This window comes from Rhizobium sp. GR12, from assembly GCF_036596185.1.
GTDB classification, from domain to species: domain Bacteria; phylum Pseudomonadota; class Alphaproteobacteria; order Rhizobiales; family Rhizobiaceae; genus Agrobacterium; species Agrobacterium nepotum.
Genome location: NZ_JASXTH010000002.1, coordinates 1 through 113,156 on the forward strand (window position 1 = coordinate 1; position 113,156 = coordinate 113,156).

A 113,156-nucleotide genomic window follows, 5' to 3' on the forward strand; every position below is an offset into this window, starting at 1 on the left:
TTCCATTGCATCTTCCTTGTGACTGATAACCCATTGGTATCATTCGCAAGTCGCACTTCAAGCTTGAACCCACCCCCAGCTACACGATAAATCGCATAAGATAGATTATGGAACTTAAAGATCATTTGGAGTGTGGTGCACACGGTAAAGGTCATTTTACCCGCAGACGGCATTACAGCTCGCCGGACGTTTCACGGCGGCGCAGGTCGAGTTCTTCGCTGTAACGCCTCAACGTATGGCTTTCCGTCAGCAGGCCAACGGGTCGGTTTTCGATCTTGTCGTTGACGACGACCAGTGCTTCGCTTTCCGTGGCGTCGAAGGCTGCCGCTGCCTGACGTGCGTTCATCGCCGGCAATAGTACGTCATTCTTGTAGCGTAGATAGGTTTCGAGGCTGATCTTGCTCGGATCGCGATCCATCGGGTCGGCGTAGATTTCCGGTAGAAGGACGATGCCAGCGTAACGCCCGTCATCATGGGTCATGATCACGCGCTGCGTCGAACCGAGCGGGAATTTCTCCTTGAAGGCCGGAAGACCCATGCTGACATTGGCCTTGCGGATATCGGCACGCATCATCTTGCCCACCGTCAGGTCGCGTATCCAGCCAATGTCATGGGCGCTGCGAATGCTTTCGCCCCGCAGGTGAAAACGCCAGGTCGCGAAGGAGTAACCGAAGGTCGTGCGCACCACGAGCGAGGTGGTGATGACGGCGGCGAGCACCAGAACCGTGATCTGAAAGTCGCCGGTCAGTTCCAGCGCCAGAAACGTCATTGTCAACGGGCCACCGATGATGGCAGCGGCGAATGCGCTCATGCCGATCACGGCATAGACGATCGGCGATGTCGAGCCGTAACCGATATAAGGCGCACAGATTGCAAAAATCTTGCCAAGCAACGAGCCCATGAACAGCGAGGCGAAAAACAGGCCGCCGCGGAAATTCGAGCCGATGGAAATGGCGCTGGCCGCCGCCTTCAGCAGGAAAAGACCGGCAAGTCCGTATATCGTCAGGTTAGCATCGATGTTGAGATGGAGCGCGCCGTGGCCACTCGACAGGACCTGCGGCGAAATCAACGCAAGGCCGCCAACCGCCACGCCCCCGATTGCTGGACGCAGCCAGCCGGGAATGGCGCTTTTGCGGGCCGTCTCCTCGATAAGGGAGACCGTCTGCATCAGCACGATCCCGATCGCGGCGCAAACCACGCCGAGAAAGATGGCCGGCACATAGTCCGGCGGCGTCACGCGGCCGGCGTCGAAAATATCGATCGACAGGCCATGGCCGCCGATAAGCCCCGCCACGATGCTCGCTACCAGCGCCGACACGACAAGCGGCGCGAGCGTCACGACGGTATAGGTGCCGATGATGAGTTCGATGGCGTAAAACGCTCCGGTCAGAGGGGCGTTAAAGGCTGCGGCGATGGCGCCCGCAGCACCACAGCCGACGAGGATACGCATGTCCCCTCGCCTCAGTTTCAGTTTGATGCCGATCTTCGAGGCAACGCCGCTGGCGATCTGCGTATAACCGGCTTCAAGCCCCACCGAAGCGCCGAAACCGTTGGAGACGATGTTCTGCACACAGACGATGATGCTGTCGGTCAGCGACAGGCGGCCGCCATGCAGCGCATTCGCCTCGATGGGGTCGACCATGGGCTTTTTGCGGGTCTTCGAAAGAAACAGGATGACAATGCCGAGCACGATGCCGCCGATGATCGGCCCGAAAAATACGATCCAGCCGGACAGATCACTGCTGCTCAGCCGCTCGACGCCGAAGACCAGAACATGCAGCGCCGTGCTCAACGCGCCGATCAGCGCCACCAGAAGGCCCGCGGCAATGCCGATGAAAACCGCAAGGACCACCAGCCCCAGTTCGCCGCGCCGGAACATCGCCCGCAGGCGGCTGGCGCGCAGATTGTCGAAGAAGCTCGCCATACTGGGTGCACGGAAAGGCCTTGTCGACATGCTGTTCCTTTTAGGGTGCTTCGATTTCGACTTCGAAACGCATCTGGTCGTAAGCCGGTTCAACATGTTCAGGCGTTTCGCGCATCACCGTGTCATAATCGAGCGGAATATGCATGTGGGTCAAGATCGCTCTTTTGGGTGCCAATCTTTCGATCCAGCCGAGCGCCTGTTCGAGCGAGAGGTGGCTGGGGTGATACCGGTGCTGCAACGCATCGATGACGAGAACATCGAGGCCGGCAAGCTTGCCCAGACTTTCGGCCGGAAAATCGCTGACATCGGTGCAATAGGCGATATCACCGATGCGGAAGCCGAGCGAATGCACGTCGCCATGCTGCTGCATATGCACGTTGAAAGGTATCGGTCCGCCTGCCCCGTCAACGATCAGTGTCGCGTCGATATCGGCGATGATCCGGGGTTCGACGATCGGCGGATAGCTGCTGCCCGAAGGCGTTTCCAGACAATAGGCGAAACCGTCCCTTATGCGCGCCATGGTGACAGGGTCCGCATAGATAGGAATACGGCTCTGCTGGATGGCGAAATAAATGCGCAAATCGTCAATGCCGTGCAGATGGTCGGCATGGGCATGGGTGTAAAGAACCGCATCGACCGCCTCAACCTTCGCGGCGATCATCTGCTCGCGAAAATCGGGGCCGGTGTCGATGACGACGGTGGTCTTGCCGCCGTCAGGCCCGATCTGCTCCACCATAAAGGCCGCACGCGTGCGCCGATTCCTGGGGTTATCAGGGTCACAGGCACCCCAGTCGCCGTTGATTCGAGGCACGCCGGGAGACGACGCGCATCCGAGAACCGTGAAGCGGCGACGGTAGATTGCCACGCCTACACCCTTGTCATCTTCGAAAAGCAGCGGAAGGCGTTCTCAGTGGTGATTTCCGCCATGCGATCAAACGAAACACCATGCACCTCGGCCAGAACTTCCGCCGTGTTGACCACATAGGAAGGCTCGTTGCGTTTGCCGCGCCAGCGCTTCGGCGCAAGATAGGGCGCATCGGTTTCCACCAGCAGACGTTCGAGCGGCACGGTGGCGGCGATATCGCGAATATCCTGCGATTTCGGGAAGGTCAGGATGCCGGAAAAAGACACATAACCGCCGAGTTCGACACCTGTTTTCGCCAGATCAGGGCCGGCGGAAAAGCAATGCAGAATGAAGGGAAAGGCACCCTTGCCGCTTTCCTCGCGCAGAATAGCGGCCATGTCCTCATCGGCGCTGCGGCTGTGGATGACGAGCGGAAGCTTCGTTCTCCTTGCCGCCTCGATGTGGCGAATGAGGCCGGTTCTCTGGTCATCCGGCTTTTGCGTGTCGTAGAAATAATCCAGCCCCGCCTCGCCGATCGCCACGATCTTGTCGTGGCTTTCCGCCAGCCGCACGAGTTCATCCGCCGAAATATCGAGTTCTTCGTCAGCATTGTTGGGATGCGTGCCGACCGAGCAGAAAACCGACGAATATTTCTCCGCGATCTTCAAAAGCTCCGGCAGACGGCGCACCCGCGTCGAGATCGTCACCATCTGGGCAACGCCGGACGCATGGGCGCGGGCGATGATATCGTCGCGTTCCGCCTCGAAATCGGGAAAATCCAGATGGCAATGCGTATCGATCAGCATGGTTGTCGCCTTCACGCTTCCGGTGCGACGTAACGCGGGAACACCGGCTTCGGTGCTTCCAGCGGGGTACCTGGAACCAGACGGCCTGCCTCACCGAGTGCCGAAAAATCACGCTTGTCGGCGGCAGCCGCAACCAGATCGAGCAGCTTTTCGCAGGAGCCTGGCATGAAGGGCTGCAAGAGAATACCGATCTGGCGCACCACTTCGGCCGTCACGTAAAGCACCGTGCCCATACGCTCCGGATCGGTCTTCTTCAGGGCCCATGGCTCCTGTGACGCGAAATAGCGGTCGGTTTCCGAGACGACGGCGATGATGGCCGCAAGCGCACGGTGGACAAGCTGCTTGCCCATCTCCTCGCGGCAAATCTCAAGTAGCCCATCGGCCGAGGCGAGCATCGCTTTGTCTTCATCGTTAAACGCGCCGGGCGTCGGGATCTGCCCATCGCAATTCTTGACGATCATCGACAGCGAACGGCTGGCGAGATTGCCGATGCCATTGGCGAGATCGGCATTGATGCGGGTGGCGATGCCCTCTTCGCTGTAACTGCCGTCCTGGCCGAAGGAGACTTCGCGCAGGAAGAAATAGCGGATCTGATCGAGACCGAAATGGTTGACCAGATTGGCCGGATCGACAACGTTGCCGAGCGACTTCGACATCTTCTCGCCCTTGTTGAGCAGGAAGCCGTGCGCATAGACCCGCTTGGGCAGCGGCAGCTTCGCGCTCATCAGGAAAGCCGGCCAATAGACCGCGTGGAAGCGGATGATGTCCTTGCCGATGATATGCACGTCGGCGGGCCAGTATTTCGCACGTGGACCGTTTTTGTCTTCGATATAACCCGTGGCGGTGATGTAGTTGGTCAGCGCATCGACCCAGACATACATGACGTGCTTCGGATCGTTAGGAACCTTGATGCCCCAGTCGAAGGTGGTGCGGGAAATCGACAGGTCCTTGAGGCCGGATTTGACGAAGGAGACGATTTCGTTGCGACGCTCGGCCGGGCCGATGAATTCAGGGTTTTCCTCGTAGAGCTTCAGCAGCTTGTCCTGGTATTCGGAGAGCTTGAAGAAATAGCTCTCCTCCTCCACCCATTCGACGGGCGTGCCCTGCGGCCCGTAGCGGACGCCATCGGCGCGTACCTCCGTCTCGTCCTCGCCGTAATAGGCTTCGTCGCGCACGGAATACCAGCCGGCATAGCTGTCCTTGTAGATGTCGCCGCTATCGGCCATCAGGTTCCAGATATTGCGCGAGGTCTCGTGGTGACGTTCTTCCGTGGTGCGGATGAAATCGTCGTTCGAAGCGTTGAGCAGCTTGCCCATCTCGCGGAACTGCTCGGAATTGCGCTGCGCCAGCTCTTCGGGCGAAATGCCTTCCGCCCGCGCCGTCTGCTGCATCTTCTGGCCGTGTTCGTCGGTGCCGGTCAGGAAGAAAACATCCATTCCATCCAGGCGCTGAAAGCGCGCCATGGCGTCCGTCGCGATCAGTTCATAGGCGTGGCCGATATGCGGCTTGCCGTTAGGATAGGAGATCGCGGTGGTGATGTAGAAAGGTGTCTTGTCTGTCATGACGGTCTATCGACTTTACAGGCTGTTTTTTTGGATAGACCGCTCTTAAACGATTGTTCGCAACAGCGAAAGCAAAAGCGTACGTTCCGTACGATCTCTTGGGCCTCACACGCTGCGGATGTCTTCCAGAATGGAAAGCACCATCTGCTTCTTGTCGAGATTATAGGCCTGCGCAACGGTAATACGTTCCGAAAGCGTGGAGGAAAGGCGCGCGTGTTTTTCCGCAGCAGCGATATCGCCCGCCATTGCCGCCGCCCGTGCCCGCGCCATCAGCTCTTCCGTCACATGCTCCATGAAGAAGCCGAGAACGATGTCGCCGTCCTTCTGCGCCAGAACTTCGGCGAGCTTGTGCATCTGCTTGCGGGCACCCGGCCCGTCCGCCGCCATGACCGAGGCAAGCGCCTCGACAATGTCGGAGCCGCCGTAATTCATCAGCTTCAGCGCCTGCGCGACGCTGCCCTTGGAACCGGCAAGCAGGGCGTCGCGTTTTTCTCCGCTGGCACTGATGCCGAGATGATCGAGGCTCTGCACCATATCCGCATCCGAAAGCGGCAGCAGCCGGAGCGGCATGCAGCGCGAGCGGATAGTCGGCAGCAATTTCCCCGGCGCATGCGACAGGACGAGGAACATAGCCCGCTTGGGAGGCTCCTCCAGTATCTTGAGAATGGCGTTTGCGGCATTGCGGTTGAGATCGTCAGCCGGATCGATGATGACGATCCGCCAATTGCCGGTGCCCGAGGTCTGCGAGAAGAAGTGCCCTGCCCGCCGCACCTCATCCACCGTGATCGCGGATTTGACGCGACCGGTTTTTTCATCCACCGGACGGGTCAGATGCAGCAGATTATGCGACGCACCGGAGGTGATCTGCCGGCTGACAAGCGATTGCGGATCGGGATCGGCCAGAACATCCGGTGCTGAGGCTGGATCGGGGTGGTTCAGCACATGATTGGCGAAACGAAAGGCGAGCGTCGCCTTGCCGATGCCTTCCGGCCCTTCGATCAGAATGGCATGGTGGCCTTTGCCGGAGCGATAGGATTGCGCCAGAAACACTTCCGCTTCCTTGTGCCCGAAAAGTTTCGTGTTCTGCTGCGGCGCGATTGCGCCTTCGAGAACGCCCTGAACCTCACTCATGCTCCGCGCCCGTCGCAGTTTCCAGCCGTTCGAGCAATGGCTCGACAAAGGACATGACGTCTTCCGTCACTTTTTCGGCTGGCTGGTCGGCATTGACGATCCGGCAGCGACGCGGTTCGGCAAGCGCGATATCCAGATAGGCCTCCCGCCGCTTCTCGTGGGTCTCTATTTCCTCTTTTTCGAACCGGTCTGGCGTAGCCCCCTCATCCGCACGCTTTCTGGCGCGGGCAAGTCCCTTTTCGGCGGCAATGTCGAAGATCAATGTCAGTTCCGGCACGACCCCATCGATCGCGACGCGCTGCAGCGTCTCGATGAAATCCGGCTCCAGATTGCCGGTGGTGCCCTGATAGACGCGGGAGGAATCGAGAAACCGGTCGCAAAGCACGATTGCGCCCTTCTCCAGTGCCGGGCGAATGACCTCCTCGACATGGTCGTTACGCGCCGCCGCGAAAAGAATCGCCTCCATGCGCACGCCGAAGGATTCGGCAGCACCCGACAGGAGAACGTGCCGCACGGCCTCCGCCCCCGGTGAGCCGCCCGGTTCCCGCGTCACGACCACATCGAAACCACGGCCGCGAAGCGCCTCGGCAAGCGTGCGAATCTGCGTCGACTTGCCGGCGCCTTCGCCGCCTTCGAAGCTGATGAACAATCCGGTCTTTTCGGCCAATGTCACGTCCTGTGAGGAATTCTCAGAAATATTGAAATGCCTGTTTACAGCATCGGACCGAAAAGTGTGAAGCGCTTTTCAGAAAATCCGGTGCCTGAACAAAAGCATAGGGAAAGTTGCGGCTTGCGGGAGCGGCATCAAAGCCAGAACAGCAGCAATTCCTTGAGCGCACCTGCCGCATTCTGGGTCAGCGTGCCCTTGCCGACCGCCGCCTTCGTATAAAGCGGCACTTCTCGCAACAGCCGCTCGCCGGAATAAATTTTCAGCGTTCCGGCATTTGCGCCGCTATCCAACGGCGCATTCAGCGGCCAGCGATAAACGATCCGCCCGGAAATCCGCTCCGGATTGTTGACCGGCACCAGCACGCTGACGTCTTCTTTCGCTGACAGGTCGATATGCGAGACATCGCCGCCATAAACGCTGACGGAACCGACAGCTTCGTCTCTCGCGAAAATATGGCGTTTTTCGAAGGCAGTCAGCCCCCAGTCCACCACCCGGCGGGCCTCTTCCTGCCGCGTCTTGTCATCGGCGATGCCGGCAAGCGCCAGATAGACCCGGCGTCCATCGCGCTCGGCCGAAACCACGGCTGCGAAACCGCTGCCTTCCGCAAAACCAAGTCCGAGACCGTCTATGCCGCTGCCCGGCACAAGCAGCGTGTTCTTGTTGCGTTGGAAAATCCGGTTCCATTCGAAATCCGGCCTGGTGAAAAGCCCATATCGGTCGGGATAGGTATCGCGCAGATGCCGGGCGAGAAGCACCATGTCCTTCGCGTTCGTCTGATTGCCCGGATCGGGAAGCCCCGTCGAATTGGCGAAGGTGCTGCTGCCCATGCCAAGTTCGCCCGCCCGCGCCGTCATGCGCTTGGCAAAGGCGGGATCGGACCCGGCCATGCCTTCGGCTACGATGATGCAGCCGTCATTGGCGTTCTGCACGACAATTCCGGTCAGGAGATCATTGATGCTGACGGAGGATTTAAGCGCTGCAAACATGGTCGAGGTTCGCGAGGGCGCGCCGCCCGTCCGCCAGGCATATTCCGAAACGGGATAAGCCGTCTCAGGTGTCACCTGCCCTTTGGCCAGCGCATCCAGCACCACCTCCACCGTCATCAGCTTGGCAAGCGACGCCGGCGGAAAGGACTGGTTTTCATTTTGGGAAAGCAGCACCGTGCCGGTCTCGGCATCGATCATATAGGCCTGTTCGGCCTTGGCGATGAAAGGCGCTGTTTGCGATTGCGCCGGACCATTGCCGAAAAATGCAAAGACTGCCGCCGCAGCGACCGAACACAAAGAGCGATGAATGGTCTTGCGCATGTAACCGCCCAATTTTGCCCTGCTGTAACCGGCCACTCGCACTGAAAGCACGAGACGACCGCAAATCCTACAACCCGTCAGCGTGATGCTGTCTGCTGACGCTTCACATGGGCTAGTATGGACTGCTCGTTAAGCGCTCCCCGATCGACGAGAACGCTGTCGAAGGCGCGCGAGGTCTTGGAAACGGCTGACGATTCCTCGGAATAGGCGGCCGCATATTTGGAAGACGGCGTCGGCACGCGCAGATAGTTGCCGCCAGGCGCTGCCGGCTGATGGATGAAATTGCCTTCCGGACGCTCGGCGAGGAACGGACCGATTTCCGGCAAAATCGCAAACTGCTCGAACGACGGCGCAGGGCCATTGACCAGCGGCATGGCCTGAAGCGCCGCATTCTTCTTGGAGCCCACCAGAGCCGTCTGGGTGGAGCCGCCATAGCTCCGGCCCGAATCTTGAGCCGGCACGAAATTCGGGGAAGCCGAAGCCACCATCACGCCTGTGGCGATCTGCCCTTCCGGCGCGACGCCCGGAGAGCGCGAGCCCTTCGGAATATAGGACGCCATCAGATAGGGCATGTCGTGACCGTCAAGCGGCGCGCGACCGGCATATTGCACCCGCACATTCGCCGTTCCGGTCGTCTTCATATCGAGTAGATCGGCCGTCTTGCTGGAAACGTCGATCAGGCGGCCCGCATGGAACGGCCCGCGATCGTTGACGCGGACCAGAACCGAAGCGCCGTTTTCCACGTTGGTGATGCGTGCATAGCTCGGCAGGGGAAATGTCGGATGTGCGGCGGAAAGGTGTTCCTTGTCGTAGACTTCGCCATTCGCCGTCAGGCGGCCGTGGAACGCGGAACCGTACCAGGAGGCAAGACCGGTCTTGTTGTAACCCGGCTCTTCTTTCGGAAAATAACGACGGCCCTTGACGGTGTAGGCGTTGCCGAGAAGCTCGCGCCCGCCACCCTTGGGAATGTTCTGGCCATCGGCCACACGCGGGCTGGCTTTCACGCCATATTCCGATTCGGAAAAATATTCCTTGCTGCGTTTCTGCTTCGGTTTGGTCTCGGATGTGGTGGAACACGAAGCTGTCGCGGCGCAAAGCACGGAAATTGCAAGCCACTTCACGCCCGATCTGGCGTTGATGCCGAGTTTCTTGACCGTAGATTTCAAATCGTTTGCCCCACGCTGCTTGCTGGCTCGGAGAACCGCACCCTCTTCCGCTTCGATTGCCTTGCCCCTGCCATCGAAGCACCTAACAGTCGCTTAATCTTGTGCATAACGTGGCGAAAATGCGAACGGCTTCTGCAAAATCGATAAAATTGTAACGAACGTGGTTAATGATTTATGTCTTTTCCGCAACACTGAAAGCGCCATGTGCCCGCAGTCGTCCCTCTCTCCCGGTGTTCGCCTCGACGGAACAAATGGAGGGCCGCCGCGTTTCCTCCCCGCAAACAAGCAAGCTTCCGCCGGTTTTCGGCTGAGGGAGGAAACCATGATCAAGTCAATAAAAGCTACGGGTCTGGCGCTCGGCATCGCCCTGATATCCATCGCTGCGCCGATCCCGGCAGGCGCGCAGGACATGGAGCTGAGGATAGGCCCCGACGGCGTCCGCCCGGTCATCCGCGATCGCGACCGAGACATGGACCGCCGTGGCCCGCCGCGCATGCGCGGCTGCAGCGAACGCGAAGCCCGCGCCGCTGCCCGCGAATCCGGCCTGCGTGACCCTGAAGTCGTACGTGTCACTCCCGGCCGAGTCGTGGTCCAGGGTTTCACCCGCCGCGGACCTGAGCGCGTCACATTCGCAAACGAACGGGGCTGTCCGGAAATCTGACTGGATTTGAAATATGGAGCCCGCCGAAAGGCGGGTTTCTTCATTCTTGATAAGTTTCCAGGCCAAAACCACGACACGGCGAGACAGTCACCCGTTCGCGTTTTCAAATCATCTTTTTGGAATTGTATGGCAGATGGGGTGGGATTCGAACCCACGGTACGCTCTCACGCACGCCGGTTTTCAAGACCGGTTCCTTAAACCACTCGGACACCCATCCTTCGGTGGTGAGGCTTTATAGCGTTTTGAAAAAGGCCGTCAATCCCGCCGAGCCAAGCAGGCGGCGCGTCGTGTTCCCGGTTTGCAAATCATTGTCCGGGTGTCGCTGCAGGCGGCAGCAGTGATCCCTCGCCCGAAGGAAGCGCCGGACTTTGCTGGGGGGCCTCGACGAGCGCCAAGCTCAAAACGATTGCCACAAGCACCAGTAAAAGCGCCACGAAGAGAATTCCGGATTTATCCATGCGTCTGCTCATGTCCGGTTATGTTAGGGGCGAATATGTGCAATTCGAGGCAGTGAAAGAATAAAGCAGCTTCCTGTCAAGTTGCCTGACAGATTTCGCCAGTTCAATTCCCAAAATCTTTCTACTTGAGCAAATTTTATGCGCCGGCGTACTGTTTTGAACGGAAGTGGCCTATCGCGTCAGCAATATTGTCGTTTATATAGTCACATCGCTCCCGGGCATTGCCCAACTTTCCCCGAGCGATCAACCTGCCCCGCCCGTTTGCGGGGCTTTTTTCTTTGATGTACCGAAGAAATGCGACCGCTGAATAAAGGCTGGATTCGCGGAAAAACACCCTTCTTTAAAGGCGCGATCGTTTAGACACCGATGCTCGGTCCGCCATCACCGTGCCTGCCACCTCGGAAAATATCCTCGAAAAGGTTCAGCAGCGCCGGCGGTAAGGTGTCGGACAGCTCAGCGATGATCTCGTTGGCGCGATTGTAGGAATAGATGGCGCAAAGCGTCAACACCAGCAGCACGATCCACGGCCAGATCGATTTGCGCCTTGGCGGCGCTCCGTTCGGTTGTTGCGGTACAGTCATCACGGCACCTTCCGTTCAGGCCTTCACGCGCGGTTCGCCTCCCGGCGCATAGGCGGTTTTTTGCTGGAACCGGAATATGTTGCCGCACTGGCCACAGCGGATCATGAATTGTGTCGGATCAACCGAGGCGCGCTCGGTGCGAAAACCGCGCGGCATTTCATCGATGCGAAAATCAAGGTCGTGACGACCCTTTTCATCCGATTCCGACACCTCGGCAAACCCCTGATGGCCACATTTGGAACATTCGAGTTTCCGGGAATATCTGTCGCGCGCTGCCATATGCCCGTCCTTTGCTTGCATCCCATCAGGTAGCAGCGGCAAAACATCATTTCAATGGCGATCGCCGCAGGTTAAAGCTTTGCCCATCTATTTCCACTTGGGAAAGCGCCCGGCGGCAAGAACGAACCTGGAAGCTCATGCACAACGAAAGACCCCTGCTTTCATCGTCCCTGGTGCGACGCGCCGTCATCGTCGCCGTCATTATTCTCGGTTTTGTCGCCGCCCTCAATTTCGGCGTCAGATGGTATGGCGAACGGATTCTTCAGGCGGGCCATACGACGGCGACCGACGTGGTGGAGATCACGATCGGCAACGACCGGCTGAAGCTGTCCAAAAACACCCTGCGGGTGCCTTCCGAACGCTATGATGGCGAGCGCGAGCGGGCCGATCTTTATCTGACCTGGCCAGACCTCAAGGGATATGAGGACGCCAATCGCGCTGTTTTCGACGATCCGGCACAGGCCGCGGGGCTGATTTTCATCCAGCTTTCGCAAAGCACGATGTCTGAGGACATGTCCGGCCGTTACGGGCCGATCTATGCCCGGCTGACGGAGGGTGAGCCGGTGCCGCTGAAACACGGCCTCACGCTGCATCGCCTGCGTGCCGATTCGGGCTACGGCAAGGAAGTCATATTGACGGGACAGCGCGAGGGAGAAAGCGATTATGTGGTGCGCTGCCTTCTGCCACAAACGCCGCAGGAGGCAACGGGCAGCGACTGCCAGAGGGATATCCACGCCGGCCAGGATCTCAGCCTGTTCTACCGTTTTTCCGCCGGCCTGCTGCCGCAATGGAAAAAGCTCGACGCGGATGTGAAGCACTATGTCGAGCAACGCCTCTTAAAAGACTGAAATCCGTGAAACGGCGCAGGACAGATTGCGCGCGAAAAGTCGCATTTTATGGATCGTGGATACCTTTCATAAACCACTTGGTAACGCCATCCCGATAAAGTTTCTTCCCGGAGCACTCGGGCGGGGCGCGTCCGAGCGGAATAGAAATATGCGATTGAAGAGTTCAGCAGTGTTGAAAAGTCTATTTGGGGCAGATTCGCGTAAAGCGGGTGCAACGTCTTTGGTAAGGTTTCTTGCGTTGACCCTTGCTGCGGCGTTCATAACCGCAACATCCGTGGGCACCGCGCAGGCGGACCCGAAATATGCGGGCATCGTCATCGACGCCAAGACCGGCAAGGTTCTTTACGGCGAAGATCCGGATGGCCTGCGCTATCCCGCCTCGCTGACGAAGATGATGACGCTTTACCTGACATTCGAGGCGCTTAATTCCGGGCGTATATCGCTCGATTCGAAGGTGCCGGTCTCGGCCAATGCCGCCAAGGAGCCGCCGTCCAAGCTCGGCGTGCGTGCCGGCGGCAACGTCACGGTCGAACAGGCCATCCTCGCACTCGTCACCCGTTCGGCAAACGACATGGCCACCGCTCTCGGTGAATATATCGGCGGTTCCGAAGACCGTTTTGCCAGAATGATGACTGCCAAGGCCCGCGCGCTCGGCATGACCCGCACCACCTATCGCAACGCCAACGGCCTGCCCAACACGGCGCAGATGACGACGGCGCGCGATCAGGCTCGGCTCGGCATCGCGCTTCGCCAGCATTATCCGCAATATTACGGCTATTTCTCCACCCGCACCTTCAATTTCGGCAAGCAGGTCATCGGCAACCACAATCGTCTGGTCGGAACCGTGCGTGGCGTCGACGGTATCAAGACCGGTTATACCCGCGCAGCCGGCAGCAACCTTGCGACATCGGCGCAGATCGACGGCCGCTCCATCGTCGCCGTCGTTCTCGGCGGCCGCTCCAGCGCCGCCCGCGACTCCACCATGCGCAAGCTGGTTGCGACCTACCTGCCGCAGGCCTCGCGCAGCGGCAACAGCAACCTGATCGCACAGACGCGGTCGATGCCGGTTGAAGAACCCGTCACTGTCGCCGCCGCTGTTCCCTCCGTGGCAGTCGCCGCAACCGATGCCGGCCTGCCGCATGCTGGCCCCGTGCCGCAGACCCGTTACGAAGATGCGCCGGTCACAGCCTTTGCAGGCTCCTCTTCCAATGCGGCCGTAAAGGCCATGGAAGCCGCCACCTGGCAGAAGGGCAAGGATCCCATCGCTCAGGCGTCCGTCGCACCGGACCGTAAGTTGATTACCAACTCGACCAAGCTGGACAATATCGTCACCGCATCCACGCCAGCCTCCGCACCTTCCGTTTCCGCAAAGGCGGATGCTCCGCAGGGCGGCTGGGTGATCCAGATCGGCGCATCGCCGGACGAGAATTCCGCGCGCGGCCTGTTGCAGAGCGCGCAGGAAAAAGGCGGTGCGGCTCTTCGTTCCGCAAAACCCTTCACGGTCGCCTTCAATCGGGAGGGCGCCCAGGTCTACCGCGCCCGCTTCGGCGGCTTCGATGGCCAGAGCGCCGCGGTAAATGCATGCAATGCATTGAAAAAGAAAGGCGTCAGCTGCTGGGCGTCACTCCAGTAATGGGCGTTCACGCAGGCGGTGGCTCACAGTTGAAACATCGCCTGTCTCCTCGAATTGTGTAATGAGTAGCGAGGCTTTCCAAGATGGCAGTCAACGAGAATTATTCGGACATTGCGTCTGGCAACGGGCACGGCAGCCCGTCGGTTCTGCATCCCATTCACGAGGCGGCAATGCGCATTGCCGATCTCGGTCTTAATCGTTCCAAGGCAAAGACGCGCGATCTCGTCAGCCTGCTTCTGTCGCATGGCGCCCGCGCCTGGCGCTCCAACCAGCCGGAAGCCAGCATCCACCTTCATGTCGCCCGCCGCTCCGGGCGCGCTCCGGTCCATATCCGGATCCGCTGAAGAACCGAACCTAACCGGACGAAACAAAGAAAAACCCCGCGGTGCACAGGCTCCGCGGGGTTTTCTGTTGATTGACGGTGAAGAAACGAGGCGGCTTACGCCTCGCTCTCCGGTGCTTCAGGCGTATCCGGCAGAGTGTCGGCCGCCTCTTCGCCATTGTCGTTTTCCGCCTCGTCGTCGCCTTCCGGCTCGTTGATGCGTTCCACGGAAACAACCTTCTCATCCTTGGCGGTGGAGAAGATCGTCACGCCCTTGGTCGCGCGGCTGGCGATGCGGATACCGTTCACCGGTACGCGGATGAGCTGGCCGCCATCGGAAACCAGCATGATCTGGTCACCATCGTCCACGGGGAAGGCAGCGACAAGTTCGCCGATTTCCGTCGTCTTCGAGGTATCGGTGGCGCGGATGCCCTTGCCGCCACGACCCGATGTGCGGAAGTCGTAGGAAGACGAACGCTTGCCGAAGCCCTTCACGGAAACCGTCAGCACGAATTCTTCGCGCGCCTTCAACTCCTGATAACGCTCTTCGCTGAGTTCGCCCTCTTCCGTCACTTCTTCGCCAACGAGCGCGATATCTTCCTCATCGACGCCTGCGGCGCGCCGCTCGGTAGCCGAGCGCTTGAGGTAAGCGGCACGCTCCCACGGTTCTGCATCCACATGGCCCACGATGGTCATGGAGATGATGCGGTCGCCGTCGGCCATGTTGATGCCGCGTACGCCGACGGAATTACGGCCGGCGAACACACGCACATCTTCCACGGGGAAGCGGATGCACTGGCCGAGCGCGGTCGTCAGCAACACATCGTCATGCTCAGTACAGGTTTCTACGGAGAGGATTTCATCGCCCTCCTCGTCAAGCTTCATGGCGATTTTGCCATTGCGGTTGACCTGCACGAAATCGCCGAGCTTGTTACGGCGAACCGTACCGCGCGTCGTCGAGAACATCACATCCAGCGTTTCCCAGGTCGTCTCGTCCTCGGGCAACGGCATGATGGTGGTGATGCGCTCGCCGGGCTCCAGCGGCAGCATGTTGATGAGGGCCTTGCCCTTCGATTGCGGCGTGCCGATCGGCAGACGCCATACCTTTTCCTTGTAGACGATGCCGCGCGAGGAGAAGAACAGCACCGGCGTATGGGTGTTTGCAACGAAGAGACGGTTGACGAAATCCGCGTCGCGCGTCGCCATGCCGGAACGGCCCTTGCCGCCGCGACGCTGCGCCCGATAGGTCGTCAGCGGTACACGCTTGATGTAGCCGAGATGCGAAACGGTGACGACCATATCTTCGCGGGATATGAGGTCTTCATCGTCCATGTCGGGGCCGCCCTCGACGATCTCGGACCGGCGCGGCGTGCCGAATTCGTCACGGATGGAGATGAGCTCGTCCGTGACGATCTGCATGATGCGCAGGCGCGAAGACAGGATGTCGAGATATTCACTGATTTCCGCACCGATCTTGTTCAGCTCGTCGCCGATTTCATCGCGGCCAAGCGCCGTCAGGCGGGCAAGGCGCAATTCGAGAATGGCGCGCGCCTGCTCTTCGGAAAGATTGTAGGTGCCGTCTTCGTTGATGCGGTGGCGCGGATCGTCGATGAGAAGGATCAGGCTTTCCACATCCTTCGCCGGCCAGCGCCGCGTCATCAGTTCCTCGCGGGCCGTAGCCGGATCGGGAGCGTGACGGATAACGCGGATAACTTCGTCGATATTGGCGACGGAAATCGCCAGACCAACCAACACATGCGCGCGGTCGCGCGCCTTGCGCAGCAGATACTTGGTACGGCGGCTGACGACTTCCTCACGGAAGGAAACGAAAGCGCGCAGCATATCCAGCAGCGTCATCTGTTCCGGCTTGCCGCCGTTCAGCGCCACCATATTGCAGCCGAAGGAGGTCTGCAGCGGCGTGTAGCGATAGATCTGGTTCAGGATGACTTCGGCGTTGGCATCGCGCTTCAGCTCGACGACGACGCGATAACCCTGGCGGTCGGACTCGTCGCGCAGGTCGGAAATGCCCTCAATGCGCTTTTCCTTGACCAGTTCGGCCATCTTTTCAATCATCGTCGCCTTGTTCACCTGATAGGGAACCTCGGTGATGATGATCTGCTCGCGGTCGCCGCGCATCGGCTCGATGGTCGCGCGGCCGCGCATGATGACCGATCCACGGCCCGTCTCATAGGCCGAGCGGATACCGGAGCGACCCATGATCAGCGCGCCGGTCGGGAAATCCGGACCGGGAATGATCTGCATCAGTTCGGGCAGCTCGATCGCCGGATTATCGATGAGGGCGATACAGCCATCAATGACTTCCGACAGATTGTGCGGCGGAATGTTCGTCGCCATGCCGACGGCGATGCCGCCTGCCCCGTTGACCAGAAGGTTCGGGAACTTCGCCGGAATAACGACCGGCTCATGAAGAGTGCCGTCATAGTTGTCGCGGAAATCGACCGTTTCCTTGTCGAGATCGTCGAGAAGCGAATGAGCTGCTTTTTCGAGGCGGCATTCGGTGTAACGTTCGGCCGCCGGCGGATCGCCATCGATGGAGCCGAAGTTACCCTGCCCGTCGATCAGCGGCAGGCGCAGAGACCAGTCCTGCGCCATACGTGCCAGCGCATCGTAAATCGCGGAATTGCCGTGCGGATGGAATTTACCCATCACGTCACCGGTGACGCGGGCGCATTTGACGTATTTCTTGTTCCAATCGATGCCGAGTTCGGACATGCCGTAAAGGATACGGCGATGAACCGGCTTCAGACCGTCACGGACATCGGGAAGCGCGCGGGACACGATGACGCTCATCGCGTAATCGAGGTAAGACCGCTGCATTTCCTCAATGATGGAAATCGGTTCAATGCCTGGCGGAAGTTTTCCGCCGCCGGGGGGGCTCTGGTCAGTCAAAACGGATCACATTCTCTGTTAAGAATCGGATGGATTTTTATAGCGGAAACAGCCACGTTAAGCCAATTTCCCGGCGAGTTTTGAACAGTCTTTTGCGTCATTTGCAAGACATACACCGCTTTTCGCCATTTAGGTCGGCAAAAGCGCCGCAGCTCCCTTTTAATGCATGTACGACTTGCGTAGGCTCCGGCCTAAAAACAGAACAGGTGGGGAAAGAATGGCCAGCAGCGAAACGCTTATCAACGCGCTTACCACACTTCTGGTCACGCTCGATCCGCCCGGCCTTGCGCCCGTATTCCTCGCACTCACGGTTGGAATGACACGCGCTCAGCGTGCCCAGGTGGCTCTGCGCGGCTCGCTCATCGCCTTCGGCATTCTTGCCGTCTTCGCCCTGTTCGGCCTTGCGATCCTCAACCTGTTAGGCATCTCGCTGGGTGCCTTCCGCATCGCCGGCGGTCTGCTGCTATTCTGGATTTCCTTCGAGATGATTTTCGAAAAACGTCAGGAGCGTAAGGAAAAGACCTCCGAGATCGCCATTACCAAAGACCATCTGCACAATCTGGCGGTCTTTCCGCTCGCCTTGCCGCTGATCGCCGGGCCGGGCGCCATTTCCGCCACCGTGCTTCTGGCGGGAACGATGAAGACGACGCTCGAAATGGTCGTGCTTATTCTCATTCTCGCTTTCGCCATGGCGCTCGTCTACGCCGCCCTGATCGTTTCGGAACGCATGGATCGCTTTCTCGGCAATACCGGCCGTGCGATCCTCACAAGGCTGCTCGGCGTTCTGCTCGCCGCCCTCTCGGTGCAATTCGTGGTGGACGGGATAAAATCGGCCTTCGCATTCTGACGGTCGTTGCCGCGCAAGAAATTCCTGCGGCCGACCCATATTGCGAAAAATCCGCTCTTTAAATCCGGCCCCCGCCTCGGTTAAAAGACGCACATCTTTTCCGCATCAGAAAGCTCTCTCCATGCGATCCACGCTGCGCCGCCTCATCCCGGATGCCGCTCCCGTCAGTCACAGGGAAAGGCTGCGCACTGCTGCCGGCGCCTTCGTCGGCATTTTGCTGACCGGTCTCATGGGCAGCCTTGTTTTCCGCTTCGACCCCACCCTGCCCGCCATGATCGCGCCGATGGGCGCATCGGCGGTGCTTTTATTCGCCGTGCCGTCCAGTCCCCTTGCGCAGCCGTGGTCGATCCTATGCGGTAATCTCGTTTCGGCTTTCGTCGGCGTGACGGTGGCGCTCCTCGTTCCGGATATCTTCCTTGCCAGCGCGCTCGCCATCAGCCTTGCCATCGCCGCCATGATGGCGCTGCGCTGCCTGCATCCGCCAAGCGGCGCGGTGGCGCTGACGGCCGTTCTCGGCGGCCCCGCCGTGCACAGCCTCGGTTATGGTTTTCTCCTCTGGCCCGTCTTCGGGAACTCGCTGATCCTTCTCATCCTGGCGCTCGCCTATAACAATGCCACCGGCCGCGCCTATCCGCATGGCCTGAAGCTGGGAAAGGCGAGCCACGGCACGACGGATCCGACCCCGATCCAGAAAATCGGTTTTTCCTCCGCCGATCTGGACGAGGTGCTGAAGGAATATGACCAGGTTCTGGATATCGATCGCGACGAGCTGGAGACAATTTTGCGAAAAACCGAACTGCGATCCTGGCGTCGCCGCGCGCTGCATCTCGATTGCGCCAGCGTCATGTCCCGCGATGTGGTCGGCGTCGCCCCGGATGATAGCCTGCGCCACGCCCATGCGCTGATGCATAACCATCATTTCAAGGCGCTGCCCGTCACCAATGACAGGGCCGAAATCGTCGGCATCGTCACTCAGACGGATTTTCTGGAAAAGGCGAGCTGGAGAAACGGCCGCCCCTCCATCGGTTTCCTGCAGCGGCTGCGCCTTATTTTCTCCGGTGCAAGCGCTCCCAACGATACCGTCAAGGACATCATGACATCGCCGGTCAGAACCGTACGGCCGGAGACAGCGATAGAAGAAGCGATCATCCGTTTTGCGGAGGAAGGGCTGCATTACCTGCCGGTCATAGACGCCAACGGCAAGATGGTGGGTATCCTATCGCAATCCGACGTCATGGTCTCGATGCTTGCGGACAAGGCCGCGGCGTAAGCTGCCGCAACCCTGGAATAAAACGCTCTCGATGCGCTCGTTCAAACCCGCTGACTATCGTTTGGCCTTCAAAAGGCGCTGCCACAGCGTGCCGCCGAAAAACCGCCCGAGCACGACGAAATAGGCGATGATCAGTGCGAAGGCGAAAAAAGCGGGCATGCCATTCAACTGAAAGCCGTTTGGCGTTTGCCCGCCCGCAACCGATGCGACAAGGAATCCGGCGACGAAAAACGCCGTCCAGAAGTCGAGGAAAAATGCCAGTATGATGCGCCAGGTGGCGGGCTGTTTGGGTACCGTTTCGTCACTCATGCCCGTCTCCTGTCACTTCACTCGTCATGTCTCATCCGATCAGAACGGGATATCGTCGTCCATATCGTTGGAGAAGCCGCCGGCAGGCTGGCTGCCGCCACGGGAAGAAGAACCGCCACGCGCCGCCGCCGGCTGCTGGTCGTAACCGCCGCCGCCGCTGCCATAATCTCCACCGCCGAAGTCTCCGCCGCCGCTGCGGCCACCAGCACCGCCGCCGCCGCCTTCGCCACGACCATCGAGCATCGTCAGCGTGGAGTTGAAGCCCTGCAGCACAATTTCGGTGGAGTAACGGTCGTTACCGGTCTGGTCCTGCCACTTGCGCGTCTGCAGCTGGCCTTCGATATAGAGCTTGGCGCCCTTCTTCACATATTGCTCGACGACCTTGCACAGGCCTTCGTTGAAAACCACGACGGTGTGCCATTCGGTCTTTTCCTTGCGCTCGCCGCTGTTGCGGTCGCGCCAGGTCTCCGAAGTGGCGATGCGCAGGTTGGCGATCGGACGGCCGTCCTGCGTCCGGCGAATTTCGGGATCGGCGCCAACGTTCCCAATCAGAATTACCTTGTTTACGCTACCAGCCATCTCGTCATCCTGTCCGCCAGTCGTCATGACCGGCAATTGCATTTCAAAAAATTCCGCACACAATAACCATCGCCGCCCATAAAGGGCACCGCAACGGGGAACAATCCACAGCGAATAATCCAGACTTCCGAAGAGCGTATATTCGCACTTGCAATTTGTTCCTTTTTTGTTCTATTAAATCGTGAAATTCGAGTCAAGTGAGCCGAAAAGCCACCGACCGATAGGGAATAAACCTCGACACGTCCGGCTGCGTCACTACATAAGGACGCGCCGCCATCAGGCCTGTTATTTTTGTCCGAGCTTTATCATGAGTGAACTGAAGACGATTTCCATCCGTGGTGCCCGTGAGCATAACCTCAAGGGCATTGATCTGGATCTGCCGCGCAACAAGCTGATCGTCATGACCGGGCTCTCCGGCTCGGGCAAGTCGTCGCTTGCCTTCGACACGATCTATGCCGAGGGCCAGCGCCGTTATGTCGAGAGCCTCTCGGCCTATGCGCGCCAGTTCCTTGAGATGATGCAGAAGCCGGATGTCGACCGTATCGAGGGCCTGTCCCCGGCGATTTCCATCGAGCAGAAAACCACCTCGAAGAACCCGCGTTCCACGGTCGGCACGGTCACGGAAATCTACGACTATATGCGCCTGCTGTTTGCGCGTGTCGGCGTGCCCTATTCGCCGGCCACGGGCCTGCCGATCGAAAGCCAGACGGTCAGCCAGATGGTCGATCGTATTCTCGGTTTCGAAGAAGGTACGCGTCTTTATATTCTCGCGCCGATCGTGCGCGGCCGCAAAGGCGAATATAAAAAGGAACTCGCCGATCTGATGAAGAAGGGCTTCCAGCGCGTCAAGGTGGATGGCCAGTTCTACGAGATCGCCGACGTTCCCGCCCTCGACAAGAAATACAAACACGATATCGACGTGGTGGTCGACCGCGCCGTCGTGCGCGCGGATATGGCAGCACGGCTTGCCGACAGTATCGAGACCTGCCTCAAGCTCGCAGATGGGCTGGCGGTGGCGGAATTTGCAGACAAGCCCCTGCCGCCGGAAGAGACCTCGGCTGGCGGCTCCGCCAACAAGTCGCTCAACGAAACCCACGAGCGCGTGCTGTTTTCGGAAAAATTCGCCTGCCCGGTCTCCGGCTTCACCATTCCGGAAATCGAGCCACGGCTTTTCTCCTTCAACAATCCCTTTGGCGCCTGCCCCAGCTGCGATGGCCTCGGCTCGCAGCAGAAGGTCGACGAAAACCTGATCGTTCCAGAACCGGCCCGCACCCTGCGGGACGGCGCGATCGCTCCATGGGCCAAATCGTCCTCGCCCTATTATAACCAGACGCTGGAAGCGCTGGGCAAAGCCTTCGATTTCAAGCTGTCGAGCAAATGGACGGACCTTTCGAAAGAGGCGCAGCACGCCATTCTTCAGGGTACCGAAGACAAGATCGAGTTCAACTATCAGGACGGCGCGCGCTCCTACAAGACGGTGAAGAATTTCGAAGGCATCGTACCCAATCTGGAGCGTCGCTGGAAAGAGACAGACAGTGCCTGGGCGCGCGAGGAAATCGAGCGTTACATGTCTGCCGCCCCCTGCCCGGCCTGCGCCGGTTTTCGTCTGAAACCGGAAGCGTTGGCCGTCAAGATCAACAAATTGCAGATCGGCGAAGTCACCCAGATGTCGATCCGCGCGGCGCGCGACTGGTTCGAAACGCTGCCGGAAAATCTGAACGCCAAGCAGAACGAAATTGCGGTGCGCATCCTCAAGGAAATCCGCGAACGCCTGCGCTTCCTCAATGATGTCGGGTTGGATTACCTCAGCCTGTCGCGTAATTCCGGCACGCTTTCCGGCGGCGAAAGCCAGCGTATCCGGCTTGCCTCGCAGATCGGCTCGGGCCTCACCGGTGTTCTCTATGTTCTGGACGAGCCGTCGATCGGCCTGCACCAGCGCGACAATGCCCGCCTGCTCGATACGCTGAAGCACCTGCGCGACATCGGCAATACGGTCATCGTCGTCGAACACGACGAGGACGCTATTCTGACGGCGGATTATGTCGTGGATATCGGCCCGGCGGCCGGCATTCATGGCGGTCAGGTGATCGCCGAAGGCACGCCGCAGGAGGTGATGGCCAATCCGAAATCGCTGACCGGCAAATATCTCTCCGGCGAACTCGGCGTTGCCGTGCCGGCAGAGCGCCGCAAGCCGAAGAAGGGCCGCGAGATCAAGGTTTTTGGCGCACGCGGCAACAATCTGAAGAATGTGACTGCGGCCGTGCCGCTTGGTGTTTTCACCGCCGTTACCGGCGTTTCGGGCGGTGGCAAGTCCACCTTCCTGATCGAGACGCTCTATAAGTCGGCAGCACGACGGGTGATGGGCGCGCGCGAAATCCCGGCCGAACACGACCGTATCGACGGTTTCGAATTCATCGACAAGGTGATCGACATCGACCAGTCGCCGATTGGCCGCACCCCGCGCTCCAACCCGGCCACCTATACCGGCGCGTTCACGCCGATCCGTGACTGGTTCGCCGGTCTGCCGGAGGCGAAAGCGCGCGGTTACGCTCCAGGCCGTTTCTCCTTCAACGTCAAGGGCGGTCGCTGCGAAGCCTGCCAGGGCGACGGCGTCATCAAGATCGAGATGCACTTCCTGCCGGATGTCTATGTCACCTGCGACGTCTGCCACGGCAAACGCTACAATCGTGAGACGCTGGATGTGACCTTCAAAAGCAAGTCCATCGCCGACGTGCTGGATATGACTGTCGAGGAAGGCGTTGAATTCTTCGCCGCCGTTCCGGCGGTGCGTGACAAGCTGCAAGCGCTGTTCGATGTCGGCCTCGGCTATATCAAGGTCGGGCAGCAGGCCAATACGCTGTCCGGCGGCGAAGCCCAGCGCGTCAAGCTCGCCAAGGAACTGTCGAAACGCTCCACCGGCCGTACGCTCTACATCCTCGACGAGCCGACGACGGGCCTGCATTTCCACGACGTCAACAAGCTTCTGGAAATGTTGCAGGCGCTGGTGGATCAGGGCAACTCCGTCGTGGTGATCGAGCACAATCTCGAAGTCATCAAGACGGCCGACTGGATCATCGATATCGGCCCCGAAGGCGGCACGGGCGGCGGCGAAGTGGTGGCAACCGGCACGCCGGAAGACATCGTCAAGAACGAGCGCTCCTATACCGGTCACTTCCTGAAGGAACTTCTGGAACGCCGGCCAGCCGGAAAACGCGAGGCTGCGGAGTAATCCGCACCCTTTCGCAGCATGGGTACGTAAGGCTGAGAGCCGGAGGAGGAACAGCATATGTCGACATCAGGCACGATCCGCACCGGTATCGGCGGCTGGACCTTTGAGCCGTGGGAGGGCACGTTTTATCCGGAAAAACTGCCGAAAAAACGCCAGCTCGAACATGCCAGCCGGCAAATGACGGCAATCGAGGTGAACGGCACCTATTATAGCAGCCAGAAACCAGAGACCTTCGCCAAATGGGCGGCAGACGTGCCGGAAGATTTCGTTTTCTCCCTGAAGGCAAGCCGCTTTGTCACCAACCGCAAGGTTCTGGCCGAGGCGGGTGAATCGATGACGAAGTTCCTGACTCAAGGACTGACGGAACTCGGCAACCATCTCGGCCCGATCCTCTGGCAGTTTGCGCCGACGAAAAAATTCGACGCGGATGATTTCGGTGCCTTTCTCGCGCTGCTTCCCGAAAAACAGGATGGCATCCGCCTTCGTCACGTCGTCGAAGTGCGAAACCCGACATTTCAGGTGCCGGAATTCATCGATCTACTCACAAAACACAAGGTCGCAGTCGTCTGCGCCGATCATCACGATTATCCGATGCTGCCTGACGTAACTGCCGATTTCGTCTATTGCCGCCTGCAGAAGGGCGAAGACGATATCGAGACCTGCTACCCGAAAGCCGGGATCGATCACTGGGCAACACGGGTCAAGACCTATGCGGCGGGCGGCGTACCGGACGATCTGCCGCTGATCGCGCCCGACAGGCAGGCCGAAAAAACCCCGCGTGACGTCTTCGCCTTCTTCATCACCGGCGGCAAGGTCAATGCACCCAACGGCGCGCAGGCGCTGCAAAAAGCGGTCTGAAAGACTCAGCCCGCCATTTCTTTCGTCGGGTTGAAATCGATGGCCGCGAAGGCCGCCTCGATCACCTCGGTTCCGGCACCCGGCCGGGTGGCGTCGCTGGAAAGGATCTGCCGGAAACGGCGCGCACCGGGCATGCCCTGAAACAGGCCGACCATATGGCGGGTGACGTGGTTGAGACGCCCGCCCGCAGCGATATAGTCAGCGGCATAGGCCATCATCGCGTCACGCAGCCAGATCCAGTCGGGCTGCCGGGCCTCTTCACCATAGATACGATGGTCGACATCGGCGAGGATGGACGTGTTGTGATAGGCCGCACGGCCGAGCATCACGCCATCAATATGTTTGAGGTGCTCGCTCGCCTGATCGAGATCGGCGATACCGCCATTGATGCCGATGAAGACGTCAGGATTTTCCCGTTTCATACGATAGACGAGATCATAATCGAGCGGCGGAACCTCCCGGTTTTCCTTGGGCGAAAGCCCCTGCAGCCAGGCCTTGCGCGCATGCACCCAGACAGCGTCCGCACCAGCGGCGACGACCCGCGCCAGAAAATCCGGCAACACGGCCTCCGGCTCCTGATCGTCAACCCCGATGCGGCATTTCACCGTGACCGGCACGCTCGCAACAGCCTTCATCGCCGTCACGCATTGTGCCACGATCTCCGGTTCCCGCATCAGGCAGGCGCCAAAAGTGCCGGATTGCACCCGGTCCGAAGGGCAGCCGACATTGAGATTGATCTCGTCATAACCGTAATCGCCGGCAATCCGCACCGCCTCGGCAAGCTTTGCCGGATCCGATCCACCGAGTTGCAGCGCCACCGGATGTTCCTGGGTGTGATAGCTGAGCAGCCTGTCGCGCTGGCCATGGATAATGGCGTCGGCAACGATCATTTCGGTATAAAGCAGCGCGCGCTTCGACAATTGCCGGTGCAGAAATCTGCACCTCGTGTCGGTCCAATCGATCATCGGGGCCACGGCGAAAATTTTCTCGCCGTTTGCAAGCGCTTCTCTGTACATGAATTAACCTCTTTGCGCCGGCTTCTACAGCAAAGGGCCGCGAAAAGCCAGTTTTGCGATCTCGGCCATTTTGAACTGGAAATCGCCCCGGAATCGCGGGACAAGACTTGCAGCTCTAAAAAAGACGACAGGAAATCCCATGGCCGCCACCGTCATTCCCGCCCCGAAACCCGTTCTTCTGCCCGTGGAAGGCACGGATGCGATGTTCCCCGTGCGGCGGGTCTATTGCGTCGGCCGCAATTATGCCGATCACGCCATCGAGATGGGCCACGACCCCTCGCGCGAGCCGCCGTTTTATTTCCAGAAAAACGCGGACAATCTGCTGCCCGCAGGTCACGACTTCCCCTACCCGCCGCTGTCGTCGAACGTGCATTACGAAGTCGAATGTGTCGTGGTTCTCCAAAGCGGCGGTGCGGATATTCCGGCAAGTGAAGCGCTGAACCATGTCTGGGGTTACGCCGTCGGCATCGACATGACACGCCGCGACCTTCAGGACGGTCTGAAGAAGATGGGCCGTTCCTGGGAGGGCGCGAAAGCATTCGAATATTCCGCGCCGGTTTCCGCCATCATTCCCGCAGACAAGATCGGCCACCCTGCCGCCGGAGCGATCTGGCTCGATGTCAATGGCGAGCGCAAGCAGACCGGCGATCTCGCCCAGATGATCTGGAAGGTGCCGGAAGTGATTGCCGAACTTTCGAAACTCTTCACGCTCGCCGCAGGCGACGTCATCATGACCGGCACGCCGGCGGGCGTCGGCCCCATCCTGCGCGGTGACCGGATCGAATGCGGCGTCGAGGGTGTCGGCACCTTGTCCGTCACGGTCGCCTGACCGCGATCAGCGAAAATCCAGAGGGAGGAAAACCGCCATGCCGCTTTATCGCCTTGCCGACCGGGTGCCGCAAACCCCTGCGCCGGGTCGCTACTGGGTGGCGCCCGATGCCAATGTCATCGGCTCGGTGACGCTCAGTGAGGATGTCGGCATCTGGTTCGGCGCGACGCTGCGCGGCGATAATGAACCGATCAGCGTCGGGCGTGGTACCAACATTCAGGAAGGCGCGATGGTGCATAGCGATCCCGGTTTTGCCGCTGTCATCGGTGAAATGTGCACCATCGGCCACCACGCCATCGTGCATGGCTGCACCATCGGCGACAATTCGCTGGTCGGTATGGGCGCAACGATCCTGAATGGCGCGAAGATCGGCCGCAACTGCCTTGTCGGCGCCAATGCGCTGGTGACTGAGGGCAAGGAGTTTCCCGACAATTCCCTGATCGTCGGATCACCTGCACGAGCCATCAGAACACTGGATGACGAGGCCGTCGCCGGCCTTCGCCGCTCGGCGGAAAAATACATCGAGAACTGGAAGCGTTTTTCAAAGGCTCTGGCGATCATCGAAGGATGACGCCGGTCTTCTTAAAAGGGGTGCCTATGCCGCGCAGGCGGCGCAGAGACCGCGAATTTCGATGGTGGTCTTTTCCGCCTTGAACTTGCTGTCCTTGACCCAGCGCTCAAGGCGGTGGTCGATCTCGTGATCGTGGAACTCGTTCACCTGCCCGCAGGATTCGCAAATGGCAAAGGCCACCGTTCCATGGTGATGTGAACAGCACTCGGCCTGCGTATGGGTGCAGGCAACAAAGGCGTTGAGGCTCTCAAGCCGGTGCACGAGGCCGTATTCCACCAGCTTTTCCAGCGCCCGGTAGACTTGCAGCGGTGCGCGAAAACCGTCATCGCGCAGCTTGTCGAGGATCACATAGGCGCTGAGCGGCGCATGCGCATTCGACAGGGCATTCATGACCAGCGACTGGTTTTTGGTAAGGTTCTGCGCATTCATGACTTGCCTCCTTCATCCGCGGAGCGGGAAAAACCCGGCGCCGGCAACAGGCTTATAACGAACAGGATCACGGCGGCAACCACGATGGACGGCCCGGACGGCGTATCGTAGGTCAGCGAGCCGAACAGGCCACCGACGACGGCAACCGCGCCGATCAGCGAGGCAACCACCGCCATCACCTCGGGCGTGGCGGAAAACCGTCTGGCGGTTGCAGCCGGTATGATGAGCAGCGAGGTGATCAGCATGATGCCGACCACCTTCATGGCAATGGCGATGACCAGCGCCATCAACAGCGTGAAGATGAGCTTGGAACGTTCCGGGTTCAGCCCCTCGGCCTCGGCCAGCTCGTTATTGACGGTGGAGGCGAGCAGAGACCGCCATAGGAACACCATGGAGACCAGCACCACCAGCCCGCCGCCCCAGATCAGCGCGATATCGCTGCGGGTGACGGCCAGAATATCGCCGAACAGGAACGATACGAGATCGATGCGAACCCAGCTCATGAAGGCAACGATGACGAGACCGATCGCCAGCGCCGAATGGGAGAGTATGCCGAGAAGCGCATCGGCGGAAAGCGCCTGCCGCCGCTGCAGGAAAATCAGCAGGATCGAAACCGCGGAGGCCACCAGAAAGACGCTGATGATGAGGTTGATCTGCAACAGCAGCGACAGCGCGACGCCGAGCAGCGCCGAATGGGCCATCGTATCGCCGAAATAGGCCATGCGCCGCCAGACGACAAAACAGCCGAGCGGCCCGGCGGTGAGCGCGACGCCGATGCCGGCGACCATGGCGCGGACGAAGAAATCCTCAAACATGCCGCTCTCCCTGCCCGTGGTTGGAGGTGGCATGGCCGTCATGCTCATGGCCGCAACCGCATTCGCCATGGTCGTCATGATCGTGGTCATGCGCATGATGATGACCGTCATCGGGGTGACAATGTTCGGTCACCGAACCGTCCGCGTGCTGCACCCGGCCATCGGGCAGATGGGTGTGGTCATGATGGTGGCTGTAAACGGCAAGGCCCTTGGCCGCCGAACCGCCGAAAAGCCGCATATATTCCGGGCTCTGGCTTACCGCCTGCGGCGTTCCCCGGCAGCAGACATGGCCATTCAGGCATATCACGGTATCGGTTTCCGCCATTACCACATGCAGGTCATGCGAGATTAACAGAATTCCGCAATTGTTTGAATTCCTGATATTTTTTATCAAATCATAAAGCGCGATCTCACCGGAAAAATCAACGCCCTGCACGGGCTCGTCGAGAACCAGCAGATCGGGCTTGCGCGCAATGGCGCGGGCAAGAAGCGCGCGCTGGAACTCACCGCCGGAAAGATGCTGCACCTCCGCACCAGCCAGATGCGCAATGCCCGTCGCATTCAACGCCGCATCGATCTCGCGCGCGGGCAACGGCCCGGTCAGCGTCATCAGCCGGCGCACCGAAAGCGGCATGGTCCAGTCGACGGAAAGCTTCTGCGGCACATAACCGACCCTCAGACCGGCAATGCGCGACACCTCGCCTTCATTCGGTTTCAAGACGCCGATCGCCATTTTCGCACTGGTGGATTTGCCCGAACCATTCGGCCCGATCAGCGTGACGATCTCGCCTTTGCTGACGGAAAACTCCACGCCACGCACCAGCCAGCGGCCATTGCGACGCACGCCTGCATTGGAAAGGGAGACCAGTATCTCGTTGCCCTTGTGGGCGGAATGAAGCATGGGATTGTCCGATCGGCGATGTTGCTTACCGCTATCGCATACGTTATAGAGTTACGCAATAAATGTAATAACATAACTATACTTCTTCAAGTGGAGTGCATTTCATGCGATCGTTCGTGATCCCGCTTATGGCATCGGCAGCAATAGCGGCGGCCGCCTCCGGCGCCACGGCCGCGCCCAATGTCGTGGTCTCGATCAAGCCTGTCCATTCCCTTGTCGCTGCGATCATGCGCGGCGTTGGCGAACCGAAACTCATCGTCGATGGCGCGGCCTCCCCGCATACCTATAATCTCAGGCCCTCCAATGCGCGCACGCTGGAAAAGGCCGACCTGGTCTTCTGGGTCGGGCCGGGGCTGGAAGCTTTCCTGCAAAAGCCGCTGGAGGCGCTTGCCAGCAAGGCAACGGTTGTAGAACTGGAAGATGCCAAGGGGCTGGAGAAGCTTCCTTTCCGCGAAGGCGGTGCTTTCGAGGCGCATGACGATGACGACGAAGGCCATGGGGAGCATGCCGGCCACACGGATGACGCATCTGGTCATGGGCACGATCATGGCGACGACCACAAAAACGATGACGGCGACCATGAACATGGTGCATACGACACCCATCTCTGGCTCGATCCGGCCAATGCCAAGGCCATGGCCCAGGAGATCGAAACCGCATTGATTGCGGCCGACGCCGGCAATGCCGCAACCTACCTGGCCAATACGAAGAAACTGATCGACGATATCGATGCGCTCGACGCGGAGCTGGCGGAAACCGTGAGGCCGGTAAAGGACAAACCCTTCATCGTCTTCCACGACGCCTATCAATATTTCGAGCATCGGTATGGCGTGAAAACGGCGGGATCGATCACCGTCAGTCCCGAAACCCTGCCCGGTGCTGATCGCGTCAGCCAGATACAGGAAAAGGTTCGCCAGCTGGGCGCGACCTGCGTTTTTGCCGAACCGCAATTCGAGCCAAAACTGGTCTCGGTCATCACCGAAGGCACGGCGGCGAAATCGGCGACGCTCGATCCCGAGGCGGCAACGCTTGAACCCGGCCCCGATCTTTATTTCCAGCTGATGCGCGGCATTGCCGGTTCGCTGAAGAATTGCCTCTCCTGACCGGGAAAGGCGATACTTCTCTCACGGTTTCGGCGCCATCGAGGACCAGACCGGCCGGCTGATGCTTTGCAGCGTTTCCGGCGGCGCGCCATTGATGCGCGCCAAAAGAGCCTTGGCAAGCTCCCTGCCCGCAAGCTTGATATCCTCGTTGACGGTGTGGATTTGCGGCTGAATCCAGTTCAGGAACTCCGCGGATTGTTTTGAAACGACGTCGATATCCTCGCCGATCCTCACACCCGCGGCCTCGAAACCCGCGACAAGCGCAATCGTGCTGCTGCCGCTGATCGAGACCACTCCATCGGGACGATCGCTCGACTGCATCAATCGCTGGCCAAAATCGCGTATCCTGTCGAGCGGCGTCTCGATGGTGACGGCATCCAGCGGGAATTCCGAAACGCCGAAATCCCTGATCCCCCGGTTGAATCCCCTGCGGGCATGGTCGTGGAACGAAAACCGCGATGGCGGCACGATGACGGCGATCCTCTTTCGCCCGCGCTGAGCCAGCCGCGCGACGGCCTCATAGGCGTAAGCCTCGTTGTCGAAATCATGATAGGCATGTTCGATACCCATATCCGAGCGCCCATGGGTGACGAAGGGCATGTTGCGCTCTGTCATGAAGCGGACACGCGGATCGTTCGGCTCGATCTTGGAGATGATGATGCCATCCGCCGAGCCGGTCTCGAGAATGTAGCGGATCGGCACCATGGAATCCTTGGCATGGGTGTGAGGGGTGACGACCAGGTGATATTGCGTCGCAGACAGGACCTCGGTGATGCCGAACACCATCTGGCTGGTGAAGCCCATCAATTCTTCATCAACACTCAGCACCAGCGCGATCACGTTGGTCTTGCCGGTGCGAAGGCGCACCCCGGCGCGGTTCGGCTGGTAGCCGATCTGCCGGGCGATAAGCCGCACGCGTTCCTTGGTTTCCGCACCGATGTCAGGCGCATCCTTCAGCGCGCGCGACACGGTGGTGATGCCAAGTCCCGTCATATAGGCGATGGTCTTCAGGGTGGGACGTGCGCCCGTCGTTGCGGGTGTTTCGCCCCCGCCGGATTTACCAGTATCGTTCATGTCATTTCGCCACGCTTTACCGAACGATAATCATAGATAGCTTTTTACGCTCTTGCAAAGGCGAACGTCGCCGTCAGCCGCAGGGATCAATCCGGTTGTGGGAGATTTTCGCTATAACGATATAGGTCGGGAAAAATATCCCCTGCGATTGGACCCTGTATCCAGATCAGGCGACGTATGAAAAGCTCGCTTCAGGCGCATATAATTGAGATTAAAAAACAACAATATATAATTGATATTTATCTATAAATTTTAGAATAATTCAGATCTATCAATCTCATGTTTTCTGGATCGTACCGACCAGCATCTTTTGCGCTGGAAGTTTCATCCCGAAGGCATGACGAAATGGAAGTTTTACGGTAACGTTGCCGGAGGGAGAGATAACACAGCCGAACGAACCGGGCCGCAGCCGGTTTGCGGCCATCCGTCTTCCCCAGATTCTGACACAAGCCTGCATCACAATGCCGGCTCATCCACTTTGAATTCGTATATGCAGGGTCCGATCATGATTTCTTCCTCCTCGCCCGAAACCGTCATCGATCTGGCCGGGCTCTGGCGCCTGACATCGGCTGAAGGAGACCATGCTACCGAGCTTCCTGTGCCGGGCGATATTCATAGCGCGCTCAAAAATGGGGGCATCATCCCTGACCCCTACCACGGCGCCAATGAAAATGCGGTGCAATGGGTTGCACAGCGGGACTGGATCATCGAGCGGACTTTCGTTCTCGATGACGCCGATGCCAGCTGGTATCTCGATATCGATTACCTCGATACCGTCGCCATCGTCTTCGTCAACGACGTGCCGGTCCTAAGCTCCGACAATTGCTTCCGCCGTTACCGTCCAGATGTTTCGCGCGCCCTGCGGCCCGGTGAAAACACCATTCGCATCCATTTCCATTCCAATGTTGCCGCCGGTGCGGAACGTCAGGCACGGCAACCTTTTTACATTCCCTATCACGAGGGCAACTCGCCGATTGCCAACGGCAACATGCTGCGCAAGCCGCAATGCCATTTCGGCTGGGACTGGAACATCGCGATTGCACCGCTCGGCCTCTACGGGAAAATCCTGCTGAAGCGCCTCGATACGGCCCGCATCGAACATGTCGTCACCTCTCAGCACCATATCGAGGGTGGGGTCGAGCTGCATGTGGCCGTCACACTGTTTGCCGAAGGCCCGGCGAGCCTGCCGGTCTATCTGTCTCTCAACGATGAAAGGCTGCGGCTGGATTGCGGCGTCGGTGCGGGCGAGACGGTGGTGCGCCACGTCTTCTTCGTGGAAAACCCCGCGCTCTGGTGGCCGGCGGGCAGCGGCGAACAGACACTCTACACGCTGACGGTCGAACTGCCGGATGAAACCGTCACCCGCAAGATCGGTTTCAGGACCATCGAGCTTCTGACGGACAAGGATGAGGCAGGCAGCCGCTTTGCTTTCCGGGTCAATGGCCGGGAAATCTTCTGCCGTGGTGCGAACTGGATTCCATCAGATGCGCTCTATTCGCTGACGAGCCGGGAAAAGACCGAAGACCTCCTGTGCTCGGCGGTCGAGGCGAACATGAACATGATCCGCGTCTGGGGCGGCGGCTTTTACGAAGAGGACTGGTTCTACGATCTCTGTGACCGTCTGGGCCTTCTGGTCTGGCAGGATTTCATGTTCGCCTGCAACCTGTACCCCTGCAGCGAGGACTTTCTGGACAATGTCGAACACGAGGTCGATTACCAGGTAAAACGCCTGTCTTCGCACCCGTCGATCGCGCTCTGGTGCGGCGACAACGAGCTGGTGGGCGCGCTCACCTGGTTTGACGAGTCCCGCAACAACCGCGACCGCTATCTCGTGGCTTACGACCGCCTGAACCGCACCATCGAAAAGACCCTGAAAAAAGCCGCTCCCGAAGCGCTCTGGTGGCCTTCCAGCCCGGCTTCAGGCTATCTCGATTATGGCGACGCCTGGCATGCGGATGGTTCCGGCGACATGCATTACTGGTCCGTCTGGCATGAAAACAAATCATTCGATAATTACCGCGCGGTGAAGCCCCGCTTCTGTTCCGAATTCGGTTTCCAGTCCTATACATCCATGCCGGTCATCCGCACCTATGCGGAAGAGAAAGACATGAACATCGCCTCCCCGGTAATCGAGCTGCATCAGAAGAATGTCGGCGGCAACGAACGGATCGCCGGAACCATGTTCCGCTATTTCCGCTTTCCGAAGGACTTCGCCAATTTCGTCTATCTGAGCCAGGTGCAGCAGGCGCTGGCCATCCGCACCGCTGTCGATTACTGGCGCTCGCTGAAACCCCATTGCATGGGCACGCTCTATTGGCAGCTCAACGACACCTGGCCGGTCGCCTCCTGGTCGAGCCTCGATTACGGCGGCGGCTGGAAGGCGTTGCATTATGCCGCGCGCCGCTTCTTCCAGCCGGTCGCGGTCTCGGCCATTCCCTCGGACGATAGACGCCGGGTAAGCTTCTCCATGGTCAACGACACGGCGGAGGATGTCGAAATCGACATGAATATCGTTGCGCTGACCATGGACGGCAATCGCGTGCCGCTGAAATCCGCCAATGGTACATGCGCGACGGACAAGGCGGCGATACTGACCGAAATCGACATGGACAGCCTGCCCGAAGGCGCCATCCTTGCGTGGAGCTTCATTGCCTCCAACGGCATGACGGGCGAAGGCCATCACGTGCGCGATACCTACAAGGCGCTGGAGCTTCAGCCAGCCGGACTGACGTTCTCCGTCAAGACGTTGAAAAACGGCCAGTTCGAAATCAATGTCACCGCCGCCGGTCTCGCCCTTTTCGTCATGCTCGAGACCGATCAACCGGGACGTTATTCCGACAATCTGTTCGATCTTGCCGCCGGCGAAACGCGCCGCATCATTTTCACGCCGAAGACAGGCAGCGGACAGCCGCAGTTCCGCGTCTTCGATCTTCATACCTGCCAATCCTCGCATTGAAACCATGCGGCGAAAGGCTTAACCATCCCGTTTGGGAAAGGTGGGCGGCTTGACGCCTGCCCTCATCGGCTCAAAGGGTTGCGGGGTTCCCCGGCAACCATTCATCAGCAAGTGGAGGAAGACCCATGGTTTGGCAACCGGCCGAAAACCGATACACATCCATGAAATACAATCATTGCGGAAAAACCGGTCTGAAACTGCCGGCGATCTCGCTCGGGCTCTGGCACAATTTCGGCAATGACACGCCGCACCAGACGAAACAGGCCATTTGCCGCCGGGCCTTCGATCTCGGCATTACCCATTTCGATCTCGCCAATAATTACGGCCCGCCGCCCGGCAGCGCCGAAACCGCCTTTGGCGAAATTCTGAAGACGGATTTTGCCGGTTATCGCGACGAAATGATCATCTCGTCCAAGGCAGGCTACAACATGTGGCCCGGCCCCTATGGCGAGTGGGGCAGCCGCAAATATCTGATCTCCTCCTGCGACCAGAGCCTGAAGCGCATGGGGCTGGATTACGTCGATATCTTCTACTCCCACCGCTTCGACCCCAACACGCCGCTTGAGGAAACCTGCGGCGCGCTGGACCAGATCGTGCGCTCGGGCAAGGCGCTTTATGTCGGCATCTCGTCCTACAATTCGAAACGCACCCGCGAGGCCGCCGCGATCCTGAAAGATCTCGGCACGCCCTGCATCATCCACCAGCCAAGCTATTCGATGATCAACCGCTGGATCGAGGAAGATGGTCTCGTCGATACGCTGGAAGATCTGGGCATCGGCTCTATCGTCTTTTCGCCGCTGGCGCAGGGCATGCTGACGACGAAATATCTGGGCGGCGTGCCGGACGGCAGCCGCGCATCGCAGAGCAAGTCGCTCAACCCGGCCTTCCTCAACGAGCGCAATGTCGAGAACATCCGCGCGCTCAACCGGATTGCCGAGCGGCGTGGCCAGACGCTGGCGCAGATGGCGATCGCCTGGGTGCTTCGCGGCGGCCGCATCACCTCGGCGCTCATCGGCGCAAGCCGTGTCGAACAGGTCGAGGATTGCGTGAAGGCGCTCGATAATCCCGATTTCTCCACAGAGGAGCTTTCGGAAATCGATCGTTACGCCAGGGATGCGGACATCAACCTCTGGGCAAAGTCCGCCGAACGCGTCTGATGCAAAAACGACCGCCCGGTTATTCCGGGCGGTCTGACGGTCTCGGAAAACTCAAAACGAAAGATTAACTTCAGCTCCTAACCATTAACAACCATTACATAAATGTAATTTTAAATTCAGTTTCCGTTCATTCGTTTATTCGTAAGTTCTCCTTATCGAAACACGAGAGGAAACATTCATGAAAAAGTTCATCGCCGTTCTTCTGGCCGCCACCGTTCTCGCAGCTCCGATGGCCCAGGCGCAAGGCCGTCACGACGATCGCCATCGCGGCGCTACCGTCGAGCGCCATATCACCACCAAAAAGGTCATCGTCAAGAAGCACCGCTGGGATCGCGGTCAGCGCCTGTCTGCTGGCGAACGCCGTCATTCCGTCGATCGCCGCGACTATCGCCGTTACCGTCTTGCCGAGCCGCGCCGCGACCAGCGCTGGGTGCGCGTCGACAACCAGTTCCTGCTCATCAACGCCGTTACCGGCTTGATCGTCGGCCTCTCTGCCGCACGTTAAAAAAATCAACGGATGAAATGAAAAAGGCCCGCGCAAGCGGGCCTTTTGTCGTTTACCGTTTCAGCCGATCAAAAGATGTCGGCGCCGCTGCCCCATGGGCCGTGCGGCTTGTCGACGCCGTCGGTGCGTTCGAAACCATGCGCGCCGAAGAAGTCGCGCTGTGCCTGGATGAGGTTGGCGCTGCCGCGGGCGCGGCGATAGGCGTCGAAGTAACCAAGCGCGGAGGCAAGTGCCGAAACCGGCAGACCCGACAGAACCGCGTAGGAAACAACACGGCGCAGGGCTGCGTCGGTGTCCTTGACGATGCCGGAGAAGGCAGGCGTCACGATGAGGTTGGCCACATGCGGATCCTTGGTGAAGGCCGAAGTGATCTCATCGAGGAATTCCGAGCGGATGATGCAGCCGGCGCGCCAGATGCGGGCGATGGTCGGCATCGGCAGGTTCCAGTTGAACTCCTTCGATGCAGCCGACATGACAGCAAAGCCCTGCGCATAGGCGCCAACCTTGGCGGCCAGAAGCGCGCTTTCCAGATCGGCGATGAAGGCTTTTTTGTCCGATGGCGTCGATGCAACGGCCGGCAGACCGAAAATCTTCTCGGCAGCTTCGCGCTCGTCCTTCTGCGACGACAGGATGCGGGCAGCAACGGCTGCCTCGATGGCGGTCGCGGCGACGCCCATATTCTGCGCCTCGATAACCGACCACTTGCCGGTGCCCTTCTGGCCAGCCTTGTCGAGGATCAGATCGACCATCGGCTTGCCGGTGATCGGGTCGGCGGCGCGCAGAACCTTCTCGGTGATTTCGATCAGGTAGGAGTTCAGGCGGCCCTTGTTCCATTCGGCGAACACGTCGGCGATTTCGACTGCGCTCATCTTCAGGCCGTCGCGCAGAATGCCGTAGATTTCGGCGATCATCTGCATGTCGGCATATTCGATGCCGTTATGAATGGTCTTGACGAAATGGCCAGCGCCATCATTGCCGAGCCATGCCACGCACGGATCGTCATTATACTTGGCGGAAATGGAGGTCAGCACCTTTTCGACGCGCTTCCAGCTATCTTCGGTGCCGCCGACCATGATCGACGGGCCGTGACGCGCACCTTCTTCACCGCCGGATACACCCATGCCGATGAAGGTCAGGCCGCTATCCCTAAGATTGTCGAAACGGCGGATCGTATCGCGGAAATTCGCATTGCCGGCGTCGATCATGATGTCGCCGTTCGCCAGATGCGGCTTCAGGATTTCCATCTGCTGGTCAACGGGATCGCCGGCCTTGATCATGATGATGATCGGGCGCGGAGGGCGAATGGCGGCGACGAATTCTTCGATGGTTTCGCAAGGGATCAACTGTCCCTGCAACTCCCCAGCCTCGGCGTAGAATTTTTTCGTCGCTTCAGGGGTTCGGTTGAATACGGCAATCTTGTTGCCCTTTTCCGCGATGTTCAACGCCAGGTTCGAGCCCATGACGCCGAGACCGATCAAACCGATTTCTGCCTGTTCCACGGATGTGCCTCCATCTTGCTTTTTGGTGGTCGTGTTGTGGCACTGTAATCCGCAAACGGCAAGGCTAGGGGCGACTGAAACGATTAAATTTTGATGACGCAAGTCAGCTTTGCATATTTGCAGCAGGTCGAAGCAAGTTCGAAACGGAGGCTATACTGCTCTCCTTACGACGGTCGCGGCCGGTCGTCGCCATCATCCAGCACCCGCCAGGCTGCACCGTCCATACCCTCATATTGCCCTGATCGACCATAGGAAAGCGAAAAGCCCGAGCGTGCGGGCTTTCTCCCATCTCACCGGTGAGATATCCTTGACTTGCATCAAGCGATGACAAAGTGGCGCAGCAGGAGGCCTGCACCGCAAAGGGAGGATGAAATGCCTGTCATGCAATCGAGAATCATTCATCGGTCGGTCGAAAAACCATGGAGCCATGTCTATGATTTCATCTCCGATCCGCAAAACATGCCGCACTGGGCGGCCGGTCTTGCGGGCGGCCTCAAGCCCGACGGCGAGGACTGGATCGCCGATGGCGGCCCGCTGGGCGAGGTGCGCGTCAATTTCGCGCCGGAAAACGAATTCGGCGTCATGGACCATGTCGTCACATTGCCGGATGGCCGCAAGGTCTATAACGCGCTGCGGGTAACACCGAATGGCAGCGGCGCCGAAATCAGCTTCACGCTGCTTCGCCTTCAGGACATGACGGATGAGGATTTCGAACAGGACGCCCGGGCAATCACGGCTGATCTAGAAACACTGAAGTCTCTGCTCGAAACGGATTGAAGGATGAAACGATGACTACGAACACGAATGACAGACGGATCGACTATGTCGAATTCAACGTTGCCGACATCGAGCGCAGCAAGGAATTTTACGGCGGCGCTTTCGGCTGGTCTTTCAAAGATTACGGTCCGCAATATTGCGAGTTTTCCGATGGTCGGCTGACCGGCGGTTTCACCACCACCGCGCCTGTCTCTGCCAAGGGCGGACCGCTCGTCATTCTTTACGCCGCCGATATCGAGGATATGCAGCGCCGCATCGAGGCAGCCGGCGGACAAATCAGCGTCGCACTTTTTACGTTTCCCGGCGGACGGCGATTCCATTTTACCGATCCTGATGGATACGAGCTGGCTGTCTGGTCTGATCGATAGAAAAGGGCCGCATCACGAGCAACGCGAGAAAGGCCCATCCCATTTCCAGAGGCGGATACCTCAGCCCTTCATCTTCAGGGACAATCCAGCGGCGACGAAATAGACCTCACCGGCAAGGGCGGCGACACGTTGATGCAGCCTGCCGGCATGGTCGCGAAATTCCCGCGCCATGCGGTTTTCCGGCACGATACCGAGACCGACCTCGTTGGAGACGAGAATCAGTTTCGCCTTCGTGGAAACAATCGCCGCCTCGAGCGCAGCGAACGCCGTCTCCATATCGGCATTTTCCATCATCAGATTGGTGAGCCACAATGTCAGGCAGTCAATGAGGATGACGTTCTCCGGATCATCGAGCCGATCCAGAACGGCGACGACATCGACCGGCGCTTCGTGCGTCGTCCATTCCTCGCCGCGGCGCGCCTGATGATGGTCGATGCGATCGCGCATCTCGTCATCCCATGCCCGGCCGGTGGCCAGATAATGCAGGCGTCCGCCGGCATTGCCCGCAAGTTCCTCGGCAAAACGGGACTTGCCGGAGCGCGCACCGCCTAGAATGAAAACGGAGCGATTTTTATCTGCCATGGAGAACCTGAAAGAAAAGGATAAAACGGACCGGCATCATTGCGGTGTCGCAAGCCAGAGACAGGCGGACATGAAGGGAACGATTCGTAGAAAAAGGCGTTCCCCGGTTGCTCATGCCGGACTGCCGATGATACCGGGCCGGAGATGACAAAACCTGTCCGCATGATGCGGGACATATCACAGCCTTGGCAACCCCGAATGCCGGAAACACCGGTCCTGACAAAAGGCTAGGTGCGAACGGTCATTCTGTCAATCGGCCGGCGATATCGGCGAGAATTCAAGCGGAACCGGTACGCAAAACCTTGACCCGGAACCGGCAGACTTTCATCCGCGCCGGAATTGATAAAGCCACTTGGTTACCGGAAGGTTAGCGGAAACGCGGAATGGCGAAGCTGCAACGCGGCGAGAGAATATTTGCTCATGGGAGCCGCCGCCATTGCCTTGCCATGGCCTTCAAATCAATATGCTTTCGAAGATTCGCAAATAGCAGGGTGACCTGACGTGCTGACCGTCATGGACTATGTATCGATCGTCGTTTTCATCGTGTTATGGGCTGCCTATACGCATCTCACGACGGGAACGCCGCTGTTTTCGAGAACCAGCCTCAATCAGGCCATGGCGGAGCGCCGTCGCGACTGGATTTACAACTCCCTCAAACGCGACCTGAAGATGATCGATACCCAGATCATGGCGGGTTTGCAGAACGGTACCGCTTTTTTCGCATCCACCTCGATCTTCGCCATCGGCGGCTGCTTTGCTCTTCTGGGGGCGACCGACCGGGTTGAAACCGTCTTTCGCGATCTGCCTTTCGTGCATTATGCCGGGCGCACGGCCTTCGAGCTGAAAGTCATGGGGCTCACCTGCCTTTTCGGTTATTCGTTTTTCAAGTTCGGCTGGTCCTATCGCCTGTTCAATTATTGCACGATCCTGTTTGGCGCCATCCCCATGGTCCATGACGTCAATGCGGATCGTGAGGCGGCGGAGCGCGCCGCTGAAAACGTCATAAAGATGAACATCATCGCTGCTAAGAATTTCAACGACGGGCTGCGGACGATCTTTCTGTCGATCGGTTATCTCGGCTGGTTCATCAGCCCCTATGTCTTCATCGCCAGCACCGTCATCATCACCGTGGCGCTGTTGCGCCGCCAGTTCTTCTCCGAAGCCCGCCGCGCCATCATGGACAGGGACGGGTCTTGAAATAGCCGTACTTCACGGGCCAAGCCCTGAATGGACAACGGCTTCAGACAGCTGAAACAGCGGGAATTATGGAAACAAATACAGCTGCAATCGATACCCGCCGCAAAGGCCGCATAGGCGGTCTCGATACATTGCGGGGGCTGGCGCTCATCGCCATGGCGTCCTACCACTTTACGTGGAATCTGGAATATTTCGGTTATATCGACCCCGGCACGGCCACCACGGGCCTGTGGAAGCTTTATGCGCGCGCCATTGCAAGCTCGTTCCTGTTTCTGGCCGGCTTCAGCCTGTTTCTCGCCCACGGCAGAACCATAAACTGGCCATCCTTCGGCAAGCGTTTTGCGATGGTGGCCGGCGCGGCATTGCTCATCACCGTCGCCACCTATTTCGCCTTTCCGGACAGCTTCATCTTTTTCGGCATCCTGCACAATATCGCCGCCGCAAGCCTCGTCGGGCTGCTGTTCCTGCGCGCGCCCGCACTGGTAACGTTGCTCTTCGCGGTGCTGGCATTTGCACTGCCGCACTACGTCCAGTCCGATTTTTTCAACAGCAAATGGCTGGCATGGGTCGGTTTCTCCACCATGCCGCCGCGCTCGAACGACTATGTGCCGCTCTTGCCCTGGCTGGCGCCATTCCTTGCCGGACTAGCGGTCTCGCAATTCGTCACACCGCGCGACTGGCTGGACCGTTTTCGCAACCCGAGTTCCCCCCGCAATCTGATAGCAAGTGCCGGCCGCCACAGCCTCGCCTTTTACCTCATCCACCAACCGGCGCTGATCGGCCTCGTCTATGCCGTATCGCTCGTGGCCCCGCCTCCCCCAGTCGATCAGGTCGAGCTTTACAAATCGAGCTGTGAAAAAAGCTGCGTCGAACAGGCGAACGGGCAGGAATTATGCCAGCGTTTTTGCGGCTGCACGCTTGAAAAGCTGCAGGCGGAAAGCCTGTTCGACATCATGATGGAAGGTAAGCTCACCACCGATCAGCAGACGAAGGTCAGCGATGTGGCGCAGCAGTGCACGGTTGAGGCGCAGTAAGTAATGCGCGTCAGCGCCTCACATTGCTGAGATCATCTCGCGGCGTGGGTGCGATTGTGGGCCTGGTTAAACCCACCTTCCGTCACCCCGGACCTGATCCGGGGTCCAGTGCGATCAAGTCTTTGATCGCGTAAGACTCTTCTCACGGCGCAGACGCGCCGTGGCTGAATGCCGGGTCAAGCCCGGCATGACGAAGGAGAGGTTTCCATACCGGCAATCTGAAAGCCCTCACGTCAAGTGCAACGGCGGGAACCCTGGTTCAAGTCCCAACGCCGATTTCGGCAAGGCGTGTCAGGCATGCCTCTTCGACATTGTCGAGTTCAGCCAGCGTCTCTTCGATGTCCTTGCGCTTTTGCCTGAGATCGGCGCGCTTTTCATCGACCTTCTTCATCAGCAGCACGAGTTGGCCCGATTCACCCGGCGGCTCCTTGTAGACGTGAATAATCTCGCGGATTTCGGAGATGGTGAAACCGATACGGCGGCCGCGCAGGATTTCCTGAATGAGACGCCGGTCCGCGGACCTGAAAAGTCGAGTACGCCCGCGACGCTCAGGGTGAATCAGCCCCTCGTCCTCGTAAAATCGCAAGGTGCGGGTGGAAACACCGAATTCGCGTGTCAGTTCAGTTATGCTATAATACTTGTCCAAGGGCCTATCCGATTCATGACCGGATAATTATTATTTGACCTTCACGTAAAAGTCAATTTTCCCTGCCGACTTCGCCTGTTCGGGCCTATCCTGAAATACCGTACCACCACGTGGCGATGCCGAGAAAGGCAAAAAAGCCGACGATGTCCGTGACCGCTGTCACGAAGACGGCGGAGGAGACGGCGGGGTCCGCGCCGAACTTGTCGAGAACCAGCGGAATGAGGATGCCTGCCAGCGCTGCCGCCAGCATGTTGAGACACATGGCGGCGGCGATGATGCCGCCGATATGGACATCCTGAAACCACACGCCGGCGACGATGCCGATGGCACAACCGAACAACATGCCGTTCAGAATGCCGACACCCGCCTCGCGCCGGATGATGCGTGCAGCATTGTGAATGTCGAGGCTTTTGGTGGCCAGCGCCCGCACGGACACGGTCATGGTCTGCGATCCGGCATTGCCGCCCATGCCGGCGACGGTCGGCATCAGGATCGCCAGCGCGATGATCTGCTGGATCGTCGCATCGAACAGGCTGATGACGGAGGCAGACAGAAAAGCGGTGAGGAGGTTGACGGCAAGCCAGGGTACACGCGAACGCGAGGTGCTGACGATGCTGTCCGACAGTTCCTCGTCGCCCACGCCGCCAAGGCGCAGCAAATCCTCCTCGGCTTCTTCCTGAATGACGTCGACCACGTCATCGATGGTGAGGACGCCGACCAGCCGGCCGTTATTGTCGACGACGGCGGCGGACAGAAGGTCGTATTGCTCAAAAACCTGCGCCGCTTCTTCCTGGTCCATTTCGGCCGGAATGGAGTGGTTGGTCTCGTGCATGATCGTTTCGATCCTCGCCTGACGCTTGGCGCGCAGCACCTTGTCGAGATCGAGAGCGCCGACGAGCTTGAAGGTAGGATCGATGACGAAGATCTGGGTGAAGGAATCCGGCAGTTCCTCTTCTTCGCGCAGATAATCGATGGTCTGTCCCACGGTCCAGAACGGCGGCACGGCCACGAATTCCGTCTGCATGCGGCGGCCGGCGGAGCTTTCCGGATAATCCAGCGCCCGCATCAGCCGCACGCGTTCGGTGAACGGCAGCTGCGAGAGAATGTCCTCGCGATCCTCATCGTCGAGATCTTCGAGAATGTAGACAGCGTCGTCCGAATCCAGCTCGCCGATGCCGGCGGCGATCTGCTCGTTCGACATCTGATCGACGATATCGAGACGGATGCCTTCATCCACCTCGGTCAGCGCCGTCATGTCGAAATCGGCGCCCAGCAGCCGCACCAGCGCGTGGCGCTGTTCCGGCATGATGGATTCGAGCACGTCGCCGAGTTCAGACTCATGCAGCCGCGCCACATTCTTGCGCAGGAAAAGCAGGTCTCGGTCGGCAATCGCCGCACCCACCATCGCCAGAAAATCAGAACGGACGGACCCGTCATCGGCGTAGATATCGGAGGGTGCCTCTGTCGGCCTCGACTCTTCGGGCGCGTGAAGATCGTCGTCACGGTCTGTCATCTGGCGTCCTCTTGTCTAAATGCCGCACTGCACGAATGCGCAGGCAGAATGGCGTTAAAAAGCATATTGTCAACAACCGGATAGGCGGAAAACAACAAGCCCCGGGACTGCGACGAAAATGTCATGGGCCGCCCCTTCGCGAGACCGTGATGGCAGAGCAAAGCGCCCCATATTGATGCCTCGGGCAGACGGCATCTCAATCCGTACAACGTCCCCCAAGCCCCGACCGTTCCCCCGCAAAGGACAGGGACAGGCCAGAATAGACCCATGCCCGTGCCGCAGGAACCGGTAAGATAGAGATTGACATATGTCGCCCATAGACGATTCTGAAAGAGCTTTTTTTATATATGATCGGCCACCGCGAAAAGGCATCCGCCGTGCGGCCGGCCAGGTAAATTTCAGGATAATCACGACAATGAGCAAGACGGATTTCATCGGCAAGGCATCCGCCGCCGCAGGCGGCTGGGGCGCGCTTAAGAGCGTCGGCAAACGGCTGATGGAATCCGGCGCGCCGATTTCCGGTGCGCGGGCGCTGCTGAAGACGAACCAGCCGGATGGCTTCGACTGCCCGGGTTGCGCCTGGGGCGATCCGGAACACGGTTCTTCCTTCGAGTTTTGCGAAAACGGCGTCAAGGCGGTGGCGTGGGAAGCGACGGAAGCCCGGGTGCCACCCGATTTTTTCGCCACCCGCACCGTTTCCGAACTGCGTGGCTGGTCTGACTACGATCTGGAAAAACAGGGCCGCCTCACCCACCCGATGCGTTACGACCGGGCGACCGACAGATATCTGCCGGTGTCGTGGGACGCCGCCTTCGCCGAAATCGGCAGGATGCTCAAAGGTTTAGACAGCCCGGACCGTGCGGAGTTCTACACATCCGGCCGCGCCTCCAACGAGGCGGCCTTCATCTATCAATTAATGGTACGGCTTTACGGCACCAACAATTTCCCCGACTGCTCCAACATGTGCCATGAGGCGAGCGGCGTCGGCCTCAAGGAGTCAATCGGCGTCGGCAAGGGCACGGTACTGCTCGAGGATTTCGAACAGACGGATGCGATTTTCGTGATCGGGCAAAACCCCGGCACCAATCACCCGCGCATGCTGGGCGACCTGCGCCGGGCGGCACTTCGCGGCGCCAAGATCGCCGTCTTCAACCCGATCCGGGAAAAGGGGCTGGAGCGCTTCGCCGATCCGCAGGACAAGATCGAGATGGTGACCGGCGGCAGCACCAAGATCGCCACCAACTACTACCAGCCGAGGCAGGGCGGCGACATGGCGGCCGTGCGCGGCATGAGCAAGGCGATCTTCGCCGCCGACGATGCCGCAAGGGCGGCGGGAGAGCCCGCCATCATCGATGACGACTTCATCGCCGACCACGCCACTGAGTTCGACGCCTATCGCGCCGCCGTCGAGGCGACCGGCTGGGACACCATCCTCGAACAATCCGGCCTGACCCGCGCGGAAATCGAGGAAGCCGCCGGTATCTACATGAATGCCGGTTCCGTCATCGCCACCTGGGCCATGGGCATCACGCAGCATCGCCACTCGGTCATTATCGTTCGCGAGATCGCCAATTTCATGCTGCTGCGCGGCAATATCGGCCGGCCCGGCGCCGGTCTTTGCCCGGTGCGCGGCCATTCCAACGTACAGGGTGACCGGACCGTCGGCATTGACGAGAAAGCACCGCCAGCATTTCTCGACGCGCTGGAGAAGGAACTCGGGGTTGCCATGCCGCGCAAGCCCGGCCACAACACCGTCGAAGCCATCGCCGCCATGCTGGACGGCAGGGCGCAGACCTTCATCGCGCTCGGCGGCAACTTCCTGCGGGCGACACCCGACAGCCCGCTGATCGTCAAGGCTTTCGAAAAACAGAGACTGACGGTCAATATCGCGACCAAACTCAACCATTCGCATCTGGTGCCGGGCGAAACCTCTTTCATACTGCCCTGTCTCGGACGAACGGAAATCGACCGCAATTCGGCAGGTCGGCCGCAGATCGTCACGGTCGAAGATTCCATGAGCATGGTGCACGGTTCCGGCGGCATCAACCCGCCCGCCTCCAACGAACTGCGCTCCGAAGTCGCCATCATTGCCGGTATCGCCGAAGCGACGCTGGGCAGCGCTCACGTCGACTGGAAGGCGCTTGCCGATGACTACGACCTCATTCGCGACATGATCGAGCGGGTCATTCCCGGTTTCGACAATTTCAACGAGCGCGTCCGCGTGCCGCGCGGTTTTCATCTGCGCAATACGGCCGCCGAACGGGAATGGAACACGCCGACGAAAAAGGCGACCTTCTACAGCGGCCCGCTTCCCGAACAGACCGAGCATCAGCAGGCTCTCACGCGCGACAACCTTTTCGTTTTGCAGACATTCCGCAGCCACGATCAGTACAACACCACGATTTACGGCATGGATGACCGTTATCGCGGCGTCTATGGCGAGCGTCAGGTCATCTTCATGAACCCCGTGGATATGGAGGTGCTCGGCGCCCTTTCCCGCCAGCGCGTCGATGTCATCGGCGAATATGGCGATGGCGTGGAGCGGATCGCGGAAAACTTCCGGTTGGTACCTTACAATATCCCGCGCGGCAGCGTCGGCGGTTATTATCCGGAACTGAACGTGCTGGTGCCGCTGTCGAGCTATGGTGAAGGCAGCTTTACGCCAACGTCCAAATCGGTGTTGGTCTCCTTCCGCCTGCGCCCGGATGCGCCTTGATGGCTGAGGAGCAATCCGCAGCCTCTTTCATGGCGGCGGTGGAGCAAATCGTGCAAGGGTCCTCGCAGGCGCTGACGGCCACGGGGGCGGCCATTCTTCTGGCGATCCAACTGGATATCGCCACGGACAGCCGCAGCATCGCCAAACGGCTGGGACTTGCACACGCTCTCGTTCTGCGCGAAATCACCATCCTGTCGCCCCGCTTCGTGCGGGTGACGAAACGCGATGCCCGCACCCAGCGCAGCTTTCTGGAGGCGACGGCGGAAGGACAGGCGCTCGCCGCGTCATCTTCCCCTATTTGAGACGAAACGGAGCATTTCCTTGGCAATCAGGCCGATCCTACCCTACCCCCATCCCGGTCTTTCCGAGATCTGCGCGCCGGTGATCGATTTTGACAACCAATTGCAAACGCTGGTCACAGACCTGATCGACACGATGCGCGCCGCCCCCGGCGTCGGCATTACCGCAGCCCATATCGGCGTAAAACAGCGCGTTTTCGTACTTGAGCTGACGCCGGGAACCGTCCTGACCTATATCAACCCCGAAATTCTCGGCCTGTCCGCACAAACCATGCGGCATATGGAGGGCAGCGTCTCGATGCCCGGCTTCACCGAGGAGGTGGAGCGTCCGTCTGAGGTCGAGGTGAAGTTTCAAGATACGTCGGGCATGGAACATCGCCAAACCGCCGAGGGATTTCACGCCATCTGCATCCAGCATGAGATCGACCAGCTGGACGGTCTCTTTTGGCTGAAACGCCTCTCGAAGCTCAAACGCGACCGGCTGGTGAAAAAATGGGAAAAATCCCGAAAGCCGTGATGATCAGCCGGTAATCGACAGCACGAATTCCGCGTCGCCCTTCAGCGTGTTGCTGACGGTGCAGATATCCTCGGCCATATGCGCGATCGCTATGCGGGTCGCCTCGTCGAAATCCCCGGCGATCTCGATCCGGATATCGAAACGGACTATTCGCGACGGCTCCTCATCGGCCTTTTCGCCGGAGACGTAAACCGTAACCTTTTCGAACCCGTCGAGCAGGCCCATGCGGCTCGCCGCGATGCGGGCGCTGAGCGCCAGACAGGCCGCAAGCGACGAATAGAGAAGATCGACGGGATTGAACCCTGGCTCCGAAGCACCCGTCATCACCGTCAGCGCGCCGCCGGTCGCCGTGACGACATCGGGACGTCCAAGACGCCCAAGCGCAACAATGGCCCCCGTTGGCCGCTTTTTTATCCTGAGCTGTTTCACGTCTTCTCCCGCCTCTCGATGTCACCGCATGGAACCAAAACTAGCCTCACGCTTTTACGCACGCAACGGTGAACGACCGTTGAGGATTGATTGAAAAGGGAGCTGGGACATATGGTTACATCTACGCTCGTCGGTATTCTGATCACCTTCCTGGTGATCGTGCTTGTCTTGTGGCTCATCGCACGACTGCCCGTGGGCGGCGGCGCGAAACAGATCGCTCAGGTGATCGTCATCATCATCGGCATTATTTCGCTGTTGAAATACCTTGCCGTCTTCTGATGTCCCGGCAATGCGCGAAAAATAAAGGCGGCGAAAGCCGCCTCTTTTTATCCGCGATTTTCACAAGCCCCCGACCGCTATTGGCGCGGCTCGAACCGGTAGGCTTTTTTAAGGGTGATATCCCGAACGCTGCCGAGGCCGAGAAACGGCGTGTTGTCGGCATCGAAGATCGCCCTGCCCTTCGCCACGATCCAGCGCGCGGAACCATCAGGCAAATTGACCTTGTAACGCTGATCGAAGAACACGCCGGTGGTGATGCTTTCAAAAATCGCCTGCGCCACCCGATCGCGCATTTCGATATCGATTCTTTCGAGAATATCCTCGATCGTCACCCCCTGCGATCCGACCGTTACGGAAAATCCATGACATTCCGCGGTAACGGCATCCATGATCAGCCTGTTGTCGGAGATGCTCCACATATAATAGCCGATCGCATTGTCTGAATCCGTTTTGTCCCCAAGCACGAAAACCTCCAGACAGTTTTTCCTGACAAACGCTAACATCAGACCTCTAATATTCCACCCCTCGTTTTATGGGGGTAACGACTCCGCCACTACACCGTGCATCGATATCCACCGAAATTTGCCGACGACCAAATCCGGATATCGGTGTCGAAAGGATCATAAATTCCGGGGATACGTCGCAAAGCCGCTCGCTTGCACCTACATAGCTTTGCGCTAAAATTTCCAAGGAGGCTAATATGCTGCGAACCGCTCTTACTTTTGGACTGTTGTCGGCAACTGTTTTTCTCGCCGGCTGCCAGACGTGGCAAAGCCCTTATCGCGGGACCGAATGGCGGATGGACCAGGTCATGGATGGCGACCCCTATCGGGTCGGTGACGGCAATCGTGGGGGGAGACGCTAAGCCGTCGAAGATTTCATCCGAATGGCGGCGAGATCTACGCCCTGAAACTTTAAAGCCCGGGCTGCCGAGACGAAAACACGTCGACGCGGCCCGAGGCGGATTTCATCGCCATCAAATTCAACTTTTGTGGGAGAGTGCAACGCCAAGCGATTGGCACAAAAAGAAAAAACCCGCCGAAGCGGGTTTCTTTGGTGCGGTCGAGAAGACTCGAACTTCCACGGGTTGCCCCACAGCGACCTCAACGCTGCGCGTCTACCAATTCCGCCACGACCGCATCGTGGTAGGCGTCGACTTGCGCCGACGGGGGTGCATGTAGCAAAAGGATTTTCGGTGCACAAGAGCGTCGTGACAGTTTTTTGAAATTAAAAATCGCGCCGACCCACCCTATATGCAGGAAGCCCGCAAATGCTGGGGTTGCCGCCTTGTCGTCATTTTGCGAGAAGGCTGTGGAAAGGACTTTTTCATGCTCACACGTACGGATATCGAGACAAATATGCTGCCGGTCGCCGGCTCGCCGCCCGTCCGCTGGCGAATCTCGGAAGGTCTCGTCCCTTACGAGGTGGCGACGGAGGAAATGGAGCGGGAAGTTGCCGCCATCGCCAACGGCGAGGCCGACGAACTCGTCTGGCTTCTGGAACATCCGCCGCTTTATACCGCAGGCACCAGCGCCGATGCCGTTGACCTCATTGAACCGGATCGTTTTCCGGTCTTTGCGACGGGGCGCGGCGGCGAATATACCTATCACGGGCCGGGACAGCGCGTCGTCTACGTCATGCTCGACCTGAAACGGCGGCGACAGGATGTCCGTGCCTATGTGGCGGCGCTGGAGAATGTCATCATCCGCACGCTCGACAAGATGAATGTGCGCGGCGAGCGGCGCGAGGACCGTGTCGGCGTCTGGGTCAGGCGGCCGGAGAAACCCCTGCTTCCCGGCGGCGGTATGGCCGAGGACAAGATCGCCGCTCTTGGCATCCGGTTGCGGAAATGGGTGAGCTTCCACGGGCTGTCGATCAATGTCGATCCCGACCTCACGCATTTTACCGGCATCGTGCCCTGCGGCATCAGCGCCTACGGCGTCACCAGCCTTGTCGATCTCGGATTGCCGGTTATGATCGGCGACGTCGACGTTCTGTTGCGCGAGGCCTTCGAGGAGGTTTTTGGCGAGGCAGTACCCGAAACCAGCTATGCCGGCTGATTGGCCCGCAACCTTTGCCGCCAGCCGGCGTTTCCGGCATCGATCACCATAAGAGGAGGAACGACCATGTTTACAACGTCCGCCTATGCCTGCGATGACGGTTCTGCGCCGATGAAGCTCGCGACCATCAAGCGTCGCGATCCCGGTCCGCGCGATGTCGAAATCGAGATCGAGTTCTGTGGCGTCTGCCACTCCGATATTCACACGGCCCGCAGCGAATGGCCGGGTTCCCTCTACCCTTGCGTCCCCGGCCACGAGATCATCGGTCGCGTCGGGCGGGTGGGCGCGCAGGTCACCAAGTTCAAGACGGGGGACCGCGTCGGCGTCGGCTGTATCGTCGACAGTTGCCGTGAATGCGCAAGCTGCGCCGAAGGGCTGGAGCAATATTGCGAAAACGGCATGACCGGCACCTATAATTCGCCTGACAAGGCCATGGGCGGCAGCGCGCATACGCTGGGCGGTTATTCCGCCCATGTGGTGGTCGATGACCGTTATGTGCTCAATATCCCTGAAGGGCTGGATCCGGCCGCCGCCGCACCGCTGCTCTGCGCGGGCATAACCACCTATTCGCCGTTGCGGCACTGGAACGCCGGTCCTGGCAAGCGTATCGGCGTCGTCGGTCTTGGCGGCCTCGGCCATATGGCGGTCAAGATCGCCAATGCCATGGGCGCGACGGTGGTGATGATCACCACGTCGCCTGGCAAGGCGGAAGACGCCAAGAAACTCGGCGCCCATGAAGTAATCGTCTCGCGCGATGCCGACCAGATGAAAAAGGCCGCTTCCAGCCTCGACCTCATCATCGACGCGGTTGCCGCCGACCATGACATCAACGCCTATCTCGCCTTGCTGAAACGCGACGGCGCGCTGGTACAGGTCGGCGCGCCTGAAAAGCCACTATCGGTTCACGCTTTCAGCCTTATCCCCGGCCGCAAGACCTTTGCCGGTTCGATGATCGGCGGAATTCCCGAAACCCAGGAAATGCTCGACTTCTGCGCCGAAAAAGGCATCGCCGCCGAAATCGAAATGATCGATATCGATCAGATCAATGACGCTTATGAACGCATGATAAAAAGCGATGTGCGTTATCGCTTCGTCATTGATATGAAAAGCCTGCCGCGCCAGAAAGCCGCCTGACCCTTCGAGGGGAGCGCCTTCCGGCGCTCCTTTTTTCTCGTTGGACCTTTCGGTCGAAAGCGCAGCCAGACCCATGACCAGCGAGACCGGTTTCAACAATGTCGCCAAGGGCATGACCATCATGGCCGGCTGCATGTTCGTGCTGCCAATCATGGATGCCATCGCCAAATACATGGCGGTCAGCGGTGGCATGTCGCCTGCGCAGGTGACGTTTTACCGGTTCTTCTTCCAGCTTCTGTGCACCCTGCCCCTGTTGCTTCTGGTGTCGCCGAAAGCGCTGTTCAGCGCTAAGCGGCCATGGATGAATTGCCTGCGCGGCGTGCTGCACGCCAGCGCCAGCTTGATGTTCTTCGCCGCCGTCAAATACATGCCGCTCGCCGATGTCTTTGCGATCTATTTCGTCGAGCCCTTCATGCTGACGATGATGTCGGCTCTCTTCCTCGGTGATAAAGTCGGCTGGAAACGCTGGACGGCGATTGCGGTGGGTTTCGGCGGTGCATTGATCGTCATTCAGCCGAGTTTCGAAATCTTCGGATGGACGTCGCTTCTGCCGGTCGCCTGCGCGTTTCTCTACACGCTTTACCTGTTCCTGAACCGCGCCATCGGCGATGCCGACAGCCCGCTCGTCATGCAGACCATGTCCGGCATTGCCGGCACGGTATTCATGGGTGCGGCACTTCTGGCTGGCGATGCGATCGGTGACAAGGATTTCGCGATCTCGCTTCCGCAGTCCGGTTTCACCCTCACCCTGCTCATCCTGCTGGGATCGATATCCGGCTACATGCACCTCCTGATCGTCAGGGCCTTCAGGCTGGCGCCGCTATCGCTGCTCGCGCCGTTCCAGTATTTCGAGATCATTTCAGCGACGGTGCTCGGTTATGCGCTGTTTTCGGATTTCCCGACGCCGTCGAAATGGCTCGGCATCCTCATCATCGTCGCATCAGGCCTGTTCATCATCTGGCGCGAGCGCACACAGGTACAGACCAACCCGCTGCTCAACGGGCAATGACGCCGACACCCACGCGCGCCTCAGGTGCCTGAGGGCAGCGTTCCTTCGTCGTGATGGTCCTGCGCCTCCACAAGGCTGCCGAGCAGCCACAGGGAAACCTCGGCCGCCTCCCCGGCGGACTTGAAGCGGTATGAGCCGCTATATTTCGGCATATCGAAAAAGGTAACGACGAAACCGTCACCGCTTTCCAGACTTTCGACCCTTATCCGCTCGGGATCGATCAGCACACATACGTAATGAGACCCCATATTGCGCATGAAGCCGGCCTTGTTGTCGTGCAGCCGCACAAAGGCCGCACCGCCGTCCACGCTCATATGCAGGCTTCTGATCGCCTCATTGGGAAAAGCGCGGGCGAAATCCATGATCGCTTGCCCCACATCATGGCTGTTATCGTCATCCGTCGCCCGCGTCATGCGCCAGGCATAAACAGCGAAGACCGAAAGCAGTACGAAAACGATAATCCAGATCGCAATATTCATCCGGGACGCTCCCTCAGCACCGAGACACCGCGATTCGCGAATCGAAACGATGCGAACCCGGCTCAGCTACATATAGACCGAGGCTTGCGTGAAGTGTGGCTCCTCAAAATCGATGCGAAGATCGGCATCGTTTTGCCATGTCGTGCACGGGTTGCGAAATCAGAAGCGCTTGAGGAACGACGCCTTCGCCAGCAGCCATTGCCGGCGAAGCTGCGACAGCTGCACCTCGCCCTCCAACACGCCCGCTCCCGCCTTTCTGGCGGCAACGATGACCGGGCCGGACAAAGCGACGGGGAGATAGGCAGCAAAGATGTTCCTGGAAATCTTCGCGCGTCTGGCCTTCTGCATATGGTCCAGCGCATGCGTCGCAAAAATCTCGATAGCTATGCCGATGCGCTGCTTGTCTTCGCCTTCGAGAAACGTCTCGCGGTCGAGCCCGGCAGCCGCCAGCATGTCGGCGGGAACATAGACCTGCCCACGACGCCGATGCAGCGGCATCAGCAGCAGAATGCCGGCCATGGCCTGCGCCACGCCCGCATGTCCCGCCGCTTCCGCGCTTGCCGGGGCGTCTTCCGGTGAAAGCACGAGGCTCGCCAGCTGGATCAGGGCCGATGCGGTCTCACCGGCGTAACCTTCAAGGGCGTTTCGATCCTCGAACAGATCGTCATAGAGATCGAAGATGCGCGCTTCGATCATATTGGCCAGCACCGGCCGAGGCAGGCGATATTGCTCGATCGCGGTTAAAAGAGCGGCGGCAACGGGATGGGACTGGCTGTCGCCATGCGCATTGCCCTCGAGAAGATCGCGCCACCATTGCATGCGCACTTCACCAGGCAGCGCCTCGCGAACGGAATCGCGGATACGGGCAATTTCGGCATTGAAGGCGTAAAGTGCTGCGAGTGCTGCGCGCTTGTCTGCGGGAGACAAAAGGCATGCGAGATAACGGTCGCGATCGGTGTCGCGCAGCGTCGCAAGGCAGACGTCGAGATTTTCTGTGGGTGCCATGGTTCCCCGCCCGAAACGTCCTGTCAGCCTTCGACGGCAATCAGCGCCGCAGCCACGGCGCGCGATTCCGAAAGCATGATGTTATAGGTGCGCACGGCAGCACCCGTGCTCATCGGATCGACCGAAATGCCCGCGTCCCTGAAGGCCGCGCGCAGTTCCTTCGGCAAGACCCGCATGCCATCGCCCGTGCCGATCAAAAGCACCTCGATATCCTGAGCTTGCGCCAGAACCATGTCGAAATGTTCGAGCGTCAATTCTTTCGCATCGACGGGGCTCCAGCCATGAATGCCGGAAGGCAGGCACAGCAGCGAACCGCGATGCGACATGTCGGCAAAGCGGAAACCGAAATTGCCATAAGCATCGATGGGCGCCCGGCCGGGAAAATGGGCCGGGCGTATTTCGATCCCGCCGGCCATCAGACGGCGGGCTTGCCGCCGATGGCGTTGGTTTTCTCGTCCTTCTCGTCTTCCGCGTCCTTGCTATCGGGACGCAGCTTGAAGGCGATCAGCACCGGAGCGGCGATGTAGAGCGACGAGAACACACCGATACCGACGCCGAACAACATGGCGAAGGTGAAGGAGCGGATGACTTCGCCACCAAAGATGTAGAGCGCGAGCAGAGCCAGAAGCACGGTGAGACCGGTGAGGATCGTGCGCGACAGCGTCTGGTTCAGCGACACGTCGATAATCATCGACAGCGGCATCTTCTTGTACCGCCTGAGGTTTTCGCGGATACGGTCGTAGATGACGACGGTGTCGTTCAGCGAATAACCGATGATCGTCAGAATCGCCGCGATACTGGTCAGGTTGAACTCTATATCCAGGAAGACGAACAAGCCGATGGTGAAGACCACGTCGTGCACCATCGAGATGACCGCGCCGAGTGCAAACTGCCACTCGAAGCGAACCCAGATGTAGACCATGATCGCTGCCATGGCGAGCACAACACCGATCGTGGAAGTGACGGTCAGGTCACCGGATACGGCGGGGCCGACCACTTCGACGCGGCGGAAATCGTACTTGTCCTCAAGCTCGCCACGCACCAGGGTGATCGCCGACTGCTCGGCATTTTCGCCGCCGTCCTGCGCCTGAATACGGATGAGAACATCCTGCGGCGTGCCGAAATTCTGCGCCTGGATTTCACCGAGATTCAGCTGGTTCAGACGCTCGCGGATATCGGCAAGATCCGCCTCTCCCTGCTTGGCGCGCACTTCGATGACCGAACCGCCCTGGAAGTCGATGCCGAGGTTCAGGCCCTTGGCCACGAAACCGCCGACGCAGGCGAGCATGACCGCGCCGGTGATCATGAACACCACGCGGCGATAGCGCATGAAGGGAATGTCGCGACCGTCGAACATGGCGGTGCGGACGCCCTTCGGCATATGTTTCGGACGGCTGCGGCGAACCCAGTAGCCGAACATCCAGGCCGTCAGCGTATAGGCCGTGAAGACGGTGGTAATGATGCCGACCGCAAGCGTGACGGCGAAGCCCTTGACGGGACCGGTGCCCATGTAGAACAGCACGCTCGCCACGATCAGCGTCGTCAGGTTGGCGTCGACAATGGTCGCAAAGGCGCGCGTGAAACCGTTATCCAGTGCCTGGATCAGCGGTTTTCCACTCTTCACCTCTTCGCGTATTCGCTCATAGATCAGAACGTTGGAATCCACCGCCATGCCGATCGTCAGGACGATACCGGCAATACCGGGCAAGGTCAGCGTCGATCCGATCACGCTGAGGACAGCGAGCAGCATGACGATGTTGACGATGAGCGCGATGTTCGCGAGCAGGCCGAAGAAGCCGTAGAAAACGAACATGAAAATGAGCACGCCGACGGCGCCGATGGCGCTTGCCGTAAGGCCCGCCGTGATGGAGTCGTTACCGAGGCTTGGGCCGACGGTGCGTTCCTCGACCACGGTGAGCGTCGCCGGCAGAGCACCCGCACGCAGGAGAACGGCAAGGTCGTTGGCGCCCTGAACGGAGAAGCTGCCGGAGATCTGCCCCGAACCGCCGATGATAGGCTCGCGGATCACAGGCGCGGAAATGACCTGGTTATCGAGCACGATGGCGAACGGCTTGCCGACATTCTGCTGCGTCGCCTGCGCAAAGCGCTGCGCGCCGCGGCTGTCGAAGCGGAAGGTGACGACGGGTTCGTTGGTCTGCTGGTTGAAGCTGGCCTGCGAGTCCACGAGATTGTCGCCGGAAACGAGCGCGCGGCGTTCGACCAGATAGGGAACCGGCGGATCGTCCTGCGAATAGAGAACCTCGGAGGTCGCGGGCGGACGGCCGTTCATGGCCTCCTGCGCCGGCATCGTCGTATCGACCATGCGGAAGGACAGCTTTGCCGTCTGGTTGAGAAGCGATTTCAGGCGCTGCGGATCCTGAAGGCCCGGAACCTGCACGATGATGCGATCGGAACCCTGACGCTGGATGAGCGGCTCGGTGGTGCCGACTTCGTCAACGCGGCGGCGCACGACTTCGATCGACTGCGACACGGCCGAGGACAGGCGGTAGTCGACGCCTTCATCGGTCAGGTTGAGCCGCAACAGATTGTCGCCGCCGTCGCTCATCGCCACTTCGGTAATGGAACCGCCGACCAGCGTTCCGGCGGACACCGGCTGCGTCAGGTCCCGAAGTGCGGTTTTCGCCGCTTCGTATTGAGCGGGATCGCTGATGCGGACCTGAATCTGCTGGCCGTTGCCCGTCAGGCCCGAATAGCGGATGTTGGCGTCGCGAAGCTGCGTGCGCACATCTCCCACGATCGTTTCAAGGCGTTCCTTGACGATATCGGAACGCTCGATCTTGAGCATGATATGCGAGCCGCCCTGAAGGTCGAGACCGAGCGTTACCTTGTTGTCCTTGTACCAGGCAGGCATGCCCTCCAGCTGTTTGTCCGTAAACAGGTTGGGAGAGGCGATGAAGACGCTTGCCAGCACAAGCAGCCAGATGAAGACTGTTTTCCAACGGGAAAAATGAAGCATTTCGATCTCGGTCAGGGTTGGGGTTGCGCGAGTGGCGCAACCCGTCAAAATTCGCAATCGGGCGTTCGGTTGTCCGGCAGGATCAGGAAGCGGCTTCCGTCTTGACCACTTCGCCCTTCACGCGCACTTCGGCAATATATGCACGAGCGGCACGGATTTTCACGCCTTCGGCGATTTCGACTTCGAGTTCATTGTCGTCGATAACCTTGATCACCTTGCCGACGATGCCGCCGCCAAGAACGACCTGATCGCCACGGCGAATATTGGTCAGTGTTTCCTGGCGCTTCTTCATCTGCGCGCGCTGCGGGCGAATGAGGAAAAAGTACCAGACCACCATAAGCGGCGCAAACAGGAAAAGCATTTCAAGGCCGGAACCGAAGGCCGATGCGCCGCCCGTTGCGTCCTGGGCAAAAGCTTGACTAATAAACATATAAAACTCCTCAACGATTACGGCACGACCTCGTATGCCGCCCCAGCTTTCAAGCCGCCGGAATATAGTGGGGAACGCCGGGAATGCAACAGATGCAGGGCCACGCCGTACCGATTCCGGACCTCTTAACCTTTATGGGCCGGAAACGCCATGCTAGGCCGGGACGAAAACATCGTTTTGAACACCGGACAAGCGGAAGAAACACCATGATTCGAGAAGAAACGGCCACCCTGCTTCTTGCCGAACTGCGCAGGCTGAACGTTGCCGTGGAACGTCTGGCGGGTCCGGCACCCGCCGTGAACGACTGGAATGCGGCGGATTGTTTCGTCTGGACGCCGGTCAATTCCTTTCTGCAGCCGGTCTCGCGTCCCAACCGCATCGCGCTGAAACTCATTCGCAGCGTCGATCATGTGCGCGACATCCTGCATGAAAACACCCTGCGTTTCGCCGATGGTTTTCCTGCCAACAACGTGCTGCTCTGGGGCGCACGCGGCATGGGAAAATCCTCGCTGGTGAAGGCCGTTCACGAAGATGTGCGGGCCGCAAGCGGCGTTCCCCTGAAACTGGTCGAGGTGCACCGCGAGGATATCCACACCCTGCCCGCTTTGCTCGACATATTGAAGGCCTCCGGCGAGCGCGTCATTGTTTTCTGCGACGACCTCTCCTTCGATCACGACGACACGGCCTACAAGTCGCTGAAGGCGGCGCTCGACGGCGGCATCGAGGGACGGCCGGACAACGTGCTGTTTTATGCGACGTCCAACCGACGCCATCTTCTTCCGCGCCACATGATGGAAAACGAGCAGTCCACCGCCATCAACCCTTCGGAGGCCGTGGAAGAAAAGGTCTCGCTGTCGGATCGCTTCGGCCTGTGGCTCGGCTTCCACAAATGCGGCCAGGAAGATTATCTGACGATGATCGACAGCTATGCGGCCCATTTCGACCTCGGCCTTGATCGCGACACCCTGCACCACGAGGCACTGGAATGGGCGACCACGCGTGGCGGCCGCTCGGGCCGCGTTGCCTGGCAATATATACAGGATGCCGCCGGCCGCCTGAGAAAATCGATCGACAGATAACGCCACCGTGACACCAGGCGAGAGCCGGTGTCGTTGCGACTATAGGCGTTGTCGTATTCCCGAACGCCCCACCGCCCGCCAAATGGTTTGCTGCACATATCCGGCAAACGCCGGTATCTGCGGCGGACGGTGATCGGGAGACAGGCGACGTTTGCCCAAACGTGCCGATTGCTCTTCTTTCCATCCCTTCGCCGATGAGATTCCACGCGAACCGCATAGGGGTTCGCGCGTGAGTTTCGACGACATCCTGTCCGCAGAGGAGCGGGCCGGCATTGATGTTCAACCCAAGGAGGAGATGGATATGAGCAGGAACAGAGGCGTCGTCTATTTGCGGCCCGGCAAGGTCGAGGTCCGTGACATCGACGACCCGAAGCTGGAGGCGCCGGATGGCCGCCGTATCGAGCACGCGGTCATTCTCAAGGTGATTTCCACGAATATCTGCGGTTCCGACCAGCATATGGTGCGCGGCCGCACCTCGGCGATGCCCGGCCTCGTCCTCGGCCACGAAATCACCGGTGAAGTCATCGAAAAAGGCGTCGACGTCGAGATGCTTGATATCGGCGATATCGTGTCGGTGCCGTTCAATGTCGCCTGCGGGCGCTGCCGCTGCTGCAAATCGCAGGATACCGGCGTGTGCCTGACGGTGAACCCCGCACGCGCCGGCGGTGCTTACGGTTACGTCGATATGGGCGGTTGGATCGGCGGACAGGCCAGATACGTCACCATCCCCTATGCCGACTTCAACCTCTTGAAGTTCCCCGACCGCGACAGGGCGATGTCCAAGATCCGCGATCTCACCATGCTCTCCGATATCCTGCCGACCGGCTTCCACGGCGCGGTCAAGGCCGGCGTCGGCGTCGGCTCCACGGTCTATGTCGCCGGCGCCGGCCCGGTCGGTCTGGCGGCTGCCGCCTCCGCCCGTATTCTGGGTGCCGCCGTCGTGATGGTCGGTGATTTCAACAAGGATCGCCTGGCGCACGCAGCAAATGTCGGTTTCGAGGCCGTCGATCTTTCCAAGGGCGACCGGCTGGGCGACATGATCGCCGAAATCGTCGGCACCAACGAGGTCGACAGCGCCATTGACGCCGTCGGTTTCGAAGCGCGCGGCCATGCGGGCGGTGAACAGCCCGCCATCGTTCTCAACCAGATGATGGAAATCACCCGCGCCGCCGGCTCCATCGGCATTCCGGGCCTCTACGTTACCGAGGACCCCGGCGCCGTCGATGCTGCAGCGAAACAGGGTAGTCTGTCGCTACGCTTCGGTCTCGGCTGGGCCAAGGCCCAATCCTTCCATACCGGCCAGACGCCGGTGCTGAAATATAATCGCCAGCTCATGCAGGCGATCCTGCACGACCGTCTGCCGATTGCCGACATCGTCAACGCCAAGATCATCGCGCTCGATGATGCCGTGCAGGGATATGAGAGCTTCGATCAGGGTGCGGCAACCAAGTTCGTCCTCGATCCGCATGGCGATCTGCTGAAAGCGTCCTGACGGGAGCCTCTAAAACTAACCTGAAAATACGCAGCAAAAAACCGCCCGCGACGTGATCCGTCGCGGGCGGTTCTTTTAAATCGACAATATCACCTGGTGGTGACAATCACAGATCGACGTCGAGGATCGCCATGGAGAAGTTGTACGAGCGGTCGCCGTCCTCGTCATCGATGTAGACAACGCCGAGGAACTCTTCGCCAAGATAAACTTCGGCGGAATCGTCCTTACGGGGACGCGCCTTCACAACCATCTTTTCATTGAAGGTGCGCTTGAAATAGGCGTCGAGTTTTTTGATTTCGTCGGCTTTCACCACTATTCTCCTGTGCGGTTCGCGTTGCGCCGCTTTTGGCATGGGACAAAGGCCAAAGTAAAGTGAAAGCGGCACATCGCCGATGTCTTTCACAGGCCATGTCTTTCACACGGTGTCTTCCACACGGACGATCGAGAAATACCGGACCCGTCAGATATCGGCTCCGATGACCTGGTCCATCAGACGCGAGGGTTCGGAACACCCTGCTTCTCCCACCACGCGCGCCGGCACACCGGCAACCGTGGTCTTCGGGGGAACCGGCTTCAGCACCACCGAACCGGCAGCGATGCGCGAGCAGCTGCCGATTTCGATATTGCCGAGGATTTTTGCGCCTGCCCCGATCATCACGCCATTGGCGATCTTCGGGTGGCGGTCCGCCCCCTCCTTGCCGGTGCCGCCGAGGGTCACGCCATGCAGGATGGAAACGTTATCGCCGATAACCGCCGTCTCACCGATCACCAGCCCGGTGGCATGGTCAAGGAAGATGCCCTTGCCGATGCGTGCCGCCGGATTGATATCCGTCTGGAAAATGCTCGACGAGCGGCTTTGCAGATAAAGCGCCAGATCCCGGCGGCCCTTCTGCAGCAGCCAATGGGCAAGGCGATGGGTCTGGATGGCCTGAAATCCCTTGAAATAAAGAAGCGGCTCCATGAAGCGCGTGCAGGCCGGATCGCGATCGTAAACCGCCTGGATATCGACGCGCAGCACGCTTCCCCATTCCGGCCAGTCATCCAGCATGTCCTGGAAGGTATGGCGCAGGAGAACGGCCTGCATGTCGGGATGATCGAGGAGTTCGCAGATACGATAGATCACACATTCTTCCAGAGACCGATGATTGAGAATCGTCGAATAAAGGAAGGCCGAAAGCAGCGGGTCCTGCGCCACGGCGCTTCTGGCCTCGTGCAGCAGGCTACCCCAGATCGGATCGACAATCGCCAGCTGTTCGGGCTGACGGGCCTCGGTACGTGCGACCATGAATGGTCTCCTCGTTTGCAGTGGTCGTTCTTTATACAGAAAAAGACGTGCATTAGAAATGGGATTCGAATGGCGACTTTAAAGGCGGCAAGGCTTCAGTTTTTCTTCATGCAGCATGAAAAAGCGTTTCTTGACGTCCCGCTCAAAGGGTACGGTAAAACTCCAGAACCGCCGCCTTGAACACCCTGTCACCAACGGCCAGCATGTGATCGCGGCCGGGAATGTCGATCGCCCGCGCATGCGGCATGATCGCGGCCAGCTCCGCGCCGGATCCGGCGATGTCGTCATTGGTTCCAACCGCAATCAATGTCGGCGCATCGATCTTTGCCGCCTGTTCGCGCGTGACGAGAACCCGCGACGTCTCGATACAGGCTGCAAGCGCCAGCCGGTCGCTTTTCGTCTGGTCGGCAAAGGCGCGGAACATGCGGCCGCGTTCATGGGTGACGACCTCAAGCGAGGGCGCCAGAAGCGCCTCGGCAATAGGATCCCAGTCGCCGACACCTTCCACCATGCCGATGCCGAGCCCACCGAAAACCAGCGAGCGCACACGCTCGGGATGGGCCATCGCCAGAAAGGCCGAAATGCGCGCGCCCATGGAATAGCCCATCACATGGGCCTCCGCGATGCCGAGGTGATTGAGCAGCGCCACCGCATCATCAGCCATGACGGGCGGATAATAGGCTTCCGGATCGTGCGGCTTGTCGCTTGCGCCATGGCCACGATTGTCGATGGCGATTACCCGATAACCGGCGTCTCCCAGCGTCTTCAGCCAGCCGGGATGCACCCAGTTGACGTTGGCGCTGGAGGCGAAGCCGTGAATCAACAGAACCGGATCGCCCGCCGCATCGCCCTCGTCGAAATAGGCAAGGCGAAGGCCGTCATGGGAAAAATCGGAAAATTGCGGCATGTTGAGATTCATCAAGGACATCCTTTTTGCCGGACCATATGGCAGGAAATCGCAATTTTGAACATGTTTTCCTGACGATTTTTATGGAGATGCAATGCGTTTGGGGCTACATATCCGCAACAATGAGCCCATGCTCGATGACGATCTGCGGCTTAACCACGATATTGCATTTGGAGACGAACATGGCCGGGCATTCCATTCCCCACTTCCAGAACGATGGCGGACACAGCGTGATCGAGATCGGCGTCAAGGAATTCATGTGCACCGGCGCTTCGGTTCCTTTCGATCATCCCCACATCTTCATCGATATGGGCGACGACAACGAAAAGGTCTGTTCCTACTGCTCCACCCTTTTCCGCTACAATCCGTCGCTGAAGGCCGAGCAGACCAATCCTCCCGGCTGCGTCTTCCATGTGAAGGCCGCCTGACCTTCCCCTTTCCTGATCGGGGCGCACCATGCCCATCAAATCCGTAGCCATTGTCGGTGCCGGCATCGCCGGTCTCACCGCCGCCCTTTCTTTTGCCTGGCACGGCGTCAGCTGCGACATCATCGAACAGGCCGCCGAGCTGACGGAGGTCGGCGCGGGCTTGCAGCTATCGCCAAATGCTGCCCGCATCCTCGCCGAACTCGGCGTGTTGCCCGCAATCGAGGCGCGCTGGACCGAACCGGCAAGCGTCGATCTGGCTGACGGAAAATCGCTTGCGACGCTGTTATCCCTACCCATGGGCGCCGTTGCCCGCGCACGCTGGGGCGCACCCTATGGCGTCCTTCACCGCTCGACATTGCAAAGCGCGCTTCTTGATGCGGTAACCCGCAATCCGCTCTGCCGCCTGCATCTCGGCAAACCTGTCGAAAACGCCACTGCTGATATTATCGCCGCGACCACCTTTCGCGATCATGACCTGATCGTCGGCGCAGACGGCGTCTGGTCGGTGGCCCGTTTTGCCGTCCCCTCCGCCCCCGTCGCTACCTTTTCCGGCAATGTTGCCTGGCGCTTCACGGTCGCGACAAAAGATGTTCCTTCCGCCATCAACAAAAGTGCTGTGACCGCCTATCTCGGTTCGGGCGGCCATGTCGTCGCCTATCCGCTGAAAGAGATTGGCGGCTACAACATCGTCGCCATCGCGCTCGGCGCCGATCCCGGCGCGACATGGCGGGCGGAATCGAGCGGGCGGCAAAAAGCCATGCTGCTCGAACAGTTTCGCGGCTGGAGCCCGGATATCGTCCGGCTGCTGGCGTCATCGGAAAACCCGACCTTCTGGCCGCTTTATCAGGCCGGTCCCGGACGCTGGCACAATGGCCGCGATACGGTGCTGATCGGCGACGCCGCCCATGCCATGTTGCCCTTTGCCGCACAGGGGGCCGCGATGGCCATCGAGGATGCATTTGAACTTGCAGGCGCGTTTTCCGGGACGTTGGCCGGAACATCGCTGACCGTGTCGCAAGCCCTTGCCGCCTTCGAGGCGCTGCGCTTGCCGCGTATAGAAAAGGCCCGCAAACGGGCCTCTCTCAATCGTTTCGCCTATCATGCCGCAGGCCCTGCCCGTCTGGCCCGGAACTTCGTTTTTTCGACGCGCCCCACGGAAGCCTTCTTGAAAGACTTCGACTGGCTTTACGGCTACCGCGCCAAAGGCTGAGGTTAAACCTCAGCCGTCGCAGCAAACCCGACTTCAAGATCCTTCTTGAGGTCGGCAACATCCTCAAGCCCGATCTGAAGGCGGATGACCGGGCCTTCCGATGGGCCTTTGGCGATAGTCCTGTCGACAAGCGATACCGACACGGCAAGCGATTCGTATCCGCCCCAGGAATAGCCAAGCCCGAAGAAAGTCAGTGCATCGAGGAAAGCTGCCGCTGCCTGCTTGTATTTGCCTTCTTCCGCCTTCAGCACGAAGGAAAAGACGCCGCTTGCGCCCTTGAAATCGCGCTTCCACAGATCGTGCCCGGCAAAACTCGGCAAGGCCGGATGCAGAACGCTCACCACATCGTCGCGACTTTCCAGCCAGCTGGCGATGTCGAGCGCGCTTTTCTGGTGGTGAGCCAACCGGATGCCCATGGTGCGCATGCCGCGCAGGATCTGATAGGCGTCATCAGGCGTCACGCAGATGCCGAGATTGGTGTTGGCCTGATAAAGCGCCTTCCAGTGCTTTTCATTGGCCGAGACGAAACCCATCAGGACATCGGAATGCCCGGAGGGATATTTGGTCGCGGCGTGAATGGAAACGTCGACGCCGAAATCGAGCGGCTTGAAATAAAGCGGCGTCGCCCAGGTATTGTCCATCGTCACGATGCAATCATGCCTGTGGGCAATCTCGGTGATCAGCCGCACATCCTGAATCTCGAACGTGTTGGAACCCGGTGCTTCCAGATGAACGAGCTTCGTATTCGGCCGGATGAGCGCCTCGATGCCCGCGCCGATCGCAGGATCGTAATACTCCACTTCCACACCGAGCTTCCTCAGCATCATGTTGCAGAAGCGGCGCGTGGGATAATAAACGGAATCGACGATCAGCGCATGATCGCCAGCACCGAGATAGGCCAGAAACGGCACGGTGATCGCCGCAAGGCCCGACGGCACGAGAATGGTTCCGGCAGAACCTTCCAGCTCGTTGACGAGATTGCAGAGCGCATCGGTCGTCGGCGTGCCGTGGGTGCCGTAGGTATATTTCTGATTTTCGGTCGAAAGCGTCGCCGCGTCGGGGAAAAGCACGGTGGAGCCGCGCACGATCGGGGGATTGACGAAACCGAAACAGTCTGCGGGATCGTTGCCGCCATGGGTCAGGCGCGTATTTACACCTGCGGCGGAAAGCAGGTCATTTTTCTTGGTCATTTCAGATCAGCTTTCGAAGGGGTACCGACCGACCGACAATGCGTAGAGCCGAAGGCGAGGTCAAGTCCCGAGGGACCTCCGTCAGTCTGGTATTGATCCATCTCGAAACAGCATACAAGAAGTATACAAAAATCGCGCAAGTGCAAATTTCCGCAAAAATATGCTTATATTTTCACCCTTTGCACACTTCCCGACCAAAATTTGGAAAATTCCGTTTTATAGGCACAATTATTGCCGGCACGTCTTGACCCCGCTGCCAATTACGATTGTGATAGAAAAAGCGGATCGAAAAGATCTTGCTGAAGGGGGAGCTGGGGCAAGTCAATATGCCGGTCCTCTTCCAATTGACGATAACAAACAAAGGTTGGGAAAAATGAAAAAGGCAATTCTGTCAGCCGTAATCGGCGCAGCAGTTTTGGGAGGAGCCTCGGTCGCTTCGGCTGCGACGCTTCAGGATGTGAAGTCAAAAGGTTTCGTCACCTGCGGCGTGAGCGCTGGCATTCCGGGATTTTCCAATCCCGATGACAAGGGCGAATGGTCCGGCATCGACGTTGACTATTGCCGTGGTATTGCCACTGCGGTTTTCGGCGATCCTACGAAGGCCAAATTCGTCGCTCTTTCGAGCAAGGACCGTTTTCCGGCCCTCCAGTCTGGCGAGGTCGACGTTCTGACCCGTAACACCACCTGGACGATCAGCCGCGACACGTCGCTCGGCTTCAACTTCCGCACTGTCAACTATTATGACGGCCAGGGCTTCATCGCCAAGAAGGGCCTCAACGTGAAGTCCGCTCTCGAGCTTTCCGGCGCCGCCGTCTGCGTTCAGACCGGCACGACCACCGAGCTCAATCTCGCCGACTATTTCAAGACCAACAACCTGCAATACAATCCGGTTGTCTTCGAAAAGGAATCCGACGCGACTTCCGCTTATGATTCCGGCCGTTGCGACGTCTACACCACCGACCAGTCCGGTCTTTATGCTATCCGTCTCAAGCTGAAGAACCCGGAAGACAACATCGTTCTGCCTGAAGTGATCTCCAAGGAGCCGCTTGGACCGGCCGTTCGCCAGGGCGATGATCAGTGGTTCGACATTGTCACCTGGGTTCACTACGCGATGGTCAACGCCGAGGAACTGGGTATCACCTCGAAGAACGTCGACGAGCAGAAGAACAGCGCCAACCCGGACATCAAGCGTCTGCTGGGCACTGAAGAAGGCACCAAGATCGGTACCGATCTCGGCGTGACGAACGACTGGGCTTATAACATCGTCAAGCTGGTGGGTAACTACGGCGAAGTCTTCGACCGCAACGTCGGCGCCGGCTCGCCGCTCAAGATCGAACGTGGCCAGAACGCGCTGTGGACCAAGGGCGGCCTGCAATACGCACCGCCGGTCCGTTGATCGGTCCCATCGTCGGTTAGTCCTGAAGGAGGCTGGGCGATGCCCGGCCTCCACTTAAAATTATACAATAAGCTCGCAAAGAGCATATAAAAGGGAAAGGTGCCTATGGCAGGCAACGCGGTCAGTTCGCAACGATCGCGCGCGCAAAGCGCGTCGTCACTTCTTTATGATCCACGCATACGCGGAATTTTCTATCAGGTTCTGACAGTCGTCATCCTGACCGCCTTCGTCTGGATCATCGTGACGAATACGATCACCAATCTTCAACGATCAAACATTTCGTCCGGCTTCGGCTTCCTCAACGGAAGAGCCGGTTTCGATATCGGCCAGTCGCTGATCGCTTATACCAGCGATGCGACCTATGGCCGGGCTTTGCTCGTTGGTATCCTCAACACGATCCAGGTCGCATTTTTCGGCATCATCGCCGCCTCGATCATCGGTTTCATCGTCGGCATCGCCCGGCTGTCCAGCAACTGGCTGATCTCCAAGCTGGCGCAGGCCTATGTGGAAATCTTCCGCAACATCCCGCCCCTGCTCGTCATCTTCTTCTGGTACAAGGGCGTCATCTCCGTTCTGCCGCAGGCGCGTGATTCGCTGGAGCTTCCGCTCGGAAGCTACCTCAATAATCGCGGCTTCTTCTTTCCCAAGCCGCTTTGGGGAGAAGGCACCTGGCTCATGCCGCTCGCCTTTCTGGTCGCCGTCATCATCAGCGTCTTCGTTTATCGCTGGGCAAAGGCGAGGCAAGAGAGAACCGGCCAGCAATTCCGCACCGGGATCACGCTGACGCTTCTCCTCATCGGCCTTCCCGCAGCAACATTTCTCGCACTTGGTTCGCCGCTGACCTTCGACTTCCCGATTGCCGGGCGGTTCAATCTTGCCGGCGGCGCGGTCGTCGCACCTGAATTCATGTCGCTGTTTCTGGCGCTCTCCTTCTACACTGCCTCCTTCATCGCCGAGATCGTTCGCGGCGGCATCAAGGCCGTGGCGAAGGGGCAGACCGAGGCAGCGGATGCATTGGGTCTTCGCCCAAGTACGACGACGCGTCTGATCGTCATCCCGCAGGCGATGCGCATCATCATCCCACCGCTGACAAGCCAGTATCTCAACCTGACCAAGAACTCCTCGCTTGCGGTCGCGGTCGGTTTCGCCGACATCGTCTCCGTCGGTGGCACGATCCTGAACCAGACGGGACAGGCGGTCGAAGTTGTTGCGATCTGGCTGGTTCTCTATCTCTCGCTGTCCATTCTCACGGCCTTGGTCATGAACTGGTTGAACGCGAAAATGGCCCTGGTGGAAAGATAACAGATGACGATCAGCAATCCCGCTTTCGTGCGCCAGACCATTGAAGAAGCCAAACCCGCGCCTTCGAGCGCGGTAGGCGTCAGCCATTGGTTGCGCACCAAACTTTTCGCCACACCGAAGGACACCGTCCTTACGGTTCTCGCCGTCGCCTTCCTCGCCTATCTTCTGCCGCCACTCTTCAAGTGGCTGTTCATAGATGCGGCATGGACCGGCACGGATCGCATCGCCTGCCTTACCGCCTCTCAGGGCGGCGCGCTTCCCGACGATCAGTCGGGCGCGTGCTGGGCGTTCATTTCGGCGAAATTCGGCCAGATCATGTTCGGCCGTTATCCGATCGACGAACGCTGGCGTCCTATCCTCGTGATGGTGATGTTCACCATCCTGCTGATACCGATGCTCATTCCGAAAGCGCCGTTCAAGCGGCTCAACACGCTGGCGCTTTTCATCATCCTGCCGATCATTGCGTATTTCCTCCTCATCGGCGGCGTCTTCGGCCTGCCGGTGGTGGAAACGCAGCTCTGGGGCGGCCTGATGGTCACGCTGATCCTGTCGTTCTTCGGAATAGCGGTGTCCCTGCCCTTCGGCATTCTTCTGGCGCTCGGCCGGCGGTCGAACCTGCCGGTGATCAAAATGCTATGCGTGCTTTTCATCGAAGTTATCAGAGGCATTCCCCTGATCACCGTCCTGTTCTTCGCAAGCATCATGCTGCCGCTGTTCCTTCCCGATGGGTGGACCTTCGACAAGTTCCTGCGCGCCCTGGTCGGCGTGTCGCTCTTCTCCTCGGCCTATATGGCAGAGGTGATCCGTGGCGGCCTGCAGGCAATACCGAAGGGGCAATATGAAGGGGCGGATTCGCTCGGCCTGAACTATTGGCAGAAAACCCGGCTAATCGTGCTGCCGCAGGCGCTGAAGCTCGTCATTCCGGGCATCGTCAACACCTTCATCGGGCTATTCAAGGACACGTCGCTGGTCTCCATCATCGGCATGTTCGACCTGCTCGGCATTGTCACACTCAACCAATCGGATGCGAACTGGGCGACACCTGTCACCGCAATGACGGGTTATATTTTCGCAGGCTTCGTATTCTGGATATTCTGCTTTGGCATGTCGCGTTATTCGCTGTTCATGGAACGGCACCTCGACACCGGGCATAAACGATAAGGGACGCTCAAAATGGCAGAAACCCAAACAAAAAAACTGGCCGTCTCGACAACGGACGTGGCGATCGAACTCATCGGCATGAACAAGTGGTATGGCGACTTCCACGTCCTGCGCGACATCAACCTCAAGGTGATGAAAGGCGAGCGTATCGTCATCGCCGGTCCTTCGGGTTCGGGTAAATCGACCATGATCCGCTGCATCAACCGGCTGGAAGAACATCAGTCCGGGCTGATCAACGTCGATGGCATCGAGCTTACCAATGATCTGAAGAAGATCGACGAAGTACGTCGCGAAGTCGGCATGGTGTTCCAGCACTTCAACCTCTTCCCGCACCTGACGATCCTCGAGAACTGCACGCTGGCGCCGATCTGGGTTCGCAAGATGCCCAAGAAGGAAGCCGAGGAAGTGGCGATGCACTATCTGAAACGCGTCAAGATCCCCGAGCAGGCCCATAAATACCCCGGCCAGCTTTCCGGCGGCCAGCAGCAGCGCGTGGCGATTGCCCGCTCGTTGTGCATGAAGCCGAAGATCATGCTGTTCGACGAGCCGACATCGGCGCTCGACCCGGAAATGGTCAAGGAAGTACTCGACACCATGGTCGGTCTTGCCGAAGACGGCATGACGATGCTGTGCGTGACCCACGAAATGGGTTTCGCCCGCCAGGTCGCCAACCGCGTCATCTTCATGGATCAGGGCCAGATCGTCGAACAGAACTCGCCTGCCGAATTCTTCGACAATCCGCAGCACGAGCGCACCAGGCTGTTCCTCAGCCAGATTCTGCATTAAAAACACTGCAATCGGTGACAACGGAAAAACGGGGCTGCAAAGCCCCGTTTTTTTATGCCGCAAAGACGCACGACTGACCGTCCCGTCCCCTCACGAAGCACGACATATGTCGCGATTCCCGCGAAAACCCGGCATGCAGGAGACCGAAGGCGGCCCTCGCCCCACCTCTTTAACCATCTGTTACGAAACAGGAATCCTTGTTTTTCAGGGGCTTTGGCCGCCCTTGTCATTTTTTTGTCAAATCATGCATTTTTCCGCTTGCGGACCAACGGGAGCCTGACTATAAGGGCGCCACACCGCAAGTGTACGCGCCCTTCGTCTATCGGTTAGGACGTCAGATTTTCATTCTGAAAAGAGGGGTTCGACTCCCCTAGGGCGTACCATTTGCTGTCGTGTTCTCCCCATAAAACCTTCTAAAAAACGTAATACGCTTCGATAGCAATTGTCGTCGCTCATCAGGCTGATCGCCCTTTCTTTGCGACGATGGATTGCCGGGAACCGATTTCCCTGCAGACGCCGGCTAAGCCTCCGGCATCCACTCGGTAGGACGGTAAAACCTGCTTTTTCGTTCGACGATAGGACCGTTATTTCAAAGTCTTGGCCTCGTCCGTTACGGTTTTCCACAGCCCCTGCGCCCCGGTAAAAAAACTCGTCACGAAGCGAAAAAAATCGATTTTTCCGCTTGCGGACCAACGGGAGCCTGACTATAAGGGCGCCACACCACATGTGTACGCGCCCTTCGTCTATCGGTTAGGACGTCAGATTTTCATTCTGAAAAGAGGGGTTCGACTCCCCTAGGGCGTACCATTTCTTCTCCTGCAAAATCAGCATTATGCACAGAAGTCCTAACGCGATGCGTGAGAGAAAAGGCTCCGGCCGTCCCTCGGCGTTTTCCCCTGAAATTGAAGCTTGATCCGCAGCCCGTCAGGGTGCGAAAGCCGCGTCCAGAACGCGCAACTGCACACGCCTCTGACCCTGCCATAAATCAGCGCCCACGGTGCCCGCGACGTGGATGGACCTGCCGCGCGCATTCAGCAGCATCTGCCCCAGAGGGGCCTCTGCGGCGCGGAATGCGATGCCGTCCAGCCGAGAGCCATCCATGGCCTCCAGCGTGATCTTGACGTGGGCGGTACCGACGAGGCGCACATCGCGCAGCCGATGGGCAGGCACGGCGAAGATCGGCTGTGAATGGCCGGAGCCGTAAGGACCGGCTTGCTCCAGCTGATCGACGAGCTGCAATGTCGCGCCCGACGCACCGATCGCGCCATCGATCTTCAGCACGCTGCTTTCCACCAGCTCGCTTACCGTCTTTACGGCGGCTTCCTCGAAGAAAGTCCTGAGCTTGCCGAGATTGGCGCGTTCCACCGTGAGGCCGGCGGCCATGGCGTGGCCACCGCCCTTGACCAGCAATCCCGCATCCACGGCGGCGCGCACCATCCGGCCCATATCGAAACCATTAATGGAGCGGCCGGAACCGGTACCCTTGCCAGAGGGATCGAAAGCGATGGCGAAGGCCGGGCGGCGGAAACGATCTTTCAGACGCGAGGCGAGCAGCCCGACGATGCCCGGATGCCAGTTTTCACGGGCGGTGACGATGACACCGGCGCCGGAGCCGTCGCCATACTCGTAAAGCGCCTCCGCTTCGGCTTCGGCCAGCATCACGGCTTCCATCGCCTGTCGCTCACGGTTCAGTTCATCGAGCTTTTCGGCGATGACTTCCGCCTGGGATGGGTCTTCGATGGTCAGGAGACGGCTGCCGAGCGCGGCATCGCCGATGCGGCCGCCGGCATTGATGCGCGGCCCGATCAGGAAACCGAAATGATAGGGCGTCACCGGCCCCCCCAGCCCCGCCTTCTTGAACAGCGCGGCAAGCCCCGCATTGTTCATGTGGCGCGCGGCAATCAGCCCCTTCACCACATAGGCACGATTGAGCCCCTTCAGCGGCACCACGTCGCACACGGTGGCAAGGGCGACGATATCGAGAAGCGCCAGCAGATCGAGCGTGAAGGCCTGCCGGTTGCGTCTGTCTTTCAGCAGCCGCAGGGTGGCGACCAGCACCAGAAACACCACACCGGCGGCGCAGAGATGCCCCTGCCCCGAAAGATCGTCTTCCCGGTTGGGATTGACCAGCGCCACCGCCGGCGGCAGTTCCGAACCGACCTGATGGTGATCTATTACCACCACATCGGTTCCCGCATCTTTGGCGGCGTTCAGTGATTCATGGCTGGTGGAGCCGCAATCGACGGTGACGATCAAGGTCGCGCCATTGGCGGCAAGCTGCTGCATCGCCGCCGGGTTTGGTCCGTAACCTTCGAAAATCCGGTCTGGAATGTAGATTTCCGGCGTCAGCCCGAAATGCGCGAGAAATCGATACATCAATGCGGAAGAAGCAGCACCATCGACGTCGTAATCGCCAAAGATTGCGACTTTCTCCCCCCTGTCGATAGCGCGGACCAGCCTTTCGGCCGCTTTCTCGCAATCTGTCAGCATGTGCGGATCGGGCATCAGCGAACGGATGGTCGGATCGAGGAAAGCGAGGGCCTCATCCACACCCACCCCGCGCCCGGCCAGCACCCGTGCAATCAGTTCGGGAATGGCATGGATCTGGGACATGGCCAGCGCACGGTTCTGTGCGGCCTGATCCAGCCGCGAAACCCAGCGTTGCTCTGTGGCCGACCGCTCCACGCTTAGAAACGCGCGGGCCACGGTATCGGCCGGCTCCATCATTGCCATCCTGTCCATCGTCCTGTCATGCGAGTGCGCATCCGCGCCTTGTCATGACAACGGGCTAAATGGCGGTGACGCCTTTTTCAAGCAAAAACGCCCGTATGAGATTTCACACCGAAAAAATCGAGAAAAACGGGCTGACGATCGACACGGCGCCAACCAGCAACAACAGGGAAAACACCGCAAGCGAACACCAGTTGCGCTCATATTCGGCAATATCGAATTCCATGCTTCGAATATTGTCATTGGCATTGTGAGGCCGCGCCCGGTGACGGGCGACCACAACGCCTTCATGCATGCTGTCCTTGAAAAGGATAATCGATGTCACGGCCACGCCTCCCTCGCTTGGTGAACATGATTAACCATAGAGCCGAATCGCGTTGTTTTCCAGCGGTTCTGCGGCCTCACCCTCAAATTTTATGGTGGCTCGTGCGGCAGGCGCTTCCGGACGAAAAAAGACCGCGCCTCCATGTGAAAACGCGGTCTTCGGGTTCAAAAAAGGTCTGGAACGTCTCAGGTCCGCTCGATGCGGATGACCTGGGGTTCGCTGACCAGATATTTCTCGTTCTTGATTGCCTTGACGGCCTTGCGGATCGCATCTTCCATCGTCGCATGGGTAACGAGGATGATCGTCTGCGGCGCGCCTTCCACCTGCACGCGCTGGCGCTGCACGATGGATTCCAGCGAGATGTTGTTGTCCGCCATGCGGCTGGCGATGGAGGCGAAGACGCCCGCCTGATCCTTCACCGTCAGCCGGATGAAATAACCGCCCTCATGGCTCTTCATCCTGGCGCGGCGATATTCCGTCAGCGACTTCGCCGGGCGGCCGAGCACCGGAACCTGCTGGGCACCGGGACGGCTCTTGGCAATGTCGGCGATATCACCGAGCACAGCCGAGGCGGTGGCGTTGCCGCCCGCACCCGGACCGACCATCAGCAACTCGCCGAGAATATCGGATTCAATCGCCACCGCATTGGTGACGCCATCAACCTGCGCGATGACGGAATCGAGCGGCACCATGGTCGGATGCACCCGCTGCTCGATGCCGGATTCGGTGACCTGCGCCACGCCGAGAAGCTTGATGCGATAACCCAGCTCGGCGGCCGCCTGGATGTCCTCGCTGGAGATATTGGTGATGCCTTCGAGATAGATGTCGTCGGCCGAAATCTTGCTGCCAAAGGCGAGCGTGGTCAGAATGGCAAGCTTGTGGGCGGTATCGTTGCCCTCGATATCGAAGGCCGGATCAGCTTCGGCATAACCCAGCCGCTGTGCTTCCTTCAGACACGCCTCGAACGACAGCCCTTCCTTCTCCATCTTGGTCAGGATGTAGTTGCAGGTGCCGTTCATGATGCCATAGATGCGCGACACATGGTTGCCGGTGAGAGACTCACGTAGCGCCTTGATGACGGGGATACCGCCGGCCACGGCCGCTTCGAAATTGAGGAGCGCGCCCTTGTCTTCGGCAATCGTCGCCAGTTCGACGCCGTGCTTGGCAAGCAGGGCCTTGTTGGCTGTCACCACATGGAGACCGCGTGAAAGCGCTGCGCGCACGGCCTTTTCCGCCTGTCCGGAAGCGCCGCCGACCAGTTCGACCAACACGTCGATATCGGCTTCGTTCGCAAGCTGTTCGGGCGTATCGAACCAGGTAATACCATTGAGATCGATGCCTCGGTCGCGCGAACGGTCGCGCGCGCTGACAGCAATAATCTCAATCGCGCGTCCGCAGGTGTTTGCAAGTTCGTTGCTTCTCTGCTGGAGGATGCGCACGAGCGAAGCGCCGACAGTGCCGAGCCCCGCTATGCCGATTCTCAATGAATCTGCCATGGGTATGTTCCTGATTTGCTGGTGATGGTGACGGCCGGGACCCGGCCGTCTTCGGTTGCCCTTATCTGTGGGCATTGAGCGAAACGACATTGTGCATCGTTTCGTCAGCGCTCGACAGGAAACGCTTCAGATTGCGCGCTGCCTGACGAATTCGATGCTCGTTTTCAACGAGCGCGAGGCGGACGTAATCATCGCCCATCTCGCCGAAGCCGATGCCGGGAGCAACGGCGATATCAGCCTTCTCGACCAGAAGCTTGGAAAATTCCAGGCTGCCGAGATGGCGGAACTTTTCCGGGATTTTCGCCCAGGCGAACATAGTCGCCGCCGGCGGCGGAACTTCGAAGCCGGCCTTGCTGAAAGTATCGACCATGACGTCGCGACGGCGGCGATAGACGCTGCGCACTTCGGCAATGTCGGAGCCGTCGCCGTTCAGCGCATGCGTCGCCGCAACCTGGATCGGCGTGAACGCGCCGTAATCCAGATAGGACTTCACGCGGGTCAGCGCCGCGATCAGCCGCTCGTTGCCGACGGCAAATCCCATGCGCCAGCCGGGCATGGAGAAGGTCTTCGACATGGAGGTGAATTCGACTGCAACGTCGATAGCGCCCGGAACCTGCAGAACGGAAGGCGGCGGATTGTCGTCGTCGAAATAGATTTCCGAGTACGCCAAGTCAGACAGCACGATGATCTCGTGCTTCTTCGCGAACGCGATCACGTCCTTGTAGAAATCAAGCGAGGCGACATGCGCCGTTGGGTTCGACGGATAGTTGACGATCAGCGCCAGCGGCTTCGGGATGGAGTGGCGCACCGCCCGCTCCAGCGGACCGAAGAAGCTTTCATCAGGCTCCACATTCATGGAACGGATGACGCCGCCCGCCATCAGGAAGCCGAAGGCGTGGATCGGATAGGTCGGGTTCGGGCACAGGATCACGTCACCCGGCGCGGTGATGGCCTGCGCCATATTGGCGAAGCCTTCCTTGGAGCCAAGCGTTGCGACAACCTGCGTATCCGGGTTCAGCTTCACGCCGAAACGGCGGGCATAATAGCCGGCCTGCGCACGGCGAAGGCCGGGAATGCCCTTGGACGAGGAATAACGATGGGTGCGAGGATCCTGAACGACTTCGCAAAGCTTGTCGACGATCGCCTTGGGGGTCGGAAGGTCAGGATTGCCCATGCCGAGATCGATGATATCGGCTCCGGCCGCTCGCGCGCTCGCTTTCAAACGGTTGACCTGTTCGAAGACGTATTGCGGCAGACGCCGGACCTTATGAAACTCTTCCATCTCTTTCCTCATGGAAATGGACCGGTTCTGCCGGCCCATAACGAAGTTCGTTCTTGTTTTCAAACGCCGCCGACACGAACCGATCCGGCAGACGTTATTCATTGTACCGCAAAGCACTGGAAAACCTACAGGGGTTTTCTCGGTCCGCACGGCATCACGATCATCCGCCTTGTGCTTCCGGCATGGCCTTTTCAGACCCCCGGCAAGGCGGATTGCGCAATGTAATCAGGAAACCTGCATAACGCCAGATTCTGGGAAAATGCAAGGCAGACCATGCTCAAGATCGGCCATTTCGGCCGTTCAGCCGCGCTCGCCCTTCACAATTGCCGCGCGGATGACCGAAAGCACCCGCTCCGGCTTGATATCCGTGCAGACGAGCTGGCTTGGATGTCCGTCCCAGTCGCCCGGCGGAAAGGCGCGGCCATCCGGCTTCTGAATGGTCTGACCATCGGCAAGCCCGCCGCAGACGACGCGCACCGGGCCGCTGCGGGTCTCAAACAGTTCCGGCGCAACGAGGTAGACGCAGGCGCAGCTGTCATGCACCACCATGCCGTCGCCCGTGCGGGTCTTGTAGAAATCGATGTAGAATTGCGACAGATCGGAAAGCAGCTGCACCGGCTCGCCGCCCGCTTCCGCCATCTCCGCCATGAAGGCGCTGGTCATCACCGTTTTCGTCGTCACGTCGAGGCCGACGACGACCACACGCCAGGGTGCCGTGAAAACCAGATCGGCCGCTTCGGGATCGCCGTGAATATTGGCTTCGGCCGCCGGAGAAATATTGCCGTTGATGTCGAAGGCGCCGCCCATGACGATCACCTGCTTCACCAGTGCCGCAAAATCCGGCTCCTCGCGCAGCGCCAGCGCCAGATTGGTCATGCGGCCGACGGCGATCAGCGTCACCTCGCCGGGATTGGCCTTGACCGTCTCGATGATGAACCGGTGCGCCGGGCGAGGATCGAGCGGCAGATCGATGGTCTCAGGGATATCGATATCGCCAAGACCGTTCTCGCCATGGATGAATGTCGGCCAGTGGCCTTCCTTGCGGGCAGGATCGAAAGTCACGCCTGCACCCCTGGCCACCGGCGCCGTCATCTGCCATTCCCGCTTCAGGAAAAGCGCATTGCGGGTGGTGATATCGATGGGTGCGTTGCCGAAGACGGTGGTGACGCCGATCAGATCGATATCGGGGTGGCGATGCAGGAACAGAAGCGCCATGGCGTCATCCACACCGGGGTCCGTATCGAATATCACTTTATGCATAATGCCCTCATCCTGATGTCTTAAGCGCCATCGCTTCTCTTGGCGAAGCGCCACGGAAACATACCCATAAGCGGCAACACCGCAATCCCCCTGTCCGCACCAGATCGGAGAGAAAAATATTGCGTGGCGATCTTTTCGGTGAAAGAAGGGGGCCTCTCCTTCCGCCCGCTCGGACATGCCAAGTGCAAGACATCGCCCTCAACGTTTTTCTGGTTCTCTTCTGTGTCGCCATCTTTGCCGGATTTATCGATTCCATCGCCGGTGGCGGCGGTCTCATCACCATTCCGGCCATGCTGATCATGGGCATTGCGCCGCTCGACACGCTCGGCACCAACAAGCTGCAATCGCAGTTCGGTTCGGCATCGGCCACCATCGCCTATGCAAGGCGCGGGCATGTCAATCTGAGGGAACAATTGCCGATGGCCGTCATGGCGATGTTCGGCGGCATGTTGGGCGCGGTCATCGCAGCCTTCGTACCATCGGATCTCCTGCGCACCATCATGCCGTTCCTGCTGATCGCCATCGCCCTCTATTTCGCCTTCAAGCCGCAGCTCAGCGATATCGACAGCCATCGGCGCATCACGCCTTTCGTGTTCGGCCTTACCGCTGCACCGCTGGTGGGTTTTTATGACGGTGTTTTCGGCCCCGGCGCGGGTTCCTTCTACATGCTGTCCTTCGTCGCGCTTGCCGGTTTCGGCATGCTGAAGGCGACCGCCCATACCAAGCTCCTGAACCTCGGTTCGAACTTCGGCGGCTTCGTTGTTTTTGCGGCTGGAGGTGCTGTTCTCTGGAAGCTCGGCCTCGCCATGGGCGTCGGCCAGTTCGTCGGCGCGCAGATCGGATCGCGTTTCGCGATGAAAAACGGTGCGAAGATCATCCGCCCGCTCCTGGTTATTTCCTGTCTGGCAATGGCAACGAAACTTCTTGCGGATGCATCATCCGTCTGGTCCATCACAACGATCTGGGAAACCATCTTCCCCAAATGATGGGAAAATGAAACGGCCCGGCGCAGGCGTCCAGGCCGTGGACGCTACGCCGTGGCGCGACGGCGTCTGCGGTCGGCGATTTCCCTGATGACCACCATTGCGCCAACCAGCTTGTAGTTGGAGGAGTAGCAGGGTGACATTTCGAGCGACTTTACAATCGTATGGCCGTCATGATCTTCGGCATAGGTATATTTCGACGTACCGCCCTTGAAGCAATTGTCGAGCCGTTCCCGCAGGTCGTTCTGAAAACGGTGCACCCCGACAAGCTCGGCGATGTGACATCCCAACAGCCCATCCGGCGAATTGCGTGGAAACGCCTCGAGCCCATTGGCGAAAGACACGCGGTAGCCGGGGGAAACGACAACCACGGGCTCGTCGAGATCGTTCAGCATGTCCTCATCAAGGATGAGATGGCGATGATGCCATTCCAGGCTGTCCTCGTCCTCGTCGCCGATCACCTTGGCCTTTAGCGGCATGCCGACATAACGATCGACAAGCGTTCGCAAAAGCTCGGAATTGCGCTGCACGCAACCAAGATCTTCCGCCTCATGATTGAGGAGATCGATGGCGAAACGGAACTGCTCGCGAATGTCCTCGGAGCTGCCGGTCTGACGCCCGATGACCCGGTTGAGCAGCTGCTCCAGTTCACGCTCCAGCACTGCGATCTTGTCGGCCTCGTTTTTACCAACGGCAGATTGCAGTTCCGTGTAACGCAGCCAGAACAGCTCTATTAAATCTTTCAACCCAACTCTCCCTGAACGGGCAAACAGCCCGCTCCCAATCCGAATGGATAGACGCTTATCCCCTGATTATAGCGTTCACGCGCTTAAAAATGACGTAACAACATACGGGAACGCTACAGGGGCCGCGTTCTAAAATACCATAGCTGCTGCTATTTTTTCAATTTCGATAATCCATGAACGAGAAATGAGGTTCCACCAACGTAAAAAAATGTCGAAATGCACAATTTCACGACCGAATTTTCTAAAAATCACGAGAAGTCCGGCCACGTTGAAAACGTCTCAAATCTGGTGCTTCACGTCCCAGCGATCATGATACCACAGCCATTGTTCGGGATATTCGCGGACCCAGCTTTCAACCTTGTCGTTCAAAAGCTGCGCCGTCGCCTGAATATCGACATTGCCTTTTTCATCACGCGGAATCTCGACCTTCGGCTCTATTTCCAGCCTGTAGCGATTGTCCGGGAGACGCACGCAACGGGCGGGATAGACATCGCAATTGAACTGACGCACCAGCTTGGCCAAAAGCGGGTTGGTGCGAACCTCAAGGTCGAAGAACTTCGTCGTCAGCCCCTTGCCGAACTTCTGGTCGACCAGAACGCCGACACCGCCGCCCCTTTCCAGCTGCCGCGCAAGCGCAAAGGACGAGCCGGCATGCGAAGGCACAAGATTGCCCATGCGTTCCTTGCGGAACTTGAACACCTTGTCGGCCACAAAGGGATTGTTCGGCGGCCGGAACAGCACCGTCACATCGAGACCGAAGGCGGAACTGGCCACCGGCAGCAATTCGAAATTGCCGCTATGGGCGGTAAAGACGATGAAAGGCCGCGGATTGTCGCGCAGGTCCGTAAAGGTCGGAATGCCCACGACCTGAATACGGCCCGGTTCGTTTTTTTCCGGATCGAAATCGAACAACCGGTCGAGGAAGACATATTCCGCCGCAAGCCGACCCATGTTGCCCCAGCTGTCCATCGCGATGGCCAGCCGCTCCTCTTCGGATTTCTCCGGAAAGGCGCGCGCCAGATTGTACAGCATCAGCCGGTGGCGGCCGGTTTTGGGGCCGACCCAGCGCACTAGCCTGTCGGCTGCGCGAATGCCAGCATCGGCTGGAAAAAGCTTCAGCAGATTGAGAAGGCCGAAGGCAAACGTCGCGATCAGCCATTGCCGGAAACGGTCCAGCTTCAGAACGATCCGCGTAATGAACAGTTTCAAGGCGTCAATCCATCCGCAGAACGATTTTGCCGAATACCTGGCGCGTTTCCATACGTTCCAGCGCCCGGTCGATATCCTCGAAGGTGACTTCGGTGTCGATAACGGGATGAACGATGCCGCGCGCCATCTTCTGCATGGCGTTGGCCATGTTCTCCATGCGGCAACCGAAGGAACCGAGCAGCTTCAGCTGCTGCTGGAAGAGCATCATCAGGTTGATATCGGTGGACACGCCTGACGTGGAGCCGCAGGTGACGAGACGTCCGCCCCGCTTCAGCGAGAACATCGAGGCCGCGAAGGTGTCCTTGCCGACATGCTCGAACACCACGTCGACGCCCTTCTTTTTCGTTAGCTTGCGCACGACGCCTTCGAAACGGTCGGTCCGGTAGTTGATGACGTGGTCGGCGCCGAGAGCCTTCGCCCGTTCGATCTTGTCGTCTGAGCCGACAGTGGTGATGACGGTGCACCCCATCTTCTTGGCAAGCTGGATGGCCGCCGAGCCGATGCCGGAGCCGCCCGCATGCACGAGGATCGTTTCGCCCGGCTCGAGCTTCGCATTGTCGAACAGCATGTGTTCCACCGTGCCGAAGGTCACTGGCGCCAGAGCCGCGCCGATGGCATCGACGCCATGCGGTGCGGGAACAAGCTGGCGGGCGGGAATATTGATCTTTTCCTGCGCGAAGCCGTCGAGATGGAAACCGTGCACGCCCTGAACATGTTCGCACAGATTGTCGCGGCCTTCGCGGCAGGGCTTGCAAATCCCACAGGTGCGCGCGCCGTAGATCGCGACGAGCTGGCCCGGCAGCACGTTCGAAACGCCCGGACCGATGGCCTCCACCACGCCGGAAGCCTCAGCACCGATGGTGAGCGGCATCTTGCGCTTGGCAAAAGCCATGCCGCGCCAGCCCCAGACGTCGATGTGGTTGAGCGCCACGGCCTTGACACGCAGCGTCACCTCGCCCGGTCCCGGTGCATCCGGTTCGGGCAGGTCCACTTTTTCGAGCTTCCGGTCGTCGACGAGTTGAAGAGCGCGCATGTTTCAGTCCTTCGCCCGGAGGCGTTTATCCCAAGAATAATTCCAGCAAAACTCTGTAGCGGTTTTTCGGCCGGAATGCGTAATCAAAGAAGCGAGAGCGTTTCCGAGGTTTCGATCTGGCCGGAAACGCCTCTGTTTTCTGGCGGAATCGATCAGGCCGGTTCGCGCGTCATGACAAGGCTTGCATTCTGCCCGCCAAAGCCGAAGGAGTTGGAAAGCACGGCATTCACCGTCGCGTTCCGTTTTACATTCGGCACCACGTCGAGCGAAATGGTGGGATCGGGATTGTTGTAGTTGATCGTCGGCGGCAAGGTGCCGGTCAGCATGGTCTGCAGCGAGAACACCGCCTCCACTGCACCCGCCGCTGTCAGCGTGTGGCCGATCATCGACTTGTTGGACGACAGCGGAATGCCCTTCAGGCCTTCGCCGAAAACGGCAAGCATCGAGCCATATTCCATCTTGTCGTTTTCCGGCGTCGAGGTGCCGTGAGCGTTGATGTAGCCGATATCGCTTTCGGCGACACCCGCATCGGCAAGGGCCGCGCGGATCGTCGCGATCGCCGGACCGCCGTCTGGCGAAGAACGGGTGCGGTGGAAACTGTCGGCCTTTTCACCGGCGCCCTTGATGATGCCGAGAACCTTGGCGCCGCGTGCGACGGCGGCTTCCAGCGATTCCAGCACCAGCGTCGCCGCACCTTCGGCGATCACAAAACCGTCGCGATCCTTGCTGAACGGCTTGGATGCCTTTTCCGGCGGGTCGTTCTGGGTCGAAAGCGCAGACAGCAGCGAAAAGCGGATCAGTGCCTCGGCGCTGACCGAACCGTCGGTGGCAACCGTCAGCGCCCGCTCGGTGCGGCCCTGACGGATTGCCTCGACGCCGAGCTGGATCGCGGTTGCGCCAGAAGCGCAGGCGGTGGAAAGCGTCACCGGAAGACCGCGTGTGCCAAAACGGTCGGAAAGACGCTCCGAAATCGCTCCGAAAAGTGCCGCCTCCTGAAATGCAGGGTCGGGACGCTGACGGAAAGCCGTCAGGAACCGCTCATAGGCATCGCCCGGCTGGGCGGCCGGTGGAGACCGGTCGGCAAGCTCGAAACGGGCGCTCCATTCCGGCTCGATCGGCGGCGCGGCCAGGAACAGCGGCCCGTCGAAATCACCGGAGATGCCGGCCTGCGCCAAGGCCTCGATAGTGGTTTCGCGCGCAAAGGCATAGGAGCGCTCGACGGAATTGGGAACCGGGATGTCGATGAAATCGACCGTGCCGCTGATCCTTGTCGAAAGCCCCTCCGTCGGGAAGCGGGTGATCTTGTGGATGCCGGACTTGCCGGCCGTCAGCGCCGCCCAGTTATCGGCAAGACCCTGCCCCAGCGAGGTGATGATGCCCATGCCGGTGACAGCGACGATCGGGCGACCGAGATGATCCTTGAAATTGGAAGCCATGGTCTTTTCTCCTCACACGTCACGGGACAGAACGGCGACACCTTCGCCGCGCACATGGCCGACGGTGGTGACGACCGCTTCGCTGGCCGCCTCGCCCATTGGCTTTTCCGCGGCGGCATCGAAAGTAGGCACCTTCGCGCCGCTTTCAAGTGTCAGCGCCGCGAGCGCGAGGCCAAGCGGAAACTGCGCCTCGAGCCCATGACCGGTAACGCCGCCGAAACCGCGAATCGCGGCCTGCGGCAGGATTTTCTCGAGAATATTCTTTTCGCGGCGGGTGACGTCGTCAAAGCCGCTCGCGCCGGAAAACACGACGGTCGCCGCACTGTCCTTTGCGGGAGCGAGCAGGCGCTCCATGCGCTTTTCCATCTTGCCGTCGTCACGGCTGCCGCGATCGCCTTCGATGGCGTCGATGCGGGCATAGATCCGTGCGCCGCGTTCGCTGGCGTGCTTGCGCGATTCCAATACGAGGAAGGCTCCGAGCGAACCGGAAACCATGCCGCCGCCGTCCTGGCCGCTACGCGACCACAGCGGCTGCCAGCCGCCCTGCGCATGCGCACCGATCGCTTCGAACAGCAGGATCATATCGGGACGCTCGGCGGAAAAGGCGCCGCCCACCAGCGCGTGGCTTGATTCGCCCGAACGGATGCGGTGGAACGCGGTTTCAACGGCGGAAATGCCCGCCGCTTCCTCACCCATGAAGGTGCGGGAGGAGCCGGTAACCTTGTGCACGATGGAGATGTTGCCTGCCATCAGATTGGAAAGCTGGGCGAGAAACAGGGTCGGACGCAGTTCCGTCGTCAGCTTCTCGTTGAGTAGCACTTCGCGGTCGTTGCGCTTCAGCGCCTCATCGACGATCAGCGTATCGACATTGATGTCGCGCTCGCCGCCGCCGGCGGCAACGATCATGTCCATGGTGGCGCAGGCTTCGGTATTCTCCTTCAGCCCGGCATCGTCGAGCGCAAGGCCCGCAGCAAAAACGCCGAGGCGCTGCCAGTTTTCCATCTGGCGCTGGTCGCCACGCTTGGCGATCTGCGTGGACCAGTCGATCACCGGCATGGGATGGACCGGATAGGGTTTGAATTTTTCGGTCTCGATCACCGTTTCCGGCGCCGCCGTTCCCGAAAGAAGCGCAAGATGCGCCTGGCTGCCGACGCCGTGACAGGTCACGATGCCGACCCCGGTTATCACCACATCATTGTCAGATTTCATCGTCTGTCATCCTTTGCAGCCGGACCGTTCAAGCGGTCACGGCTATCCAACAGCGGTCGCAAACGACCACTCCATGCGTTGCGGAATAAAGCGCGCGATGCGGATTGGCAATGGTGAAGGCCCGATCCGCCTGCACAAGCCCCCGATTTTCATACATCAACACGGCGGCGACGCGAAAAACGCCCTCTTTCGGTATAGTGGAAGCGCTTATTTTTGCGCATCCGCAGCAATTGCCGCCATCAGGCCGACTTCCTCGGCCCGCTTTCTGACGATAGGCGCGAGCGGAATTTCGCTGAAGGGCATTGTCCGCAGCTTCAGCTGCGCGTCGCAGACCTTCTTGCCGCCAGAGGTGATCTTCGCCTTGGTGACGGCGAAACCGGAACCGTCATGCTCCAGCACCGCCTCGATGTCGAGAACCGCGCCCGGCTCCACGAAAGTTCGCATCTTGGCGCCATCGACCGACATCAGGAAAGGCATGGACGAAAAATCGCTGAACGCCAGAACCAGCATGCCGGAAGCCTGCGCCATGGTCTCGATCAGAAGCACGCCCGGAACCAATGGCATGCCGGGGAAATGTCCCTCGAAAACCGGGCTTTTGTCGGGAACGACGGACTGCGCCTTCAACGTGCGCGTCGTCATATCCACGGTCTCGACCCTGTCGATCATCTGAAAATATTCAAGCAGCATCCGTCCGGCCCGTTTCTGGTCGGTTACGACCCGCCCTTGAAGGCCGGGTCCAGAAAAAGAAATGCCCGCTCGAAGCGGGCATTATCGTCTTAGCCCTTGGCTGCGCTCAATTCGTCGATCTTGGCGCAGAGATTTTTCAGCACGAAGTATTCTTCGGTGGAAACCTTGCCTTCGTTGACTTCCTGCGTCCACTGCTCGAGCGGAATCTTGATGCCGAATTCCTTGTCGATGGCGAAAACGATATCCAGAAAGTCGAGGCTGTCGATGCCCAGATCGTCGATCGTATGGCTTTCCGGCGTAATGGTTTCGCGGTCGATTTCGCTGGTTTCGGCGATAATGTCGGCAACCTTGTCGAATGTAGCTGTCACGCCCATAATCCTTATTGTCGTTCGTATTAAATATGCTGTCTGACGCACCACATAGGCAAGTCGCACAAAAAAGCCAATGGTTTCGTGACGTAACTTTGAATTTTGCCTCAAAACTGTTGCCTAAACAGCAACCGAATGGCGGCCGCGTCCATTACCGAGATAGGCGTCGAAGATTGCCGCGATATTACGGACGAATGGCTTGCCCGCCTCTGTCACGGCAAAAATATCGGCGTCGAACCGCACCACGCCGTCCCTGTCGGTTGCGGCAAAATGCTGCGCCTGCGCCCTGACGGAATGGCTGGCCTTGCCGAAGCGGTGCTTCAAATCCGAGAAATCGAGCGAAAAATCGCACATCAGCCGCTCGATGACATGCGAACGCAAATGATCGTCTTCGGACAGCTCTATCCCCTTGATGACGGCGAGACCGCCTATCCGCTGATATTCCCCCGTCGCCACCATGTTCTGCACATAGCCCTGCGGCAAGCGGCCGATCGAGGATGCGCCAAGCCCGATCAGGGTGTCGGCCGTGTCGGTGGTGTAGCCCTGAAAATTCCGCCGCAGCTCGCCCGCCTCGGCCGCCCGGCATAAATTGTCGGCCGGCCTGGCGAAATGATCGATCCCGATCGTCCTGTAACCCGCCTCGCCGAGCATCTCTCCCGCCATCCTCATCTGGCGGTAACGCTCGGCAATACCGGGCAATGCGTCTTCGGGGATCATCGACTGGTGCTTTTTCATCCAGGGAACATGGGCATAACCGAAAAGTGCTACCCGGTCCGGATCAAGCGAGACGATCTGGTTGACCGTCCTCTCCAATGTCTCGCAGGTCTGAAACGGCAGGCCGTAGAGAATATCGCAATTGACCGAATGGACGCCCCTCGCCCGCACGGCATCCACCACCGATTGCGTCTGCTCGAAGGTCTGGATGCGGTTGATGGTTTTTTGCACTTTGTCATCGAAATCCTGCACGCCAACGCTTGCCCGCGTCATGCCGATGGCGGCAAGCGCATCGTAGCGACCGTCGTCGAGATCGTTCGGGTCCATCTCCACGCTGATTTCAGGCGCCAACCCGAAGGTGAAATGGCCTCGAAGACAATCCATCAGGCCCACCATATCCTCAGGTCTCAGCATGGTGGGAGAACCTCCGCCGAAATGCACGGCACTCACCACCGCATCCGGTGAAACTAGAGCCCCGACGGCCGTTATCTCCCGTTTAAATGCTTCAAGATAAACGGCAATCGGCTCGTATTTCAGCGTGTGTTTGGTGTGGCAGGCACAGAACCAGCACAGCCGGTCGCAATAGGGAATATGCAGGTAAAGCGATATCCGGTTCCTGTGGCCGAGATCGCCGAGCCAGCGGCGATAGGTGCCAATATCGATTCCCTCGTGAAAATGCGGCGCGGTAGGATAGCTCGTGTAACGCGGCACGGCGCCCGAATATTTGTGAAGAAGTTCGGTATTCATCCCCGGATTTGCCTTTTATCAAGTAAATGTCGATTTCCTCTCTTTCAGTAATGGCTGCGACAGTTTGCAACTTTGACTTCAATCAAGTCGCACCTTAAGTTCTTGCTAAAGTAGACGCGGGGGCGACGGCTACACGGCGCAAGCCTTCGAAAAGACCGGATTTCACACCCACGGTCGCATTCGTCCCTTAAAGCCAGCATCGGAAAAGGCTTATGGACACGTTGCAAAAGACCATCCACAATTCGCAGGAACCCGTGGTGTGCCGCTCCTGCCAGGGGCGCCATGGCGGTCTTTGCAGCACATTGACGCCGCAGCAGCTCTGCGACCTCAACCGTCATTCCAGCCGCAAAAAACTGGAAGCGGGCAATGAGCTGCTTGGCCAGGGTGAACTCGTCACTTCCTATGGCAATATTCTCAACGGCGTGGTGAAGCTCTCGAAGATGATGTCGGATGGCCGCCAGCAGATCGTCGGCCTGCAATTCGCACCGGATTTTCTCGGGCGGCCGTTCATGGCGGAAAGCAAAATGACGGCGGAAGCCGCAACCGATGTGGAAATCTGCCTGTTCCCGCGCCATATCGTCGAGCGCATGGTTTCCGAAGTGCCTGACATGGAGCGGAAACTTCACCGTCAGTCGCTGAAGGAACTGGATGAAGCGCGCGACTGGATGCTGACGCTCGGCCGCAAATCGGCACAGGAAAAAGTTGCGAGTTTTCTTTATATGATCGCCACGCATATCGACCCGGCAAAAGACGACAAATCGTCCTTCGACCTGCCGCTGTCACGCGCCGACATCGCCGATTTCCTGGGCCTCACCATCGAAACAGTTAGCCGGCAAATGACCAAGCTGCGCAAGGAAGACATCATCCGCATCGAGAACAACCGCCATATCACGGTGCCCGACCTCGATATGCTCAGCGAAACCGCCGGCAACGACTGACCGGCACTTTTACGCTGTCTTCATTGCCCCTGAAGCGCTGATTTACCGGAATAAATGTGCGGCGCCCTCGCCTCGGCGGGCAGGAGCGCCAAACCGGCAAGAACCAGCAAAGCGGCGATGCATCTCATGATATTTCACCCTGTCACCCGCTTTTTCAGCGGCCTGTTTGTTATGACCACATCATAAGCGGCAAAGCGCATCCATCCGCTTAATATCTTCGGTAAGCGGATGGTTCAAAGGCAGGGTAAAGAAGGGGTTATGAGAGCGGTTGGCACAACGAAGCCCAAGGATTGCCGTCATCCTTAGGCTTGTCCCAAGGATCTAAACACGTCGATAAAATCAAGACGTTGCAGATCCTCGGGACAGACCCGAGGATGACGTTGGAGTGTTTGGTGGGGGTCGTTATCAACTTCCATGTCATAGACGGTGTCCGGAAATTTAAACCGAACAGCCGTGGGACAGGCCCGAGGATGACGAACGGTGGGGAATTACTGCGGTACAGGCGTCGCGACCGGCTTCTGGTTTTCGGCGAGCGCCCGCAGTTCCGCGACGCGGCGTTTGTATTCGGCTTCCGAAATCTGGCCATTGCGGCGTGCGGCGCCGAGGCGCGAGAGGTTCGATTCCATGGTGGAGGCCTCGTCGTCGCCCATCTGGGTGCCGGCGGCGGTCATCGGCGTCCCAAAGGTCGGATAGGTGCCGGTATCGCGTCTCTGGCTCACCGCATTGTCGCTGACGGGGCGCGGACCGACGATTTCGGCTGTCGGGCGGCGCATATGGGCGGGCGCGACGATCGGCTCAGGAGCCTTGCAGGCGGCAAGCGTGGTGACGAGCATGACGCCGGAGAGCGAAAGAACGGCGATTCTTGCGGTGTTTTCCGCATATGTTCCCCATGTGCCCATCTGCTTGCCCATCGTCATGTTCCGCCTGTAAGGATATCTGCCAATATCGAATTCGACTGCGGTTCGGTCCTTTGCGGCCTCCCCTTGCTGGTGGAACTTGTATTCGTTTTCATGCAGAATGTGCAAACACAAATTTGGTGGAGGACGGCGCATGGCGGGTGTTGACGGCGGGCTTAAGAAAAAGGGTGGCAAAACGCCCGGTTTCGATGCCAAAGCCGCCGAGGCTTACCTGATCCGCGACCCGGAAACCTTCGCGGTCAACATCGCCCGCGCGCTCGAGAATCTCGGCAAGGCAGCGTCTGAATGGCTGGCGCCGCGCGAGCGCGGTGAAATTCCGCAGGCCAGCGCCGATCCGGTGACCGATCTCGTCAAGACCCTGTCCGATGTCGCCGAATACTGGATGGCGGAGCCGAAACGTTCCATCGAAGCACAGACCCACCTGCTTTCCAGCTATTACGATCTCTGGGCGAAATCGGTAGCGCAGTTTTCCGAGGATGCCGATTCCCCCTCGGCAAAGGCTGCCGAGACCGGCCCGGCGGAGCGTAAAAACAGGCGGTTTGCCGATGCGGACTGGCAGGAAAATCCGTTTTTCGATTTTCTTCTCAAAGCCTATCAGACCACCGTCGGTTTTGCCGACCGGATGGTGACGGAAGCCGAAGGGCTGGACGAGCACACCCGCACCAAGGCGCTGTTTTACATGCGGCAGGTGACGGAAGCCCTTTCACCGGCCAATTTCGTCTTCACCAATCCGCAGGTCTTCCGCGAGACGGTCGCATCCAGCGGCGCCAATCTCGTCAAGGGCATGGCGCAGCTTGCCGAAGATGTTGCAGCCGGCCATGGCCACCTGAAATTGCGCCAGACCGATTACAGCAAATTCGTCATCGGCCAGAATATCGCCATCACATCAGGCAAGGTGGTTGCCAGAAGCCCGCTCTGCGAGATCATCCATTACGCGCCGACGACGAAAAAGGTCTTCAAACGGCCACTGCTCATCGTGCCGCCATGGATCAACAAATTCTACATTCTCGATCTCAACCCGCAGAAATCCTTCGTCAAATGGTGCCTCGATCAGGGTCATAGCGTTTTCATGGTCTCGTGGATCAACCCGGACGCCCGGCTGGCCGACAAGGGCTGGGAGGACTATATCCGCGAAGGCATCGATTTCGCCCTCGACACGATCGAGGAGCGAACCGGCGAAAAGGAGATCAATGCGATCGGTTATTGCGTCGGCGGCACGCTTCTGTCAGCAGCGCTGGCTTTGCACGCCCAGGAAGGCAACGAGCGTATCCGCAGCGCCACGCTGCTCGCCGCCCAGACGGATTTCGTGCATGCGGGCGATCTCAAGGTCTTCATCGACGAGGGCCAGCTTGCAGCGCTCGACAGACACATGAAGGCGGTCGGTTATCTCGACGGCTCGATCATGGCCACCGTCTTCAACATGCTGCGCGCTTCCGATCTCATCTGGCCCTATCTGGTCGATAATTACCTGCGCGGCACGGAACCCCTGCCCTTCGATCTCCTCTATTGGAATTCCGATTCGACGCGGGTGACCGCTGCCTGCCATTCCTTCTATCTGCGCAATTGTTATCTCGAGAACAATCTCGCGCGCGGGCTGATGCGGGTAGCGGAAAAGAGGATCAACCTCGGCGATATCACAATCCCGGTCTATGATCTCGCCACCCGCGACGACCATATCGCGCCCGCCAAATCGGTCTTCACGGGTGCGGCGCTGTTCGGCGGCCCGGTGGAATTCGTGCTTGGCGCTTCCGGCCACATAGCGGGCGTCGTCAACCCGCCGGAACCCGAAAAATACCAATATTGGACAGGCGCATCACCAACAGGAGACTTCGATGCCTGGCAGGCCTCCGCCACCGCCCATAAGGGGTCATGGTGGGTGCACTGGCAAAACTGGATCGAAGCCCAGGATGGTGAGAAGGTGAAGGCGAGAGCCCCGGGCAGCGGCAAGCGCGCCATACTCGGCGATGCGCCCGGAACCTATGTTCTCTCCTGACGAAATCCGCCCGCCATTCCTCTCACCTTTCAGGCCACATGCTCTTCACGCCTCCCCTCGTTCCCGCCACGCTAATCGCCCGCTACAAGCGTTTCCTCTTCGATGCCATTCTCGATGATGGCACGACGATTACCGGCTCCTGCCCCAATACCGGCTCCATGCGCGGGCTGACCGCGTCAGGCTCACGTATCTGGCTGTCCGAACATGACAGCCCGACCCGAAAATACCGGCACATGCTGGAAATGGTCGAGGCCGATGGCACCGTGGTCGGCATCAATACCGGCATGCCCAACCGGCTCACGGAAGAAGCCATCCTCAACGGCCGCATCCCGCCACTGACGGGCTATTCGACGATCCGGCGCGAGCAGAAATACGGCCGCAACTCCCGCATCGATTTCCTGCTTTCGCAAATCGGCCGGCCGGATGCCTATGTCGAGGTGAAGAACGTGCATTTCATGCGCGAGAAGGGTCTGGCCGAATTCCCTGATACCGCCACCAAGCGCGGCGCCAAACATCTGGAGGAGCTGGGCGACGCGGTGGAGGCCGGTCACCGGGCGGTGATGCTTTACCTCATCCAGCGCGACGATTGCGACCGGCTGCGCATCTGCGACGATCTCGACCCGGTCTATGCGCTGGCGTTCAATCGGGCCATGGCACGCGGCGTGGAGGCCTATGCGGTGAAATGTACCGTCTCCCCGGCACAAATTTCGGTCAGCGGAACGGTTGCGATGGACGAATGGCGTCCGGCTGTTTTATGAACGGAGATGTAAAAAGACAGAAAGCACTATCATGGTCACCTATATCGACGCAGCCTCCGCCCCCTTGAAGAATACCGGCGTCATCCGCCTTTACACCGCGGAAGATTTTGACGGGATGCGCAAGGCGTGCCAGCTGACGGCGCGTTGCCTCGATGAACTGGCGGCAATCGTCAGGCCGGGCGTGACGACGGATGCCATAGACCGTTTCGTGTTCGAGTTCGGCGCCGACCATGGCGCGTTGCCGGCAACGCTGAACTACCGCGGTTATACGAAATCCGTCTGCACCTCGATCAACCATGTGGTCTGCCACGGCATTCCGGATGAAAAACCGCTGCGCGAGGGCGATATCGTCAATATCGACGTGACCTATGTGCTGGACGGCTGGCACGGCGATTCGAGCCGCATGTATCCCGTCGGCCAGATCAAGCGCGCCGCCGAGCGCCTCATGGAAGTGACCTATGAGTGCCTGATGCGCGGCATCGCGGCGGTGAAACCGGGCGCACGCACCGGCGCGATCGGCGCGGCGATACAGGCCTATGCCGAGGCGGAGCGTTGCTCGGTGGTGCGCGATTTCTGCGGCCACGGCGTCGGACGCCTGTTCCATGACACGCCGAATATCCTGCATTACGGCCGCCCGGACGAAGGTCCGGAAATCCGCGAGGGCATGATCTTCACCATCGAGCCGATGATCAATCTCGGCAAACCGCATGTGAAGGTGCTCTCCGACGGCTGGACGGCGGTGACGCGTGACCGCTCGCTTTCCGCGCAATACGAACATGCGGTCGGCGTCACGGCCACCGGCTGCGAAATCTTCACGCTGTCGCCGGGCGGATTCGATCGTCCGGGCCTGCCGCCACCAGCATAAGGCCAGACCGCCCATGGCAAAACGCCCCGCCCCGCCTTCCGCCGATCTTTCCTCGACTTCCGGCTTTCAGGCGGGAAAGGGCGATCTTTTCGACGGTGAGGACGAACGCGGCTTTTTTGCCGAACCAAGAAGTACTGCGAAAAAGACTGCGGAACGGCCCGCAGCCATTGCGGAGCCGGAAGCGGAAACCGCCCATTATCATGGCCACCGGGACCGGCTGCGGACACGTTATCGCGACGGCGGCGATGCCGCTCTTGCCGATTACGAATTGCTGGAACTTCTGCTTTTCCGGCTGATCCCGAGGCGCGATACCAAACCCATCGCCAAGGCCCTGATCGCCCGCTTCGGAACCTTGGGCGGCGTGCTCGGCGCGCCCCTGCCCTTGCTGCAGGAAGTGAAAGGCGTGGGCGAAGCCGTGGCGTTCGATCTGAAGCTCGTCGCCTCCGTTTCCCAGCGCATGCTGAAAAGCGAAATCCGCAACAAGCAGGTTCTCGGCTCCTGGTCCTCCGTCATCGATTATTGCCACGCCGCCATGGCCCATGAAACGCGCGAACAGTTCCGCATCCTGTTCCTCGACAAGCGCAACGTCCTGATTGCCGACGAGGTGCAGGGCCAGGGAACCGTGGACCACACGCCGGTCTATCCGCGCGAAGTGGTGCGACGCGCGCTTGAGTTATCAGCTACAGCACTGATTTTAATTCATAATCACCCGAGTGGAGACCCCACCCCTTCACGTGCGGATATCGAGATGACCAAAACCATCGTCGATACGGCAAAGGCGTTGGGGATCACGGTTCACGACCACATCATCATCGGCAAGGACGGCCACGCAAGCTTCAAAGGGCTTCGGCTGCTCTGAAATCGACTGCCACCGACGCGAAGGTCTTCCCCTACCTGCAACCCATAAGAGCGGCGTCAATACAAAATTAATACCTGTAAATTAGCATATCCGAAAATAATAATACAAGGCATCGAACCTTGATGCCTGAAAGAACGGGGGTGCTTTATGTTTAATGGAGTGCGTTTCTTTCGTGATCGATCCGGCTCGTCCGCTGTCGAGTTCGCCATCGTCGCACCGATATTCTTTCTCGTCCTGCTGACCATGATCGCTTACGGCATCTACCTGATGGCCGCCTATTCGGTACAGCAGATTGCCGCCGACGCGGCAAGAACGGCGGTTGCCGGGCTGAATACGACCGAGCGCCAGCAGCTTGCCCGGGATTTCATCACCAAAAGCGACCTCAGTTACGCCTTCATGGACAAGACGCGCTTCACGGTCGATGTCGCCACCGATCCCGCCAATGCCAACCAGTTCACGGTGAAGGTCGAATACGACGCCAGCGATCTGCCGATCTGGAGCCTCTACAGCTACACCCTGCCCGACACGGTCATCCGGCGTTTTTCAACCATTCGGATCGGAGGAGCATGACATGCAAACTATCTCTTCTTTGCTTCCCCGCTTCCTTACGGACCGCAGGGGCAACATTGCCATCTCGGCTGGCCTCACCGCGCCGCTTTTCATCGGCATATTGGCGCTCGGTGTCGATTATGGCTATCTGACCCTGCAAAAACGGCAATTGCAGCAGACAGCCGATCTTGCGGCCATATCGGCGGCGGCCAGTGCCGCCGACCCCGAAAAGGCAGTCCAGCAATATTTTGCGCTCAACGGCATGAACCTCGGGGTCAAGACACCAAACGGCCTGCTGACCGCGACCGGTCTTGAACCTTTCGACCCCTTGAACGAATTTGCCAAAAGCAACGGTTACGCCGAGATCGTCAAAGGTCACTACGAGCCGGACGCGACCCTTCCTGTCGGCCAGCGTTTCGTCGAAAATGCCCTGCCCACCAATGCGATGAAAGTGAACATCGTCGAGAAGGGCCAGATATTCTTCGCCTCGGCCTTCACCACGCCACCCCGAGTTTCGGCGGCCGGAACTGCCTCATCGCAAAAGATCGCGGCATTTTCGGTGGGATCGCGACTGGCAAGTCTTGATGAAGGGATTTTGAACAGCCTGCTTGGCGGCCTGCTCGGCACCACGGTTTCGCTCAAACTCATGGACTACCAGGCGCTCCTCGCTGCGGATGTCAACGCGCTGCATGTCGTCGAAGCGCTGGCCATCGATCTCAACCTGACAGCTGGCACCTACAAGGATGTTCTGCAGACGGAAATCACCTACGGCAAATTCCTGAATGCACTGACGAAGACCACAGGCCTGCAGCCGGCTGTCGTGAACATTCTGAACACGTTGGCGAAAACCGCCAACAAGAGCACCATCAAGATCAAGCTTGAGGAAATCCTCAATCTCGGCCCGTTCTCGGACAAGCTGATCGGTAGCGGCGAAAACCTCAAGGTCACCGCCGGCGTCTTCGATCTTCTCAACGCCGCCGCCGTGGCGGGCAATGGCGGCAACCAGCTGGCGCTCAACCTCAACGCCAATCTTCTCGGCCTCGCCTCGGTCAAGGCGACGCTCGCCGTCGGTGAGCCGCCCGTCGAGACGCCGTCGCTCGCCGTCGGCGGTCCAGGCACCGTGGTGCGCACTGCGCAAACCCGGCTGGCGGTCAGCGTCGTGGTCGACGGGCTTCAGGCCATTGCCGGCCTCAAGGTCAATATTCCGCTCTATGTGGAAGTTGCCCATGCCGAAGCACGGCTTGCGGACATTCGCTGCACTGGCGGCGGACAGGGAACCGTCGATGTCGAAGTCGTTCCCGGCGTTGCGGAAATCGCGCTCGGCAATGTCGATACCACGGCCTTCGCCAATTTCGGCCGGGACCCGCGTGTCACCAAGGCCGCAATCGTGGATTCGGCCTTGCTCGCGATCAATGGCAGCGCCCTCATCAACGCCACCAACATGACGAAGACCAAGCTGACCTTCACGCAGTCGGATATTACCCAGGCCAAGATCAAGAGTGTCTCCACCAAAGACACCGTTACCACTCTTGTCAGTTCACTGCTGAAGAACCTCAATCTGGATATCAGGATCCTCTTCCTCAATCTCGATCTGGGAGGCCTGGCGGGCATCCAGTCGGCGCTTGCCAACACGCTTGCGGTGGTCACGGCGCCCGTCGATCAGCTGCTCTACAACGTGCTGCTGGTTCTCGGCGTCAAGATCGGTGAAGCCGATGTACGGGTCACCGACGTTCGCTGCCAGCAGCCGGCACTGGTGCAATAATTCCATCATCGCCCACAAAAAAGCCGCCGGGAGATATTCCGGCGGCTTTTCATTTGATCGGCCTTTCTATCAGGCCGTGGCGATCGCCAGACGCTTCTCGTCCCGACCGCTCTTCATGCGCTCCGACAGAAGGAAGGCCAGTTCCAGCGCCTGATCAGCGTTGAGACGCGGATCGCAATGGGTGTGGTAACGGTCGGACAGCGAATCCGCCGTAACGGCACGGGCGCCACCGGTGCATTCAGTCACATCCTTGCCCGTCATCTCGATGTGGATGCCGCCCGGATGCGTGCCTTCGGCGCGATGGATCTGGAAGAAGCTTTCGACTTCCGACAGGATCCGCTCGAACGGACGTGTCTTGTAGTGGTTGAGCGTGATGGTGTTGCCATGCATCGGATCGCACGACCAGACGACCTTGCGGCCCTCTTTCTCCACGGCGCGGATGAGCTTCGGCAGGCTGTCCGCCACCTTGTCATGACCAAAACGGCAAATCAGCGTCAGGCGGCCAGCCTCGTTCGCCGGGTTCAGCGCGTCGATCAGCTCGATCAGATTGTCAGGCGTCAGCGACGGACCGCACTTCAGACCGATCGGGTTCTTGATGCCACGGAAATATTCCACATGCGCATGGTCGAGCTGACGCGTGCGGTCGCCGATCCAGATCATGTGGCCGGAGGTGGCATACCAGTCGCCGGAGGTCGAATCGATGCGGGTCAGCGCTTCTTCGTAACCAAGCAGCAGGGCCTCGTGGCTGGTGAAGAAATCGGTCTCGCGCAGGCTCGGATTGTTTTCCGCGCTGATGCCGATCGCCTGCATGAAGTTCATGGTTTCAGAGATACGATCCGCAAGCTTGCGGTAACGGTCCGCCTGCGGGCTATCCTTGATGAAGCCGAGCATCCACTGGTGAACGTTTTCGAGGTTGGCATAACCGCCCATCGCGAAAGCGCGCAGCAGGTTCAGCGTTGCCGCCGACTGGCGGTACGCATCGAGCTGACGCTCCGGGTTCGGAATACGCGAGGCCTCGTTGAATTCGATGCCGTTGATGATGTCACCACGGTAGGACGGCAGCGTCACGCCATCAAGCACTTCCACGTTGGAAGAGCGCGGCTTGGCGAACTGACCGGCAATACGACCGACCTTCACCACCGGCAGCTGCGCGCCATAGGTGAGCACGACGGCCATCTGCAGGAAGGCGCGGAAGAAGTCGCGGATATTGTCTGCGCCATGCTCGAGGAAGCTTTCGGCACAATCGCCGCCCTGCAACAGGAAGGCGTTGCCTTCGGCCACATTGGCGAGCTGCTTTTTCAGGCGACGGGCTTCACCGGCAAAAACGAGCGGCGGATAGGTCGCAAGCGTGGCTTCCGTTGCCGCAAGCGCTGTCGCATCCGGATATTCAGGAACCTGCTGGATCGGTTTTTGCCGCCAACTGCCGGGTGTCCAATTCTGTGCCATGTTCTTAACCCTTTTCTCGCCCGCGCAGTGGCGCGCGACCGCCTCGAAAAATTGAGCGGCTTATAGCTCCAAGCACCGAGTTTGCATAGACACCCGTGCGCCCGCACCTCCCTTTCCGACCCTTTTGATGCCGTCTGGCGCAGAAAAATAATTTCAAACGATTGAAATATCACAAGACGGTGTCCGCCTGCTCCTGCGCAATCACGGAACTCCGCGTTTTGCGCGGATGTAACGACGCAAGGAAAGAGGCAGGTGGAAGAGAAAGACTGCCAGTCGGTCCATGGCAGAAGCTGGCCAGGTCTCCCACTCAGCATCACTCCCGCCCTGCCCGCGAAGTGTTTCAGCACGTCTTATCTTTTCCATCAGGAACATGGTTTCCGGTAACATCTATGTCTCCTTGGTGTGGAGACGAGTTAAGCGGGACCCGTCGGGAGAGCATAGATGCACGTTTGAAAGACCCGTTTCATATAAAAGCGGAGAAAGCGGACCCTAATGCGCATAAGGTGCTACGGTGATTTGGAGATGATGCCGTGAAGGACGTAGACTGGGACGATCTGAAGCTTTTCGACATTGTTGCGACGGAGGGAGGTTTGGCTGGTGCTGCGGGCAGAGCAGGCCTCAGCGCGCCGACGATTGGCCGAAAAATGCTCCTTTTGGAGCGCAAGATTGGACGAACGCTCTTTATTCGAAGCCAGAACGGATACAGGCTCGCTCCAGATGGTGAGGTCCTGCTCGAAAAGGTTCGGACCATGCGACAAAGCGCGGCAGAGATCGCGCAATGGCACGGCGAGGCCTTCTCGCTGCCGATTGTTTCGATATCGAGCGATATCTGGATTGCGGGCTTCATAGCGGCTAATACGGCGGCCATCCGAGGCCCATCCGACGCTTTTCGGCTGTGCTGCAAGCAATGCGAGAACGAAGATGAGCTGACCTATCGGCGCGGCCTGATTTCGATAAGGCACGACAAGCCAGCCACCGGAAATTTTGCCGTGCGCAAATCGGTTGACGTCGCCTATTGCGCCTATCGCTCACACGACAGTTCAGGCGCAGATTTGACGCAATGGATTTCAATTGGAACCGAGGTGGCGGAGTCCGATGCAGAAAAATGGGTATTTCGTCATCGGGAACCGCTTATCCACACGTGGACAAACGCGCCCTCGCTTTTACCTGGTCTCATCGAGAGCGGCGCGGGAAAAGGCGTCCTGCCGTGTTTCGTTGGTGACGCCCTACCCGGTCTCGTCCGCGATGGCGGGACAATCGAAGAATTATCCCATCCGCTGTGGATCGTCGTCAACGATGACGACCGGCACGCCCCGGAAATGCGGCTCGCGATAGACCGTCTCGTTGCCCTTTTGAAGAGCAACGAGACCTTGTTCAACGCGCGCCAGTGATAACCGGGCGAAAATCACCGATGTGCCGGAGTGAGAGGTAAACTAGACCTTTTCACCGTTCACCACGCGGTAGCTTGGCGAATACATCGTCACCAATTCCTCGGCCGCCGTCGGATGAACCGCCATGGTGCGATCGAAATCGTCCTTGGTGCAGCCCGCCTTCAGCGTGATGCCGAGAAGCTGCGCCATCTCGCCCGCCTCGTGGCCGAGAATATGCACGCCGACGACGCGGCGGTCAGCGGCATTGACGATCAGCTTCATGATGGTCTTTTCCGCCCGGCCGGAAAGCGTCGCCTTCATCGGGCGGAATTGCGCGCGATAGACTTCGAGTTCCGGATATTTTTTGGCCGCTTCCTCTTCGGAAAGTCCAACCGTGCCGATTTCCGGTTGCGAGAAGACGGCCGTGGCGATCAGCTCGTGATCCGGCTTCGTTGGGTTGTTCTTGTATTCGGTTTCGATGAAGCACATGGCTTCGTGGATCGCCACGGGCGTCAACTGTACCCGGTTGGTGACGTCGCCCAGCGCGAAGATATTGGAGACGCTCGTGCGCGAATAATCGTCGACGACGATCGCACCGAGCGCATCCACCGCCACGCCGGCGTTTTCAAGGCCGAGACCCTTGGTGTTCGGATCGCGGCCGAGCGCCAGCATCACCAGGCCGACATGCAACGAGCTACCCCGCTTCGTACGCGCCATGAAGCCGCCCGCGCCGTCCTTGCTGACCTCCTCGATGATGTCTTCCAGAACGATGCGAATGCCCTTGGCTTCCATGGCTTCATGCAGGCCTTTGCGCATGTCGTGATCGAAGCGCGAAAGAATTTCCTTGCCGCGATAGATCAGCGTCGTTTCGACGCCGAGCCCATGGAAGATATTGGCGAATTCCACGGCGATGTAGCCGCCGCCCGCGATCAGGATCGATTTCGGCAGCTCATCCAGATCGAAAGCCTCGTTGGAGGAGATCGTCAGCTCATGGCCGGGCAGCGCCTTGTGTTCGTTGGGCGTGCCACCGACAGCAATGACGATGCGCTCGGCCGAAAACGTCTCGCCCGTCTTCGTCAGCTTCACGGTATGCGCATCGACGAGTTCCGCGCGGCTGTCGAAAATATCGGCCTTGGCGTTATCAAGACCCTTGCGGTAAAGCCCCTCAAGACGGGCGATTTCCCTGTCTTTGGCCTCGATCAGCTTTTTCCAGTCGAACCGGCGCTCGCCGACGCTCCAGCCGAAACCCTCGGCATCCTCGAAATGCTCAGGGAATTGCGAGGCGTAAACGAACAGCTTCTTCGGCACGCAGCCGCGAATGACGCAGGTCCCACCGTACCGGTACTCTTCGGCGATGCCCACCCGCTTGCCGAGCGAGGCCGCCACGCGGGCGCTGCGAACGCCGCCCGAGCCGCCACCGATGACGAAAAGATCGTAGTCATAAGCTGTCATAGTCAAAACCCCTGATCAAAACCACATGCCATCGGCCTCAAGGCGGGCTGCGGCGCGCATTCATGGCACATATAGGTGCTGCGACGCACAAATGAAAAGCCCGACCTTGCGATCGGGCTTTGAATATTTCTGAACCTGAACAGATCGACTTAAGGCTTGGGAGCCGGAGCGCCGCCCGTGGCGTTCTGATCGGCCGGAAGCGGCTTCAGATCGGCGCCTGCCACCTTCTGCAGCTCGGTCATGCTGGAGGTGTTGAGGTCACGGTTGATACCAGCGGCCCAGATGTCGGCGGCCTTCATCAGCTCGCGCGTGGCGATCGGGCCATCCTTCAGAAGCTTCTTGCCAGCTTCGCTGCTATAGAAGGTGGAGATGGCGTTCAGCTCTTCGACGGTGAAGGCGCGCGCATAGGTAAGTGCCGCCTCACGTTCCAGATCGGCGCGGCGCGACGCAAGCTCAAGCGCCTTGGCGTCGACGGTCGCGGTGATCGCGTCCTGCACGTTCGGAGACGCCTGAATGAGTTCGGCCTTCAGACGCTCCGCCAGACCCGGCAGGATGTCGTCAAAACGGTCGGTAACGCCAAGAGAGCCGATTGCCTGCCGTGCGGCAGCGATATGTGCTTCCGAAATTTCCTGAGCGCGTACGGCAGTACCGAACACGATGCCGGAAATGAGGATCGAAGCAGCGGCAGCTTTGCCCAGTCCCGCTAGTTTGATCATGAAAATCTCGCTCCTGTTATACTGCCTGCATCACGCGGGCGCCTTCAGGACCCGCGATGATGGCAAGCGATGCCAAATTTATGAAAAGTCCGTGCTCGACAACACCGGGAATCGTGTTCAGCTCGCGTGCAAGCGCTTCTGCATCAGGAATACGGCCAAAAGATGCGTCGAGAATGAGATGTCCGCCATCCGTCATGAAGACGCCGTCGCCCGACGAACGCATCGTCAGCGTGCCGGACAGGCCGGACCGCGCCGCCAGTTTTTCGATGGCGATCCGTGTCGCCACCTGGCCGAACGGATTGATTTCGATGGGAAGCGGAAAGGCGCCAAGCGTTTCCACGACCTTGCTCTGGTCGGCGATGACGATCATGCGGGCGGATGCCGCCGCCACGATCTTTTCGCGCAGAAGCGCACCGCCGCCGCCCTTGACGAGCCGCAGCCCGTAATCCACCTCGTCCGCGCCATCGATGGTCAGGTCCAGTTCCGGTAATTCATCGAGGGATTTCAGCGGCACACCAAGCTCTACGCACAGACGCGCGGTACGCTCGGACGTCGGCACGCCTTCGACCTTCAGACCGGCAGCGACCTTTTCCGCCAGAAGCCTGACGAATTCCTCTGCCGTCGAACCCGTGCCGATACCAAGCCGCATCCCGTCTTGCACATGGGACAATGCGGCCTCGGCGGCCTTGATCTTCATCTGGCGGGCATCCATGTGCCTGAAACTCCGGTAGCTTTGTCGTCGCCGTGCTGTTTACACGGGTCGAAAGCCAAACGAAAGCCTTTTTCAAGGCAACGAACAGAACGTTGCAGTGCGGTTGCAAAGCGAAAGCCGTTTGCCTAGGCTTGGCCGTAACGAACGTACCGACATCATCACCAGAAGCATTCTCCAAGAGGCCAGTTCCTTGACATCCCGCCCGCTCTCCCCGCTCGCCATCTTCGACCTCGACGGCACCCTGGTCGATACCGCAGCCGATCTCGTCTCGAGCCTCAACCACACCATCGCCGCCGCCGGCCTTGCCCCCGTCACCTATGACGACCTGACGCATCTCGTCGGCCAGGGCGCGCGCGTAATGATCAGGCGGGCCTTCGCGCTCAGGCAGGTAGAATTGCCGGAAGCCGAGTTGGAGCCGCTCTATGAGCGTTTCATCACCCATTATCGCGCGGAAATGCCCGGCGAAAGTCGCCCCTATCCGGGTATCGTCAGCACGCTGGATGCGCTGTCAGCCGCCGGCATCACGCTTGCCGTCTGCACCAACAAGACCGAAATCCTCGCGCTCCCGTTGCTCGAAAAACTGGATCTCACCAGATATTTCGCCGCCATCACCTGCGGCGATACGTTCGAATACCGCAAACCCGATGCGCGCCACATTCTCGGCACCATCGAAAAGGCTGGCGGCGACCCGCAGCGATCCATCATGGTCGGTGACAGCATCAACGACATTCTCGCCGCCAGGAACGCTGCCGTGCCATCAATCGGCGTCACTTTCGGTTATTCGGATGTGCCGATGACCGAACTCGAACCGGATGTCGTGATCGACGATTTCACCGCCCTGACGCCGGCGCTGTTCGAGCAGCTGATCGCCAAGGGCGCCGCTGCGGCCTGAGACGCAGCCGGACCGCGAACAAAAAAAGCGCCGTCTCCGGCGCTTTTTTTTCGATGAAATTTCTATCAGATAGACGCGGCCCGCGCCTTCGTCGTCACCTGAAATGCCTTCTGGACGTAGCTGTCGCGGTCATAGACGTCGTCGAAAAACTGCACCTTGCCGGCCTTGTCCGGCCAGGCGGTGAAATAGGCCACGTAGACCGGTATCTTCTCCGGCACCTGCACGGCGCGGTTCTTGCCGGATGCTATCTGTTCGTTGACCTTATCGACGCTGGTTCCCAGAACGGCCGCTGCCATGCGGCGCGGATCGACCAGACGGATACAGCCATGGCTCAGCGCCCGCATGTCGCGGTTGAAGAAGCTCTTGGCCGGCGTGTCGTGCATGTAGATGGCATGCGCGTTGGGGAACAGGATTTTCAGGTCGCCCAGCGCATTGTCGCTGCTCGGCGGCTGGCGCACCGAAATGGCGTTGGTGGAGCCATACCAGTTGACGCTGGAGGAAGAAACCGCACGGCCGCCCACCTGCACCTCGTAACCCATCCGGTCGAGATAGGACGGATCGCGGCGCAGCTTCGGCAACATCTCGTTGACGATGATCGATTGCGGCACGCCCCAATAGGGGTTGAATTCGACAGTCTGGATCTCGTCCTGGAAGAAGTAGGTCTGGTTGGCCTTGGAGCCGACCACCACCTTCATGCCGAACTGTTCCTGGCCATCATTGTGGTAATAGGCCATGAAGGCGGGCTGGTTGATCAGGACGTAGCGCTGGCCGAGATCGGCCGGCAGCCAGCGGACCTGCTCCATCGCCACCTGCACCTTGGCGATCCGGGCATCGTTGCTTTCGCCGACCATGGCGCGCACGGTGGCGCGGCCGATGACACCATCGGGCTTCAGGCCGTTTTCGCTCTGGAACGCCTTCACCAGATCGACGAGATCAGGCGTATAGTCCGGCGCCTGCTGATAGCCGGAAATGATGGCCGCATGCTCCACCTTGAAGGCGGGCGAGGCGCGATGTTCGATCGCCTTGACGACATTGGCCATTTCCGCGCTGCTGTTGCCGGGTTTCAGCACCAGATCGGCGGGAACGTTGACGGTATGGGCAGCATCGCCCTCGCCGCGCAAACGCGCCAGCTCGGCCTTCAGCGCCAGATATTCGGCGCTCGAAGGTTCGCGGCTGCGCAGGTAAGCTGCGACATCGGGGCTAAGGCTCGCAAGCTTCAACACGGATGCGAGGTTTACCGTCTTGCGCTTGAAATCATGGTAACCGGACAGCCGGTTCGGATCGACGCGGCCACGCACCGTATCCTGCACGTAAGCCAGAACCTTGGCGGAAAGTGCCAACTCGAACTGCATCTGCGCCCGCTGATAGGCGTCGGAGGTCGATACGGACGCCACTTCCACCGGCGTGCCGGACGCGTTCGCATCAACATTGATGCTGGCGGTCACATCCTTCGCCGGTGCGGAAATGCTGTAATCGGCCGGATCGAGGCCGCTTTCGCCAACCGTGTCGAAAAACGCAATGACAGCATTCGCGCGCGCGGTCAGTTCACCTTCGGAAACCCAAAGCGTCTTGCCGCCGGCGCCGTAATAGGCCTCGAGAGCCTTGCCGATTTCGGGCGTGGCGCTGAATTTGAGATTGGCGAGACCTTCGCCGAAATTGGCGGTATTCACCGCACGGGCCGCATCCGCCTTGTAGTCGTAATAACGCGGGCCGGAGACACGCGGCAGAGGCTCGGGATCGGATGCATCGGCGCTCACGCTCGGTGCTGCCCTCGACGGCGAGGTAACAATACCGGCCGGCGGCAATTCACCGCGATCGCGCGCGACCTTGCCGGGTCCGCCACGCAAAAGATCCATCAGCGTTACCGCGCCGGCGCTGCCGGGCAGAGCGGTGGAAACGGAAAGACCGAGAGCCAGCACCAGCGCTGCCGATGTTTTTCCAGATGTGACTTGCAATTTGATCCTCGTAGCACCCAGCGCCGCCAACGAAGACGGAGCATCCAGTTTCATGCTTGTCTAGCCGATAGCCGGCCCGTTGAAAAGAAAACGCCCGAAGTCCGAAACAGATCGAAATGAACCTCATTATACGGCCAAAACCGTAAAAACGTAATTTCCAGAATTGGCGAGAATGGTTAAATTTCCATTTATTTCATCCACTTTGCCGTGGCCAGCCACGTCGTTCCGCCCCATAAAACCCCAGTTTTTCAGCCTTTTATCAACGTAGTAAAAATGACACGCCAAGGTCTTTTTCTCCACCGGGCAAGATGAGCGCCCAAAACACCTTGTGAAGCGGGAAATATCTGCCCGGCAGGCTTCGCAACGCTTTCCTTGCCGGCGCGATGATTCTATATATCGGCGCGCGCAAGGCGGGCGAAGGTGCCGTTTTGGCGGAGGAAAACGAGTAAAAAGGCAAGACTGATGACAGCCACACGGACGGAAACCGATACATTTGGACCCATTGAAGTTCAGGCCGATCGCTATTGGGGCGCGCAGGCGCAGCGCTCGCTCGGCAACTTCAAGATCGGCTGGGAAAAGCAGCCCGCCTCTGTCGTTCGCGCGCTCGGCATCGTCAAGCAGGCAGCGGCCCGCGCCAACATGGCGCTTGCAGGCCTCGACCCCAAGGTCGGTGACGCCATCATCGCAGCCGCACAGGAAGTCATCGACGGCAAGCTGACAGAACATTTTCCGCTGGTCGTCTGGCAGACCGGTTCCGGCACCCAATCCAACATGAATGCCAACGAAGTGATTTCGAACCGCGCAATCGAAATGCTCGGCGGCGAAATGGGCACCAAGAAGCCTGTTCACCCCAACGACCACGTCAATATGAGCCAGTCCTCGAACGACACCTACCCCACCGCGATGCATATCGCCTGCGTGGAAGAGATCGTTCACCACCTGCTGCCGGCCCTCAAGCACCTGCACAAGGCGCTGGAAGCCAAGGTCAAGCAGTTCGAAAAGATCATCAAGATCGGCCGCACCCACACCCAGGACGCGACGCCGCTGACGCTCGGCCAGGAATTTTCCGGTTATGCCGCACAGGTCGCATCGGCGATTGCCAATATCGAACTCACCCTGCCCGCACTTTCCAAGCTCGCCCAGGGCGGCACGGCTGTTGGCACGGGTCTCAACGCCCCCATCGGTTTCGCCGAAAAGGTCGCCGACGAAATCTCCAAAATCACCGGCGTGCCCTTCGTAACCGCGCCGAACAAGTTCGAGGCGCTTGCCTCGCACGATTCCATGGTCTTCTCGCATGGCGCGATCAATGCAGCCGCCGCAGCGCTGTTCAAGATCGCCAACGACATCCGCTTCCTCGGCTCCGGCCCGCGCGCCGGTCTTGGCGAATTGTCGCTGCCGGAAAACGAGCCCGGCTCGTCGATCATGCCGGGCAAGGTCAACCCGACCCAGTCCGAAGCGCTGACGCAGGTTTGCGCCCACATCTTCGGCAACAATGCAGCGCTCTCCTTTGCAGGTTCGCAGGGACACTTCGAGCTGAACGTCTATAACCCGATGATGGCCTACAACTTCCTGCAATCGGTCCAGCTTCTGGGCGATGCCGCCGTCTCCTTCACCGACAATTGCGTCGTTGGTATCGAGGCGCGCGAAGACAACATCCGGAAGGGCGTCGAGAACTCGCTGATGCTCGTTACCGCGCTCAACAGCAAGCTCGGCTACGACATCTGCGCCAAGATCGCCAAGACCGCACACAAGAACGGCACGACCCTGCGCGACGAGGCCGTCGGTGGCGGATACCTCACCAACGAGGAATTCGACCAGTATGTGCGCCCGGAGAATATGATCGGGCCGAAGTAAGCCTGTCAGAGTTTATCGCTGGAATAGAGAACGGGCCTTCGGGTCCGTTTTTTGTTTCGCGCGCAAGGGAAGATTGCTCAGAAAGCGGGCAATCGATTTCGAGCGGAAGTGTTTGGCTTGGCGGTCATACCCGCACGCCGTCACCCCGGATTTAGTCCGGGGTCCAGCACGATCAAGTCCTTGATCGCAATAGAGTCTTTGACGGCGCAGACACGCCGTGTCTGGATGCCGGATCAAGTCCGGCATGACGGAAAATGGTTGTTCGATTCCCCAATAAAAAAGGGCCGCAAAAGCGGCCCTCTTTGTATCATTCAAACCGTCAAACCAGCCGGCTCTGCTCCACCGCCGCTTCGACGAAGCTGGCGAATAGCGGATGCGGATCGAGCGGGCGGCTCTTCAGTTCAGGGTGATATTGCACACCGATGAACCAGGGATGGTCAGGATATTCCACCGTTTCCGGCAGGACGCCATCAGGAGACATGCCCGAGAAGACGAGGCCGCAATTTTCCAGCCGGTCCTTGTAGTCCACGTTCACCTCGTAACGGTGGCGGTGGCGCTCGGAAATATCCGTGGTGCCGTAGATTTCGGCGATCTTGGTGTCTTTCTTCAGCGCCGCCTTGTAGGCGCCGAGACGCATGGTGCCGCCGAGATCGCCCTTGGACGAACGCTTCTCCAGCTCGTTGCCCTTCACCCATTCGGTCATCAGGCCAACGACGGGTTCCGCCGTCGGACCGAATTCGGTGGACGATGCATTTTCGATGCCGGCCAGATGACGGGCCGCTTCCACGACCGCCATCTGCATGCCGAAGCAGATGCCGAAATAGGGCACCTTGCGCTCGCGGGCAAACTGCGCCGCCATGATCTTGCCTTCGGAACCGCGCTCGCCGAAACCGCCAGGCACCAGAATGCCGTTGACCTTTTCGAGATAGGGCGTCGGATCTTCCTTCTCGAAGACTTCCGACTCGATCCACTCCAGCTTGACCTTAACGCGATTGGCAAAGCCGCCGTGATGCAGCGCCTCGATAAGCGACTTATACGCGTCCTTGAGGCCGGTATATTTGCCGACGATCGCAATCGTTACCTCGCCTTCCGGCGTGCGGATACGGTTGCAGACCTCTTCCCACTGTTCCAGACGCGGCTTCGGCGCCGGTTCGATGCCGAAAGCGGCCAGCACTTCCGAATCGAGACCTTCATTGTGGTAGGCGATCGGAACGTCATAGATGTTTGCAACATCCAGCGCCTGAATGACGGCGGACTGACGCACGTTGCAGAACAGCGAAAGCTTGCGGCGTTCCGCTTCCGGAATTTCCCGGTCGGCGCGCACGAGCAGAATGTCGGGGTGAATGCCGAGCGCCTGCAATTCCTTCACGGAATGCTGGGTCGGCTTGGTCTTCAATTCACCGGCTGCCGGGATGTAAGGCATCAGCGTCAGGTGAACATAGATCGCAGTGCCGCGCGGCAGGTCATTGCCGAGCTGGCGGATCGCCTCCATGAACGGCATCGCCTCGATATCGCCAACCGTACCGCCGATCTCGCAGATAACGAAGTCGTAATCGTCATTGCCTTCGATCACGAAATCCTTGATCTCGTTGGTGACATGCGGAATGACCTGAACGGTCGCGCCGAGATAGTCGCCACGTCGTTCCTTGTCGATGATGTTCTTGTAGATGCGGCCGGTCGTGATGTTGTCGGTCTTGGTCGCGGAACGCCCCGTGAAGCGCTCATAGTGGCCAAGGTCGAGGTCCGTCTCGGCACCGTCATCCGTCACGAACACTTCGCCGTGCTGTGTCGGGCTCATGGTGCCGGGATCGACGTTCAGATAGGGGTCGAGTTTGCGAAGCCGCACCCGATAACCACGGGATTGCAGCAATGCTCCGAGTGCCGCGGCCGCGATGCCCTTACCTAGAGAGGAGACCACGCCGCCTGTGATGAATACATATCGCGCCATGGGATTCACCGGATACCTTTTTACCTCTGATTCCGCCAGCCCAAATTTCATGCTGTTGCAAATTCGCTGTTGACGAATTGGCAGTGGGATGCGGCGAAATGCAAACAAAAGAAAACCGGCAGGCTTTTGGCCTGCCGGAGCGTTAAATCATAACCGGGCTTATTGACCGGTCGGAACTGCGTTCGGATCGGCGGGCTTCGCCGGTGCCGGGGCTGCCGCGCCGGGGGCGGCCGGAGCCGTCTGCGCGGGCGCCGCTGCGCCATTGTTGGTCGGAACGCCATTCTCAGCCGGAGCCGGCGTCTGTGCCGGACCGAGCGTGTCGAGAATGCCGTTGCCCTGACCCTGCGTCGCCGGAATGCGGTTCAGAATATCGGTCGGGCGTGATTCGTAGCGGGTCAGAAGACCAAGCCCGAGCGACGTCACGAAGAACAGCGCGGCAAGGATCGCCGTTGCGCGCGTCAGCGCATTGGCTGTTCCGCGCGCGGACATGAAGCCCGAACCGCCGCCAATGCCGAGGCCGCCGCCTTCGGAACGCTGGATCAGAACCACGCCGACAAGCGCCAGCACGATCATGAGGTGAATAACAATCAAAACGGTCTGCATGACAATCCATTCCATGCCCCGCGCGGAGCACTACAAAGAAGGTTTCGCGGCTCTTTACATGAGGCGAAGGCTTATTCCAAGCCCCTTTCCCGCCTCTATGGCAGGAAAGCTTGTCTCAAGCCGTCAGTTGCTCGTATGCCGCATAGATGGAAAGGAAGTCGGAGGCTTTCAAGCTCGCGCCGCCGATCAGTGCGCCGTCGACATTATCGACGCCCATCAGTTCCAGCGCATTGGCGGGCTTCACCGAGCCGCCGTAAAGAATACGCATTGTCTTGCCTTCGCCGCCGAAGCGCTTGACCAGCTCCTCGCGCATGAAGGCATGCGCCTCGCGCACATCTTGCGTGGTCGGTGTCAGACCCGTGCCGATCGCCCAGACCGGCTCATAGGCAATGACGGTGTTTTCGGCGGTTGCCTCGTCCGGCAGGGAGCCGGCGAGCTGGCGCTTGAGGATATCGAGCGTCTGGCCCGCCTTGCGCTCATCCGCCGTCTCGCCGATGCAGACGATGGCGATAAGATCGGCCTCATGGGCGGCGACGGCCTTGGCGCGGACCAGATGATCCGTCTCGGCATGGTCGGTGCGGCGCTCGGAATGGCCGACGATGACATGGGTGCCGAAGCAATCCGCAATCATCTCGGCGGAAATGTCGCCCGTATGCGCGCCGGAAACATTCTGATGGCAATCCTGCCCGCCGATCATCAGCGGACTGTCGTCGCACAGCGCGGTTGCCACATAGAGCAGCGTCGATGGCGGGCAGATCAGCGCATCCACCTTCTCGGAAAGCGCGCCCTTGACGCCCTCTGCCATGGCCTTGATCTGATCGAGCGACGAACGGGTGCCGTTCATCTTCCAGTTTCCGGCTACAAGCGGTCGAACATTCGGCGTCATGCGTATCCCATTCCCTTTGTCTCGGCGACCGCTTGCGCGGACACCCCTTCCCTTAAGCCGCCTCGCGGCCCCTAATCGCGACAGAAACCCTGCCGGAAATCCCGGAATATTTCTTTAAACGGAGCCGGTAACAAATGGTACAAAAAAGCGGCCAGAAGGTTCAAAACGGCGGTCAATTTCGCGAAATTCGCCAGCGCAGACCCAAATCGAAGCCTTAGCGGCTCCAAATCCAGTTCAAAACCGCACGCCAGTCGGTCATACGCACCGGCGTTCCATGGCTGCCGGTCTCAAAAAGCGTGAAGCGCGCCGGCTCGCCAGCCTTCAGCATCGCTCGGAAGATTGTCGCCTGCTGGTCGGCGGAATAGACCTTGTCGGCGCTGCCATGGGTGAACCACACCGGCTTCTTCGCCTTGGCAAAGGCACTCTTCGGAAAATCGGGATCGACCGCGCCGCCAAGGATCGCCATACCCCTCAGATTGTCGACGGTGGCCTTGTCGCGGCTGATGCCGTAGCAGATGAAACTGCCCATGGAGGCGCAGGCCAATACCACCGGCTTGCCGCCGGATTTGCGGGCCGCATCGGCAATCAGCGCGGCGATATCGGCGACACCATTGGCATCGAAGGATCGCACGCTCGGCACATAATAGGTTCCGCCATTGGCGACGGCGAGATTTTTCAGCCGGTTGAAATTGCCGCCGAACGTATAGTCGTTCATGCCGAGCCGCCGGTCGCCGCCGCGCCCGTGAATGAAGATCACCGTGAAGGCCTGACCGGAAGACGGCCCGACGCGGCCCACCTCGAGCGCCCTGCCCTCGACGGATATTGTTTCCAGTGCCTGCGCCTTCTTTGGCGCCATATCCACATATTGCCGCTTCACCCGGCGCTCCGGCACCTCGTCGCGGCCGTTGATGTCGCGCATCTCCTGATAACCGATCACCTCCGATGCACCGCCATCAGCAGTGGAAAGCACCGTCTGGCTGGAAAAAAGCTCGTCCTTGAACGGCCGCAGCGGCCCGTCAGCCGCCCCGGCACTGCCCGGCATCACCGCAACAGTCAGACAGAAAAGAGTACAAAACGTGAAATGAGCTGTGGACATGACTTGGTTAACCGTTCATTCGTGGCTGTGAGACTTGCCATTGCAAGGACGGCAGCGCAATCCTCCTGTTGCGAAACCCTGACATAGTCGTGGCATAGGGTGCGCCGCATTCGGCCACACGCCTTACACGTTTGGCAGTATAATCGCCCCTATTGGCATACTGATTCGCTTGGCGAAATTCTGACGACACGCTTTTTTGAACCTTGGACATGATGGACGATAGCAACGATCTCTTCTCCGGTCTTCCGGTGGCACCCAACAGCGAAACGGAAACGAACGAGGACACGGTCAAACCCGTGAAGGCCCCGTCAACCGTTCCCGCCAACGTGAACGTGCAGCCGAAACCCGCAGCCGTTGCGGCCGTCACGACGCCTCCACCTCCATCGCCCGTGTCTCCTTCCGGTGACGAATACGGCGCCTCGTCGATCCGCGTGCTCGAAGGGCTGGAGCCGGTGCGCATGCGGCCCGGCATGTATATCGGCGGCACCGACGAGAAGGCGCTGCACCACCTCTTCGCCGAAGTCATCGACAACTCCATGGACGAGGCGGTCGCCGGCCACGCCAATTTCATCGAGGTCCATCTCGATACCGAAGGTTTCCTGACCGTTACCGACAACGGACGCGGCATTCCGGTGGAAAACCATCCGCAGGTTCCGGGCAAGTCGACACTCGAAGTCATCATGACCAAGCTGCATGCCGGCGGCAAGTTCGACGGCAAGGCCTATGAAACCTCCGGCGGCCTGCACGGCGTCGGCGTTTCCGTGGTCAACGCGCTGTCCGATCTTCTGGAAGTGGAAGTCGCCCGTAACCGCAAGCTTTACCGCCAGCGCTTTTCGCGCGGCGCGCCGATCGGCGGTCTCGAGGAACTGGGCGACGTGCACAACCGTCGCGGCACCCGCGTGCGTTTCCATCCGGATCCGCAGATCTTCGGCGATCACGCGAAATTCGAACCGGCCCGCATCTTCCGCATGGCCCGGTCCAAGGCCTATCTCTTCGGCGGCGTCGAAATCCGCTGGAGCTGCGATCCGGGCATGGTGCCGGCCGACGGTGAAATTCCCGAAAAGGCTGTGTTCCATTTCCCCGGTGGCCTGAAGGATTATCTGGCGGCGACTCTCGGCAAGGAATTTACCGTCACCCGCGAGATTTTCTCGGGCCGGACGGAAAAGACCGGCGGCCATGGCGCGCTGGAATGGGCCGTGACCTGGTATGGCGGCGACACGCAGATCCATTCCTATTGCAACACCATTCCCACCACCGAAGGCGGCACGCATGAGGCCGGTTTCCGCATCGCGCTCACCAAGGGGCTAAAGAACTATGCGGAGCTGACCCAGAACAAGCGCGCCAAGGAAATCACCACCGATGACGTAATGATCTCGGCGGCCGGCATGCTCTCGGTCTTCATTCGCGAACCGGAATTCGTCGGCCAGACCAAAGACAAGCTCGCAACCGTCGAAGCCCAGCGCATCGTCGAAAACGCGCTGCGCGATCCCTTCGACCATTATCTTACCGGCAATCCGGGCGAAGCGGCCAAGCTGCTGGACTGGGTGATAGAGCGCGCGGAAGAACGCCTGCGCCGCCGCAAGGAAAAGGAAGTCAACCGCAAGACGGCGGTGCGCAAGCTGCGCCTGCCGGGCAAGCTGGCGGACTGCTCCCAGAACACGGCTGAGAATGCCGAGCTTTTCATTGTCGAGGGCGACTCGGCTGGCGGTTCGGCCAAGCAGGCGCGCAACCGCGCCAATCAGGCCATTCTGCCGCTGCGCGGCAAGATCCTCAACGTCGGCAGCGCCAGCCGCGAAAAACTCTCCGCCAACCAGCAGATCGCCGATCTTATCCAGGCGCTCGGCTGCGGCACGCGCACGAAATACCGCGAAGAGGATTTGCGTTACGAGCGCATCATCATCATGACCGATGCCGATGTCGACGGCGCCCACATCGCCTCGCTGCTCATCACCTTTTTCTATCAGGAAATGCCGGAACTCATTCGCGGCAACCACCTGTTCCTGGCCGTGCCGCCGCTTTACGTCATCCGCCAGGGTGCCAAATCCGCCTATGCGCGCGATGACGCCCACCGCGCGGAATTGATGGAAACCATGTTCAAGGGCAAGAAGGTCGAAATCGGCCGCTTCAAAGGCCTTGGCGAAATGATGGCCGCGCAGCTGAAGGAAACCACCATGGATCCCGGCAAGCGCACCCTGCTGCGCGTCGAGATCGACGATGTGGATTTCGAAGGCACCCGCGAAGCGGTGGACAATCTGATGGGCACCAAGGCGGACGCCCGCTTCCGTTTCATTCAGGAACGTGCGGCCTTCGCGGATAATCTGGATATCTGATCATCCGAATGGACTTTGACAAGGCAGCGCTCCAGTGCTGCCTTCTTACGTCGATGTGGAGCGGAGCATCATGCGAATAGTGCTGACTGGCAGCTCGGGTCGGGTCGGCCGCGCAATTTTCAACGCCCTTGCTGGCAAACACAACGTCATCGGAATAGACCGCTCCCCATTTTCGACCACCCATATCCTCGGCGATTTCGTCGATGCGGCGCTGCTGTGCTCCGCTTTCGAACATGCGGACGCGGTAATCCATACGGCAGCGTTGCACGCTCCGCATGTCGGCACGGTTCCAGAGGCGGAGTTTCAGCGCATCAACGTCGATGGAACCCGCATGGTTGCGGAGGCGGTAATTGCTGCCGGTGTAGAACGGCTGGTTTTCACCAGCACCACGGCGCTCTACGGACACGCCGTTCGTTCGAACGCCTGCACCTTTATCGATGAAGACACCCCGCCCCAGCCGAAAAGCATCTATCATCGCACCAAGCTCGAAGCCGAGCGCCTGCTGGAAAACATGGCAGGCCCGCGCCTGACTGTACGCATCCTTCGCATGTCCAGAAGCTTCCCGGAGCCTGCGGACGTGATGGCGACTTACCGGCTGCATCGCGGCATAGACATTCGCGATGTCGCCGATGCGCATGTGCTGGCGCTGACCAACACGGGAGCGGACTTCCAGCGCTATATCATATCGGCGGCCACCCCGTTTTCCGCTCACGACTGCGACGCCCTCGCAAACGACGCCGCCTCCGTTCTGCGCGCGCGGGCGCCGGCGCTTGCCGACGCGTTCGAACAGAGGGGCTGGAAGCTACCCCGGGCCATCGATCGGATTTATTCGCCGGCCCGCGCCGCAGACGCACTGGGCTGGACATCCCAATTCGGCTTCGAGGAAGTATTTGCGGAGCTTGCCCGGCGCAGCCTGGAAGTGCTGCCAGCCGGTGCTGATATCAGCAAAAAATCCGAGTAGGGCCTGCCCTTAAGCCGCCACATCCTCGCGAACATCCAGAATGCGGTCGATCAATCCCCATTCCAGCGCCTCTTGCACCGTCATGAAACGGTCGCGATCCATCGCCATCTCGAACTCGTCGTAGTTGCGATTGCAATGCTCGGCATAAAGCCGTGTCATCCGGTGCTTCGTCTGTCTGATTTCTTCAGCATGGATGAGCATATCCGACGCCTGCCCCTGAAACCCGCCGGATGGCTGGTGAATGAGGATACTGGCATTGGGCAGTGCCGCCCGCGTACCCGGTTCGCCCGCCATAAGCAGGAACGACCCCATCGAACGGGCGGTGCCCATGCACAGCGTATGAACCGGCGCGCGGATATAGCGCATGGTGTCATACATTGCGAAACCGCTGGTCACGGCACCACCCGGTGAATTGATGTAGAGATGGATCGGCTTTTTCGGGTTTTCCGCTTCAAGAAACAGCAATTGTGCGCAGACCAGCGCGGAAACCGTGTCGTTGACCTCACCATTGAGAAAGATGATCCTTTCCCGCAGCAGGCGGGAATAGATGTCGAAAGATCTTTCTCCCCTTGCGGATTGTTCGACTACCATAGGGACGAGTTGCATCGCTTCGCGCATCAGCGAACTCCTGTCGTTTGAAAATGTCGGGAAATGTGGCCGGCTCAGGCGGCGAGCTTGACCGGCGAACCGTTATGGTTTGCGGCAGCCTTTGTCATCCGGCCGGGACCGGTAATGGGCAACTCATGAATAACCCGCAGGCTGGTGCCGCCCCGGGTATTCGACGCGATCCTGAAGGTGACGGTGCTTTCCAGAAATGGCGGAACATCCTCGCGCAGCCTGTAGCAAACCTCCTGCCCGGGCGTGACGTTGATCGCCTCGGCTTCGGCCAAAGCCTCCTTCGGCAACCAGTGTTCGCGATACGCCGGAATGCTGATCGCGCGCCAGACCTTTTGCGGCGGCTCGTCGAGATCATATTCAAGCTCGATACCGTTTTTCATCGCTTCGGGTGTTTGCCTGTTCATTGGTCCATATCCTTCAGCAAGAGCTTGAGAGCATCGATGCGCTGTGGCCAGTAGGCGCGGTATTTGCCGAGCCACGCCGCAATCCGTGTCAGCCCGTCCGGATTGACTTCATAATTGACGAAACGGCCCTGCCGCCTTTCAACCACCAGCCCCGCACCCCGCAACACCGCAAGATGCTGCGACATCGCCGGCTGGCTGATTTCGATGCCTTCGCGCAAGGAGGAGGCGTTCATGGCGCCATCCGCCAGTTTCTCGAAAATCGCACGGCGTGTCGGATCGGCCAGCGCCCGGAAAATATCATTCTCTGTCAT

At 59.4% G+C, this 113,156-nt stretch carries 107 protein-coding genes, 4 tRNA genes and 1 pseudogene; 48 read left to right on the forward strand and 64 right to left on the reverse strand.

The genetic code is table 11. The features are described 5' to 3' along the window. Positions 1 to 172 precede the first annotated feature (172 nt). The 8 genes from QSK43_RS02925 to QSK43_RS02960 form a co-directional block, all read right to left on the reverse strand. Positions 173 to 1,954 carry a chloride channel protein gene (locus tag QSK43_RS02925; protein ID WP_332302246.1) on the reverse strand — a complete coding sequence of 594 codons (1,782 nt, stop codon included), beginning with the start codon at positions 1,952 to 1,954 and terminating at the stop codon, positions 173 to 175. 10 nt (positions 1,955 to 1,964) lie between these two features. Beyond that, positions 1,965 to 2,789: an MBL fold metallo-hydrolase gene (locus QSK43_RS02930; protein ID WP_332302247.1), complete on the reverse strand. Its 825-nt coding sequence runs from the start codon at positions 2,787 to 2,789 to the stop codon at positions 1,965 to 1,967. Between the two features lie 2 nt (positions 2,790 to 2,791). Continuing rightward, entirely contained in the window at positions 2,792 to 3,574 is a 783-nt protein-coding gene (locus QSK43_RS02935) for a TatD family hydrolase (RefSeq protein WP_332302248.1), read from the reverse strand. An 11-nt stretch (positions 3,575 to 3,585) separates the two neighbouring features. Beyond that, complete coding sequence (gene metG, locus QSK43_RS02940) at positions 3,586 to 5,136, reverse strand: methionine--tRNA ligase (protein ID WP_332302249.1); 1,551 nt, start codon at positions 5,134 to 5,136, stop codon at positions 3,586 to 3,588. A 105-nt stretch (positions 5,137 to 5,241) separates the two neighbouring features. Continuing rightward, complete coding sequence (locus QSK43_RS02945) at positions 5,242 to 6,267, reverse strand: DNA polymerase III subunit delta' (RefSeq protein WP_332302250.1); 1,026 nt, start codon at positions 6,265 to 6,267, stop codon at positions 5,242 to 5,244. Continuing rightward, positions 6,260 to 6,934 (reverse strand): dTMP kinase, encoded by a 675-nt coding sequence (gene tmk / locus QSK43_RS02950; RefSeq protein ID WP_332302251.1) that lies wholly within the window; start codon positions 6,932 to 6,934, stop codon positions 6,260 to 6,262. The genes QSK43_RS02945 and tmk overlap by 8 nt, the downstream gene beginning before the upstream one ends. Before the next feature lie 137 nt (positions 6,935 to 7,071). Continuing rightward, entirely contained in the window at positions 7,072 to 8,244 is a 1,173-nt protein-coding gene (locus tag QSK43_RS02955) for a D-alanyl-D-alanine carboxypeptidase family protein (protein WP_332302252.1), read from the reverse strand. Between the two features lie 77 nt (positions 8,245 to 8,321). Next, positions 8,322 to 9,410 carry a septal ring lytic transglycosylase RlpA family protein gene (locus tag QSK43_RS02960; protein ID WP_332302253.1) on the reverse strand — a complete coding sequence of 363 codons (1,089 nt, stop codon included), beginning with the start codon at positions 9,408 to 9,410 and terminating at the stop codon, positions 8,322 to 8,324. Between the two features lie 322 nt (positions 9,411 to 9,732). Between QSK43_RS02960 and QSK43_RS02965 the strand changes: the two genes are divergently transcribed. Further along, complete coding sequence (locus QSK43_RS02965) at positions 9,733 to 10,071, forward strand: hypothetical protein (protein WP_332302254.1); 339 nt, start codon at positions 9,733 to 9,735, stop codon at positions 10,069 to 10,071. 127 nt (positions 10,072 to 10,198) lie between these two features. Here the strand turns inward: QSK43_RS02965 and QSK43_RS02970 are convergent. The 4 genes from QSK43_RS02970 to QSK43_RS02985 form a co-directional block, all read right to left on the reverse strand. Continuing rightward, a tRNA-Ser gene (locus QSK43_RS02970) sits at positions 10,199 to 10,288 on the reverse strand. 88 nt (positions 10,289 to 10,376) lie between these two features. Further along, positions 10,377 to 10,529 (reverse strand): hypothetical protein, encoded by a 153-nt coding sequence (locus QSK43_RS02975; protein WP_332302255.1) that lies wholly within the window; start codon positions 10,527 to 10,529, stop codon positions 10,377 to 10,379. A 356-nt stretch (positions 10,530 to 10,885) separates the two neighbouring features. Then, positions 10,886 to 11,110 (reverse strand): hypothetical protein, encoded by a 225-nt coding sequence (locus QSK43_RS02980; RefSeq protein WP_332302256.1) that lies wholly within the window; start codon positions 11,108 to 11,110, stop codon positions 10,886 to 10,888. A gap of 15 nt (positions 11,111 to 11,125) precedes the next feature. Continuing rightward, entirely contained in the window at positions 11,126 to 11,389 is a 264-nt protein-coding gene (locus QSK43_RS02985) for a hypothetical protein (protein WP_332302257.1), read from the reverse strand. Positions 11,390 to 11,526: 137 nt separating this feature from the next. On the opposite strand from QSK43_RS02985, the gene QSK43_RS02990 reads away from it, so the two are divergent. The 3 genes from QSK43_RS02990 (at position 11,527) to QSK43_RS03000 (ending at position 14,214) form a co-directional block, all read left to right on the forward strand. Beyond that, entirely contained in the window at positions 11,527 to 12,237 is a 711-nt protein-coding gene (locus tag QSK43_RS02990; protein ID WP_332302258.1) for a hypothetical protein, read from the forward strand. Between the two features lie 148 nt (positions 12,238 to 12,385). Beyond that, complete coding sequence (locus QSK43_RS02995; RefSeq protein WP_332302259.1) at positions 12,386 to 13,870, forward strand: D-alanyl-D-alanine carboxypeptidase family protein; 1,485 nt, start codon at positions 12,386 to 12,388, stop codon at positions 13,868 to 13,870. Positions 13,871 to 13,953: 83 nt separating this feature from the next. Further along, positions 13,954 to 14,214 (forward strand): hypothetical protein, encoded by a 261-nt coding sequence (locus QSK43_RS03000; protein WP_045018448.1) that lies wholly within the window; start codon positions 13,954 to 13,956, stop codon positions 14,212 to 14,214. A 95-nt stretch (positions 14,215 to 14,309) separates the two neighbouring features. Here QSK43_RS03000 and gyrA read toward each other — a convergent pair whose 3' ends face one another. Then, a complete protein-coding gene (gene gyrA, locus QSK43_RS03005) occupies positions 14,310 to 17,102 on the reverse strand; it encodes a DNA gyrase subunit A (protein ID WP_332302260.1) in 2,793 nt (930 codons plus the stop codon). Between the two features lie 217 nt (positions 17,103 to 17,319). Between gyrA and QSK43_RS03010 the strand changes: the two genes are divergently transcribed. Further along, on the forward strand, positions 17,320 to 17,949 hold the full coding sequence (locus tag QSK43_RS03010; RefSeq protein ID WP_045018446.1) for a MarC family protein: 630 nt from the start codon (positions 17,320 to 17,322) through the stop codon (positions 17,947 to 17,949). 121 nt (positions 17,950 to 18,070) lie between these two features. Beyond that, the gene (locus QSK43_RS03015; protein ID WP_332302261.1) at positions 18,071 to 19,219 is read left to right on the forward strand and encodes an HPP family protein; all 1,149 of its coding nucleotides are present in this window, start codon (positions 18,071 to 18,073) and stop codon (positions 19,217 to 19,219) included. Between the two features lie 54 nt (positions 19,220 to 19,273). On the opposite strand, the gene QSK43_RS03020 is transcribed toward QSK43_RS03015, so the two are convergent. Together QSK43_RS03020 and QSK43_RS03025 are read right to left on the reverse strand one after the other, a co-directional pair. Further along, positions 19,274 to 19,528, reverse strand: coding sequence for a hypothetical protein (locus QSK43_RS03020; RefSeq protein WP_045018444.1), 255 nt, complete (start codon positions 19,526 to 19,528; stop codon positions 19,274 to 19,276). Positions 19,529 to 19,567: 39 nt separating this feature from the next. Next, positions 19,568 to 20,149 (reverse strand): single-stranded DNA-binding protein, encoded by a 582-nt coding sequence (locus tag QSK43_RS03025; RefSeq protein WP_332302262.1) that lies wholly within the window; start codon positions 20,147 to 20,149, stop codon positions 19,568 to 19,570. Positions 20,150 to 20,414: 265 nt separating this feature from the next. Here QSK43_RS03025 and uvrA point away from each other — a divergent pair, with 265 nt between their 5' ends. Further along, positions 20,415 to 23,336: an excinuclease ABC subunit UvrA gene (gene uvrA, locus QSK43_RS03030; protein ID WP_332302263.1), complete on the forward strand. Its 2,922-nt coding sequence runs from the start codon at positions 20,415 to 20,417 to the stop codon at positions 23,334 to 23,336. Between the two features lie 57 nt (positions 23,337 to 23,393). Further along, the gene (locus tag QSK43_RS03035) at positions 23,394 to 24,194 is read left to right on the forward strand and encodes a DUF72 domain-containing protein (RefSeq protein ID WP_332302264.1); all 801 of its coding nucleotides are present in this window, start codon (positions 23,394 to 23,396) and stop codon (positions 24,192 to 24,194) included. A 5-nt stretch (positions 24,195 to 24,199) separates the two neighbouring features. Here the strand turns inward: QSK43_RS03035 and dusA are convergent, their stop codons facing one another. Next, entirely contained in the window at positions 24,200 to 25,210 is a 1,011-nt protein-coding gene (gene dusA / locus QSK43_RS03040) for a tRNA dihydrouridine(20/20a) synthase DusA (RefSeq protein ID WP_332302265.1), read from the reverse strand. 139 nt (positions 25,211 to 25,349) lie between these two features. Between dusA and QSK43_RS03045 the strand changes: the two genes are divergently transcribed. Both QSK43_RS03045 and QSK43_RS03050 read left to right on the forward strand, forming a co-directional pair. Beyond that, the gene (locus QSK43_RS03045) at positions 25,350 to 26,039 is read left to right on the forward strand and encodes a fumarylacetoacetate hydrolase family protein (protein ID WP_045018438.1); all 690 of its coding nucleotides are present in this window, start codon (positions 25,350 to 25,352) and stop codon (positions 26,037 to 26,039) included. A gap of 37 nt (positions 26,040 to 26,076) precedes the next feature. After that, positions 26,077 to 26,610, forward strand: a complete 534-nt coding sequence (locus tag QSK43_RS03050; protein WP_332302266.1) for a gamma carbonic anhydrase family protein — start codon at positions 26,077 to 26,079, stop codon at positions 26,608 to 26,610. Between the two features lie 24 nt (positions 26,611 to 26,634). Here the strand turns inward: QSK43_RS03050 and zur are convergent, their stop codons facing one another. The 3 genes from zur to znuC are packed head-to-tail and all read right to left on the reverse strand — an operon-like array spanning position 26,635 to position 28,755. Then, positions 26,635 to 27,039, reverse strand: coding sequence for a zinc uptake transcriptional repressor Zur (zur, locus tag QSK43_RS03055; RefSeq protein ID WP_045018433.1), 405 nt, complete (start codon positions 27,037 to 27,039; stop codon positions 26,635 to 26,637). Then, complete coding sequence (gene znuB / locus QSK43_RS03060) at positions 27,036 to 27,854, reverse strand: zinc ABC transporter permease subunit ZnuB (protein ID WP_332302267.1); 819 nt, start codon at positions 27,852 to 27,854, stop codon at positions 27,036 to 27,038. The genes zur and znuB overlap by 4 nt, the downstream gene beginning before the upstream one ends. Next, a complete protein-coding gene (gene znuC / locus QSK43_RS03065; RefSeq protein ID WP_332302268.1) occupies positions 27,847 to 28,755 on the reverse strand; it encodes a zinc ABC transporter ATP-binding protein ZnuC in 909 nt (302 codons plus the stop codon). The genes znuB and znuC overlap by 8 nt, the downstream gene beginning before the upstream one ends. Positions 28,756 to 28,859: 104 nt before the next feature. On the opposite strand from znuC, the gene znuA reads away from it, so the two are divergent. Next, positions 28,860 to 29,858, forward strand: a complete 999-nt coding sequence (znuA, locus tag QSK43_RS03070; protein WP_332302269.1) for a zinc ABC transporter substrate-binding protein ZnuA — start codon at positions 28,860 to 28,862, stop codon at positions 29,856 to 29,858. A gap of 21 nt (positions 29,859 to 29,879) precedes the next feature. Here the strand turns inward: znuA and QSK43_RS03075 are convergent, their stop codons facing one another. Then, positions 29,880 to 30,932, reverse strand: coding sequence for a LacI family transcriptional regulator (locus QSK43_RS03075; RefSeq protein ID WP_332302270.1), 1,053 nt, complete (start codon positions 30,930 to 30,932; stop codon positions 29,880 to 29,882). Positions 30,933 to 31,422: 490 nt separating this feature from the next. On the opposite strand from QSK43_RS03075, the gene QSK43_RS03080 reads away from it, so the two are divergent. The 3 genes from QSK43_RS03080 to QSK43_RS03090 all read left to right on the forward strand — a co-directional run bounded on the left by QSK43_RS03080 (position 31,423) and on the right by QSK43_RS03090 (position 35,550). Then, positions 31,423 to 33,888, forward strand: coding sequence for a beta-mannosidase (locus tag QSK43_RS03080; protein WP_332302271.1), 2,466 nt, complete (start codon positions 31,423 to 31,425; stop codon positions 33,886 to 33,888). A 125-nt stretch (positions 33,889 to 34,013) separates the two neighbouring features. Next, on the forward strand, positions 34,014 to 35,045 hold the full coding sequence (mgrA, locus tag QSK43_RS03085; protein WP_332302272.1) for an L-glyceraldehyde 3-phosphate reductase: 1,032 nt from the start codon (positions 34,014 to 34,016) through the stop codon (positions 35,043 to 35,045). 178 nt (positions 35,046 to 35,223) lie between these two features. Beyond that, positions 35,224 to 35,550, forward strand: a complete 327-nt coding sequence (locus tag QSK43_RS03090) for an RcnB family protein (protein ID WP_332302273.1) — start codon at positions 35,224 to 35,226, stop codon at positions 35,548 to 35,550. A gap of 68 nt (positions 35,551 to 35,618) precedes the next feature. On the opposite strand, the gene gndA is transcribed toward QSK43_RS03090, so the two are convergent. Further along, positions 35,619 to 37,049 (reverse strand): NADP-dependent phosphogluconate dehydrogenase, encoded by a 1,431-nt coding sequence (gene gndA / locus QSK43_RS03095; protein ID WP_332302274.1) that lies wholly within the window; start codon positions 37,047 to 37,049, stop codon positions 35,619 to 35,621. Positions 37,050 to 37,213: 164 nt separating this feature from the next. Then, a pseudogene (gene ccoS, locus QSK43_RS03100) lies at positions 37,214 to 37,319 on the reverse strand (cbb3-type cytochrome oxidase assembly protein CcoS); the annotation flags it as partial. A 102-nt stretch (positions 37,320 to 37,421) separates the two neighbouring features. On the opposite strand from ccoS, the gene QSK43_RS03105 reads away from it, so the two are divergent. Continuing rightward, on the forward strand, positions 37,422 to 37,826 hold the full coding sequence (locus QSK43_RS03105; protein WP_332302275.1) for an SRPBCC family protein: 405 nt from the start codon (positions 37,422 to 37,424) through the stop codon (positions 37,824 to 37,826). A gap of 11 nt (positions 37,827 to 37,837) precedes the next feature. Then, entirely contained in the window at positions 37,838 to 38,194 is a 357-nt protein-coding gene (locus QSK43_RS03110) for a VOC family protein (RefSeq protein ID WP_332302276.1), read from the forward strand. 60 nt (positions 38,195 to 38,254) lie between these two features. On the opposite strand, the gene cobU is transcribed toward QSK43_RS03110, so the two are convergent. Then, positions 38,255 to 38,776: a bifunctional adenosylcobinamide kinase/adenosylcobinamide-phosphate guanylyltransferase gene (cobU, locus tag QSK43_RS03115; protein ID WP_332302277.1), complete on the reverse strand. Its 522-nt coding sequence runs from the start codon at positions 38,774 to 38,776 to the stop codon at positions 38,255 to 38,257. Between the two features lie 504 nt (positions 38,777 to 39,280). On the opposite strand from cobU, the gene QSK43_RS03120 reads away from it, so the two are divergent. After that, positions 39,281 to 39,973, forward strand: coding sequence for a DUF599 domain-containing protein (locus QSK43_RS03120; RefSeq protein WP_045018778.1), 693 nt, complete (start codon positions 39,281 to 39,283; stop codon positions 39,971 to 39,973). A gap of 68 nt (positions 39,974 to 40,041) precedes the next feature. Next, on the forward strand, positions 40,042 to 41,007 hold the full coding sequence (locus tag QSK43_RS03125) for a heparan-alpha-glucosaminide N-acetyltransferase (RefSeq protein ID WP_332302278.1): 966 nt from the start codon (positions 40,042 to 40,044) through the stop codon (positions 41,005 to 41,007). Positions 41,008 to 41,266: 259 nt separating this feature from the next. Here the strand turns inward: QSK43_RS03125 and QSK43_RS03130 are convergent, their stop codons facing one another. Both QSK43_RS03130 and mgtE read right to left on the reverse strand, forming a co-directional pair. Then, a complete protein-coding gene (locus QSK43_RS03130; RefSeq protein WP_045018408.1) occupies positions 41,267 to 41,653 on the reverse strand; it encodes a MerR family transcriptional regulator in 387 nt (128 codons plus the stop codon). An 85-nt stretch (positions 41,654 to 41,738) separates the two neighbouring features. Next, on the reverse strand, positions 41,739 to 43,166 hold the full coding sequence (gene mgtE, locus QSK43_RS03135; RefSeq protein WP_045018406.1) for a magnesium transporter: 1,428 nt from the start codon (positions 43,164 to 43,166) through the stop codon (positions 41,739 to 41,741). Between the two features lie 415 nt (positions 43,167 to 43,581). On the opposite strand from mgtE, the gene QSK43_RS03140 reads away from it, so the two are divergent. The 3 genes from QSK43_RS03140 to QSK43_RS03150 are packed head-to-tail and all read left to right on the forward strand — an operon-like array spanning position 43,582 to position 46,698. After that, positions 43,582 to 45,882, forward strand: coding sequence for an FdhF/YdeP family oxidoreductase (locus tag QSK43_RS03140; protein WP_332302279.1), 2,301 nt, complete (start codon positions 43,582 to 43,584; stop codon positions 45,880 to 45,882). Next, the gene (locus QSK43_RS03145; RefSeq protein WP_332302280.1) at positions 45,882 to 46,184 is read left to right on the forward strand and encodes a hypothetical protein; all 303 of its coding nucleotides are present in this window, start codon (positions 45,882 to 45,884) and stop codon (positions 46,182 to 46,184) included. The genes QSK43_RS03140 and QSK43_RS03145 overlap by 1 nt, the downstream gene beginning before the upstream one ends. A gap of 19 nt (positions 46,185 to 46,203) precedes the next feature. Then, a complete protein-coding gene (locus tag QSK43_RS03150) occupies positions 46,204 to 46,698 on the forward strand; it encodes a peptide deformylase (RefSeq protein ID WP_332302281.1) in 495 nt (164 codons plus the stop codon). Positions 46,699 to 46,701: 3 nt separating this feature from the next. On the opposite strand, the gene QSK43_RS03155 is transcribed toward QSK43_RS03150, so the two are convergent. Further along, a complete protein-coding gene (locus QSK43_RS03155; RefSeq protein WP_332302282.1) occupies positions 46,702 to 47,127 on the reverse strand; it encodes an OsmC family protein in 426 nt (141 codons plus the stop codon). A gap of 111 nt (positions 47,128 to 47,238) precedes the next feature. On the opposite strand from QSK43_RS03155, the gene QSK43_RS03160 reads away from it, so the two are divergent. Continuing rightward, positions 47,239 to 47,406 carry a Thivi_2564 family membrane protein gene (locus QSK43_RS03160; RefSeq protein WP_052679662.1) on the forward strand — a complete coding sequence of 56 codons (168 nt, stop codon included), beginning with the start codon at positions 47,239 to 47,241 and terminating at the stop codon, positions 47,404 to 47,406. A 77-nt stretch (positions 47,407 to 47,483) separates the two neighbouring features. Here the strand turns inward: QSK43_RS03160 and QSK43_RS03165 are convergent, their stop codons facing one another. Together QSK43_RS03165 and QSK43_RS03170 are read right to left on the reverse strand one after the other, a co-directional pair. Then, entirely contained in the window at positions 47,484 to 47,909 is a 426-nt protein-coding gene (locus QSK43_RS03165; protein WP_332302283.1) for a PAS domain-containing protein, read from the reverse strand. 551 nt (positions 47,910 to 48,460) lie between these two features. Then, positions 48,461 to 48,545 (reverse strand) — tRNA-Leu (locus tag QSK43_RS03170). A 189-nt stretch (positions 48,546 to 48,734) separates the two neighbouring features. On the opposite strand from QSK43_RS03170, the gene lipB reads away from it, so the two are divergent. The 3 genes from lipB (at position 48,735) to QSK43_RS03185 (ending at position 51,609) form a co-directional block, all read left to right on the forward strand. Next, complete coding sequence (gene lipB / locus QSK43_RS03175; RefSeq protein ID WP_332302284.1) at positions 48,735 to 49,466, forward strand: lipoyl(octanoyl) transferase LipB; 732 nt, start codon at positions 48,735 to 48,737, stop codon at positions 49,464 to 49,466. Between the two features lie 66 nt (positions 49,467 to 49,532). Further along, entirely contained in the window at positions 49,533 to 50,600 is a 1,068-nt protein-coding gene (locus tag QSK43_RS03180) for an NAD(P)-dependent alcohol dehydrogenase (protein WP_332302285.1), read from the forward strand. 73 nt (positions 50,601 to 50,673) lie between these two features. Continuing rightward, positions 50,674 to 51,609: a DMT family transporter gene (locus QSK43_RS03185; protein ID WP_332302286.1), complete on the forward strand. Its 936-nt coding sequence runs from the start codon at positions 50,674 to 50,676 to the stop codon at positions 51,607 to 51,609. A 20-nt stretch (positions 51,610 to 51,629) separates the two neighbouring features. On the opposite strand, the gene QSK43_RS03190 is transcribed toward QSK43_RS03185, so the two are convergent. The 5 genes from QSK43_RS03190 to yajC all read right to left on the reverse strand — a co-directional run bounded on the left by QSK43_RS03190 (position 51,630) and on the right by yajC (position 56,500). Beyond that, positions 51,630 to 52,088 carry a hypothetical protein gene (locus tag QSK43_RS03190; protein ID WP_332302287.1) on the reverse strand — a complete coding sequence of 153 codons (459 nt, stop codon included), beginning with the start codon at positions 52,086 to 52,088 and terminating at the stop codon, positions 51,630 to 51,632. A gap of 159 nt (positions 52,089 to 52,247) precedes the next feature. Beyond that, positions 52,248 to 53,093 carry a phytoene/squalene synthase family protein gene (locus tag QSK43_RS03195; RefSeq protein ID WP_332302288.1) on the reverse strand — a complete coding sequence of 282 codons (846 nt, stop codon included), beginning with the start codon at positions 53,091 to 53,093 and terminating at the stop codon, positions 52,248 to 52,250. A 23-nt stretch (positions 53,094 to 53,116) separates the two neighbouring features. Next, positions 53,117 to 53,509, reverse strand: a complete 393-nt coding sequence (locus tag QSK43_RS03200; RefSeq protein WP_045018389.1) for an Mth938-like domain-containing protein — start codon at positions 53,507 to 53,509, stop codon at positions 53,117 to 53,119. Beyond that, positions 53,509 to 56,070 (reverse strand): protein translocase subunit SecDF, encoded by a 2,562-nt coding sequence (gene secDF / locus QSK43_RS03205; RefSeq protein WP_332302289.1) that lies wholly within the window; start codon positions 56,068 to 56,070, stop codon positions 53,509 to 53,511. Before secDF ends, QSK43_RS03200 begins: the two co-directional genes overlap by 1 nt. A gap of 82 nt (positions 56,071 to 56,152) precedes the next feature. Continuing rightward, positions 56,153 to 56,500, reverse strand: coding sequence for a preprotein translocase subunit YajC (gene yajC / locus QSK43_RS03210; RefSeq protein ID WP_045018386.1), 348 nt, complete (start codon positions 56,498 to 56,500; stop codon positions 56,153 to 56,155). Between the two features lie 206 nt (positions 56,501 to 56,706). Between yajC and QSK43_RS03215 the strand changes: the two genes are divergently transcribed. After that, positions 56,707 to 57,579 (forward strand): ATP-binding protein, encoded by an 873-nt coding sequence (locus QSK43_RS03215; RefSeq protein ID WP_332302290.1) that lies wholly within the window; start codon positions 56,707 to 56,709, stop codon positions 57,577 to 57,579. 301 nt (positions 57,580 to 57,880) lie between these two features. Continuing rightward, positions 57,881 to 59,071 (forward strand): formaldehyde dehydrogenase, glutathione-independent, encoded by a 1,191-nt coding sequence (fdhA, locus tag QSK43_RS03220; protein WP_332302291.1) that lies wholly within the window; start codon positions 57,881 to 57,883, stop codon positions 59,069 to 59,071. Positions 59,072 to 59,177: 106 nt separating this feature from the next. On the opposite strand, the gene QSK43_RS03225 is transcribed toward fdhA, so the two are convergent. From QSK43_RS03225 to QSK43_RS03235, 3 genes are all read right to left on the reverse strand, one after another. Next, entirely contained in the window at positions 59,178 to 59,381 is a 204-nt protein-coding gene (locus tag QSK43_RS03225) for a DUF3126 family protein (protein WP_003515356.1), read from the reverse strand. Positions 59,382 to 59,531: 150 nt separating this feature from the next. After that, a complete protein-coding gene (cysE, locus tag QSK43_RS03230) occupies positions 59,532 to 60,356 on the reverse strand; it encodes a serine O-acetyltransferase (RefSeq protein ID WP_045018381.1) in 825 nt (274 codons plus the stop codon). A 142-nt stretch (positions 60,357 to 60,498) separates the two neighbouring features. Continuing rightward, positions 60,499 to 61,275 (reverse strand): alpha/beta fold hydrolase, encoded by a 777-nt coding sequence (locus QSK43_RS03235; protein ID WP_332302292.1) that lies wholly within the window; start codon positions 61,273 to 61,275, stop codon positions 60,499 to 60,501. A gap of 170 nt (positions 61,276 to 61,445) precedes the next feature. Between QSK43_RS03235 and QSK43_RS03240 the strand changes: the two genes are divergently transcribed. Both QSK43_RS03240 and QSK43_RS03245 read left to right on the forward strand, forming a co-directional pair. After that, positions 61,446 to 61,691, forward strand: coding sequence for a zinc-finger domain-containing protein (locus QSK43_RS03240; RefSeq protein ID WP_045016369.1), 246 nt, complete (start codon positions 61,446 to 61,448; stop codon positions 61,689 to 61,691). 28 nt (positions 61,692 to 61,719) lie between these two features. After that, entirely contained in the window at positions 61,720 to 62,901 is a 1,182-nt protein-coding gene (locus QSK43_RS03245) for an FAD-dependent monooxygenase (RefSeq protein ID WP_332302293.1), read from the forward strand. A gap of 2 nt (positions 62,902 to 62,903) precedes the next feature. On the opposite strand, the gene QSK43_RS03250 is transcribed toward QSK43_RS03245, so the two are convergent. Then, on the reverse strand, positions 62,904 to 64,091 hold the full coding sequence (locus QSK43_RS03250; RefSeq protein ID WP_332302294.1) for a cystathionine beta-lyase: 1,188 nt from the start codon (positions 64,089 to 64,091) through the stop codon (positions 62,904 to 62,906). A gap of 373 nt (positions 64,092 to 64,464) precedes the next feature. Between QSK43_RS03250 and QSK43_RS03255 the strand changes: the two genes are divergently transcribed. From QSK43_RS03255 to QSK43_RS03280, 6 genes are all read left to right on the forward strand, one after another. Further along, on the forward strand, positions 64,465 to 65,487 hold the full coding sequence (locus QSK43_RS03255) for an amino acid ABC transporter substrate-binding protein (protein WP_045018375.1): 1,023 nt from the start codon (positions 64,465 to 64,467) through the stop codon (positions 65,485 to 65,487). A gap of 105 nt (positions 65,488 to 65,592) precedes the next feature. Then, complete coding sequence (locus QSK43_RS03260; RefSeq protein WP_332302295.1) at positions 65,593 to 66,789, forward strand: amino acid ABC transporter permease; 1,197 nt, start codon at positions 65,593 to 65,595, stop codon at positions 66,787 to 66,789. 3 nt (positions 66,790 to 66,792) lie between these two features. Beyond that, complete coding sequence (locus QSK43_RS03265) at positions 66,793 to 67,950, forward strand: amino acid ABC transporter permease (RefSeq protein WP_045018371.1); 1,158 nt, start codon at positions 66,793 to 66,795, stop codon at positions 67,948 to 67,950. A gap of 12 nt (positions 67,951 to 67,962) precedes the next feature. Beyond that, positions 67,963 to 68,736: an amino acid ABC transporter ATP-binding protein gene (locus QSK43_RS03270; protein ID WP_045018370.1), complete on the forward strand. Its 774-nt coding sequence runs from the start codon at positions 67,963 to 67,965 to the stop codon at positions 68,734 to 68,736. A 308-nt stretch (positions 68,737 to 69,044) separates the two neighbouring features. Then, a tRNA-Glu gene (locus QSK43_RS03275) sits at positions 69,045 to 69,119 on the forward strand. A 349-nt stretch (positions 69,120 to 69,468) separates the two neighbouring features. After that, positions 69,469 to 69,543 (forward strand) — tRNA-Glu (locus QSK43_RS03280). A gap of 117 nt (positions 69,544 to 69,660) precedes the next feature. Here QSK43_RS03280 and recJ read toward each other — a convergent pair. The 5 genes from recJ to QSK43_RS03305 form a co-directional block, all read right to left on the reverse strand. Further along, entirely contained in the window at positions 69,661 to 71,469 is a 1,809-nt protein-coding gene (recJ, locus tag QSK43_RS03285; protein WP_442967783.1) for a single-stranded-DNA-specific exonuclease RecJ, read from the reverse strand. Between the two features lie 103 nt (positions 71,470 to 71,572). Continuing rightward, positions 71,573 to 71,797 (reverse strand): hypothetical protein, encoded by a 225-nt coding sequence (locus tag QSK43_RS03290; RefSeq protein ID WP_332302296.1) that lies wholly within the window; start codon positions 71,795 to 71,797, stop codon positions 71,573 to 71,575. Between the two features lie 179 nt (positions 71,798 to 71,976). Beyond that, positions 71,977 to 73,287 (reverse strand): homoserine dehydrogenase, encoded by a 1,311-nt coding sequence (locus tag QSK43_RS03295; RefSeq protein ID WP_332302297.1) that lies wholly within the window; start codon positions 73,285 to 73,287, stop codon positions 71,977 to 71,979. Positions 73,288 to 73,348: 61 nt separating this feature from the next. Beyond that, positions 73,349 to 74,569 (reverse strand): LL-diaminopimelate aminotransferase, encoded by a 1,221-nt coding sequence (locus QSK43_RS03300; protein WP_332302298.1) that lies wholly within the window; start codon positions 74,567 to 74,569, stop codon positions 73,349 to 73,351. 300 nt (positions 74,570 to 74,869) lie between these two features. Then, positions 74,870 to 75,829, reverse strand: coding sequence for a nucleoside hydrolase (locus tag QSK43_RS03305; protein ID WP_332302299.1), 960 nt, complete (start codon positions 75,827 to 75,829; stop codon positions 74,870 to 74,872). A 182-nt stretch (positions 75,830 to 76,011) separates the two neighbouring features. Between QSK43_RS03305 and QSK43_RS03310 the strand changes: the two genes are divergently transcribed. After that, entirely contained in the window at positions 76,012 to 76,815 is an 804-nt protein-coding gene (locus QSK43_RS03310; RefSeq protein ID WP_332302300.1) for a TSUP family transporter, read from the forward strand. A 44-nt stretch (positions 76,816 to 76,859) separates the two neighbouring features. Here the strand turns inward: QSK43_RS03310 and QSK43_RS03315 are convergent, their stop codons facing one another. The 8 genes from QSK43_RS03315 to hemN all read right to left on the reverse strand — a co-directional run bounded on the left by QSK43_RS03315 (position 76,860) and on the right by hemN (position 84,961). Next, on the reverse strand, positions 76,860 to 77,558 hold the full coding sequence (locus QSK43_RS03315; protein WP_332302301.1) for a hypothetical protein: 699 nt from the start codon (positions 77,556 to 77,558) through the stop codon (positions 76,860 to 76,862). Positions 77,559 to 77,837: 279 nt separating this feature from the next. Continuing rightward, a complete protein-coding gene (locus QSK43_RS03320; RefSeq protein WP_045025252.1) occupies positions 77,838 to 78,767 on the reverse strand; it encodes a lipid A biosynthesis lauroyl acyltransferase in 930 nt (309 codons plus the stop codon). A gap of 4 nt (positions 78,768 to 78,771) precedes the next feature. Beyond that, positions 78,772 to 79,800, reverse strand: coding sequence for a zinc-binding dehydrogenase (locus QSK43_RS03325; RefSeq protein WP_332302302.1), 1,029 nt, complete (start codon positions 79,798 to 79,800; stop codon positions 78,772 to 78,774). Between the two features lie 152 nt (positions 79,801 to 79,952). Beyond that, on the reverse strand, positions 79,953 to 81,236 hold the full coding sequence (locus QSK43_RS03330; protein WP_332302303.1) for a beta-ketoacyl-ACP synthase: 1,284 nt from the start codon (positions 81,234 to 81,236) through the stop codon (positions 79,953 to 79,955). A gap of 12 nt (positions 81,237 to 81,248) precedes the next feature. Next, positions 81,249 to 82,445 (reverse strand): beta-ketoacyl-ACP synthase, encoded by a 1,197-nt coding sequence (locus QSK43_RS03335; protein WP_332302304.1) that lies wholly within the window; start codon positions 82,443 to 82,445, stop codon positions 81,249 to 81,251. Positions 82,446 to 82,652: 207 nt separating this feature from the next. Continuing rightward, positions 82,653 to 83,132, reverse strand: a complete 480-nt coding sequence (locus QSK43_RS03340; RefSeq protein ID WP_332302305.1) for a 3-hydroxyacyl-ACP dehydratase FabZ family protein — start codon at positions 83,130 to 83,132, stop codon at positions 82,653 to 82,655. 89 nt (positions 83,133 to 83,221) lie between these two features. Continuing rightward, a complete protein-coding gene (locus QSK43_RS03345; RefSeq protein ID WP_152643204.1) occupies positions 83,222 to 83,506 on the reverse strand; it encodes an acyl carrier protein in 285 nt (94 codons plus the stop codon). 114 nt (positions 83,507 to 83,620) lie between these two features. Beyond that, positions 83,621 to 84,961 carry an oxygen-independent coproporphyrinogen III oxidase gene (gene hemN / locus QSK43_RS03350; RefSeq protein ID WP_332302306.1) on the reverse strand — a complete coding sequence of 447 codons (1,341 nt, stop codon included), beginning with the start codon at positions 84,959 to 84,961 and terminating at the stop codon, positions 83,621 to 83,623. A gap of 212 nt (positions 84,962 to 85,173) precedes the next feature. On the opposite strand from hemN, the gene fnrN reads away from it, so the two are divergent. After that, positions 85,174 to 85,899: a transcriptional regulator FnrN gene (gene fnrN, locus QSK43_RS03355; protein WP_045025265.1), complete on the forward strand. Its 726-nt coding sequence runs from the start codon at positions 85,174 to 85,176 to the stop codon at positions 85,897 to 85,899. Positions 85,900 to 86,387: 488 nt separating this feature from the next. Here fnrN and QSK43_RS03360 read toward each other — a convergent pair whose 3' ends face one another. Beyond that, positions 86,388 to 86,810, reverse strand: a complete 423-nt coding sequence (locus QSK43_RS03360; protein WP_234704290.1) for a hypothetical protein — start codon at positions 86,808 to 86,810, stop codon at positions 86,388 to 86,390. A gap of 139 nt (positions 86,811 to 86,949) precedes the next feature. Between QSK43_RS03360 and QSK43_RS03365 the strand changes: the two genes are divergently transcribed. The 6 genes from QSK43_RS03365 (at position 86,950) to QSK43_RS03390 (ending at position 93,602) form a co-directional block, all read left to right on the forward strand. Then, on the forward strand, positions 86,950 to 88,809 hold the full coding sequence (locus QSK43_RS03365; RefSeq protein ID WP_332302307.1) for a PHA/PHB synthase family protein: 1,860 nt from the start codon (positions 86,950 to 86,952) through the stop codon (positions 88,807 to 88,809). Between the two features lie 38 nt (positions 88,810 to 88,847). Beyond that, positions 88,848 to 89,567 (forward strand): DNA/RNA nuclease SfsA, encoded by a 720-nt coding sequence (gene sfsA / locus QSK43_RS03370; protein WP_332302308.1) that lies wholly within the window; start codon positions 88,848 to 88,850, stop codon positions 89,565 to 89,567. Positions 89,568 to 89,598: 31 nt separating this feature from the next. Further along, a complete protein-coding gene (gene map, locus QSK43_RS03375) occupies positions 89,599 to 90,432 on the forward strand; it encodes a type I methionyl aminopeptidase (protein ID WP_332302309.1) in 834 nt (277 codons plus the stop codon). A gap of 13 nt (positions 90,433 to 90,445) precedes the next feature. Next, the gene (gene radC, locus QSK43_RS03380) at positions 90,446 to 91,291 is read left to right on the forward strand and encodes a RadC family protein (RefSeq protein ID WP_332302310.1); all 846 of its coding nucleotides are present in this window, start codon (positions 90,446 to 90,448) and stop codon (positions 91,289 to 91,291) included. 147 nt (positions 91,292 to 91,438) lie between these two features. Further along, complete coding sequence (locus QSK43_RS03385) at positions 91,439 to 91,861, forward strand: TadE/TadG family type IV pilus assembly protein (RefSeq protein WP_045022359.1); 423 nt, start codon at positions 91,439 to 91,441, stop codon at positions 91,859 to 91,861. Position 91,862: 1 nt separating this feature from the next. Then, positions 91,863 to 93,602 carry a TadG family pilus assembly protein gene (locus QSK43_RS03390; protein ID WP_332302311.1) on the forward strand — a complete coding sequence of 580 codons (1,740 nt, stop codon included), beginning with the start codon at positions 91,863 to 91,865 and terminating at the stop codon, positions 93,600 to 93,602. A gap of 69 nt (positions 93,603 to 93,671) precedes the next feature. Here the strand turns inward: QSK43_RS03390 and QSK43_RS03395 are convergent, their stop codons facing one another. Both QSK43_RS03395 and QSK43_RS03400 read right to left on the reverse strand, forming a co-directional pair. After that, the gene (locus QSK43_RS03395) at positions 93,672 to 95,048 is read right to left on the reverse strand and encodes a class II 3-deoxy-7-phosphoheptulonate synthase (RefSeq protein ID WP_045022363.1); all 1,377 of its coding nucleotides are present in this window, start codon (positions 95,046 to 95,048) and stop codon (positions 93,672 to 93,674) included. A 201-nt stretch (positions 95,049 to 95,249) separates the two neighbouring features. Further along, positions 95,250 to 95,435, reverse strand: a complete 186-nt coding sequence (locus tag QSK43_RS03400; protein WP_332302312.1) for a hypothetical protein — start codon at positions 95,433 to 95,435, stop codon at positions 95,250 to 95,252. 143 nt (positions 95,436 to 95,578) lie between these two features. Here QSK43_RS03400 and QSK43_RS03405 point away from each other — a divergent pair, with 143 nt between their 5' ends. Then, positions 95,579 to 96,439, forward strand: coding sequence for a LysR family transcriptional regulator (locus QSK43_RS03405; RefSeq protein WP_332302313.1), 861 nt, complete (start codon positions 95,579 to 95,581; stop codon positions 96,437 to 96,439). A gap of 42 nt (positions 96,440 to 96,481) precedes the next feature. Here QSK43_RS03405 and gor read toward each other — a convergent pair whose 3' ends face one another. From gor to rpiA, 3 genes are all read right to left on the reverse strand, one after another. Continuing rightward, positions 96,482 to 97,870, reverse strand: a complete 1,389-nt coding sequence (gene gor, locus QSK43_RS03410; RefSeq protein WP_332302314.1) for a glutathione-disulfide reductase — start codon at positions 97,868 to 97,870, stop codon at positions 96,482 to 96,484. A 149-nt stretch (positions 97,871 to 98,019) separates the two neighbouring features. Next, positions 98,020 to 98,586 (reverse strand): DUF2059 domain-containing protein, encoded by a 567-nt coding sequence (locus QSK43_RS03415; RefSeq protein WP_332302315.1) that lies wholly within the window; start codon positions 98,584 to 98,586, stop codon positions 98,020 to 98,022. Between the two features lie 16 nt (positions 98,587 to 98,602). Continuing rightward, positions 98,603 to 99,298, reverse strand: a complete 696-nt coding sequence (rpiA, locus tag QSK43_RS03420) for a ribose-5-phosphate isomerase RpiA (RefSeq protein WP_332302316.1) — start codon at positions 99,296 to 99,298, stop codon at positions 98,603 to 98,605. 190 nt (positions 99,299 to 99,488) lie between these two features. Here rpiA and gph point away from each other — a divergent pair, with 190 nt between their 5' ends. Continuing rightward, complete coding sequence (gene gph, locus QSK43_RS03425) at positions 99,489 to 100,190, forward strand: phosphoglycolate phosphatase (protein WP_332302317.1); 702 nt, start codon at positions 99,489 to 99,491, stop codon at positions 100,188 to 100,190. Between the two features lie 65 nt (positions 100,191 to 100,255). On the opposite strand, the gene QSK43_RS03430 is transcribed toward gph, so the two are convergent. After that, positions 100,256 to 102,109 (reverse strand): L,D-transpeptidase family protein, encoded by a 1,854-nt coding sequence (locus tag QSK43_RS03430; protein ID WP_332302623.1) that lies wholly within the window; start codon positions 102,107 to 102,109, stop codon positions 100,256 to 100,258. 498 nt (positions 102,110 to 102,607) lie between these two features. Here QSK43_RS03430 and fumC point away from each other — a divergent pair, with 498 nt between their 5' ends. Beyond that, positions 102,608 to 103,999 (forward strand): class II fumarate hydratase, encoded by a 1,392-nt coding sequence (fumC, locus tag QSK43_RS03435; RefSeq protein WP_332302318.1) that lies wholly within the window; start codon positions 102,608 to 102,610, stop codon positions 103,997 to 103,999. A gap of 319 nt (positions 104,000 to 104,318) precedes the next feature. On the opposite strand, the gene QSK43_RS03440 is transcribed toward fumC, so the two are convergent. The 4 genes from QSK43_RS03440 to QSK43_RS03455 all read right to left on the reverse strand — a co-directional run bounded on the left by QSK43_RS03440 (position 104,319) and on the right by QSK43_RS03455 (position 108,532). Then, positions 104,319 to 105,956, reverse strand: a complete 1,638-nt coding sequence (locus QSK43_RS03440) for a CTP synthase (protein WP_332302319.1) — start codon at positions 105,954 to 105,956, stop codon at positions 104,319 to 104,321. 150 nt (positions 105,957 to 106,106) lie between these two features. Continuing rightward, positions 106,107 to 106,550: a preprotein translocase subunit SecG gene (gene secG / locus QSK43_RS03445; protein WP_332302320.1), complete on the reverse strand. Its 444-nt coding sequence runs from the start codon at positions 106,548 to 106,550 to the stop codon at positions 106,107 to 106,109. A 115-nt stretch (positions 106,551 to 106,665) separates the two neighbouring features. Then, positions 106,666 to 107,436, reverse strand: a complete 771-nt coding sequence (gene tpiA / locus QSK43_RS03450) for a triose-phosphate isomerase (RefSeq protein WP_332302321.1) — start codon at positions 107,434 to 107,436, stop codon at positions 106,666 to 106,668. Positions 107,437 to 107,650: 214 nt separating this feature from the next. Beyond that, positions 107,651 to 108,532, reverse strand: a complete 882-nt coding sequence (locus tag QSK43_RS03455) for an alpha/beta fold hydrolase (protein ID WP_332302322.1) — start codon at positions 108,530 to 108,532, stop codon at positions 107,651 to 107,653. A 209-nt stretch (positions 108,533 to 108,741) separates the two neighbouring features. Here QSK43_RS03455 and parE point away from each other — a divergent pair, with 209 nt between their 5' ends. Together parE and QSK43_RS03465 are read left to right on the forward strand one after the other, a co-directional pair. Next, positions 108,742 to 110,862, forward strand: a complete 2,121-nt coding sequence (gene parE, locus QSK43_RS03460; RefSeq protein WP_332302323.1) for a DNA topoisomerase IV subunit B — start codon at positions 108,742 to 108,744, stop codon at positions 110,860 to 110,862. Between the two features lie 70 nt (positions 110,863 to 110,932). Then, positions 110,933 to 111,823 (forward strand): NAD-dependent epimerase/dehydratase family protein, encoded by an 891-nt coding sequence (locus tag QSK43_RS03465; protein WP_332302324.1) that lies wholly within the window; start codon positions 110,933 to 110,935, stop codon positions 111,821 to 111,823. 9 nt (positions 111,824 to 111,832) lie between these two features. On the opposite strand, the gene QSK43_RS03470 is transcribed toward QSK43_RS03465, so the two are convergent. Genes QSK43_RS03470 through QSK43_RS03480 form a run of 3 tightly spaced genes read right to left on the reverse strand, consistent with a single transcriptional unit; the run spans position 111,833 to position 113,156 of the window. Further along, a complete protein-coding gene (locus tag QSK43_RS03470; RefSeq protein ID WP_332302325.1) occupies positions 111,833 to 112,441 on the reverse strand; it encodes an ATP-dependent Clp protease proteolytic subunit in 609 nt (202 codons plus the stop codon). 44 nt (positions 112,442 to 112,485) lie between these two features. Further along, positions 112,486 to 112,845, reverse strand: coding sequence for an SRPBCC family protein (locus tag QSK43_RS03475; RefSeq protein WP_332302326.1), 360 nt, complete (start codon positions 112,843 to 112,845; stop codon positions 112,486 to 112,488). Then, a complete protein-coding gene (locus tag QSK43_RS03480; RefSeq protein ID WP_332302327.1) occupies positions 112,842 to 113,156 on the reverse strand; it encodes an ArsR/SmtB family transcription factor in 315 nt (104 codons plus the stop codon). The genes QSK43_RS03475 and QSK43_RS03480 overlap by 4 nt, the downstream gene beginning before the upstream one ends.

Excerpts from the sequence above, each read along its gene's own strand:
- QSK43_RS02925 (WP_332302246.1), bottom strand. The coding sequence starts at position 1,954 with ATGTCGACAAGGCCTTTCCGTGCACCCAGTATGGCGAGCTTCTTCGAC.
- QSK43_RS02935 (WP_332302248.1), bottom strand. The coding sequence starts at position 3,574 with ATGCTGATCGATACGCATTGCCATCTGGATTTTCCCGATTTCGAGGCG.
- metG (WP_332302249.1), bottom strand. The coding sequence starts at position 5,136 with ATGACAGACAAGACACCTTTCTACATCACCACCGCGATCTCCTATCCT.
- QSK43_RS02945 (WP_332302250.1), bottom strand. The coding sequence starts at position 6,267 with ATGAGTGAGGTTCAGGGCGTTCTCGAAGGCGCAATCGCGCCGCAGCAG.
- QSK43_RS02955 (WP_332302252.1), bottom strand. The coding sequence starts at position 8,244 with ATGCGCAAGACCATTCATCGCTCTTTGTGTTCGGTCGCTGCGGCGGCA.
- QSK43_RS02965 (WP_332302254.1), top strand. The coding sequence starts at position 9,733 with ATGATCAAGTCAATAAAAGCTACGGGTCTGGCGCTCGGCATCGCCCTG.
- QSK43_RS02975 (WP_332302255.1), bottom strand. The coding sequence starts at position 10,529 with ATGGATAAATCCGGAATTCTCTTCGTGGCGCTTTTACTGGTGCTTGTG.
- QSK43_RS02980 (WP_332302256.1), bottom strand. The coding sequence starts at position 11,110 with ATGACTGTACCGCAACAACCGAACGGAGCGCCGCCAAGGCGCAAATCG.
- QSK43_RS02985 (WP_332302257.1), bottom strand. The coding sequence starts at position 11,389 with ATGGCAGCGCGCGACAGATATTCCCGGAAACTCGAATGTTCCAAATGT.
- QSK43_RS02990 (WP_332302258.1), top strand. The coding sequence starts at position 11,527 with ATGCACAACGAAAGACCCCTGCTTTCATCGTCCCTGGTGCGACGCGCC.
- QSK43_RS02995 (WP_332302259.1), top strand. The coding sequence starts at position 12,386 with ATGCGATTGAAGAGTTCAGCAGTGTTGAAAAGTCTATTTGGGGCAGAT.
- QSK43_RS03000 (WP_045018448.1), top strand. The coding sequence starts at position 13,954 with ATGGCAGTCAACGAGAATTATTCGGACATTGCGTCTGGCAACGGGCAC.
- QSK43_RS03010 (WP_045018446.1), top strand. The coding sequence starts at position 17,320 with ATGGCCAGCAGCGAAACGCTTATCAACGCGCTTACCACACTTCTGGTC.
- QSK43_RS03015 (WP_332302261.1), top strand. The coding sequence starts at position 18,071 with ATGCGATCCACGCTGCGCCGCCTCATCCCGGATGCCGCTCCCGTCAGT.
- QSK43_RS03020 (WP_045018444.1), bottom strand. The coding sequence starts at position 19,528 with ATGAGTGACGAAACGGTACCCAAACAGCCCGCCACCTGGCGCATCATA.
- QSK43_RS03025 (WP_332302262.1), bottom strand. The coding sequence starts at position 20,149 with ATGCAATTGCCGGTCATGACGACTGGCGGACAGGATGACGAGATGGCT.
- uvrA (WP_332302263.1), top strand. The coding sequence starts at position 20,415 with ATGAGTGAACTGAAGACGATTTCCATCCGTGGTGCCCGTGAGCATAAC.
- QSK43_RS03035 (WP_332302264.1), top strand. The coding sequence starts at position 23,394 with ATGTCGACATCAGGCACGATCCGCACCGGTATCGGCGGCTGGACCTTT.
- dusA (WP_332302265.1), bottom strand. The coding sequence starts at position 25,210 with ATGTACAGAGAAGCGCTTGCAAACGGCGAGAAAATTTTCGCCGTGGCC.
- QSK43_RS03045 (WP_045018438.1), top strand. The coding sequence starts at position 25,350 with ATGGCCGCCACCGTCATTCCCGCCCCGAAACCCGTTCTTCTGCCCGTG.
- QSK43_RS03050 (WP_332302266.1), top strand. The coding sequence starts at position 26,077 with ATGCCGCTTTATCGCCTTGCCGACCGGGTGCCGCAAACCCCTGCGCCG.
- zur (WP_045018433.1), bottom strand. The coding sequence starts at position 27,039 with ATGAATGCGCAGAACCTTACCAAAAACCAGTCGCTGGTCATGAATGCC.
- znuB (WP_332302267.1), bottom strand. The coding sequence starts at position 27,854 with ATGTTTGAGGATTTCTTCGTCCGCGCCATGGTCGCCGGCATCGGCGTC.
- znuC (WP_332302268.1), bottom strand. The coding sequence starts at position 28,755 with ATGCTTCATTCCGCCCACAAGGGCAACGAGATACTGGTCTCCCTTTCC.
- znuA (WP_332302269.1), top strand. The coding sequence starts at position 28,860 with ATGCGATCGTTCGTGATCCCGCTTATGGCATCGGCAGCAATAGCGGCG.
- QSK43_RS03075 (WP_332302270.1), bottom strand. The coding sequence starts at position 30,932 with ATGAACGATACTGGTAAATCCGGCGGGGGCGAAACACCCGCAACGACG.
- QSK43_RS03080 (WP_332302271.1), top strand. The coding sequence starts at position 31,423 with ATGCAGGGTCCGATCATGATTTCTTCCTCCTCGCCCGAAACCGTCATC.
- mgrA (WP_332302272.1), top strand. The coding sequence starts at position 34,014 with ATGGTTTGGCAACCGGCCGAAAACCGATACACATCCATGAAATACAAT.
- QSK43_RS03090 (WP_332302273.1), top strand. The coding sequence starts at position 35,224 with ATGAAAAAGTTCATCGCCGTTCTTCTGGCCGCCACCGTTCTCGCAGCT.
- QSK43_RS03105 (WP_332302275.1), top strand. The coding sequence starts at position 37,422 with ATGCCTGTCATGCAATCGAGAATCATTCATCGGTCGGTCGAAAAACCA.
- QSK43_RS03110 (WP_332302276.1), top strand. The coding sequence starts at position 37,838 with ATGACTACGAACACGAATGACAGACGGATCGACTATGTCGAATTCAAC.
- cobU (WP_332302277.1), bottom strand. The coding sequence starts at position 38,776 with ATGGCAGATAAAAATCGCTCCGTTTTCATTCTAGGCGGTGCGCGCTCC.
- QSK43_RS03125 (WP_332302278.1), top strand. The coding sequence starts at position 40,042 with ATGGAAACAAATACAGCTGCAATCGATACCCGCCGCAAAGGCCGCATA.
- mgtE (WP_045018406.1), bottom strand. The coding sequence starts at position 43,166 with ATGACAGACCGTGACGACGATCTTCACGCGCCCGAAGAGTCGAGGCCG.
- QSK43_RS03140 (WP_332302279.1), top strand. The coding sequence starts at position 43,582 with ATGAGCAAGACGGATTTCATCGGCAAGGCATCCGCCGCCGCAGGCGGC.
- QSK43_RS03145 (WP_332302280.1), top strand. The coding sequence starts at position 45,882 with ATGGCTGAGGAGCAATCCGCAGCCTCTTTCATGGCGGCGGTGGAGCAA.
- QSK43_RS03160 (WP_052679662.1), top strand. The coding sequence starts at position 47,239 with ATGGTTACATCTACGCTCGTCGGTATTCTGATCACCTTCCTGGTGATC.
- QSK43_RS03165 (WP_332302283.1), bottom strand. The coding sequence starts at position 47,909 with ATGTTAGCGTTTGTCAGGAAAAACTGTCTGGAGGTTTTCGTGCTTGGG.
- lipB (WP_332302284.1), top strand. The coding sequence starts at position 48,735 with ATGCTCACACGTACGGATATCGAGACAAATATGCTGCCGGTCGCCGGC.
- QSK43_RS03180 (WP_332302285.1), top strand. The coding sequence starts at position 49,533 with ATGTTTACAACGTCCGCCTATGCCTGCGATGACGGTTCTGCGCCGATG.
- QSK43_RS03185 (WP_332302286.1), top strand. The coding sequence starts at position 50,674 with ATGACCAGCGAGACCGGTTTCAACAATGTCGCCAAGGGCATGACCATC.
- QSK43_RS03190 (WP_332302287.1), bottom strand. The coding sequence starts at position 52,088 with ATGAATATTGCGATCTGGATTATCGTTTTCGTACTGCTTTCGGTCTTC.
- QSK43_RS03195 (WP_332302288.1), bottom strand. The coding sequence starts at position 53,093 with ATGGCACCCACAGAAAATCTCGACGTCTGCCTTGCGACGCTGCGCGAC.
- QSK43_RS03200 (WP_045018389.1), bottom strand. The coding sequence starts at position 53,509 with ATGGCCGGCGGGATCGAAATACGCCCGGCCCATTTTCCCGGCCGGGCG.
- secDF (WP_332302289.1), bottom strand. The coding sequence starts at position 56,070 with ATGCTTCATTTTTCCCGTTGGAAAACAGTCTTCATCTGGCTGCTTGTG.
- yajC (WP_045018386.1), bottom strand. The coding sequence starts at position 56,500 with ATGTTTATTAGTCAAGCTTTTGCCCAGGACGCAACGGGCGGCGCATCG.
- QSK43_RS03215 (WP_332302290.1), top strand. The coding sequence starts at position 56,707 with ATGATTCGAGAAGAAACGGCCACCCTGCTTCTTGCCGAACTGCGCAGG.
- fdhA (WP_332302291.1), top strand. The coding sequence starts at position 57,881 with ATGAGCAGGAACAGAGGCGTCGTCTATTTGCGGCCCGGCAAGGTCGAG.
- cysE (WP_045018381.1), bottom strand. The coding sequence starts at position 60,356 with ATGGTCGCACGTACCGAGGCCCGTCAGCCCGAACAGCTGGCGATTGTC.
- QSK43_RS03235 (WP_332302292.1), bottom strand. The coding sequence starts at position 61,275 with ATGAATCTCAACATGCCGCAATTTTCCGATTTTTCCCATGACGGCCTT.
- QSK43_RS03240 (WP_045016369.1), top strand. The coding sequence starts at position 61,446 with ATGGCCGGGCATTCCATTCCCCACTTCCAGAACGATGGCGGACACAGC.
- QSK43_RS03245 (WP_332302293.1), top strand. The coding sequence starts at position 61,720 with ATGCCCATCAAATCCGTAGCCATTGTCGGTGCCGGCATCGCCGGTCTC.
- QSK43_RS03250 (WP_332302294.1), bottom strand. The coding sequence starts at position 64,091 with ATGACCAAGAAAAATGACCTGCTTTCCGCCGCAGGTGTAAATACGCGC.
- QSK43_RS03255 (WP_045018375.1), top strand. The coding sequence starts at position 64,465 with ATGAAAAAGGCAATTCTGTCAGCCGTAATCGGCGCAGCAGTTTTGGGA.
- QSK43_RS03260 (WP_332302295.1), top strand. The coding sequence starts at position 65,593 with ATGGCAGGCAACGCGGTCAGTTCGCAACGATCGCGCGCGCAAAGCGCG.
- QSK43_RS03265 (WP_045018371.1), top strand. The coding sequence starts at position 66,793 with ATGACGATCAGCAATCCCGCTTTCGTGCGCCAGACCATTGAAGAAGCC.
- QSK43_RS03270 (WP_045018370.1), top strand. The coding sequence starts at position 67,963 with ATGGCAGAAACCCAAACAAAAAAACTGGCCGTCTCGACAACGGACGTG.
- recJ (WP_442967783.1), bottom strand. The coding sequence starts at position 71,469 with ATGGCAATGATGGAGCCGGCCGATACCGTGGCCCGCGCGTTTCTAAGC.
- QSK43_RS03295 (WP_332302297.1), bottom strand. The coding sequence starts at position 73,287 with ATGGCAGATTCATTGAGAATCGGCATAGCGGGGCTCGGCACTGTCGGC.
- QSK43_RS03300 (WP_332302298.1), bottom strand. The coding sequence starts at position 74,569 with ATGGAAGAGTTTCATAAGGTCCGGCGTCTGCCGCAATACGTCTTCGAA.
- QSK43_RS03305 (WP_332302299.1), bottom strand. The coding sequence starts at position 75,829 with ATGCATAAAGTGATATTCGATACGGACCCCGGTGTGGATGACGCCATG.
- QSK43_RS03325 (WP_332302302.1), bottom strand. The coding sequence starts at position 79,800 with ATGCGCGCTCTTCAACTCGTCGACGACCGGAAGCTCGAAAAAGTGGAC.
- QSK43_RS03330 (WP_332302303.1), bottom strand. The coding sequence starts at position 81,236 with ATGGCTTCCAATTTCAAGGATCATCTCGGTCGCCCGATCGTCGCTGTC.
- QSK43_RS03335 (WP_332302304.1), bottom strand. The coding sequence starts at position 82,445 with ATGAAATCTGACAATGATGTGGTGATAACCGGGGTCGGCATCGTGACC.
- QSK43_RS03340 (WP_332302305.1), bottom strand. The coding sequence starts at position 83,132 with ATGCTGCTTGAATATTTTCAGATGATCGACAGGGTCGAGACCGTGGAT.
- QSK43_RS03345 (WP_152643204.1), bottom strand. The coding sequence starts at position 83,506 with ATGGGCGTGACAGCTACATTCGACAAGGTTGCCGACATTATCGCCGAA.
- hemN (WP_332302306.1), bottom strand. The coding sequence starts at position 84,961 with ATGAATACCGAACTTCTTCACAAATATTCGGGCGCCGTGCCGCGTTAC.
- fnrN (WP_045025265.1), top strand. The coding sequence starts at position 85,174 with ATGGACACGTTGCAAAAGACCATCCACAATTCGCAGGAACCCGTGGTG.
- QSK43_RS03360 (WP_234704290.1), bottom strand. The coding sequence starts at position 86,810 with ATGGGCAAGCAGATGGGCACATGGGGAACATATGCGGAAAACACCGCA.
- QSK43_RS03365 (WP_332302307.1), top strand. The coding sequence starts at position 86,950 with ATGGCGGGTGTTGACGGCGGGCTTAAGAAAAAGGGTGGCAAAACGCCC.
- sfsA (WP_332302308.1), top strand. The coding sequence starts at position 88,848 with ATGCTCTTCACGCCTCCCCTCGTTCCCGCCACGCTAATCGCCCGCTAC.
- map (WP_332302309.1), top strand. The coding sequence starts at position 89,599 with ATGGTCACCTATATCGACGCAGCCTCCGCCCCCTTGAAGAATACCGGC.
- radC (WP_332302310.1), top strand. The coding sequence starts at position 90,446 with ATGGCAAAACGCCCCGCCCCGCCTTCCGCCGATCTTTCCTCGACTTCC.
- QSK43_RS03385 (WP_045022359.1), top strand. The coding sequence starts at position 91,439 with ATGTTTAATGGAGTGCGTTTCTTTCGTGATCGATCCGGCTCGTCCGCT.
- QSK43_RS03390 (WP_332302311.1), top strand. The coding sequence starts at position 91,863 with ATGCAAACTATCTCTTCTTTGCTTCCCCGCTTCCTTACGGACCGCAGG.
- QSK43_RS03395 (WP_045022363.1), bottom strand. The coding sequence starts at position 95,048 with ATGGCACAGAATTGGACACCCGGCAGTTGGCGGCAAAAACCGATCCAG.
- QSK43_RS03400 (WP_332302312.1), bottom strand. The coding sequence starts at position 95,435 with ATGTTACCGGAAACCATGTTCCTGATGGAAAAGATAAGACGTGCTGAA.
- gor (WP_332302314.1), bottom strand. The coding sequence starts at position 97,870 with ATGACAGCTTATGACTACGATCTTTTCGTCATCGGTGGCGGCTCGGGC.
- QSK43_RS03415 (WP_332302315.1), bottom strand. The coding sequence starts at position 98,586 with ATGATCAAACTAGCGGGACTGGGCAAAGCTGCCGCTGCTTCGATCCTC.
- rpiA (WP_332302316.1), bottom strand. The coding sequence starts at position 99,298 with ATGGATGCCCGCCAGATGAAGATCAAGGCCGCCGAGGCCGCATTGTCC.
- fumC (WP_332302318.1), top strand. The coding sequence starts at position 102,608 with ATGACAGCCACACGGACGGAAACCGATACATTTGGACCCATTGAAGTT.
- secG (WP_332302320.1), bottom strand. The coding sequence starts at position 106,550 with ATGCAGACCGTTTTGATTGTTATTCACCTCATGATCGTGCTGGCGCTT.
- tpiA (WP_332302321.1), bottom strand. The coding sequence starts at position 107,436 with ATGACGCCGAATGTTCGACCGCTTGTAGCCGGAAACTGGAAGATGAAC.
- QSK43_RS03455 (WP_332302322.1), bottom strand. The coding sequence starts at position 108,532 with ATGTCCACAGCTCATTTCACGTTTTGTACTCTTTTCTGTCTGACTGTT.
- parE (WP_332302323.1), top strand. The coding sequence starts at position 108,742 with ATGATGGACGATAGCAACGATCTCTTCTCCGGTCTTCCGGTGGCACCC.
- QSK43_RS03465 (WP_332302324.1), top strand. The coding sequence starts at position 110,933 with ATGCGAATAGTGCTGACTGGCAGCTCGGGTCGGGTCGGCCGCGCAATT.
- QSK43_RS03470 (WP_332302325.1), bottom strand. The coding sequence starts at position 112,441 with ATGCGCGAAGCGATGCAACTCGTCCCTATGGTAGTCGAACAATCCGCA.
- QSK43_RS03475 (WP_332302326.1), bottom strand. The coding sequence starts at position 112,845 with ATGAACAGGCAAACACCCGAAGCGATGAAAAACGGTATCGAGCTTGAA.
- QSK43_RS03480 (WP_332302327.1), bottom strand. The coding sequence starts at position 113,156 with ATGACAGAGAATGATATTTTCCGGGCGCTGGCCGATCCGACACGCCGT.